The 112,572-nt window shown below is 72.8% G+C and carries 101 protein-coding genes, 1 tRNA gene and 2 pseudogenes (1 of these 104 only partly in view); 45 read left to right on the plus strand and 59 right to left on the minus strand.

Going from position 1 to position 112,572, the window contains the following annotated elements; all coding sequences use genetic code 11:
* Window positions 1-188 precede the first annotated feature (188 nt).
* Both ACIQGV_RS23865 and ACIQGV_RS23870 read right to left on the minus strand, forming a co-directional pair.
* A complete protein-coding gene (locus tag ACIQGV_RS23865) occupies window positions 189-464 on the minus strand; it encodes a DUF397 domain-containing protein (RefSeq protein ID WP_402497190.1) in 276 nt (91 codons plus the stop codon).
* Complete coding sequence (locus tag ACIQGV_RS23870; protein WP_402497192.1) at window positions 465-1,325, minus strand: helix-turn-helix domain-containing protein; 861 nt, start codon at window positions 1,323-1,325, stop codon at window positions 465-467.
* A gap of 279 nt (window positions 1,326-1,604) precedes the next feature.
* Between ACIQGV_RS23870 and ACIQGV_RS23875 the strand changes: the two genes are divergently transcribed.
* The 3 genes from ACIQGV_RS23875 (at window position 1,605) to ACIQGV_RS23885 (ending at window position 4,937) form a co-directional block, all read left to right on the plus strand.
* A complete protein-coding gene (locus tag ACIQGV_RS23875) occupies window positions 1,605-2,219 on the plus strand; it encodes an ATP-binding protein (RefSeq protein WP_402497193.1) in 615 nt (204 codons plus the stop codon).
* Window positions 2,216-2,638: a hypothetical protein gene (locus tag ACIQGV_RS23880; protein ID WP_402497194.1), complete on the plus strand. Its 423-nt coding sequence runs from the start codon at window positions 2,216-2,218 to the stop codon at window positions 2,636-2,638. Before ACIQGV_RS23875 ends, ACIQGV_RS23880 begins: the two co-directional genes overlap by 4 nt.
* A 436-nt stretch (window positions 2,639-3,074) precedes the next feature.
* Window positions 3,075-4,937 (plus strand): ABC transporter ATP-binding protein, encoded by a 1,863-nt coding sequence (locus ACIQGV_RS23885; protein WP_402497621.1) that lies wholly within the window; start codon window positions 3,075-3,077, stop codon window positions 4,935-4,937.
* Between the two features lie 72 nt (window positions 4,938-5,009).
* On the opposite strand, the gene ACIQGV_RS23890 is transcribed toward ACIQGV_RS23885, so the two are convergent.
* From ACIQGV_RS23890 to ACIQGV_RS23910, 5 genes are all read right to left on the minus strand, one after another.
* The gene (locus ACIQGV_RS23890) at window positions 5,010-5,183 is read right to left on the minus strand and encodes a hypothetical protein (protein WP_402497195.1); all 174 of its coding nucleotides are present in this window, start codon (window positions 5,181-5,183) and stop codon (window positions 5,010-5,012) included.
* Between the two features lie 155 nt (window positions 5,184-5,338).
* On the minus strand, window positions 5,339-6,028 hold the full coding sequence (locus tag ACIQGV_RS23895; protein ID WP_402497196.1) for a DUF899 domain-containing protein: 690 nt from the start codon (window positions 6,026-6,028) through the stop codon (window positions 5,339-5,341).
* A 179-nt stretch (window positions 6,029-6,207) separates the two neighbouring features.
* On the minus strand, window positions 6,208-7,560 hold the full coding sequence (locus ACIQGV_RS23900) for an amidohydrolase (protein ID WP_402497197.1): 1,353 nt from the start codon (window positions 7,558-7,560) through the stop codon (window positions 6,208-6,210).
* A gap of 130 nt (window positions 7,561-7,690) precedes the next feature.
* The gene (locus ACIQGV_RS23905) at window positions 7,691-9,592 is read right to left on the minus strand and encodes an FUSC family protein (protein WP_402497199.1); all 1,902 of its coding nucleotides are present in this window, start codon (window positions 9,590-9,592) and stop codon (window positions 7,691-7,693) included.
* Window positions 9,593-9,850: 258 nt separating this feature from the next.
* Window positions 9,851-10,618 (minus strand): nucleotidyltransferase domain-containing protein, encoded by a 768-nt coding sequence (locus tag ACIQGV_RS23910; RefSeq protein WP_402497623.1) that lies wholly within the window; start codon window positions 10,616-10,618, stop codon window positions 9,851-9,853.
* Window positions 10,619-11,152: 534 nt separating this feature from the next.
* On the opposite strand from ACIQGV_RS23910, the pseudogene ACIQGV_RS23915 reads away from it, so the two are divergent.
* A pseudogene (locus ACIQGV_RS23915) lies at window positions 11,153-11,554 on the plus strand (RidA family protein); the annotation flags it as partial.
* Window positions 11,540-12,001, plus strand: coding sequence for a GNAT family N-acetyltransferase (locus ACIQGV_RS23920; protein WP_402497626.1), 462 nt, complete (start codon window positions 11,540-11,542; stop codon window positions 11,999-12,001). The pseudogene ACIQGV_RS23915 and the gene ACIQGV_RS23920, both read left to right, overlap by 15 nt.
* 9 nt (window positions 12,002-12,010) lie before the next feature.
* Here the strand turns inward: ACIQGV_RS23920 and ACIQGV_RS23925 are convergent, their stop codons facing one another.
* The gene (locus tag ACIQGV_RS23925) at window positions 12,011-12,772 is read right to left on the minus strand and encodes a uracil-DNA glycosylase (protein WP_402497200.1); all 762 of its coding nucleotides are present in this window, start codon (window positions 12,770-12,772) and stop codon (window positions 12,011-12,013) included.
* Window positions 12,773-12,813: 41 nt separating this feature from the next.
* On the opposite strand from ACIQGV_RS23925, the gene ACIQGV_RS23930 reads away from it, so the two are divergent.
* On the plus strand, window positions 12,814-13,332 hold the full coding sequence (locus tag ACIQGV_RS23930) for an RNA-binding S4 domain-containing protein (protein ID WP_402497202.1): 519 nt from the start codon (window positions 12,814-12,816) through the stop codon (window positions 13,330-13,332).
* Between the two features lie 66 nt (window positions 13,333-13,398).
* On the opposite strand, the gene ACIQGV_RS23935 is transcribed toward ACIQGV_RS23930, so the two are convergent.
* The 3 genes and pseudogenes from ACIQGV_RS23935 to ACIQGV_RS23945 all read right to left on the minus strand — a co-directional run.
* Entirely contained in the window at window positions 13,399-13,863 is a 465-nt protein-coding gene (locus ACIQGV_RS23935) for a DoxX family protein (protein WP_402497203.1), read from the minus strand.
* A 65-nt stretch (window positions 13,864-13,928) separates the two neighbouring features.
* The gene (locus ACIQGV_RS23940; protein WP_402497204.1) at window positions 13,929-14,285 is read right to left on the minus strand and encodes a hypothetical protein; all 357 of its coding nucleotides are present in this window, start codon (window positions 14,283-14,285) and stop codon (window positions 13,929-13,931) included.
* Between the two features lie 23 nt (window positions 14,286-14,308).
* Window positions 14,309-14,566: pseudogene (locus ACIQGV_RS23945) on the minus strand (hypothetical protein); the annotation flags it as partial.
* Between the two features lie 85 nt (window positions 14,567-14,651).
* Between ACIQGV_RS23945 and ACIQGV_RS23950 the strand changes: the two are divergent.
* Window positions 14,652-14,918, plus strand: a complete 267-nt coding sequence (locus tag ACIQGV_RS23950) for a DUF6343 family protein (protein ID WP_402497206.1) — start codon at window positions 14,652-14,654, stop codon at window positions 14,916-14,918.
* A gap of 19 nt (window positions 14,919-14,937) precedes the next feature.
* Here ACIQGV_RS23950 and ACIQGV_RS23955 read toward each other — a convergent pair whose 3' ends face one another.
* From ACIQGV_RS23955 to rpsA, 4 genes are all read right to left on the minus strand, one after another.
* Window positions 14,938-15,318, minus strand: a complete 381-nt coding sequence (locus ACIQGV_RS23955) for a tetratricopeptide repeat protein (protein WP_402497207.1) — start codon at window positions 15,316-15,318, stop codon at window positions 14,938-14,940.
* A gap of 102 nt (window positions 15,319-15,420) precedes the next feature.
* Window positions 15,421-16,035, minus strand: a complete 615-nt coding sequence (gene coaE, locus ACIQGV_RS23960) for a dephospho-CoA kinase (protein WP_402497208.1) — start codon at window positions 16,033-16,035, stop codon at window positions 15,421-15,423.
* Window positions 16,036-16,178: 143 nt separating this feature from the next.
* Entirely contained in the window at window positions 16,179-17,117 is a 939-nt protein-coding gene (locus ACIQGV_RS23965) for a PAC2 family protein (RefSeq protein WP_402497209.1), read from the minus strand.
* A 245-nt stretch (window positions 17,118-17,362) separates the two neighbouring features.
* A complete protein-coding gene (gene rpsA / locus ACIQGV_RS23970) occupies window positions 17,363-18,856 on the minus strand; it encodes a 30S ribosomal protein S1 (RefSeq protein WP_402497210.1) in 1,494 nt (497 codons plus the stop codon).
* 371 nt (window positions 18,857-19,227) lie between these two features.
* On the opposite strand from rpsA, the gene ACIQGV_RS23975 reads away from it, so the two are divergent.
* Together ACIQGV_RS23975 and hrpB are read left to right on the plus strand one after the other, a co-directional pair.
* Complete coding sequence (locus tag ACIQGV_RS23975) at window positions 19,228-20,052, plus strand: class I SAM-dependent methyltransferase (protein WP_402497628.1); 825 nt, start codon at window positions 19,228-19,230, stop codon at window positions 20,050-20,052.
* 52 nt (window positions 20,053-20,104) lie between these two features.
* On the plus strand, window positions 20,105-22,609 hold the full coding sequence (hrpB, locus tag ACIQGV_RS23980; protein WP_402497211.1) for an ATP-dependent helicase HrpB: 2,505 nt from the start codon (window positions 20,105-20,107) through the stop codon (window positions 22,607-22,609).
* Here hrpB and ACIQGV_RS23985 read toward each other — a convergent pair.
* From ACIQGV_RS23985 to ACIQGV_RS23995, 3 genes are all read right to left on the minus strand, one after another.
* On the minus strand, window positions 22,599-23,591 hold the full coding sequence (locus tag ACIQGV_RS23985; RefSeq protein WP_402497212.1) for a DUF3068 domain-containing protein: 993 nt from the start codon (window positions 23,589-23,591) through the stop codon (window positions 22,599-22,601). The two genes, hrpB and ACIQGV_RS23985, sit on opposite strands and share 11 nt — an antisense overlap.
* Window positions 23,592-23,611: 20 nt before the next feature.
* Entirely contained in the window at window positions 23,612-23,746 is a 135-nt protein-coding gene (locus ACIQGV_RS23990; RefSeq protein WP_402497214.1) for an SPW_0924 family protein, read from the minus strand.
* Between the two features lie 304 nt (window positions 23,747-24,050).
* Window positions 24,051-25,826, minus strand: a complete 1,776-nt coding sequence (locus tag ACIQGV_RS23995) for a lytic transglycosylase domain-containing protein (RefSeq protein ID WP_402497215.1) — start codon at window positions 25,824-25,826, stop codon at window positions 24,051-24,053.
* Window positions 25,827-26,196: 370 nt separating this feature from the next.
* On the opposite strand from ACIQGV_RS23995, the gene ACIQGV_RS24000 reads away from it, so the two are divergent.
* Window positions 26,197-27,042, plus strand: a complete 846-nt coding sequence (locus ACIQGV_RS24000) for a DUF4184 family protein (RefSeq protein ID WP_402497217.1) — start codon at window positions 26,197-26,199, stop codon at window positions 27,040-27,042.
* Here ACIQGV_RS24000 and ACIQGV_RS24005 read toward each other — a convergent pair.
* Together ACIQGV_RS24005 and polA are read right to left on the minus strand one after the other, a co-directional pair.
* Window positions 26,972-27,376, minus strand: a complete 405-nt coding sequence (locus ACIQGV_RS24005; protein WP_402497218.1) for a hypothetical protein — start codon at window positions 27,374-27,376, stop codon at window positions 26,972-26,974. The two genes, ACIQGV_RS24000 and ACIQGV_RS24005, sit on opposite strands and share 71 nt — an antisense overlap.
* Before the next feature lie 783 nt (window positions 27,377-28,159).
* Entirely contained in the window at window positions 28,160-30,886 is a 2,727-nt protein-coding gene (polA, locus tag ACIQGV_RS24010) for a DNA polymerase I (protein ID WP_402497219.1), read from the minus strand.
* Window positions 30,887-31,114: 228 nt separating this feature from the next.
* Between polA and ACIQGV_RS24015 the strand changes: the two genes are divergently transcribed.
* The 8 genes from ACIQGV_RS24015 to ACIQGV_RS24050 all read left to right on the plus strand — a co-directional run bounded on the left by ACIQGV_RS24015 (window position 31,115) and on the right by ACIQGV_RS24050 (window position 42,011).
* Window positions 31,115-33,394 carry an FdhF/YdeP family oxidoreductase gene (locus tag ACIQGV_RS24015; RefSeq protein WP_402497220.1) on the plus strand — a complete coding sequence of 760 codons (2,280 nt, stop codon included), beginning with the start codon at window positions 31,115-31,117 and terminating at the stop codon, window positions 33,392-33,394.
* A 52-nt stretch (window positions 33,395-33,446) separates the two neighbouring features.
* Window positions 33,447-33,935 carry a hotdog fold thioesterase gene (locus tag ACIQGV_RS24020; RefSeq protein ID WP_402497222.1) on the plus strand — a complete coding sequence of 163 codons (489 nt, stop codon included), beginning with the start codon at window positions 33,447-33,449 and terminating at the stop codon, window positions 33,933-33,935.
* An 878-nt stretch (window positions 33,936-34,813) separates the two neighbouring features.
* Complete coding sequence (locus ACIQGV_RS24025; protein ID WP_402497224.1) at window positions 34,814-35,215, plus strand: hypothetical protein; 402 nt, start codon at window positions 34,814-34,816, stop codon at window positions 35,213-35,215.
* A gap of 895 nt (window positions 35,216-36,110) precedes the next feature.
* Window positions 36,111-37,349: a branched-chain amino acid ABC transporter substrate-binding protein gene (locus tag ACIQGV_RS24030; protein WP_402497225.1), complete on the plus strand. Its 1,239-nt coding sequence runs from the start codon at window positions 36,111-36,113 to the stop codon at window positions 37,347-37,349.
* Window positions 37,350-37,464: 115 nt separating this feature from the next.
* Window positions 37,465-38,397 (plus strand): branched-chain amino acid ABC transporter permease, encoded by a 933-nt coding sequence (locus tag ACIQGV_RS24035; protein ID WP_402497227.1) that lies wholly within the window; start codon window positions 37,465-37,467, stop codon window positions 38,395-38,397.
* A 5-nt stretch (window positions 38,398-38,402) separates the two neighbouring features.
* Window positions 38,403-40,229, plus strand: a complete 1,827-nt coding sequence (locus ACIQGV_RS24040) for a branched-chain amino acid ABC transporter permease (RefSeq protein WP_402497228.1) — start codon at window positions 38,403-38,405, stop codon at window positions 40,227-40,229.
* Between the two features lie 4 nt (window positions 40,230-40,233).
* On the plus strand, window positions 40,234-41,298 hold the full coding sequence (locus ACIQGV_RS24045; RefSeq protein ID WP_402497230.1) for an ABC transporter ATP-binding protein: 1,065 nt from the start codon (window positions 40,234-40,236) through the stop codon (window positions 41,296-41,298).
* On the plus strand, window positions 41,295-42,011 hold the full coding sequence (locus ACIQGV_RS24050; protein WP_402497232.1) for an ABC transporter ATP-binding protein: 717 nt from the start codon (window positions 41,295-41,297) through the stop codon (window positions 42,009-42,011). The genes ACIQGV_RS24045 and ACIQGV_RS24050 overlap by 4 nt, the downstream gene beginning before the upstream one ends.
* Window positions 42,012-42,154: 143 nt before the next feature.
* Here the strand turns inward: ACIQGV_RS24050 and ACIQGV_RS24055 are convergent, their stop codons facing one another.
* The gene (locus ACIQGV_RS24055) at window positions 42,155-42,823 is read right to left on the minus strand and encodes an ANTAR domain-containing response regulator (protein WP_402497233.1); all 669 of its coding nucleotides are present in this window, start codon (window positions 42,821-42,823) and stop codon (window positions 42,155-42,157) included.
* A gap of 102 nt (window positions 42,824-42,925) precedes the next feature.
* On the opposite strand from ACIQGV_RS24055, the gene ACIQGV_RS24060 reads away from it, so the two are divergent.
* Both ACIQGV_RS24060 and ACIQGV_RS24065 read left to right on the plus strand, forming a co-directional pair.
* Window positions 42,926-42,998: transfer RNA gene (locus ACIQGV_RS24060), tRNA-Leu, on the plus strand.
* 107 nt (window positions 42,999-43,105) lie between these two features.
* Window positions 43,106-43,861 carry a hypothetical protein gene (locus ACIQGV_RS24065; RefSeq protein WP_402497234.1) on the plus strand — a complete coding sequence of 252 codons (756 nt, stop codon included), beginning with the start codon at window positions 43,106-43,108 and terminating at the stop codon, window positions 43,859-43,861.
* Between the two features lie 188 nt (window positions 43,862-44,049).
* Here ACIQGV_RS24065 and pyk read toward each other — a convergent pair whose 3' ends face one another.
* Together pyk and ACIQGV_RS24075 are read right to left on the minus strand one after the other, a co-directional pair.
* Complete coding sequence (gene pyk, locus ACIQGV_RS24070; RefSeq protein ID WP_402497235.1) at window positions 44,050-45,480, minus strand: pyruvate kinase; 1,431 nt, start codon at window positions 45,478-45,480, stop codon at window positions 44,050-44,052.
* Window positions 45,481-45,662: 182 nt separating this feature from the next.
* A complete protein-coding gene (locus ACIQGV_RS24075) occupies window positions 45,663-46,379 on the minus strand; it encodes an SIMPL domain-containing protein (protein WP_402497236.1) in 717 nt (238 codons plus the stop codon).
* A 168-nt stretch (window positions 46,380-46,547) separates the two neighbouring features.
* On the opposite strand from ACIQGV_RS24075, the gene ACIQGV_RS24080 reads away from it, so the two are divergent.
* A complete protein-coding gene (locus ACIQGV_RS24080; protein WP_402497237.1) occupies window positions 46,548-48,359 on the plus strand; it encodes a bifunctional metallophosphatase/5'-nucleotidase in 1,812 nt (603 codons plus the stop codon).
* A 23-nt stretch (window positions 48,360-48,382) separates the two neighbouring features.
* Here ACIQGV_RS24080 and ACIQGV_RS24085 read toward each other — a convergent pair whose 3' ends face one another.
* The 5 genes from ACIQGV_RS24085 to ACIQGV_RS24105 all read right to left on the minus strand — a co-directional run bounded on the left by ACIQGV_RS24085 (window position 48,383) and on the right by ACIQGV_RS24105 (window position 55,197).
* Window positions 48,383-49,810: a lysine N(6)-hydroxylase/L-ornithine N(5)-oxygenase family protein gene (locus tag ACIQGV_RS24085; RefSeq protein ID WP_402497238.1), complete on the minus strand. Its 1,428-nt coding sequence runs from the start codon at window positions 49,808-49,810 to the stop codon at window positions 48,383-48,385.
* Window positions 49,807-51,174, minus strand: coding sequence for a pyridoxal phosphate-dependent decarboxylase family protein (locus ACIQGV_RS24090; RefSeq protein ID WP_402497239.1), 1,368 nt, complete (start codon window positions 51,172-51,174; stop codon window positions 49,807-49,809). The genes ACIQGV_RS24085 and ACIQGV_RS24090 overlap by 4 nt, the downstream gene beginning before the upstream one ends.
* A gap of 312 nt (window positions 51,175-51,486) precedes the next feature.
* Window positions 51,487-53,982, minus strand: a complete 2,496-nt coding sequence (pepN, locus tag ACIQGV_RS24095) for an aminopeptidase N (protein ID WP_402497240.1) — start codon at window positions 53,980-53,982, stop codon at window positions 51,487-51,489.
* Between the two features lie 252 nt (window positions 53,983-54,234).
* Window positions 54,235-54,597: a chorismate mutase gene (locus ACIQGV_RS24100; RefSeq protein ID WP_402497241.1), complete on the minus strand. Its 363-nt coding sequence runs from the start codon at window positions 54,595-54,597 to the stop codon at window positions 54,235-54,237.
* A 165-nt stretch (window positions 54,598-54,762) separates the two neighbouring features.
* A complete protein-coding gene (locus ACIQGV_RS24105; RefSeq protein ID WP_402497242.1) occupies window positions 54,763-55,197 on the minus strand; it encodes a GNAT family N-acetyltransferase in 435 nt (144 codons plus the stop codon).
* A gap of 95 nt (window positions 55,198-55,292) precedes the next feature.
* On the opposite strand from ACIQGV_RS24105, the gene ACIQGV_RS24110 reads away from it, so the two are divergent.
* Window positions 55,293-56,189, plus strand: coding sequence for a hypothetical protein (locus ACIQGV_RS24110; protein ID WP_402497244.1), 897 nt, complete (start codon window positions 55,293-55,295; stop codon window positions 56,187-56,189).
* Window positions 56,190-56,281: 92 nt separating this feature from the next.
* Here the strand turns inward: ACIQGV_RS24110 and ACIQGV_RS24115 are convergent, their stop codons facing one another.
* Window positions 56,282-57,196: an SDR family oxidoreductase gene (locus tag ACIQGV_RS24115; protein ID WP_402497245.1), complete on the minus strand. Its 915-nt coding sequence runs from the start codon at window positions 57,194-57,196 to the stop codon at window positions 56,282-56,284.
* Window positions 57,193-57,954: an SDR family oxidoreductase gene (locus ACIQGV_RS24120; RefSeq protein WP_402497247.1), complete on the minus strand. Its 762-nt coding sequence runs from the start codon at window positions 57,952-57,954 to the stop codon at window positions 57,193-57,195. The genes ACIQGV_RS24115 and ACIQGV_RS24120 overlap by 4 nt, the downstream gene beginning before the upstream one ends.
* Window positions 57,955-58,040: 86 nt before the next feature.
* On the opposite strand from ACIQGV_RS24120, the gene ACIQGV_RS24125 reads away from it, so the two are divergent.
* The 4 genes from ACIQGV_RS24125 to ACIQGV_RS24140 are packed head-to-tail and all read left to right on the plus strand — an operon-like array spanning window position 58,041 to window position 61,456.
* Window positions 58,041-58,787: an enoyl-CoA hydratase family protein gene (locus ACIQGV_RS24125; RefSeq protein WP_402497249.1), complete on the plus strand. Its 747-nt coding sequence runs from the start codon at window positions 58,041-58,043 to the stop codon at window positions 58,785-58,787.
* Window positions 58,788-58,791: 4 nt separating this feature from the next.
* Window positions 58,792-59,640, plus strand: coding sequence for a CoA transferase subunit A (locus ACIQGV_RS24130; protein WP_402497251.1), 849 nt, complete (start codon window positions 58,792-58,794; stop codon window positions 59,638-59,640).
* On the plus strand, window positions 59,637-60,392 hold the full coding sequence (locus ACIQGV_RS24135; RefSeq protein ID WP_402497252.1) for a CoA-transferase subunit beta: 756 nt from the start codon (window positions 59,637-59,639) through the stop codon (window positions 60,390-60,392). The genes ACIQGV_RS24130 and ACIQGV_RS24135 overlap by 4 nt, the downstream gene beginning before the upstream one ends.
* Complete coding sequence (locus ACIQGV_RS24140; protein WP_402497253.1) at window positions 60,392-61,456, plus strand: NAD(P)H-dependent flavin oxidoreductase; 1,065 nt, start codon at window positions 60,392-60,394, stop codon at window positions 61,454-61,456. Before ACIQGV_RS24135 ends, ACIQGV_RS24140 begins: the two co-directional genes overlap by 1 nt.
* A gap of 207 nt (window positions 61,457-61,663) precedes the next feature.
* Here the strand turns inward: ACIQGV_RS24140 and ACIQGV_RS24145 are convergent, their stop codons facing one another.
* Genes ACIQGV_RS24145 through ACIQGV_RS24155 form a run of 3 tightly spaced genes read right to left on the minus strand, consistent with a single transcriptional unit; the run spans window position 61,664 to window position 64,307 of the window.
* Window positions 61,664-62,821 carry an acetyl-CoA C-acetyltransferase gene (locus tag ACIQGV_RS24145; protein WP_402497254.1) on the minus strand — a complete coding sequence of 386 codons (1,158 nt, stop codon included), beginning with the start codon at window positions 62,819-62,821 and terminating at the stop codon, window positions 61,664-61,666.
* A 34-nt stretch (window positions 62,822-62,855) separates the two neighbouring features.
* Complete coding sequence (locus ACIQGV_RS24150) at window positions 62,856-63,500, minus strand: TetR/AcrR family transcriptional regulator (protein WP_402497255.1); 645 nt, start codon at window positions 63,498-63,500, stop codon at window positions 62,856-62,858.
* A gap of 21 nt (window positions 63,501-63,521) precedes the next feature.
* Window positions 63,522-64,307: an SDR family oxidoreductase gene (locus ACIQGV_RS24155; RefSeq protein WP_402497256.1), complete on the minus strand. Its 786-nt coding sequence runs from the start codon at window positions 64,305-64,307 to the stop codon at window positions 63,522-63,524.
* A gap of 49 nt (window positions 64,308-64,356) precedes the next feature.
* Here ACIQGV_RS24155 and ACIQGV_RS24160 point away from each other — a divergent pair, with 49 nt between their 5' ends.
* Both ACIQGV_RS24160 and ACIQGV_RS24165 read left to right on the plus strand, forming a co-directional pair.
* Window positions 64,357-65,496, plus strand: a complete 1,140-nt coding sequence (locus ACIQGV_RS24160) for an acyl-CoA dehydrogenase family protein (RefSeq protein WP_402497258.1) — start codon at window positions 64,357-64,359, stop codon at window positions 65,494-65,496.
* Window positions 65,496-66,755 carry an acyl-CoA dehydrogenase family protein gene (locus ACIQGV_RS24165; RefSeq protein WP_402497259.1) on the plus strand — a complete coding sequence of 420 codons (1,260 nt, stop codon included), beginning with the start codon at window positions 65,496-65,498 and terminating at the stop codon, window positions 66,753-66,755. The genes ACIQGV_RS24160 and ACIQGV_RS24165 overlap by 1 nt, the downstream gene beginning before the upstream one ends.
* Window positions 66,756-66,773: 18 nt before the next feature.
* Here ACIQGV_RS24165 and ACIQGV_RS24170 read toward each other — a convergent pair whose 3' ends face one another.
* Complete coding sequence (locus tag ACIQGV_RS24170; RefSeq protein ID WP_402497260.1) at window positions 66,774-67,502, minus strand: vWA domain-containing protein; 729 nt, start codon at window positions 67,500-67,502, stop codon at window positions 66,774-66,776.
* Window positions 67,503-67,671: 169 nt separating this feature from the next.
* On the opposite strand from ACIQGV_RS24170, the gene ACIQGV_RS24175 reads away from it, so the two are divergent.
* Both ACIQGV_RS24175 and ACIQGV_RS24180 read left to right on the plus strand, forming a co-directional pair.
* The gene (locus ACIQGV_RS24175) at window positions 67,672-68,595 is read left to right on the plus strand and encodes a rhomboid family intramembrane serine protease (protein WP_402497261.1); all 924 of its coding nucleotides are present in this window, start codon (window positions 67,672-67,674) and stop codon (window positions 68,593-68,595) included.
* A 22-nt stretch (window positions 68,596-68,617) separates the two neighbouring features.
* Complete coding sequence (locus ACIQGV_RS24180; RefSeq protein ID WP_402497263.1) at window positions 68,618-69,535, plus strand: chitosanase; 918 nt, start codon at window positions 68,618-68,620, stop codon at window positions 69,533-69,535.
* Here ACIQGV_RS24180 and ACIQGV_RS24185 read toward each other — a convergent pair.
* A complete protein-coding gene (locus ACIQGV_RS24185; protein WP_402497265.1) occupies window positions 69,508-70,557 on the minus strand; it encodes a glycoside hydrolase family 113 in 1,050 nt (349 codons plus the stop codon). The genes ACIQGV_RS24180 and ACIQGV_RS24185 overlap by 28 nt on opposite strands.
* Before the next feature lie 11 nt (window positions 70,558-70,568).
* The gene (locus tag ACIQGV_RS24190; RefSeq protein WP_402497266.1) at window positions 70,569-72,386 is read right to left on the minus strand and encodes a DUF2334 domain-containing protein; all 1,818 of its coding nucleotides are present in this window, start codon (window positions 72,384-72,386) and stop codon (window positions 70,569-70,571) included.
* Between the two features lie 518 nt (window positions 72,387-72,904).
* Between ACIQGV_RS24190 and ACIQGV_RS24195 the strand changes: the two genes are divergently transcribed.
* The 3 genes from ACIQGV_RS24195 to ACIQGV_RS24205 all read left to right on the plus strand — a co-directional run bounded on the left by ACIQGV_RS24195 (window position 72,905) and on the right by ACIQGV_RS24205 (window position 76,137).
* Window positions 72,905-74,149, plus strand: coding sequence for a glycosyltransferase (locus tag ACIQGV_RS24195; RefSeq protein ID WP_402497267.1), 1,245 nt, complete (start codon window positions 72,905-72,907; stop codon window positions 74,147-74,149).
* 120 nt (window positions 74,150-74,269) lie between these two features.
* A complete protein-coding gene (wecB, locus tag ACIQGV_RS24200) occupies window positions 74,270-75,433 on the plus strand; it encodes a non-hydrolyzing UDP-N-acetylglucosamine 2-epimerase (RefSeq protein WP_402497269.1) in 1,164 nt (387 codons plus the stop codon).
* Entirely contained in the window at window positions 75,430-76,137 is a 708-nt protein-coding gene (locus tag ACIQGV_RS24205; RefSeq protein WP_402497270.1) for a calcium-binding protein, read from the plus strand. The genes wecB and ACIQGV_RS24205 overlap by 4 nt, the downstream gene beginning before the upstream one ends.
* Window positions 76,138-76,270: 133 nt before the next feature.
* On the opposite strand, the gene ACIQGV_RS24210 is transcribed toward ACIQGV_RS24205, so the two are convergent.
* The 3 genes from ACIQGV_RS24210 to ACIQGV_RS24220 all read right to left on the minus strand — a co-directional run bounded on the left by ACIQGV_RS24210 (window position 76,271) and on the right by ACIQGV_RS24220 (window position 83,419).
* Complete coding sequence (locus ACIQGV_RS24210) at window positions 76,271-77,731, minus strand: glutamate synthase subunit beta (protein WP_402497271.1); 1,461 nt, start codon at window positions 77,729-77,731, stop codon at window positions 76,271-76,273.
* Complete coding sequence (gene gltB / locus ACIQGV_RS24215; protein ID WP_402497630.1) at window positions 77,724-82,316, minus strand: glutamate synthase large subunit; 4,593 nt, start codon at window positions 82,314-82,316, stop codon at window positions 77,724-77,726. The genes ACIQGV_RS24210 and gltB overlap by 8 nt, the downstream gene beginning before the upstream one ends.
* 371 nt (window positions 82,317-82,687) lie before the next feature.
* The gene (locus tag ACIQGV_RS24220) at window positions 82,688-83,419 is read right to left on the minus strand and encodes a VIT1/CCC1 transporter family protein (protein WP_402497272.1); all 732 of its coding nucleotides are present in this window, start codon (window positions 83,417-83,419) and stop codon (window positions 82,688-82,690) included.
* A 274-nt stretch (window positions 83,420-83,693) separates the two neighbouring features.
* Between ACIQGV_RS24220 and ACIQGV_RS24225 the strand changes: the two genes are divergently transcribed.
* The 7 genes from ACIQGV_RS24225 to ACIQGV_RS24255 are packed head-to-tail and all read left to right on the plus strand — an operon-like array spanning window position 83,694 to window position 91,850.
* Window positions 83,694-84,803 carry an ADP-ribosylglycohydrolase family protein gene (locus ACIQGV_RS24225; RefSeq protein ID WP_402497273.1) on the plus strand — a complete coding sequence of 370 codons (1,110 nt, stop codon included), beginning with the start codon at window positions 83,694-83,696 and terminating at the stop codon, window positions 84,801-84,803.
* On the plus strand, window positions 84,800-86,371 hold the full coding sequence (locus tag ACIQGV_RS24230) for an ADP-ribosylglycohydrolase family protein (protein ID WP_402497275.1): 1,572 nt from the start codon (window positions 84,800-84,802) through the stop codon (window positions 86,369-86,371). The genes ACIQGV_RS24225 and ACIQGV_RS24230 overlap by 4 nt, the downstream gene beginning before the upstream one ends.
* Window positions 86,372-86,379: 8 nt before the next feature.
* Complete coding sequence (locus ACIQGV_RS24235; RefSeq protein ID WP_402497277.1) at window positions 86,380-87,558, plus strand: ADP-ribosylglycohydrolase family protein; 1,179 nt, start codon at window positions 86,380-86,382, stop codon at window positions 87,556-87,558.
* On the plus strand, window positions 87,546-88,907 hold the full coding sequence (locus ACIQGV_RS24240) for an ADP-ribosylglycohydrolase family protein (RefSeq protein WP_402497279.1): 1,362 nt from the start codon (window positions 87,546-87,548) through the stop codon (window positions 88,905-88,907). Before ACIQGV_RS24235 ends, ACIQGV_RS24240 begins: the two co-directional genes overlap by 13 nt.
* Window positions 88,904-89,797, plus strand: coding sequence for a ribokinase (gene rbsK, locus ACIQGV_RS24245; RefSeq protein ID WP_402497282.1), 894 nt, complete (start codon window positions 88,904-88,906; stop codon window positions 89,795-89,797). The genes ACIQGV_RS24240 and rbsK overlap by 4 nt, the downstream gene beginning before the upstream one ends.
* On the plus strand, window positions 89,794-91,029 hold the full coding sequence (locus ACIQGV_RS24250; RefSeq protein ID WP_402497284.1) for a CaiB/BaiF CoA transferase family protein: 1,236 nt from the start codon (window positions 89,794-89,796) through the stop codon (window positions 91,027-91,029). The genes rbsK and ACIQGV_RS24250 overlap by 4 nt, the downstream gene beginning before the upstream one ends.
* A complete protein-coding gene (locus tag ACIQGV_RS24255; protein ID WP_402497286.1) occupies window positions 91,026-91,850 on the plus strand; it encodes an HpcH/HpaI aldolase/citrate lyase family protein in 825 nt (274 codons plus the stop codon). Before ACIQGV_RS24250 ends, ACIQGV_RS24255 begins: the two co-directional genes overlap by 4 nt.
* A 66-nt stretch (window positions 91,851-91,916) precedes the next feature.
* On the opposite strand, the gene lgt is transcribed toward ACIQGV_RS24255, so the two are convergent.
* From lgt to hisI, 11 genes are all read right to left on the minus strand, one after another.
* A complete protein-coding gene (gene lgt, locus ACIQGV_RS24260; protein WP_402497288.1) occupies window positions 91,917-92,963 on the minus strand; it encodes a prolipoprotein diacylglyceryl transferase in 1,047 nt (348 codons plus the stop codon).
* Window positions 92,964-93,044: 81 nt separating this feature from the next.
* Entirely contained in the window at window positions 93,045-93,818 is a 774-nt protein-coding gene (locus ACIQGV_RS24265) for a DsbA family protein (protein WP_402497291.1), read from the minus strand.
* Between the two features lie 78 nt (window positions 93,819-93,896).
* Entirely contained in the window at window positions 93,897-94,715 is an 819-nt protein-coding gene (gene trpA / locus ACIQGV_RS24270) for a tryptophan synthase subunit alpha (RefSeq protein WP_402497293.1), read from the minus strand.
* A complete protein-coding gene (gene trpB, locus ACIQGV_RS24275; RefSeq protein WP_402497295.1) occupies window positions 94,712-95,995 on the minus strand; it encodes a tryptophan synthase subunit beta in 1,284 nt (427 codons plus the stop codon). Before trpB ends, trpA begins: the two co-directional genes overlap by 4 nt.
* 134 nt (window positions 95,996-96,129) lie before the next feature.
* On the minus strand, window positions 96,130-96,306 hold the full coding sequence (gene trpM / locus ACIQGV_RS24280; protein ID WP_402497298.1) for a tryptophan biosynthesis modulator TrpM: 177 nt from the start codon (window positions 96,304-96,306) through the stop codon (window positions 96,130-96,132).
* Between the two features lie 18 nt (window positions 96,307-96,324).
* On the minus strand, window positions 96,325-97,134 hold the full coding sequence (gene trpC, locus ACIQGV_RS24285) for an indole-3-glycerol phosphate synthase TrpC (protein WP_402497301.1): 810 nt from the start codon (window positions 97,132-97,134) through the stop codon (window positions 96,325-96,327).
* 139 nt (window positions 97,135-97,273) lie between these two features.
* Complete coding sequence (locus ACIQGV_RS24290) at window positions 97,274-97,720, minus strand: DUF2752 domain-containing protein (protein WP_402497304.1); 447 nt, start codon at window positions 97,718-97,720, stop codon at window positions 97,274-97,276.
* A 155-nt stretch (window positions 97,721-97,875) separates the two neighbouring features.
* Window positions 97,876-98,145, minus strand: a complete 270-nt coding sequence (locus ACIQGV_RS24295; RefSeq protein WP_402497307.1) for an HGxxPAAW family protein — start codon at window positions 98,143-98,145, stop codon at window positions 97,876-97,878.
* Between the two features lie 156 nt (window positions 98,146-98,301).
* Window positions 98,302-98,952, minus strand: coding sequence for a TIGR02234 family membrane protein (locus ACIQGV_RS24300; protein WP_402497310.1), 651 nt, complete (start codon window positions 98,950-98,952; stop codon window positions 98,302-98,304).
* Between the two features lie 72 nt (window positions 98,953-99,024).
* Entirely contained in the window at window positions 99,025-100,503 is a 1,479-nt protein-coding gene (locus ACIQGV_RS24305; RefSeq protein WP_402497312.1) for an anthranilate synthase component I, read from the minus strand.
* Between the two features lie 11 nt (window positions 100,504-100,514).
* Window positions 100,515-100,907 (minus strand): phosphoribosyl-AMP cyclohydrolase, encoded by a 393-nt coding sequence (hisI, locus tag ACIQGV_RS24310; protein ID WP_402497314.1) that lies wholly within the window; start codon window positions 100,905-100,907, stop codon window positions 100,515-100,517.
* A 116-nt stretch (window positions 100,908-101,023) separates the two neighbouring features.
* On the opposite strand from hisI, the gene ACIQGV_RS24315 reads away from it, so the two are divergent.
* Window positions 101,024-101,659, plus strand: a complete 636-nt coding sequence (locus ACIQGV_RS24315; RefSeq protein ID WP_402497316.1) for a TIGR03085 family metal-binding protein — start codon at window positions 101,024-101,026, stop codon at window positions 101,657-101,659.
* 61 nt (window positions 101,660-101,720) lie between these two features.
* Here ACIQGV_RS24315 and hisF read toward each other — a convergent pair whose 3' ends face one another.
* The 8 genes from hisF to hisD are packed head-to-tail and all read right to left on the minus strand — an operon-like array spanning window position 101,721 to window position 107,434.
* Window positions 101,721-102,476: an imidazole glycerol phosphate synthase subunit HisF gene (gene hisF / locus ACIQGV_RS24320; protein ID WP_402497318.1), complete on the minus strand. Its 756-nt coding sequence runs from the start codon at window positions 102,474-102,476 to the stop codon at window positions 101,721-101,723.
* Window positions 102,473-102,877 (minus strand): RidA family protein, encoded by a 405-nt coding sequence (locus ACIQGV_RS24325; protein WP_402497320.1) that lies wholly within the window; start codon window positions 102,875-102,877, stop codon window positions 102,473-102,475. The genes hisF and ACIQGV_RS24325 overlap by 4 nt, the downstream gene beginning before the upstream one ends.
* Window positions 102,874-103,593: a bifunctional 1-(5-phosphoribosyl)-5-((5-phosphoribosylamino)methylideneamino)imidazole-4-carboxamide isomerase/phosphoribosylanthranilate isomerase PriA gene (priA, locus tag ACIQGV_RS24330; RefSeq protein WP_402497632.1), complete on the minus strand. Its 720-nt coding sequence runs from the start codon at window positions 103,591-103,593 to the stop codon at window positions 102,874-102,876. Before priA ends, ACIQGV_RS24325 begins: the two co-directional genes overlap by 4 nt.
* Before the next feature lie 17 nt (window positions 103,594-103,610).
* Window positions 103,611-104,261 carry an imidazole glycerol phosphate synthase subunit HisH gene (gene hisH, locus ACIQGV_RS24335; RefSeq protein ID WP_402497322.1) on the minus strand — a complete coding sequence of 217 codons (651 nt, stop codon included), beginning with the start codon at window positions 104,259-104,261 and terminating at the stop codon, window positions 103,611-103,613.
* Window positions 104,252-104,416 carry a hypothetical protein gene (locus ACIQGV_RS24340; RefSeq protein ID WP_402497325.1) on the minus strand — a complete coding sequence of 55 codons (165 nt, stop codon included), beginning with the start codon at window positions 104,414-104,416 and terminating at the stop codon, window positions 104,252-104,254. The genes hisH and ACIQGV_RS24340 overlap by 10 nt, the downstream gene beginning before the upstream one ends.
* Window positions 104,413-105,006, minus strand: coding sequence for an imidazoleglycerol-phosphate dehydratase HisB (gene hisB, locus ACIQGV_RS24345; protein ID WP_402497327.1), 594 nt, complete (start codon window positions 105,004-105,006; stop codon window positions 104,413-104,415). Before hisB ends, ACIQGV_RS24340 begins: the two co-directional genes overlap by 4 nt.
* Window positions 105,003-106,112: a histidinol-phosphate transaminase gene (locus tag ACIQGV_RS24350; protein ID WP_402497329.1), complete on the minus strand. Its 1,110-nt coding sequence runs from the start codon at window positions 106,110-106,112 to the stop codon at window positions 105,003-105,005. The genes hisB and ACIQGV_RS24350 overlap by 4 nt, the downstream gene beginning before the upstream one ends.
* Window positions 106,109-107,434, minus strand: coding sequence for a histidinol dehydrogenase (gene hisD, locus ACIQGV_RS24355; protein WP_402497332.1), 1,326 nt, complete (start codon window positions 107,432-107,434; stop codon window positions 106,109-106,111). Before hisD ends, ACIQGV_RS24350 begins: the two co-directional genes overlap by 4 nt.
* Window positions 107,435-107,594: 160 nt before the next feature.
* Here hisD and ACIQGV_RS24360 point away from each other — a divergent pair, with 160 nt between their 5' ends.
* The 4 genes from ACIQGV_RS24360 (at window position 107,595) to ybaK (ending at window position 112,120) form a co-directional block, all read left to right on the plus strand.
* The gene (locus ACIQGV_RS24360) at window positions 107,595-109,175 is read left to right on the plus strand and encodes an oxidoreductase (protein ID WP_402497334.1); all 1,581 of its coding nucleotides are present in this window, start codon (window positions 107,595-107,597) and stop codon (window positions 109,173-109,175) included.
* Between the two features lie 638 nt (window positions 109,176-109,813).
* Window positions 109,814-110,863 carry a hypothetical protein gene (locus ACIQGV_RS24365; RefSeq protein ID WP_402497336.1) on the plus strand — a complete coding sequence of 350 codons (1,050 nt, stop codon included), beginning with the start codon at window positions 109,814-109,816 and terminating at the stop codon, window positions 110,861-110,863.
* An 11-nt stretch (window positions 110,864-110,874) separates the two neighbouring features.
* Window positions 110,875-111,615, plus strand: coding sequence for an LON peptidase substrate-binding domain-containing protein (locus ACIQGV_RS24370; protein WP_402497338.1), 741 nt, complete (start codon window positions 110,875-110,877; stop codon window positions 111,613-111,615).
* Between the two features lie 4 nt (window positions 111,616-111,619).
* Window positions 111,620-112,120 (plus strand): Cys-tRNA(Pro) deacylase, encoded by a 501-nt coding sequence (gene ybaK / locus ACIQGV_RS24375; RefSeq protein ID WP_402497341.1) that lies wholly within the window; start codon window positions 111,620-111,622, stop codon window positions 112,118-112,120.
* On the opposite strand, the gene ACIQGV_RS24380 is transcribed toward ybaK, so the two are convergent.
* Window positions 112,117-112,572: the 3' portion of an AAA family ATPase gene (locus ACIQGV_RS24380; protein ID WP_402497344.1), read on the minus strand. It continues 225 nt past the right edge of the window; only the last 456 of its 681 coding nucleotides appear in the window; the start codon falls outside the window, past its right edge — the gene reads right to left on this strand; its stop codon occupies window positions 112,117-112,119. The two genes, ybaK and ACIQGV_RS24380, sit on opposite strands and share 4 nt — an antisense overlap.

Raw genomic sequence — 112,572 nt, forward strand, 5'->3', positions numbered from 1 at the left:
GGGGGGGGGGGGGGGGGGGTGGGGGGGGGGGGGGCCCGGGGGGCCGCGGGGCGGGCGGCGGGGGGGGGGGCGGGCCCGGGGGGGGGGGGGCGGGGGGGGGGCCCGCCCCCCCCGCAACGGTGTTCCGGGCTCAACACAAGATCAAAAGGCGTCTTCGCAAGATCAAAAGGCGTCTTCGCGCGGGTCGTTCAGGACAGCAGGAAGTCGGCCACCCCCGCCTTGGCTCCCTCGATGAACGCCGTCATCTCGTCCGAGGTGTAGATCAGCGCCGGCCCGTCGGGGTCGGTGGACTGCCGCACGGCGATGCGGCCGTCGGCGAGCTTCATCGCCTCCAGGCAGTTGCCTCCGTTGCCGCCGCTCCACGGCCTGTGCCAGCCCTCGCTGCCCAGGTCCCGCGCGGGCATGCCGTTGTAGATCCGCTGCCCGCGGATCCGCGGTGCCGGCTGGGGGTCGATGCGATCCATTCACAGCTCCTTGCGGAGATCCCGGAGGATCTCCTTCGTGCGATGTGCCGTAGCGGCCTGCGCCGCCATGCGGTCCATGACCTCCAGGTGGGTGGCCACCTCGGAACGCGCGTCGAGATAGACGGCTCCGGTCAGGTACTCGCTGTAGACCATGTCCGGCAGTTCGGGCATGGCGAATCGGAACAGCACGAACGGCCCGTACGTGCCCGGATGCGGCCCCGTGGCGAACGGGACGACCTGCAGCGTCACATTGGGCAGCTTCGTCGCTTCGAGCAGTCGGTCGATCTGGGCACGCATCACCTCCGGGCCGCCCACCGGGCGGCGCAGCACGGTCTCGTCCATCACGACCCAGAACCGCGGTGCACCCTCACGGGTGAGCAGATCCTGGCGTTGCATGCGCAGCGCGACATACCGCTCGATGTCGTCGGGCCTGGTCTGGCCGACGGCACCGGAGAGCATCACCCCGCGCGCGTAGTCCTCGGTCTGGAGCAGACCGGGGACGAAGTGGGGTTCGTAGCTGCGGATGAGGCTCGCCGCCCCCTCCAGGCTGACGTGCATCGAGAACCAGCCCGGCAGGATGTCGTGGAACCGCTGCCACCAGCCGGGCTTGTTGGCCTCTTCGGCCAGCTGCACGAAGGCGTCGGCCTCGTCCTCGGGGACGCCGTACGCCTTCAGGAGCAGCTGGAGGTACGGGATCTTGAGCGCGACCTCGGCCATCTCCATGCGGCGGACGGTGGCCGGGGCGACGCGGAGGACGCGGGCCGCCTCCTCGCGCTTGAGCCCCGCGCGTTCCCGCAGGTCCAGCAGGCGCCGACCGAGGACGACCTGCCCCACGGTCGGCGCGGACCGCGGTTCGCTCACGCTCCACCTCCACCGAAGAATCCCGACAGCCCTGCGGCGCCATCCGAAGACCCGTCCGAAACCTCGCGGCGCCCTTGCCGGCGTCCGTCAGAACAGTCTGATCCAGACACTTTATGTACAGATCAGGCCAGGCCGGACAAGTCCGGCGAGGTCTCGGCGATCCCAAATGGCGCCGCTCGACGTGCTGTTGCGAGCAGTGTGCCACGGCCTTCCACCACGCCACACAGCACTCTGCATTTTCCAGAGTGACACTTGCCAAGTGTTCACGGCGGGGAGATAGTGGCAAGCGTGATTCCGTCCGCGCCCTTAGGAACAGACGCCGCCGCAGGCCCGCTCGGCCTCGGCGCCGCCACGGGAGTCGGTCCCTTCGGGGACGGGCCCGAGCGCCGGTTCCGTTTCGAACTGGCCGCACACCCGGGCTCCCCCGCGCGCGCCAGAAGACTGGCGCGGGCGCGACTGGCCGGCTGGTCGGTGTGCGAGGACACCCGCGACACCGCGGCTCTGGTCATATCCGAGCTGGTCACCAACGCGATCGTGCACACGGCGAGCACCGTCGTCGTGTGCGAGCTGCACGACGGTGACGACAGCGTGCGCATAGCCGTGCGGGACGAGGGCTGCGCGCCCACCGAGCCCCATCCCTGCGAGCGGCGCACGGAGGAGGAGCAGGGGAGGGGACTGTTCCTCGTGGAGGCCCTGTGCCGCGCCTGGGGGGCCCAGGAGCACGGCACCGGCCTGCTGGTCTGGGCGGACGTGCCACGCCAGGCCGCCGGGCCCGGTGAGCCGCGCGGCGACCTGGGCTGGACCTCCCGTCCGAAGCCCGGCTCGCCCCAGGGCGGCTCGGGCGACGACGAGACCGGGCCCCGTGACCGCGCCACCCGGCGGAGGCCCGCGTGAGCCCCGCCGCCGGACAGGTGCTCAGCCTCGACACCCTGGTCCGGCTGGGCCGTGGCGTGCCCGCCGCGCTCCCGCCCCGGCGGCTGTCGGTGCCCGACGGCATGACGGCCCCGCTCGGCTGCGACGCGGTCGCGATACCCGCCCGGCTGGGCACGGAGCTCGCGCCCCGGCTCCCCCGTGTGGGCTGTGTCTACGCCGACGACACCTACTGGTGGTGGCTCGTCCCCGCCGACTCCGACTACGCCCTCGACTGGCCCGCGCCCGCGCGCTACGTCTCCGGCGCGGTGGCCCCCGTGGCCGCCCGGCTGATCCACCGGCCCGAGGGCACCCTGCCCTACACTCCGCCGATCCCGCTCTACCTGGCCCTGTGCCGGCTCACCGGGACCGCTCCGGCCTGGACCCGGCCGGTCACGGCATAGGCCCCGCGGACCAGTCGCCGCACAGGCCCGCGGGCCCGCGGCGCAGGCCCCACAAGCTCACCGCACAAGTCCCGCAGGCCCCGCGGACCCACCCGCAGGCCCCGCAGACCCCGCAGACCCCGCAGACCCACGCCGCAGGACTACGGAGGCGCCGCGGCCCGGGCGGCGCCTCCGGCGGACGCCCTCCGGCGGGCACCGCCGGCACACCTCCACCGGTTCCTCGCCCCTCCCTCCCCTCCAGCGCACGCCCGCGCATACCCGCCCCTCGGTTCTGCGCCCTGCCACCGCGGCAACCGCGCCGCGATAGTGGATGGCCCTCCGTACACGATCAGGGGGAGGTCGCACGGTGAGGAAGGCGCGGCGGGAGCGCGAGGCGGGGCAGGCGGAACCGTCGGAGTCGGAGCGGCTGCTGTTCGGCGGCCCGCTGCGCTACGACATGGGCTGGAGCCAGCACGCGGACGCTTTCCTCGAACTGGGCTTCCGCTCCATGATCACCCGGCTGCCCTCCCTGCTCGGCTCCAGCCTGGCCCTCGCCTGGCAGGCCGACCGGAACGCCGCGCGGGTGGTGCTGGCCGCCGAAGGGGGCCGGGGTCTCGCCCAGGCGGTGGGTCTGCTCGCGGTCAACAGCGTGCTGGCCCGCCTGATGACGGACGGGCCCATCGAGGACCGGCTGCGCGAGGCGGTCCCCGCCCTGGTCACGATGGCGGTGGTCCTGCTGCTGGGCGCACTGCTGCGGGCCGCGTCGACGTACGCCACCGGCCGTCTGGAGCCGAAGGTGGAGCGGCTGGCGACCGAGCGGTATCTGGAGCGGGCGGCCTCCGTGGAGCTGGCCGCGATCGAGGACCATGCCTTCCACAAACTGCTGGACACCGCGCAGTACGGCGCCTCCGCCTCACGCCGCATGATCGCGCACGCCACCCGGCTGGTGAACGCGATGATCTCGCTGATCGCGGCGGCCGGTGTGCTGACCGTGCTGCACCCGGCCCTGCTGCCGCTGCTGATGACGATGACGCTGCCCAGCGCGTGGGGTGCCCTGACCAACGCGCGCCGCCGCTACGAGTCCTTCCACGCCTGGGTGCAGCACGCACGCGCGGGCTATCTGCTCCAGGGCCTGCTGACGGAGCCGTCGGCCGCGCCGGAGATCCGGCTGCACGGCGTGGGTCCGTTCCTGCTGCGCCACTTCCGCGCGATGTCGGAGACCGCGGAGGCCGAGCAGGCCCGCCTCGCCCGCCTGGCCGCGCGTACGGGGCTGATCGCGGCGGCGTGGACGGGCCTGGCGACCGTCGCGACGTACGCCACGCTGGGCGGGCTGCTGCTGGCCGGGGCGATGGCCCTGTCGGTGGCGGGCACGGCGGTGATCGCCATCCGTACCGGCTCGGGCAGCCTGGACAGCCTCGTCCTGGAGGTGAACCAGCTGCACGAGGAAGCCCTGTTCGTGGGCGACCTCCAGCGGCTGTACAAGGAGGCGGCCGAACGGGCGATCCCGGTCGGCGGGGCGGCCCTCCCGGAGGATCCGCGGGAGATCAGGTTCGAGAACGTCACGTTCAGCTATCCGGGTGACGCCGCGCGCCCCGCCCTGGACGAGGTCAGCCTCACCCTCCCGCTCGGCCGGATCATCGCGCTCGTCGGGGAGAACGGTTCCGGCAAGACGACCCTGGTCAAGATGCTCGCCGGGCTGTACGAGCCGGACGGCGGCCGGATCATGTGGGACGGCGTGGACGCGGCGACCGCGGACCGGCGGGAACTGGCCGAGCGGATCGCGATGGTCGCGCAGGACTTCAAGCGGTGGCCGTTCACCGCGAGGGTCAATGTCGCCGTCGGCCGTCCGGCGGCTCCCCTGACCGAGGAACGCCTCGGGAGCGCCGTCGCGCAGGCGGGTGCCGAGGACGTCGTCGCCGACCTGCCGCGCGGCCTGGACACGCTGCTGGCCCGCAACTTCAGCGGCGGACACGAACTGTCGGGCGGCCAGTGGCAGCGTCTGGGCATCGCGCGGGCCGCGTACCGGCGCGGCAGCATCCTCATCGTCGACGAGCCGACCGCCGCCCTGGACGCGCGGGCCGAGCTGGAGGTCTTCGAGAAGATCCGCGCTCTGGCCGGGACCGGTCAGACCGTCGTCCTGATCACGCACCGTCTGGCGTCCGTACGTCACGCGGATCTGGTGCATGTGCTGGAGCAGGGCCGGCTGGTGGAGTCGGGCACCCCCGACGAACTGCTGGCGTCCGGCGGGATCTACGCGGAGCTGTACGGCCTCCAGGCCGAGCAGTTCACCGCACGGCTGCCGGCACCGAAGGCGGGCTGACCGCCACCACCGGCGGCCGGCTGTCGGCGGCCACCGTACCCGGGAACTGCCGACGGCCACCGCGCCCGGATCTCACTCCGGCCCGTCGCCCCGGACGATCACCAGGAACGTGTCCGTCACGAGGTCCATCACGACCTCGGCGGGCAGGCCCTCCATGCGGCGCGCGTGCGCGAACTCCTCCGCGGGCCACGATCCGCGCGGCCCGCCTGCGGGAAAGCGCTCGAGCACCCTTCGCCCGTTCACCATCCAGCACCTCCACAAAGCGTCGTACTGGTACGAGTTAACGCCCGCGGAAGGGAAAAGGGCCCGCTCGGTGACGGGACTGAGACGTAGTTGACACTCGTTCACCGCTCCGTGTGAGCCAGGTCTCGGAGACTTCCGGCTCTCCGCCACCGTGCGTGTCAGTCGTCGTACTCGTCGTGATACCGGATCTTCCCCCTGTCCACAGGCGTCCCGAAGGCCGACGCACGCCCCTCTGGTTCCTCCCACGCCTCCTGGCGGCCGAGCGCGGTCAGGTCGAGGAGACTGGCGGTCGAGCCGAGTCCGTCGAGTCCTCGTCCGTACGTCGAGTACGTGTGGAAGACACGGTCGACGTCCCGCAGGAAACAGCTCAGACCGGACCTCTCGACGAGCTTCCCGTCCCGCTCCCGGGCCGCCTCGAAGTCCTGGTCGAAGTCGCTGCCGGACGAGGAGTACCAGGGCACGGTCCAGCCCATACGGGCCTTGAACGGCAGGATCCGGGTGTACGGGGCGCGGGAGACGGCCGCGAAGGAGGTCCCCCGCGCGTGCAGATGGGCCAGGTGCCCGATCTGGTCCAGGAAGGCGGAGCAGTCGCGGCAGCCCGTCTCCCGGCCGGGCGCGAACATGAAGTGGTGGACGACGAGTTGGTCCCGCCCCTCGAAGAGGTCCAGCAGGGTGGCCTTGCCGTCGCCGCCCTCGAAGACGTACTCCTTGTCGACCTCGACCATGGGCAGTCTGCGCCGCTCGGCGTTCAGTGCGTCCCGCGCACGGGCCACCGCCTTCTCCTTGAGCAGCAGTTCCTCGCGCCGCGCACGCCACTGGGCGCGCGAGACGATCTCCGGAAGCGACATGGCCCCTCCTGTGCAACGGTCCCGTTGCGTGTGGTGACCGGTGCCGCGGACGGAACTCATCGGCGCACGCGAAGATTCTTCCCGGCCGCGCACCGGGATCTCGCCGGTGCCGTACTCGGCACGGGCTCACGCCGGTGCCGTACTCGATACGGATCCGCGCCGGTGCCGTACTCACCCTCTCAGGTGCCGTACTCCTGGACACGGCCGCCGTGGCGGCGGTCGACGAGGGCGGGCAGCCGCTCCCCCAGTTCCCGCACCACGGCCGGCACGTCGATCGTGAGCAGTTCACGGTCGCGCATCAGGACGCGGCCGTCCACGACGGTGGTGGTGACGTCGCCCGCGCGGGCGCTGTGCACGAGCGTGGCGGCGAGGTCGTGGACGGGCTGGGTGTGCGGGCCGGTGAGATCGGCCAGGACGATGTCGGCACGCAGGCCCGGGGCGATACGGCCGACCCGGTCGCCCAGCCCCACGGCCCGGGCGCTCTGCACGGTCGCGTGATGCAGGGCCTGACGTGAGGTCAGCCAGCGCGGGTCGCCCTCGGTGGACTTCTGGACCAGGGCGGTGAGCGCCATCGACTCCCACACGTCGAGGGAGTTGTTGGAGGCGGCACCGTCCGTGGCGAGGCCGACGGGGACGCCGAGGGCACGCAGGGCGCGTACGGGCGTGGTGGTGGGCCAGGCGAACTTCAGATAGCCGCGGGGCGCGCTCGCCACGGCGACCCGGCCGCCGGCCCGTTCCAGGACGGGCAGGTCCCGGTCGAGGATGCCGGTGCCGTGGGCGATGAGGACGTCGGTGTCGAGGAGTCCGGTGCGTTCGAGGATCTCGACGGGGGTGGCGCCGTGCCGGGCGAGGCTCGCCTCGGCCTGGTCACGGTTCTCGGCGGCGTGCAGATGCACCGGCAGGCCGTGCTCACGGGCCAGCGCGGCGGTCGCGGCGAGGTCGGTGTCGCCGACCGTGTACGGGGCGTGCGGGGCCAGGGCGGTGGTGATCCGGCCGTCCGCACCGCCCCGGTGCCGCAGCGCGAACTCCAGGGACGCCTCCCGCCCCTGCGGACCCTGCGAGGAGAAGTAGGTCTGCCCCAGGTGGGCGCGCATCCCGCACTCGGTGACGACCGCGGCGACCGTGTCCATCGCGAAGTAGTGGTCGGCGAAGCAGGTCACGCCGCCGCGGATCATCTCCGCGCAGGCCAGCCGGGCACCCAGCTCGACGTCCCGCTCGGTGAGGTTGACCTCGACGGGCCAGACCACGTCGTTGAACCATTCCTCGGTGGGCAGGTCCTCGGCGAGACCGCGCAGGGCGACCATCGGGGCGTGCGTATGACAGTTGATCAGGCCGGGCAGCGCCACCTGGCCCCGCCCGTCGACGCGCTCGGCGGCCGGCACGCCCGCCGCGTCGGCCGCGCCGGTGACGGCGGCGACGATGCCGTCCCGTACGACGATCGCGGCGTCCTCCTGGAACCCGATCCGCTCCTGGTCGTCGTGCACGAGAACCGTGCATCCGGTGATGACGAGGTCGGCGGGAGGCTGGCTCACCACGCCAACGTACGCCGGGGCACGGCTCCACCGGAAGGAAGCCCGGCACGTCTGCGGGCGTCGGGTTCCCGGAGAACCTCCTCCGTCTCCTCCGTCCGGGCCCCGGGGAACGCCGTGGAACATCAGTCCCTCACGTCGGCCCCTGGACCGCGACGGCCGGGTCGGGAAGCCAGACGGGGACGGCGAGCCGGGGAAGCCGCAGGCCCGTCCTCTCCTGATGGGCCGTGAGCCGCTCCAGCACGTCGTCGATCTGGCGGGTGTGCCGTGAGGTCAGCCTCCCGGTGTCGTCGAGGTGGACGGCGCACGCGGTGACGGTGTCGACGAGCCGCTCCAGCAGGGCGGCGGCCTCGTCCACGCCCCGGGCGTGCCGGGCGAGGGCGGGCAGTTCGGCGGCGGCCAGCGCGACGGCGGCCCGGGCCTCGGCGAGCGTGCGATACGCCTCGCGGCGCAGGACCCAGCGCCGGGCCCGGTCGTCGGAGCCGCTCATGACGTGCGCGAGATAGCCGTGCGCGGCCTCGGCCGCCGTCACCAGGCGGGCGCGTACGCCGCCGCCCCGCTCCCCCGGCAGCGGCACCGGCAGATGCCCCACGACCAGGACGATCGCACAGGCCAGCAGGGTCTCGCCGATCCGGCCGGCGGAGGCCGGCGGTTCGCCGCCCACCATCACCAGCGCGAGCACCAGCACCGTCACGACCGCGGTCTGGGCGGCGAAGTGCCGCGTGGCCACGGGGATGAGCGCCCCGCACACGGCCACGACCGCGACGAGCGCCGCGGGCCCGGGCAGTACGGCGGCCGGACCGGCGAAGAGGAGCGCCCCGAGCACGGTCCCCGCCGCCCGGCACAGCACCCGGGAGACCAGCGGTCCGAGATCGGGCTTGACCAGGAAGACGGCGGTGGCCGGCAGCCAGTACCAGTGCGGGTGCGGTCCGTACCAGTGGGCGTGATGCAGCCACTGCGCGACCGCTGCCGCCGCCCCGAAGGACAGACCCACACGGAAGCCGTACTCGCGCCCGCCGACGCCGAAGGCCGTACGGACGGCACCGGCGAGTCCTCGTCCGCGCGTGTGCAGGTCACCTCCGTCCCCCTGGTCGAATGCCTCGGCGGCGGCCAGGAGCGCGTCGTCGAGGGCGCGCAGCGCGGGCGCGGACCGGCAGGGCGCGGGCAGCGGCCCGGTGTGCGTGGCCCCGCGCACGGCGGCGGCGAGCCTCCGGAGTGCGTCGGAGGCCCGCCCGGCGACGGCCTCCGCGGACCAGGCCAGCGCGGTCGCGGCCTCGGCGAGCGGCAGGGCCGCGGCGTACTGCGCGTGCAGCCGGCGCTCCGCGGCGGACGCGGCGTACCGTCGCAGCCGGGGCCCGCCGAGCGCGTCCTGGGCCTGGTCGAGCGCGGCCGTCAGCGCGGTGCGCCGGGCCACGGCGTCCTTGCCGCCGGCGGCGTCGAGCAGCTCGGCGATCGCGTCGTACACCCGGGCGACGGCCGCCCGCTCCCCGTCGAACCGGAAGTCGCCGGCGAACGCGCCGGGAGCGGGCAGCGCGAGGCGCAGCAGGAGCAGCCAGCCGGCTCCGGCGAGAAAGGCGAGTCCTCGCTGCCAGCCGGGCTCGGGCAGCGGCATCCCGGCACCCACGGCCGCCGCGACGAGCAACTGCGTACCCGCCGAGGACGCCACGGGCCCCACGGCACTGACACATCCCGCGAGCACCCCGAGCACCAGCAGGACGAGGCTCAGCGCGACAGCCCCCAGCGCCTGCCCGGCATACGTTCCCGTGGCCAGCCCGGCCGCGCCGACGACGGCGGGCACCCCGAGCCGCCGCACCGCCGAACGTCTGCTCCCGGGCCGGTCGTTGATCCCGGCCAGCATGGCCGCCACCGCGGCGACGACCCCGAGGGAGACCCGCCCGGCGGCCAGGGAACCCGCCAGCAACGGCCCCGCCGCCAGCGCTCCCCGCCCCACCGCGCTCCATGGAACCGGCCCCCGCTGAGCACGCAACGCGTGCCCGAGCCAGGGCGGAAGAACGACGACTGCACGACGCGACACGGGACTCCTGTCCGTACGAGGGCGGAACGCCTTCGGACGACAGCGGCCGGGCGGTGGACATCGACGGCCTCGGCGGACATCGACGGCTTCGCGGATCTCTGCGGATCTCTGCGGATCTCGAGTGATCTCGGCGGTTCCCACCCTAGATCGTGTTCTTGGAGGGGAAGGAACAGACGTATTTCGGCCATGTGACGAAGACGCCGGAGTGCGGATCGCGCAGGAGGAACGCCTCGGATCGTCCGGGCCGTTCGTCCGGAGTCACCCGTCGATCCGCAGGAGCGCCTCGACACACGCCACGACCTCACGGATGCCCTCCGGGTCTCCGTCGGCGGGCAGCGAGGCGACGACGGCGTCGACTTCCCGCAGCCCCGCCCGCTCCAGCAGCCGCTTCTCGTTCGTCACCCACTCCCCCCGCGCCGCGAGCACACCGTGAGCGGCCTGCGCGGCGGCGAGTGCGACGGCGCCGGCGACCTCGGTGACACGGCCGGCGGGCGCGTGGCCCGTTCTCGCGTAGGCCAGGGTGGCGCGGGCCGTGTCGTGCCAGCGTTCCGCGGCGGCGGTGCGCAGCTTGTCGGGGTAGGCGGCGGGCCGGGGCAGACGGCCGCGCAGCACCTGGTTGATCGCGAGTTCGGCCACGATCAGGTAGCTCGGGATCCCGGCCAGATGGAACAGCAGCGGCTCCACCCGGAAGCGTCCCTCCTGCGCCTCCGCGAGTTCGTGCTCGACGACGTCCAGATCCCGGTAGTGCACGTCCACGCGGCGGCCGTCGATCGTGAGCCACGCGCCGCCGTTGAAGACGCCGCCGCCCCAGCCGCCGACCTCGGAGACCTCGCCCTGCCAGCCGAGGGCGCGCAGATCGGCGGGGTCGAAGGGGCCGCGGTAGTAGACGGCCAGGTCCCAGTCGCTGTCGGGGCGATGGGTGCCCTGGGCGCGGGAGCCACCGAGGGCGACGGCGCGCACGGTCGGGAGCGAGGCGAGACGGTCGGCGGTGGTGTCGAGAAAGACCTGGTCGGAGGGGTGGGACAGCACGGTCGGCTCCTGTGGGAGGGGGTGTGCGGGGTTCCGGGTCGCCGACAGCGTAGGGGGCGGGGGCCCGGGACGCGACGATCTTTCGGACGCGGCGAGCTCCACCGGCCGGACTGCGGCGCTCCCGACGCGGCGAGCTCCGGCCACGGGGCCACGACACCTCCGGACACGGCAAGCCCCGCCACAAGGCCACGACACTCCCGGACACGGCAAGCCCCACCGCAAGGCCACGACACTCCCGGACACGGCAAGCCCCACCGCAAGGCCACGACACTCCCGGACACGGCAAGCCCCACCGCAAGGCCACGATGCTTTCCGGTGCGCCGGGCCCGGCCGCAGGGCTCTGCCCCCTCTCCGGTACGACGCACCCGGAGCACGAGGCCCTGGCGCTCTGCGGTGCCGCGGACCGCGGCCTCATAAAGCACGTGCGGGCAGAGGCTCGACCGTCGATGATCGATGGGCATCTCGACCGGTCGGCTCCTCCCGCGACCGGCACCCTTTCCTGTTCCGGCGTCCTCAAGGAGCACCCACCGCATGATCCGGCGCGTCATCGCCCCTGGCCTCTTCCCGCCGCCCACCTACGCGCACGGCTCGGTCGTCGAGGCCGGCACCAGGCTGGCCTTCCTCGCCGGTTCGGTGCCGCTCGACGCCGACGGCAAGCTGGTCGGGGAGGGCGATCCGGTACGGCAGGCGGAACAGGCGATGGCCAACCTCGGGGAACAGCTGCGGGCGGTCGGCAGCGACTTCGCGCACGTCGTCTCCACCGACGTGTACGTCGTCTCCGGCGAACCCTCGGCCCTGCACGCCGTGTGGGACGTCGTGGAGGCGTCCGGGCTCAGCACGGGACCGCACTCCTCGACGCTGCTCGGTGTGGCCTGCCTCGGATACACCGGGCAGTTGGTGGAGATCACGGCCACGGCCGTGGTCCCCGGACCGGGCGACGTCACCCTGCGGCGGGCGGTCGCCGCGGACGCGGACGCGGTCGCCGATGTCTACCTCCGGTCCTTCGACACCGCGCTGCCGACCGTGCGACGGGCCCACTCCGACGACGAGGTGCGCGCCTACCTCCGTGATGTGGTCGTGCCCGGGCACGAGACCTGGGTCGCGGAGGCCGAGGGCGTCGTCGTGGGGCTGATGGTCCTGGACGGCGAGCAGCTCTCGCAGCTGTACCTGGACCCCGGCTGGCGGGGCCGGGGCATCGGCGACCGGTTCCTGGCGCTCGCCAAGGAGCGGGCTCCACGGGGGCTGAGCCTGTGGACCTTCCAGGTCAACGGACCCGCCCACCGCTTCTACGAACGCCACGGCTTCCGCGCCGCCGAGCGTACCGACGGCAGCGGCAACGAGGAACGCGAACCGGACGTCCGCTACGAGTGGCGCCCCTGAGCAGGCACCTCACCCGGGGCCGTCGGGCCGAGCCGGCCGCAGACCCGCCGTCTCGGCCGCCGCGCCCAGCACCTCCCGCAGCATCGCGGGGGTCAGCCGGCCGGTGAAGGTGTTGCGCTGGCTGACGTGGAAACAGCCGAAGAGCGCGAGTCCGTCCCCGCCCTCACCGTCCGGGAGGCTCACCCTCGCCCCGTGCGCGAACGCCGGTCTCGGCCGTGGCAGCGTCCAGCCCGCCGCCGCCAGCGCCGGGAGCGTCGCCTGCCAGCCGAACGCCCCCAGCACCACCACGGCCCGCACCGTCGGTCTGAGCAATCCCAGCTCCCGCACCAGCCACGGCCTGCAGGTGTCGCGCTCCGCGGGTGTGGGCCGGTTCTCCGGCGGTGCGCAGTGCACCGGCGCCGTGACCCGGACCCCGTACAGCTCCAGCCCGTCGTCGGCCGCCGCCGACGTGGGCTGCGACGCCAGTCCCACGTCGTACAGGGCCTGGTACAGCACGTCTCCCGACCTGTCCCCCGTGAACATCCGCCCCGTCCGGTTGCCCCCGTGCGCCGCCGGAGCGAGCCCCACCAGCAGCAGCCTCGCGTCCGACGGCCCGAAGCCCGGCACCGGCCGCCCCCAGTACGTCCACTCCGCGAACGCGGCCCGCTTGGTCCGGGCCACCTCCTCCCGCCACTGCACGAGTCTCGGACAGGCCCGGCAGCCTGCGATGCGGTGGTCCAGCGCAGCCAGGTCGCGCAGGCGGGGCGGGGTGGCCGGATCGGCTGGGTCCATGTCCCCACGGTAGGACGGAGGGGAGAGTTAAGGTCGATGCCATGGCTTCCCAGGACACGGACGACAAGCAGCACACCGGTGACGGCGCCGACCGGCCCGACCCGAAGATCGCCGCAGCCGTGGCCGCGGCCGAGGCGGCCGGGCCGTCGAACGGCGAGAGCGTGCGGGTCGACAGCTGGATCTGGTCCGTGCGGCTGGTCAAGACCAGGTCCGTCGGCGCCGCGGCCTGCAAGGGCGGCCATGTCCGTGTGAACGGCGAGCGGGTCAAGCCCGCCCACTCCGTGCGCCTCGGTGACGAGGTCCGGGTCCTGCACGAGGGCCGTGAGCGTGTCGTCGTCGTCAAGCGCCTGATCCGCAAGCGGGTCGGTGCCCCCGTCGCCGTCCAGTGCTACGTCGACAACAGCCCGCCCCCGCCGCCCCGCGAGACCGTCGCCCCGGCGGGCATCCGCGACCGCGGCACCGGCCGCCCCACCAAGCGCGACCGCCGCGATCTGGAACGCCTGCGCGACCTCGGCGGCCTGGGCTTCCTCCCGGGAGGCCGCTCGCCCCGGGAGCGGTGAGGCCCTGCGGGTACACGGCGTCGGGCCTGGGAGCCGGACGTCCAGATCATGCCTCGGGGCCGGTCCTCAGGCGCCGCGTCGTACCAGCCTCAGCAGCTGCGCGTTCCGGTCCCGCCGGGCCCAGGCGATCAGGGCGAGCGGCACGACGAGGATCAGCGGGGTCGCCGCGTTCTCCCCGTCGAAGACGGTCATCTGGAAGAAGAACGCCCCGGCCATCAGCCCGCCGAGCCCCAGGGCCGCCACGGACTGCAGCACCGGCACCAACAGCCCGATCGCGCCCGCCAGTTCCAGCACACCGACGCCGTACATCCCCACGCTGCCCCAGCCGATCTCGTCGAAGATCTCGGCCGCGGTCGAGTGACCGATCAGCTTGGGCAGGGCACTCGCGATCCCGAAGAACAGCGCGAGCACGATCTGCAGGCCGCGCAGGGCGGTACGGGCCCGCCGCCCTCGTCCCCCCGCGGACTCGGCGACGACCGCTCTGCGAGCGGTGGAAGCGGCGGCGGCGACGGATGCGGTGGTCTCGGACATGAGGTTCTCCCGGGTGCGGTGGTCGTTGTGCTGTCACAGGGACAGACCCCCGCACCCGCTCCAACTCATCGCTGCACGACGGACTTTCTCGCCGGATGCGCGGATGCGTCCGGCTCGGCCGGCCGTCTCAGCACGTACCTGTTCCCGATGCCGGGATCGCCGTACAGGAAGAACAGCTCCACCCTCCGCTGCGCGTCGCAGCCCGTGCAGAGGTGCCAGGTGTATGCCGAAGGCGGTCCGGCGGCAGCGGTGGAGGCGGCCCCCGCCGTCGCCGCGCCGCGCGTCTCCGCACGGGTCCGCGTCCTCATGGTGAGGCGGATCTCCTGCCCTCCGGGGTCGTCGGTCGGAGCCCGGGTCCCGGTACCGGAGACTCTCCGGCCGTCGTCGAAGCCGAAGTCCTGGCCGTCGAGATGCCGGACCACCGCCGTACCGTCCCTCCGGAGCGTCAGCCGTGTCTTCTCGGCTCCCTCCCACCGCCCCGCGACCTCCCCCTCGGCGACGTCGGACCCCGGCCCTCCCGTACCGCCCGCACCCATGTGCCGTCCGGCGTCAGGTACCTGTCCACTCTCAGCCCCGCCTCCGCCAGCGCCTCCTCGAACTGCTTCTCGGTCAGCGGCCGCGCCCTGAAGGTCTGGGTCCAGACGGCGTCCGGGAACTCGTACACGGCGCGGACCGACCGCACGCCGTCGCCGGTGCGGTCCGCCGGAGGCCCGCCTCCGGCCTCCGGCACCGGTCCCTTGGAGAACCCCCGGGCCGGGAGTACGTTTCAAGCAGGAACGGCGACAGCGATGCGTACAGGCAGTGAGCCGACGACCGCGCGCAGCGCACTGCGGGCGCGCTTCTGGCTGAGCCTGTGGGGTATCGCCTGGGCGATCTTCGGGACGGCCGCGTTCACGCTGGCCGACCGGATCGGGTGGGCCGTCGCCTGCGGCGTGCTGTGGCTGGTGGCCACGGTCGACCTGACCGTCGTCCTCCGGCACATACGGCAGGGCCCGCACTACCAGCCGGGCCCTGATGTGCCGCCGTACCGGCCGCCGGAGAGCCACGGCCCCTGAGCCGCCGTCGGCCGGCCGGTCACGAGTCGAAGCGGGCCGCCTTCAGATACTGCGGGTTGGGGTCGAGCGCGGCCGCGAGGCGGAAGTGACGCTTGGCCTGGTCGGGACGCCCCTGGCGCTCGTAGGTGCGGGCGAGCGCGAAGTGGGCGAAGGCGTTGTCCGGCTCGCGCTCCAGGACGATGGTGAACTCCAGTTCGGCGGGTCGCAGTTGCGCCGCCGCGAAGAAAGCACGCGCGCGCAGCAGGCGGGCGGCGGTGTTCTCCGGGTGTGCGGCGATCACCCGGTCGAGCAGCTTCACCGCGCCGCTGGGGTCCCGTGCGGCGAGCAGCTGCTCGGCGGCACGGAAGTCGATGACATGCGTCTCCGGAGTACGTCCGGTCGAACCGCTGGTCTCGGGCACGGCACAGTCCTTCCCACGGTGCAGCGTTCCAACGCCCGCGGCGGACAGCCCTATTCCCCTCCCCGCCCTCCGTCCCGTCGCGGCGGCACCCGCCCAGGCGCCTCAGGAGGGATCCGAGCGGCTGCGGGCCCGCTCCGCGAGGTCCTCCCACACTTCGTCTACCCGGCGACGGAGTTCCGGAAGCGGCATGTCGTTGTCGATGACGATGTCCGCGATCTCCCGGCGCTGCTCGCGGGTGGCCTGGGCGGCCATGCGCGCGCGTGCGTCCTCCTCGGCCATGCCGCGCAGCCGCACGAGCCGGTCGAGCTGGGTCTCCGGGGCGGCGTCGACGACGACCACGAGGTCGTACAGCGCTGCCAGGCCGTTCTCGGTGAGCAGCGGTACGTCGTGCACGACGACGGCGTCCGCGGGGGCGGCTTCCTCCAGCTCGCGGGAGCGGGCACCGACCAGGGGGTGGACGAGGGAGTTGAGGAGGGCCAGTTTCTCCGGGTCGCCGAAGACGATCGAGCCCAGTCGGGGGCGGTCCAGGCTGCCGTCCTCGGCGAGCACGTCCTTGCCGAAGGCGTCGACGACCGCGGCGAGACCGGGGGTGCCGGGCTCCACGACCTCACGGGCGATGCGGTCCGCGTCGATCAGCACGGCTCCGCACTCCACGAGCAGCCGTGACACCTCGCTCTTGCCGGCACCGATGCCGCCGGTCAGGCCCACTGTCAGCATGAGCGGAAGCTTAGGGCCTCCCTCCGGCAGCGCACCCGCCGGGACCTGGGGAGCCGCGCCTCGGACACGCCCGCCCACGACCGCCGGAAGGAGCCGCGCCTCGGACACGACCGCCGGAAGGGCACGCCCGCCCGAGCCGCGGCTCAGGCGTCGCCCTCCCGCTCCGCCAGGAACCGCTCGAACTCGCGCCCGATCTCGTCCGCGGAGGGAATGTCCGCGGGCTCGGCGAGCATGTTGCCGCGGGTCTCCGCCCCCGCGACGGCGTCGTACTGGTGCTCCAGGCCCTGGACGAGAGCGGTCAGCTCCTCGTCGCCCTCCTGGATCTGCCGGTCGATCTCGGTCTGGGTGCGCTGGGCCTCCGTGCGCAGCCCGTGGGCGATACCGGGCAGGACCAGTCCGGTGGCGGCCGTGATGGCCTCCAGGACGGTGAGCGCGGCGTCCGGGTAGGCGGAGCGGGCGATGTAGTGAGGGACGTGGGCGGCGACGCCCAGGACGTCGTGGCCGGCCTCCATCAGACGGTACTCGACCAGCGACTCGGCACTGCCGGGCACCTGGGCCTCGTCGAAGGGGCTGCGGTGGCCCGGGATCAGGTCGGTGCGGTTGCCGTGCGGGGTGAGGCCGACGGGGCGGGTGTGGGGGACTCCCATGGGGATGCCGTGGAAGTTCACGGCGAGACGGACGCCGAGCCGCTCCACGATCTGGTCGACGGCGGCGGCGAAACGCTCCCATTCCACGTCCGGTTCGGGCCCGGACAGCAGCAGGAAGGGTGCTCCGGTGGCGTCCTGGACCAGGCGTACGGCGAGGGTGGGCTCCTCGTAGGCGGTCCAGCGGTCGCGCCGGAAGGTCAGCAACGGGCGGCGGGCCCGGTAGTCCACGAGCCGGTCGTGGTCGAACCGGGCCACGACCTGGTGGGGCAGCGAGTCGAGGAGCCCGTCGACGATCTGGTCGCCGGTCTCGCCCGCGTCGATGTATCCGTCGAAGTGGTAGAGCATGACAAGGCCGGCCGACTCCTGGGCGAGCGCCATGTCGACGACGGCCAGCCCCTTCGGCTCCCACGTGTACAAACCCTGCGGATCAAGCACAGTGACCGCTCCTCCTCGTGTTCACAGTGAACAACGAGGCACAACGCGTGCGCATTCCCCCGATCATGAAAATCGGAGCACATCGGCGCCTCAAGGGGGCCCGGTGAACTGCGCGCCCGGCCCTCGGCGCCCCGCGGACGAACGGTCGCCGCAGCGGGGAACGACCAAGGGGCCGCACCTGAAAGGTGCGGCCCCTCGGATCAGCGGCTAAGCCTCAGCGGCTGAGCTCCTCCCTGCGGGGGAGTTCAGCTCTGGCCGCCGGCCAGCTTCTCGCGCAGGGCAGCCAGCGCCTCGTCCGACGCCAGGGCGCCGGAGTTGTCGCCACCCTCGGAGGAGTACGAACCGCCGGTCGCGGCCGGAGCGGCGGCCTCGCCACCCTCGGCGGCGGCAGCGGCGTCCGCCTCGCGGGACTTGATGACCTGCTGCTGGTGCTGCTCGAAGCGGGTCTGCGCCTCGGCGTACTGGTGCTCCCACGCCTCGCGCTGGGTCTCGTAGCCCTCGAGCCAGTCGTTGGTCTCGGGGTCGAAGCCCTCGGGGTAGATGTAGTTGCCCTGGTCGTCGTAGGACGCGGCCATGCCGTACAGGGTCGGGTCGAACTCGACCGTGGCCGGGTCGGCACCGAACGCCTCGTTGGCCTGCTTCAGCGAGAGGCTGATGCGACGACGCTCGAGGTCGATGTCGATGACCTTGACGAAGATCTCGTCGTTGACCTGGACGACCTGCTCCGGGATCTCCACGTGGCGCTCGGCCAGCTCGGAGATGTGGACCAGACCCTCGATGCCCTCGTCCACGCGGACGAACGCACCGAACGGAACCAGCTTCGTGACCTTGCCGGGCACGACCTGGCCGATCTGGTGGGTGCGGGCGAACTGCTGCCACGGGTCTTCCTGGGTCGCCTTCAGCGACAGGGAGACACGCTCGCGGTCCATGTCGACGTCGAGGACCTCGACGGTGACCTCCTGGCCGACCTCGACAACCTCGGAGGGGTGGTCGATGTGCTTCCAGGACAGCTCGGAGACGTGGACCAGACCGTCGACGCCACCCAGGTCCACGAAGGCACCGAAGTTGACGATCGAGGAGACGACGCCGGAACGGACCTGACCCTTCTGGAGGGTCGTGAGGAAGGTCTGGCGGACCTCGGACTGGGTCTGCTCCAGCCAGGCACGGCGGGACAGGACCACGTTGTTGCGGTTCTTGTCCAGCTCGATGATCTTGGCCTCGAGCTCCTTGCCCACGTAGGGCTGGAGGTCGCGGACACGGCGCATCTCGACCAGGGAGGCCGGGAGGAAGCCGCGGAGGCCGATGTCGAGGATGAGACCACCCTTGACGACCTCGATGACGGTACCGGTGACGATCCCGTCCTCTTCCTTGATCTTCTCGATGGTGCCCCAGGCGCGCTCGTACTGGGCGCGCTTCTTCGAGAGGATCAGGCGGCCTTCCTTGTCCTCCTTCTGGAGAACGAGGGCTTCGATCTCGTCACCGACGGCGACGACCTCGTTGGGGTCGACGTCGTGCTTGATCGAGAGCTCGCGGCTCGGAATGACGCCTTCGGTCTTGTAACCGATGTCGAGCAGGACCTCGTCCCGGTCGACCTTCACGATGACGCCGTCGACGATGTCGCCGTCGTTGAAGTACTTGATCGTCTCGTCGATCGCGGCGAGGAAGGCTTCCTCGTTACCGATGTCGTTGACCGCAACCTGCGGGGTGGTGGCGGTGGTGGTCTCGGTGCTGCTCGTCATGTGGGAAAGGGCTCCGGTACGGACATGAAGTCGTAGGCACTGCTACGCCGGAGCCCGTTTCGCTCTGCAGAAGCCGGACAGCCAAGGAAGCGCCCCACCTGATGAAACCGGTGGTGCGCCTCGAGAACCGAGGGGACATACATACAGATGCGAGCGCAGCCTGCTACGTCTGAGGTGCGCAGGCCCGCAGCGCAACTTGTAGCATACGGGGGCAGCCGGGCAGGGTCAATGCGCGAAGGCGCACACCCGGGGCGGAACACCGCATACCCGGCACAATTCCTGTCTTCTGAGGCCACGCAGGACTCAGGGCACCCCTTTGGTGAGGGGCCCGCCCGGGACAGGTTGGACGGAAGAGTACGACGAGGGAGCCGATCATCCAAGAGCCTGTTTCTTCCGAGTGCCCCGCCGAGCCGGAGGCGACGAGGCGCGAGGCCGGCTCGTCCGAGAGCTCCCGCGCGAACCGGGGCTGGTGGGACCGCAACGCGGACGACTACCAGGTCGAGCACGGCACGTTCCTCGGCGACGACCGGTTCGTGTGGGGCCCCGAAGGTCTCGACGAGGTGGAGGCCGAGCTGCTGGGTCCGGCGGACGAGCTCAGGGGCAGGGACGTCCTGGAGATCGGCGCGGGCGCGGCGCAGTGCTCGCGCTGGCTCGCCGCGCAGGGCGCCCGGCCGGTGGCCCTGGACCTGTCCCACCGCCAGCTCCAGCACGCGCTGCGCATCGGCGGAACGTTCCCTCTGGTGTGCGCCGACGCCGGTGCCCTCCCCTTCGCCGACTCGTCCTTCGACCTGGCGTGCTCCGCCTACGGCGCGCTGCCCTTCGTCGCCGACCCCGTGCAGGTGCTCCGGGAGGTCCACCGGGTGCTGCGGCCGGGCGGCCGTCTCGTGTTCTCGGTGACCCACCCGCTCCGCTGGGCGTTCCCGGACGAACCCGGCCCCGAGGGGCTGAGCGTCTCCGCCTCGTACTTCGACCGCACTCCCTACGTCGAGCAGGACGAGGAGGGCCGCGCGGTCTACGTCGAGCACCACAGGACGGTCGGCGACCGGGTGCGGGACGTCGTCGCGGCGGGCTTCCGGCTGACGGACCTGGTGGAGCCGGAGTGGCCCGCCTGGAACACCGCGGAGTGGGGCGGCTGGTCGCCGTTGCGCGGAAACCTGATCCCCGGAACGGCGATCTTCGTCTGCGCGCGGGACTGACCGGCCGACCGGCTGATCGACCGAGCGTTCCCGCTCGTACGAGACTGGGGGCGTGATCCGTTACGACGCCCTGGACGCGCTGCCCGTACGCGGCGCCCTGCCCGGTCTGCACGACGCCCTGGAGGGCCACGGCACCGCCGTGCTGGTCGCGCCGCCCGGCACGGGCAAGACCACGCTGGTGCCGCTCGTCCTGGCGGGCCTGCTGGACGACGCCCCCGCGCGGCGCGTCGTCGTCGCCGAGCCGCGGCGGATCGCGGCCCGGGCCGCCGCGCGGCGGATGGCGTGGCTGCTGGGCGAGGAGGCGGGCCGGAGCGTCGGCTACACGGTGCGCGGCGAGCGGGTCGTGGGGCGGCACACGCGCGTGGAGGTCGTCACGACGGGTGTGCTGCTCCAGCGGTTGCAGCGCGACCAGGAGCTGGCCGGTGCGGACGTGGTGGTGCTCGACGAGTGCCACGAGCGGCATCTGGACGCGGACACGGCCGCCGCGTTCCTGTGGGACGTGCGCGAGACGCTGCGGCCCGAGCTGAGGCTGGTGGCGGCGTCGGCGACGACCGACGCGCAGGGCTGGGCCCGGCTGCTGGGCGACGCGCCGGTGGTGGAGGCCCGGGGCGTCTCCCACCCGGTGGAGGTCGTCTGGGCCCCGCCGGCACGCCCGGTGCGGCCGCCGCACGGCATGCGCGTGGACCCCGTCCTGCTGGCGCACGTGGCGTCGGTGGTGCGGCGGGCGCTGGCCGAGCGCGAGGGCGACGTGCTGTGCTTCCTGCCCGGTGTGGGGGAGATCGCGCGGGTCGCCGGACAGCTCGGCGATCTGGGCGGTGTCGACGTGCTCCAGGTGCACGGGAGGGCTCCGGCGGCCGTGCAGGACGCGGTGCTCGTGCCGGGCGAGCGGCGCCGGGTGGTGCTGGCCACCGCGGTCGCCGAGTCGTCGCTGACGGTGCCCGGGGTGCGGGTGGTCGTGGACGCGGGACTGGCGCGTGAGCCGAGGGTGGACCACGCGCGCGGGCTGAGTGCGCTGACGACGGTCCGGTCCTCGCAGGCGGCCGGACGCCAGCGGGCGGGACGTGCCGGGCGTGAGGCTCCGGGTGCGGTGTACCGCTGCTGGGCGGAGGCCGAGGACGGGCGTCTGCCGCGGTTCCCCTCCCCCGAGATCAAGGTGGCCGACCTGACGGCGTTCGCCCTTCAGGCGGCCTGCTGGGGCGATCCGCAGGCGTCGGGACTGGCGCTGCTGGACCCGCCGCCCGCCGGGGCGATGGCGGCGGCGCGAGCGGCGCTGACGGCGGTCGGAGCCGTGGACCCGGCCGGCCGCGCCACCGGACGGGGGCTGCGGCTGGCGCGGCTGGGGCTGCATCCACGGCTCGGACGGGCCCTGCTGGACACCGCCGGGAGGGGCGCCGAGGTGGTGGCGCTGCTGTCCGAGGAGGCGCCCCGGGAGTACGGCGACGATCTGGCCGCGGCGTGGCGGACCGCCCGGCGCGGCGGGGACGCCTACTCCGGCCGGTGGCGCCGCGAGGTCCGGCGGCTGCGGTCCGCCGCGGACGAGGCTCCCGCCCGTGACGGCCGGCCGGCGGCGGACGGGGCCGCCGGTGACGACCGGCTCACCGGGCTCGTCGCCGCGCTCGCCTTCCCCGAGCGGGTCGCCAGGCTCGACGGCGGGTCGTACCTCATGGCCTCCGGGACCCGGGCCGAGCTGCCGGCCGGGTCGCCTCTGCGGGGCGCCCCCTGGCTCGCCGTGGCCGTGGCCGACCGGCCCGTCGGCAAGGGGCACGCACGCGTGCAGCTCGCCGCCGTGGTGGACGAGGAGACGGCCCGGGCGGCTGCCGCACAGCTGTACTCCGAGGCCGAGGAGGTCCACTGGTCCGACGGGGACGTCGTCGCGCGGCGGGTCGAGCGGCTGGGGGCGGTCGAGCTCGCGGTGCGGCCGCTGCGGGACGCCGACCCGGGGCTCGTGCGGGCGGCTCTCCTCGACGGGCTGCGTCAGGAGGGGTTCGGTCTGCTGCGCTGGTCCCCCGACGCCGAGGTGCTGCGCCGGCGCCTGGCGTTCCTGCGGCTGCACCTGGGGGAGCCGTGGCCGGACGTCTCGGACGCCGCGCTGCACGCGCGCGTGGACGAGTGGCTGGAGCCGGAGCTGAGCCGGGCCCGGCGGCGGGCGGACCTGGCGCGGCTCGACGCGGGTGAGGCGCTCGGCAGGCTGCTGCCGTGGGCCTCGGGCGACGCGGCACGGCTGGACGAGCTGGCGCCGGAGCGGATCACCGTACCGAGCGGGTCCAGGATCCGGGTCGACTACGGGGATCCCGAGCGGCCGGTGCTGGCGGTGAAGCTGCAGGAGATGTTCGGGCTGCAGGAGTCGCCGGCGCTCGCGGGAGTGCCGGTGCTGGTGCACCTGCTGTCGCCCGCCGGGCGGCCGGCCGCGGTGACGGCGGATCTGGCCTCGTTCTGGCGGGACGGCTACAAGGGGGTGCGGGCGGAGCTGCGCGGCCGGTACCCGAAGCATCCGTGGCCCGAGGACCCGGCGACGGCGGAGCCGACCCGGCGCACCAACGCGGCGCTCAGGCGCTGACCGGTTCCTCCGTCGTGGCCGCGTCCGGCGCGGGTCCCGCCCGGCGCCTGCCGCGCGCCTCCAGCCGGAGGGCGAGGGCGAGCAGGGCGGCGCCCAGGATCAGGAAGCTCCAGGGCAGGTACGAGACGAGCAGCAGGACGAGCGTGCGCCGGGACCTGACCAGATCGACGGTGTGCTCGATGTAGTCCTCACGCATCTTCACGTGACCGGCGAACGCCGTCACCTTGTCGCGGCCGCCGAGCAGGGTGCCGCCGCGCAGTTCCTCCTCGTGGATCTCCTCGCCGTAGACGGGCGCGCCCGTGACGGGTTCGACCCAGAATCTGCGGACGGTGGTGTACCAGCGGGTGGTGCCGGTGGCGGCGACGGACTCGGGGGTGACGCCCTCGACGGGCAGGGCCTCGGGGAACTTCACCTCGGTCCAGGGGACGGTCTGCTCGAAGAAGTAGACCTCCAGGCCGCGGAACGTCCGGGTGCCCCGGTAGTGGATGGGTGCGGAGGTGCGTGTCTGGGCGTCGAAGTACTCGTAGTCCCGTCTTTCGGTCAGGAACGGCCATTTGAACTCGATGCCCTCGCGTCTGACCGGGTCGCCGTCGACCGTCTCGCCGGGGGCGTGGACGGGTTCCTGGGTGTGGGCGTCGAAGATGTAGCGCCCGGGGACGCGCGAGACCATGCGGCCGTCGGGCCCCTGGACGTAGGAGAGGGTGTCCCAGACGACCACGTCGCGGCCCGCTGTCCGCTCGATCCGTTCGGACGCCTCCACGTTCCCTCGGAGGGTCTGCACGACGGTGACGCGGGGGACCTTGCGCGCCTTCATGGTGGTGTAGTCGAGGAGGGTGGCGTCCTTCGCCTCCAGGACCACGGCCTGGTACTGGTTCGGCGGGACCTTGACGAGGCGGGGGAAGGCGTACCAGCGCAGCAGCGGGGACAGGGCCGTGAAGAACACGGCGAGAGCGAGCAGGACCAGTGCGGACGTACGGCGCATCTCGGCCTCCCTCGGGGCGGTCACGGGTGCTCGGGGACCGTGGTCAGCAGGGGCTCGGGAGACGTCCCGCCCGTGGGCGTGCCGAGGGCCGTGAGGGTGAGGACGAGGGCGAACGCGACGGCGAGACCGATCGTGGCGGCGATGAGGGCACGCATACGGGACCTCCCGGCGCGGGGACGGATCCTGAGCTGACATGGCGTCAGGTCCGGGCACCGTAGCAACGGGCGGGCGAGATGAGAACAGCCGCGCGGACGGCGAGGGCGCCCCCGCCGCTGTCGCGGAAGGAGCGCCCTCGGTGTCGGCGCGGCCGGGCGCCGGGCGAGCGGCCGGGCGCCGGGCGAGCGGCCGGGCGCCGGGCGAGCGGCCGGGCGCCGGGCGAGCGGCTAGGCGCCGGGCGAGCGGCTAGGCGCCGGGCGAGCGGCTAGGCGCCGGGCGAGCGGCCGGGCGCCGGGCGAGCGGCTAGGCGCTGGGCGAGGCCGAGGGGTCGGGCGTCGGGGTCGCCGGCTCGTCGGGCGTCGGGGTGGGCGTCGGGGACGCGGCCGCCTCCACGGTCAGTTCGACGGTGAGCGTGGCACCGCCGGTGGTGGTGACCCGCAGCAGGTAGGTGCCCGCGGTGTCGTCCGCGTACAGCTTCGGCAGCTTCAGCAGGCCGTCCGCGTCCGTCACCAGACCGGTCAGGGTGCGCACGGGCTTGCCGTCGGCGTCCTCGAAGTAGGGGCCCTTGTCGTTCTCGGCCGGGTCCTCCGCCGACTTGACCAGGGTCGCGGTGGCCGCGACGCGGCCCGCGGGGGCGTCCTGGCGGGTCGCCTTCAGCTGGATCTCCTCGGCGAACTCACCTCCCACGGGGCAGGTCAGGGCCGCGTCGCCGACCCGCGTGAGGGCGTCGGCGGCGCGGGCGGTGACGGTGGCGGCGTAGTCGAGGCCCGTGACCGAGCGGCCGACGACGGTCGCGCGGACGGTGAAGGCGCCGGTCTTCTCCCCCGCACGCAGGCCGGGCGCGACGGCGACGCCGGAGCTGTCGGTGAGGACCGTGGCGACGCTCTCGCCGCCGGCGAAGACGGTGTCGGTGCCGCCGGTGATCGTGAACCGGATCCGGACCTTGCCGACCGCCTTGCCGGCCTCGGTCTCCGCGCGGGTGCTGATCTTCTTGGTGAACGCCTCGCCGGCCGTCGCGGTGAGCTTGGCGGTGCCCGCGTCCTCCAGGTGGTCGACCGTGTCGGTGGGCGTGGGGGGCGTGGTGGTGGGCGGGGTGGCCGGCGGAGTGGTCGGCGTCTGCGTGCCGCCGCCGGGGGTCGGGGTCTGCGTGCCCTCGCCGGGCTTGCCGCCCGGCGGCTTCGGGGACGGCGACGGGTGCGGGCTCGCGGGCGGGGACGGCGAGGGACCCGGACCGGTCGGGGTGTCGCTGCGGTTGCCGGGCAGCGAGCCCGTGCCGTCCGGGATCTCGTGGGTGCCCCTGCGGTAGTACTCCAGCCACGACATGACGGTGTTGAGGTAGTCGCGCGAGTTGTTGTAGCTGAGGATCGCCCGGTCCAGGTCGCCCTGGGCGGACAGGTCCCAGCCGAAGCGGCACAGGTAGTGGCCGGCCGCGAGCGCCGCGTCGTAGACGTTGTTGGGGTCCCTCAGGCCGTCGCCGTTGCCGTCGCGGCCCGCCCACTCCCAGGTGGAGGGGATGAACTGCATGGGGCCGACGGCCTGGTCGTAGTTCGCGTTGCCGTCGTAGGCGCCGTTGTCGGTGTCCTTGATGAGGGCGAAGCCGTTGCCGTCGAGCTGCGGGCCGAGGATCGGGGTGTACGTGGTGCCGTCGGCGTCGACACGTCCGCCGCCCGCCTGGCCGGACTCGACCTTGCCGATGGCGGCGAGCAGCTGCCAGGGCAGGTTGCAGCCGGGCTTGGTCTCGTTCAGCCGGGTGGCCGCCCTCTTGTAGGCGTCCAGGACCGTCGCGGGTATCCCGGCCTCCGCGGAGCCGGTCACGACCGGCGTGCCCGACCCCGACGAGGTGGGCGCGGGCGTCGGGCTGTTCAGCGGCGGCAGATCCGTGTAGTAGGGCGAGTTGCCGGTCGCGCTGTCGTCGGCGACGACGTCCGGCGTGGGCTGGGAGTCGGCCGTGGTCTGTCTGGCCTCACCGTCGCCCGTCACTCCCGGAGCCTGGGACGCCGACAGTGCCGCGACCGCCGCCGCGGCCACAGCGGTCGTCGCCGCCCCCTTGCGCAGACGCCTGCCGAATTGCGCCGCCATGAAGTGAACCCCTCCCGTGGACGCCCGAGCGCCCGACTGTGTCTGCTGCCTTCGCCCTGTGGGACTGCCGAGACCCGGGGACGGTTGCACCGGCACCCGTTTTCCGCGCTTTGTCCGTTCGCGGTTCCTTCGCTCCGGCGCGTCCGCGCGTCCGGTCGGCCGTGCGTGCGCCCATGGTCCCAGGTGACCCTACGACAACTTCCTGTCCGCGGGGACCGGTTCGCACGCCGTCTTCACCGCTTGGTCACGTGGTCCGTCCGGCGTGCGCGGCCAGCCGGCCGAACGGCCCCGGTGCACCGGTCACGCATACTGAATCGCCCAGGCGATCACCGGGCAGCGGCCCGGCCGGCGCCTTTCACTAGGAGGCCACTTGCCGTTCACCCTGAGCCACGCGGCGGCCGCGCTGCCCCTGGTACGCACCGACGGGACGGGCCGGTGGGCGCTGGTGCCGTCCGTTCTGGTGGCAGGGACGTTCGCGCCCGACCTGACCTACTACGCGGCGAGCGTGCTGTCCGGAGCCATGGAGTTCGGCGATGTCACCCACTCCTTCCCCGGTGTGTTCACGGTCGACGTGCTCATCGCGTGGACCCTTGTCGCGCTGTGGCTGCTCGTACGGGAGCCGCTCGTGGCGCTGCTGCCCCGGCCCCGGCAGAGCCGTACGGCGACCCTGCTGCGCTGCGGAGCACCACGCGCGCGTGCACAGGCCGCGACGGCGGCCCGGTGGTACGTCTCCGCGGCGCTCGGCGCGCTGACGCACGTCGTGTGGGACGCCTTCACCCACCTCGACCGGTGGGGCATGCGGATCTTCCCCGTGCTGGGCCGGGAGATCGCCGGTTCACCTCTGTACTGGTATCTGCAGTACGGCGGTTCCGCGATCGCCGCCGTGGTGATCGCCGTGTTCCTGGTGCGGTCGCTGCGGCGCGTCCCGGCGGCCGGGCCGGTGGGCGTGCCGGTGCTGTCCTCGGGCGACCGGTGGGCGGCCGGTGTGCTGATCGGCGGCTGCGCCCTGGTCGCGGCGGTGCAGCGGGCCTCGCGGTGGTGGGCCTACTGGGGGTCCGTCGCGAAGCCGTACGAACTGATCCCCACGCTGTGCTTCGGCGCGGGCGCGGGGTTGCTGCTGGGGGTGCTGCTGTACGCGGTGTCGGTCAGGGTGTGGCGCCCGGCCCCGGTTCCGGACGCGACCAGCAGGGAGCCGAGCCGTCCGGCGGCCCGCTGAGGGCGGGCACGGGGGCGACGAACACGGTGAGGGTGCGGACCGGGCGAGCGCGCGGCAGGAGGGTGAGCAGCAGCGCGAGGTAGCCGCGGGCCTGGTCGGCCCACAGTCGGCGGCGCGTGTCCCGTGGACGTCCTGCGGCTTCCACGGGCCCCGGTCCGCCGGGCGCGCGGAACGGGCGGCACCGGGCGAGCGCGTGGCCGAGGCCCACGGCGGCATGGCGCGCGGTCTCCACCGGGCCGACGGCGATACGGGCGGTGCTTGCGCCGGCCGCGAAGGCCGGGACCGGCGCGAGCGGCGGATGCGCCGGCCGGCGGTTGAGCATGCGTATACCCATGCCCGCATCCTCAGGGCCAACGGCCCGGGGCTGCTGTCCCGCGGGGTCCACGCGGGTGACGGCCTTCCGGGGTGAGGGCCGCCGGGCGGGTCACGGGGCGTCCGTGGGCAGGAGCATGGGCGGAGGGGGCGGCGGGTCCGGGCCCGCCGGGGCCTGTGCGGACGGGAAGCGGTGCAGCGGCCCGCGGACGCACCCTCCGCGCCGACTCGCCCTGTACGGGGAGCCGACCGCGGGCGGCCGCGCCCCCGCGCGGGGGAGGCGGGTGCGCACACAGCCGACTGCCCCACGAGGGGCCCTGCGGGGCGGCTCGCCCCGTACGGGAAGCCCTGTACGGAGAGCCGACCGCGGGCGGCCGCGCCCCCCGCGCGGGGGAGGCGGGTGCGCACACAGCCGACTGCCCCACGAGGGGCCCTGCGGGGCGACGGTCCTGCGGGGCGGCTCGCCCTGTACGGGGAGCCCTGTACGGAGAGCGGACCGCGGGCGGCCGCGCCCCCGCGCGGGGGAGGCGGGTGCGCACACAGCCGACTGCCCCACGAGGGGCCCTGCGGGGCGACGGTCCTGCGGGGCGGCTCGCCCCGTACGGGAAGCCCTGTACGGAGAGCGGACCGCGGGCGGCCGCGCCTCCGCGCGGGGTCCTGCGGGGCGGTGGTCCGGCAGGACCGCCCGCCCTGGCGTGCCGGCACGCGCAGAGGACGGCGCCGGCCGTCCGCCCCCGGCCACGCCGCCCGAGGGGCGGGGCGTGGCCGGGCAGGACGGCCGTCCCGTGCCCGCCGTGGGCGGGCGCTAGTGCGCGGCCGACTCCCAGTCCGTCCCCACGCCCACCGAGACGTCCAGCGGGGCGCGCAGCTCCACGGCACCGGCCATCTCACGGCGGACGATCTCCTCGGTGGCGGCGCGCTCACCGGGGGCGATCTCCAGGACGATCTCGTCGTGGACCTGGAGGAGCAGACGGGACTTCAGGCCGGCCTCGCCGAGCGCGCGGCCCACGTCGAGCATGGCGATCTTGACGATGTCGGCCGCGGTGCCCTGGATCGGCGCGTTGAGTGCCATGCGCTCGGCCGCCTCGCGGCGCTGGCGGTTGTCGCTGTTGAGGTCGGGCAGGTAGCGGCGACGGCCGAACAGCGTGGCCGTGTACCCGGTGGCCCGGGCCTCGTCGACGACCCGGTGCAGATAGTCCCGCACCCCGCCGAAGCGCTCGAAGTAGGTGTCCATCAGGGCACGCGCCTCGCCCGCCTCGATGTTCAGCTGCTGGGACAGGCCGAACGCCGACAGACCGTACGCCAGGCCGTACGACATCGCCTTGATCTTGCGGCGCATCTCGGCGTCCACCGCCGAGCGCTCGACGCCGAACACCTGCGAGGCGACCGTGGTGTGCAGGTCCTCGCCGGAGGTGAACGCCTGGATCAGGCCCTCGTCCTCGGACAGGTGGGCCATCACCCGCAGTTCGATCTGGCTGTAGTCCGCCGTCATCAGGGACTCGAAGCCCTCGCCGACCACGAAGCCGCGGCGGATGGCACGGCCCTCGTCGGTGCGGACCGGGATGTTCTGCAGGTTGGGGTCCGTGGAGGACAGCCGGCCCGTCGCGGCCACCGTCTGGTTGAAGGTGGTGTGGATGCGGCCGTCGGCCGCGATCGTCTTGATCAGGCCCTCCACGGTCACGCGCAGCTTCGCCTGCTCGCGGTGCCGGAGCATGATCACCGGGAGCTCGTTGTCCGTCTGGGTCGCCAGCCAGGCGAGCGCGTCGGCGTCGGTGGTGTAGCCGGTCTTGGTCCTCTTCGTCTTCGGCAGTCCCAGCTCGCCGAAGAGGACCTCCTGGAGCTGCTTGGGCGAGCCCAGGTTGAACTCGTGTCCGGCGGCCGCGTGCGCCTCCTTCACGGCCTGCTGCACGGCGCCCGCGAACATCTGCTCCATCGCCTCCAGATGGGCGCGGTCGGCCGCGATGCCGTACCGCTCCATCCGCGCGAGCAGTGCCGAGGTCGGCAGCTCCATGCCGCCGAGCAGTTCGGCGGCGCCGACGTCCCGCAGGCGGTCCTCGAATGCCTGGCCGAGGTCCAGCACCGCGCGGGCCTGGATCATCAGGGCCTCCGCCTCGGCGCCGTCGTCCGCGCCGAAGGCCAGCTGCCCGTCGGCCGCGGCGGCGGGCGCCAGCTCGCGGTGGAGGTACTCCATCGACAGCGCGTCCAGGTCGAAGGAGCGCCGGCCGGGCTTGACCAGGTAGGCCGCGAGCGCGGTGTCCATGCCGACACCGGCCACGCTCCAGCCGTGCTCGGCGAAGACGCGCATCGCGCCCTTGGCGTTGTGCAGCACCTTGGGCCGGGCCTCGTCGGCCAGCCAGGCCGCCCAGGAGCGCTCGTCGGCCTCGTCCAGCTCCGCCGGGTCGAACCAGGCGGCGGTCCCGTCGGACGCGGCCAGGGCGACCTCGGCGACCGAGCCGGTGCCCAGTGACCAGGTGTCGACGGTGGCCACGCCGAGGACCTCGGTGCCGTGCTCGCCCAGCCAGCCGGCCAGCTCGCCGGTGCCCAGCACGGTGCCGTCCAGCTCGACGCCGTCGGCGACGGCCGGGGCCGCCTCGGCCTCCTCGGTGCCCGGGTCGACGGCGAACAGCCGCTCGCGCAGGGAGGGGTTCCTGATCTCCAGGGTGTCCAGGACCATCGTCACGGTCTTGCGGTCGTACGGCGCGCGCGCGAGGTCGGTGACCGTCGCGGGCAGCTCGACGGTGCGGACCATCTCGGTGAGCCGGCGGTTGAGCTTGACGGCCTCCAGGTGGTCGCGCAGGTTCTGCCCGGCCTTGCCCTTGACCTCCTCGACCCGTTCGACCAGCTCGGCGAAGGAGCCGAACTGGTTGATCCACTTCGCGGCCGTCTTCTCGCCGACGCCCGGAATGCCCGGGAGGTTGTCGGACGGGTCACCGCGCAGGGCGGCGAAGTCGGGGTACTGCGCGGGCGTCAAGCCGTACTTCTCGACGACCTTCTCCGGGGTGAACCGGGTCAGCTCGGAGACGCCCTTGGTCGGGTACAGCACCGTGGTGTGCTCCGACACGAGCTGGAAGGAGTCGCGGTCGCCGGTGACGATCAGCACGTCGAAGCCCTCGGCCTCGGCCTGGGTGGCCAGGGTGGCGATCACGTCGTCCGCCTCGTAGCCGTCGACCGCGAAGCGCGACACGTGCATCGCGTCGAGCAGCTCGCCGATCAGCTCGACCTGGCCCTTGAACTCGTCGGGGGTCTTGGAGCGGTTGGCCTTGTACTCGGTGAACTCCTCCGAGCGCCACGTCTTGCGCGAGACGTCGAAGGCCACGGCGAAGTGGGTGGGCGCCTCGTCACGCAGGGTGTTGGCCAGCATCGACGCGAAGCCGTAGATGGCGTTCGTCGGCTGGCCGGTCGCGGTGGTGAAGTTCTCCGCGGGCAGCGCGAAGAACGCGCGGTAGGCCAGCGAGTGCCCGTCCATGAGCATCAGCCGCGGACGGTCGCCGCCGGAGGTCTTGTCGGTCTTCTTCGATGCTGTCTCTGCCACGCCCCGATCCTGCCACGCCCCACCGACACTCGGCCCCATGCCGGGACCGACGCCCGCGAAGGGAGCCGGTCGAGGCGGGGCGCCCGCACCGGGGGACACCCGTACGGGCCCGCGCCCGGCCCCGTGCCCTCCGCCGTCGGGGCCCGCGGCCCCGTACGCCGCTGCTGTCGGTGGCCCGTGCGAGGATCGGAGAGGTACCTCACGCAGGCAGTCGAAGGAGAGCGTGCGATGGCGACGAAGCCACCCAAGGCCGACCCGGTCCAGGACGCGCCCCAGGTCACGGAGCCGCAGCACACCGCGGCGGGGCTGCCGGCCGTCGGGCACACGCTGCGCGTCGCCCGGCAGCAGATGGGGGTCAGGCGGACCGCGCTGACCCTGCTGCGGGTGAACCAGAAGGACGGCTTCGACTGCCCGGGTTGCGCCTGGCCCGAGCCGGACCACCGGCACAAGGCGGAGTTCTGCGAGAACGGCGCGAAGGCGGTCGCCGAGGAGGCCACCCTGCGCCGGGTCACCCCGGAGTTCTTCGCCGCGCACTCCGTCGCCGACCTGGCCGGGCGCAGCGGCTACTGGCTGGGCCAGCAGGGCCGGCTCACCCACCCGATGTATCTGCCCGAGGGCGGCGAGCACTACGAGCCGGTCACCTGGGAGCGCGCGTTCGACATCGTCGCCGAGGAGATCACCGCGCTCTCCTCCCCCGACGAGGCCGTCTTCTACACCTCCGGCCGCACCAGCAACGAGGCCGCGTTCCTCTACCAGCTCTTCGCGCGCGAGCTGGGCACCAACAACCTGCCCGACTGCTCCAACATGTGCCACGAGTCGTCCGGCTCGGCGCTCGGCGAGACCATCGGCATCGGCAAGGGCAGCGTCCTGCTGGAGGACCTGTACCAGGCCGACCTGATCATCGTGGCCGGGCAGAACCCCGGCACCAACCATCCGCGGATGCTCTCCGCGCTGGAGCGGGCCAAGGCGAACGGCGCGCGGATCATCAGCGTCAACCCGCTGCCGGAGGCGGGTCTGGAGCGCTTCAAGAACCCGCAGACCCCGCAGGGCATGCTCAAGGGCGCCTCGCTCACCGATCTGTTCCTCCAGATCCGCATCGGCGGCGACCAGGCCCTCTTCCGCCTGTTGAACAGGCTGATCCTCGACACCGAGGGGGCCGTCGACGAGCTCTTCGTCCGCGAGCACACCCATGGCTTCGAGGAGTTCGCCGAGGCCGCCCGTGCCGCCGACTGGGACGAGACGCTCACCGCGACCGGGCTGACCCGCCCCGAGATCGAAGAGGCCCTGGGCATGGTCCTCGCCTCGCAGCGCACGATCGTCTGCTGGGCGATGGGCCTGACCCAGCACAAGCACGCCGTGCCGACCATCCGCGAGGTGGTCAACTTCCTGCTGCTGCGCGGCAACATCGGCCGCCCCGGCGCCGGGGTCTGCCCGGTGCGCGGCCACTCCAACGTGCAGGGCGACCGCACGATGGGCATCTTCGAGCGGCCGGCCCCCGCCTTCCTCGACGCCCTGGAGAAGGAGTTCGGGTTCGCGCCCCCGCGCGAGCACGGCTTCGACGTCGTACGGGCCATCGAGGCGCTGCGGGACGGAGAGGCGAAGGTCTTCTTCGCCATGGGCGGCAACTTCGTGTCCGCCTCCCCCGACACCGAGGTCACCGAGGCGGCCATGCGGCGGGCCCGGCTGACCGTGCACGTGTCGACCAAGCTGAACCGTTCGCACGCCGTCACGGGCGCGCGTGCGCTGATCCTGCCGACGCTGGGCCGCACCGAGCGGGATCTCCAGGGCAGCGGTGAGCAGTTCGTGACGGTCGAGGACTCGATGGGCATGGTGCACGCCTCGCGCGGACGCCTGGAGCCCGCGAGCCGCCGTCTGCTGTCGGAGCCGGCGATCGTGTGCCGGCTGGCCCGCCGGGTGCTGGGCGAGGGGTCGGCGACGCCGTGGGAGGAGTTCGAGAAGGACTACGCCGCGATCCGTGACCGCATCGCGCGCGTGATCCCCGGCTTCGAGGACTTCAACGCGCGCGTGGCCCGCCCCGGCGGTTTCACCCTGCCGCACGCGCCGCGCGACGAGCGCCGCTTCCCCACGGCGACGGGCAAGGCCAACTTCACCGCCGCCGAGGTGGAGTTCCCCGAACTGCCCGAGGGGCGGCTGCTGTTGCAGACGCTGCGCTCGCACGACCAGTACAACACCACGATCTACGGCCTGGACGACCGTTACCGGGGCATCAGGAACGGCCGCCGGGTGGTGCTGGTGAACCCGGAGGACGCCCGCGAGCTCGGCGCCGCCGACGGGGCGTACGTGGACCTGGTGAGCGAGTGGAAGGACGGCGTGGAGCGCAGGGCGCCGGGCTTCCGGGTCGTGCACTACCCGACCGCGCGGGGCTGCGCGGCCGCCTACTACCCGGAGACCAACGTCCTGGTGCCGCTGGACGCCACCGCGGACACCAGCAACACCCCGGCCAGCAAGTCCGTGGTGGTCCGTCTGGAACAATCGGCCACCGACTGAGCGTTTGCTCAGCGAGAGGTAGCCGTACTGATCAGACGAACGGAGCCGGTCCATGGGCGAGCAGCAGCACGTGCAGTTCCCGCAGGAGGTCCTCGACGAATACGCGGCGCTCGGCGTCGACCTGCCCGCCCTGTTCTCCGCGGGGCACCTCGGCACGCGCATGGGCGTCCAGATCGTGGAGGCGTCCGCGGAGCGGGTCGTCGGCACGATGCCGGTCGAGGGCAACACCCAGCCGTACGGGCTGCTGCACGGCGGCGCCTCGGCGGTGCTGGCCGAGACCCTCGGCTCGATCGGCTCGATGCTGCACGGCGGCGTCTCCAAGATCGCCGTCGGGGTCGACCTGAACTGCACCCACCACCGGGGCGTGCGCTCCGGCCTGGTCACCGGCGTGGCCACGCCCGTGCACCAGGGCCGTTCGACGGCGACGTACGAGATCGTGATCACCGACGAGGAGAACCGCCGCGTGTGCACCGCGCGGCTGACGTGCATGCTGCGCGAGGTGGGCCCGAAGGACGCCGAGCGCGTGGGCGCCACGGGCTGACACCGCACCCGCCCGGCCCGCGCGAGCACCCCACGGCGCCACCGCGCCGGGCCGGGCGGCACGGGACCCGGCCCGGCGGGCCGGGCGAACGGCACACGACGCCCCTCCCGGCCGGCGGAGGGGCCGCGAGCCCCGCCCGGCCGTCGGAGGACCGGGCGCCCCGCCCGGCGAGCACCGCCAGGGCCCGACCGGGCCCGGAGCGCCGCCGGACCCCGCCCGGACGGGTGCGCACGGCAGGACGCGGCCCGGACCGGCCGCACACCGCGAGGTCTCGTCCGAACCGGCACGCGCCGCCGGACCTCCGCCGGGCCCGCTCGGCACCGCAGGACACCGACCGCGCCAGGACCACCGCAAGCCCCGAACGGCCACCCCGGCGAGCCCCCGCCCCGAACGGCCCACCCCGCGAGACCCCCACCCGGACCGGCCCACCCCGCGAGACCCCCACCCGGACCGGCCCACCCCGCGAGACCCCCACCCGGACCGGCCCACCCCGCGAGACCCCCGCCCGGACCGGCTCACCCCCGTGAAGCCCCCTCCTGGGGGCTCAGCGCCGGCCGGCCCCCGCCCAGCCCCCTCAGGTGCCTCCGCACCCCCTCCGAGCCCCCTCCGGGGCCACGCTCGCCCCCGCAGGCCCGTCCACGTCAGGCGGCGGCACCGCGAGACGCCGCCGCGGCAGACGCCCGCCCCCGCCGGACACCGCCGAAGCTCCCGAGGCACCTGTCCGGCACCCCGTCCGGCCCCGCCCCGCCCTCGGGCACACCCGACAGCGAGCGCCCCTCCCCGCCCGGCCCGAAACGATCACGCCAACTCCGTGCGCCGCAACGGCCGGACGCCGCCACCCCGTTGATCCCGTGCGCCGGGAGGCATACCGTCGGGACATGACAACGAGAGGGCACCTCTCGTGGGGAGCGGCGCTGTGCGGGGCGGTCCTCCTGTCCGGGCCGCTGCTCGCCGGATGTGCCGGACCGGACCGGCCGGAGAGCGGAGAGGCCGCCTCCGGATCGCCGTCGCCGCGCTCCACTCCCCCGGCCGAGCTGTGCGCCCGGATCGTCGCCCACTGGTCGCGGGAGGTCCTCGGCAGCGGCACCTACGGCGACTATCAGTCGATGGGGCTCTCCGACGGGCAGTACGAGATCCTCAGGGACGTCGTCGACGCCGCCCGCGCCGAGCGGGAGCGCCACGGCACCGCCGCCGCAAGGACATTGATCGGCCGTCAGGCCGAACGGCGCTGCGCCGACCGCCACCGCACGGGCGACCCGACCGGGGGGCCGTGGAGTTGAGCGGCGTCGGCCCCGTCGAACCGGGTGAGGGGACCCTCGAACGGGACCCCCTGGAGACACGTCCGCCCCGCCCCCCGGGCAGCCGGCCCGGCCGCCCGGGAACCCGCCGCCGCGCCCTGGTGGCGGGCTCGGGCGCCGCCGCCCTCCTCGCCGCCGGCGGCTACCTCTACGCCAGCCGGCCCGAGGCCCCTCCCGAGGCCCCTCCGCCCTACCCCTCCCAGGCGGTCAGTGTCCGCTATATCGGCCCCGCGACCCCACCTTCCAGCGCCTCGAAAGGCAGTTTCACCTTCGAAATATCCCTGAAAACCCTGTCGGGTCCACAGATCACGGTGGTGCGGATATCTCAGCCCTACTCCGGGCTTTCCCTGACCCCGTTTCCCCGGCCGCCTTTCCGGACAAGGGCCGGAATCCCCCACAAGATCCTCATCAGGATGCAGGTCACGGAATGCGCGAAAGTTCCACGGAACGCAGGGCTCCCCTTCCTGGACGTAACTCTACGTAATACGCGTGCAATACAGACGCACAGCTTCATCCTCGGCGCCCCGTACGCGCGCGCCCTCGCCGACGCCCTGCAAGTAGCCTGCAGCAACGAGTTTGCGACATCACCAAAACCCTAGATCACTCCTGATGACAACGGAGTCAGTCCTGCGCGTCTCACAATGCAGACTGCGCGAATCGGCCAGAATTCCACTCTTCCCCCCAGGAAGTACCGCTCTGCATTACGTCGTGTCATAACAAGAGCGTCACAGCCTTGGCCAGGCCCTCCTCCACGTTCCCCACACACGCTTAGAGTCACGGCCAGTCACCGCGCCACCGGAATCGAAGTCTCTTCGGCCCCAGCGCTCGACTCGGCCCCTCCCACCGGGGAGGGCCGCGCCAGGGAAAGGACTGGATCGTGCGTCAACGTTCGCTCATCGCCATTACCGCCGCGCTGGCAGCGGGAGCTCTCACCCTCACCGCCTGCGGCTCGCGCGACGAGAGCGGCGGCGGCTCCGACAGCAGCGGCGGCTCGGGCACCACCAAGGTCGTCATCGGTGTCGACGCTCCGCTGACGGGTGACCTGTCCGCTCTGGGTCTCGGCATCAAGAACTCCGTCGACCTCGCCGCCAAGACGGCCAACAAGGAGAAGTTCGTCGAGGGTGTGACCTTCGAGGTCGTGGCCCTGGACGACCAGGCCCAGCCGTCCTCCGGCCAGCAGAACGCCACCAAGCTCGTGGCCAACAAGGACGTCCTCGGTGTCGTCGGTCCGCTGAACTCCTCCGTCGCCGAGTCGATGCAGAAGGTCTTCGACGACGCGAAGCTGGTCGAGGTCTCCCCCGCCAACACCAACCCCGCCCTCACCCAGGGTCCGGACTGGCAGAAGTCGAAGGCGCGCACCTACAAGTCGTACTTCCGCACCGCGACCACGGACGCCATCCAGGGCCCGTTCGCCGCGCAGTACGTCTTCAACGACGCCAAGAAGAAGAAGGTCTTCGTCATCGACGACAAGAAGACCTACGGCGCCGGCCTGGCGGCCACCTTCTCCGACGAGTTCAAGAAGCTCGGCGGCAAGGTCGTCGGCACCGAGCACATCGACCCCGACACCAAGGACTTCTCCGCGGTGGCCACCGAGGTCAAGAGCAGCGGCGCGGACGTCGTCTACTACGGCGGCGAGTACCCGCAGGCCGGCCCGCTCAGCAAGCAGATCAAGGCCGCGGGCGCCAAGATCCCGGTGGTCGGCGGTGACGGCATCTACAGCGCCGACTTCATCTCCCTGACCGGCGCCGCCGGCACCGGCGACCTCGCCACCTCGGTCGGCGCGCCGGTCGAGGAGCTGCCCTCCGCCAAGGAGTTCGTCGCCAACTACAAGGCCGCGGGCTACAAGGAGGCCTTCGAGGCGTACGGCGGTTACTCCTACGACTCCGCCTGGTCGATCATCGAGGCCGTGAAGAAGGTCGTCGAGGGCAACGGCGGCAAGCTCCCCGAGGACGCTCGCGCCAAGGTCACCGAGGCCATGCAGGGCGTCTCCTTCGACGGTGTGACCGGCAAGGTCTCCTTCGACGAGTTCGGTGACGCGACCAACAAGCAGCTCACCGTGTACGCCGTCAAGGACGGCAAGTGGGCGTCGGTCAAGTCCGGCACCTACACCGGCTGACACCTCCTCACGCACCACCTCTGAGCCGCGCGGGGCGCTGCACCACTGGCGCCCCGCGCGGACTCACATCCGGTCCCATCCGTCGAATCATCCGAAACGTCTCGGAGGACATGCGGTGAACGAACTGCCGCAGCAGCTGGTCAACGGCCTGCTACTAGGATCCATGTACGGCCTGGTCGCCATCGGCTACACAATGGTCTATGGCATCGTCCAGCTCATCAACTTCGCCCACGGCGAGATCTTCATGGTGGGCGGGTTCGGCGCCCTCACAGTCTGGCTCTACGTGCTGCCCGACGGCACGTCGATGTGGGTGGCTCTGCCCCTGATGCTCATAGGCGGCATCATCGTCGCCGTCCTCGTCGCCATGGGGGCGGAACGGTTCGCCTACCGGCCCCTGCGTACCGCTCCCCGCCTTGCCCCGCTCATCACCGCCATCGGCCTCTCCCTGGCCCTCCAGCAGGCGGTCTGGGCCTGGTACCCGGACGCGAACTCCGCGATCACCTTCCCCCAGATCGAGGGCGGCCCCTTCGAGATCGGCAGCGTCACCATCCAGACCGGTGACGTCTTCCTGCTCGTCGCCGCCCCCATCAGCATGGCGGTCCTCGCGTACTTCGTGATGAAGACCCGCACCGGCCGCGGCATGCAGGCCACCGCGCAGGACCCCGACACCGCCAAGCTCATGGGCATCAACACCGACCGCATCATCGTGGTCGCGTTCGCCCTCGGTGCCGCGTTCGCCGCCGTCGGCGCCGTCGCCTACGGCCTGAAGTACGGCGAGGTCCAGTTCCGCATGGGCTTCATCCTCGGCCTCAAGGCATTCACCGCGGCCGTCCTCGGCGGCATCGGCAACATCTACGGCGCCATGCTCGGCGGCATCGTCCTCGGCGTCGCCGAGGCCCTGTCCACCGCCTACATCTCCGACATCCCCGGCATGGAGCAGTTCGGCAGCCAGTCCTGGGCCAACGTCTGGGCCTTCGTACTCCTCATCCTCGTACTGCTGGTCAGGCCCCAGGGTCTGCTCGGCGAACGCGTCGCGGACAGGGCGTGAGACCCATGACGACACAGACCACCGCACCCGAGACCTCCTCCAAGAGCGACACGGTCAAGCACGCCGGCCTGATCGGGCTCCCCCAGCCCCTCGCCCGCGCCCTGGCCACCGCGGGCGGCGCCCTCGCCGTCGTGTCGACCTTCATGGCGTGGACCTGGACCTCCGAGTTCCCCGGCGACCTCACCGTCTACGGCTACCCCGGCGGCCTCCAGGTCCTGGTCCTCATCGGCGGTGCCCTCACCGCCCTGCTGGGCCTCTCCTCGTACGGCATCAAGGGCCTGCGCTGGCTGACCCCCGCCGGCTCCGACAGCGCCCTGCGGCTCGCCGCGTTCGGCACCTTCGCCACCGCCTGGTACACGATCATCGCGATCAGCACCCAGCTCGGCGGCCTGGTGAACCTGGAGCCCGGCGGCTGGATCGCCGGCGTGGCCACGCTCGCCGCCGTGCTCGGCGCGTTCTCGCTGTCGTTCGACTGGCCCGAGCCCGAGCCCATCGACCCCGAGGACAGCAAGTCCGAGCAGCTGCGTCACCGCCTGCGCGGCGTGGGCGCCGTCCTCAAGGCCGCGCTCGCGACCGGACCGTCCGCCCCGGCGCGCAAGCTCCCCTCGTACGCCGAGATCCTGATCATCGTCGCGGCGCTCACCGTCGGCCTGGTCGTCTTCACCTACGGCATCGGCACCGAGTACGACGAACTGTTCATCGGCTTCCTCATCACCGCCGGCTTCGGCTTCGCGGCTCTCGCCAAGGCCGGTCTCGTGGGCCGGGTCTCGGCGCTCACGGCCAAGTACCGCACCGTGACGATGATCGGTGCCTTCGCCGCCGCCGCCGCGTTCCCCTTCACCCAGTCCGACGACCAGTACGCGACGATCGGCGTCTACATCCTGATCTTCGCGACCGTCGCCCTCGGCCTGAACATCGTCGTCGGCCTCGCCGGTCTGCTCGACCTCGGTTACGTCGCCTTCCTCGGTGTCGGCGCCTACACCGCGGCCATGGTCTCCGGCTCCCCGTCCTCGCCGTTCGACATCCACCTGCCGTTCTGGGCGTCCGCCCTGCTCGGCGCCGCGGTGGCCATGGTCTTCGGCGTCATCATCGGCGCGCCGACCCTGCGTCTGCGCGGCGACTACCTGGCCATCGTCACGCTCGGCTTCGGTGAGATCTTCCGCATCACCGTCCTCAACCTGGACGGCACCTCGGGCCCGGACATCACCAACGGCTCCAACGGCATCTCCGCCATCCCCAACCTGAACATCCTGGGCTTCGACTTCGGCGCGGAGCACACGTTCCTCGGCTTCACCATCGCGCGGTTCGCCAACTACTTCCTGCTGATGCTCCTCATCACGCTGATCGTCGTGGTGGTCTTCCGCCGCAGCAGCGACTCGCGCATCGGCCGCGCCTGGATCGCCATCCGCGAGGACGAGACGGCCGCGCTGGCCATGGGCATCAACGGCTTCCGGGTCAAGCTCATCGCCTTCGCCCTCGGTGCCGCGCTCGCCGGTCTCGCCGGCACGGTGCAGGCCCACGTCACCTACACCGTGACGCCGGAGCAGTACCAGTTCGCCGCCGTCGTCCCGCCGAACTCCGCGTTCCTGCTGGCGGCCGTCGTCCTGGGCGGCATGGGCACCATCAGCGGTCCGCTCGTCGGCGCCGCCCTGCTCTACCTCATCCCGGCCAAGCTTCAGTTCCTCGACGACTACCAGCTCTTCGCCTTCGGCCTCGCGCTGGTGCTGCTGATGCGCTTCCGCCCGGAGGGCCTCATCCCCAACCGGCGCCGCCAGCTCGAGTTCCACGAGGAAGCCGCCGCTCCCACAGTCCTCGGCAAGGCAGGGGCCTGACCACATGACCACCGAAACCACCACCAAGGACACCGCCGCCACCAAGACGACGGTGCTCGACGCCCGCGGCGTCACCATGCGCTTCGGCGGCCTCACCGCCGTACGAGGCGTGGACCTCCAGGTCAACAGCGGTGAGATCGTCGGACTCATCGGCCCCAACGGTGCCGGCAAGACGACCTTCTTCAACTGCCTGACCGGCCTGTACGTCCCCACCGAGGGCGAGGTCCGCTACAAGGGCCAGGTCCTGCCGCCGAAGTCCTTCAAGGTCACCGCGGCCGGCATCGCCCGTACCTTCCAGAACATCCGTCTGTTCGCCAACATGACGGTCCTGGAGAACGTCCTGGTCGGGCGTCACACCCGCACCAAGGAGGGCCTCTGGTCCGCCCTTCTGCGCGGCCCCGGCTTCCACAAGGCGGAGGCCGCCTCCCGCAACCGCGCCATGGAACTCCTGGAGTTCGTCGGCCTGGCGGGGAAGGCCGAGCACCTGGCGCGCAACCTCCCCTACGGCGAGCAGCGCAAGCTGGAGATCGCGCGGGCCCTGGCCAGCGAGCCGGGCCTGCTGCTCCTCGACGAGCCCACCGCGGGCATGAACCCCCAGGAGACCCGGGCCACCGAGGAACTGGTCTTCGCCATCCGCGACATGGGCATCGCCGTCCTCGTCATCGAGCACGACATGCGGTTCATCTTCAACCTGTGCGACCGGGTCGCCGTGCTCGTCCAGGGCGAGAAGCTCATCGAGGGCGACAGCGCGACCGTCCAGGGCGACGAGCGTGTCGTCGCCGCCTACCTCGGTGAGCCCTTCGAGGGCGACCCGGGCGCGGAGGAGGCCGCCGAGGCCGAGACCGCGGAGGCCGCTGTGGCCGCCGGGACCACGGAGGCCGAGACCACCGAGGCCACCGAGGCCGAGGCGGGCGAGGAAGTCGCGGAGGCCGAGGCGGGCGAGGCACAGGCCCCCGAGGCCGAGGCCGAGGAGGAGCCCGCGCAGGGCGAGACCTCCGAGGCCGAGGCCGCAGAGGCAGAAGCCGACGCACCGAAGGACAACGCGCCCGGCAAGGAGAACGACCGATGACCGCACTGCTCGAAGTCGAGGACCTCCGGGTCGCCTACGGCAAGATCGAGGCCGTCAAGGGCATCTCCTTCAAGGTCGAGGCCGGCGAGGTCGTCACCCTGATCGGCACCAACGGCGCGGGCAAGACCACCACCCTGCGCACGCTGTCCGGTCTGCTCAAGCCGGTCGGCGGCCAGATCCGCTTCGAGGGCAAGTCCCTCAAGAAGATCCCCGCCCACAAGGTCGTCTCGCTGGGACTCGCCCACTCCCCCGAGGGGCGGCACATCTTCCCCCGCATGACGATCGAGGACAACCTCCGCCTCGGCGCCTTCCTGCGCAACGACAAGGCAGGCATCGAGAAGGACATCCAGCGCGCCTACGACCTCTTCCCCATCCTCGGGGAACGCCGCAAGCAGGCCGCGGGCACCCTCTCGGGCGGCGAGCAGCAGATGCTCGCCATGGGCCGGGCGCTGATGTCCCAGCCGAAGCTGCTCATGCTCGACGAGCCCTCCATGGGTCTCTCCCCGATCATGATGCAGAAGATCATGGCGACCATCGCCGAGCTCAAGTCCCAGGGCACGACGATCCTGCTCGTCGAGCAGAACGCCCAGGCGGCGCTGTCGCTGGCCGACCAGGGCCATGTGATGGAGGTCGGCAGCATCGTCCTGTCGGGCACGGGCCGGGACCTGCTCCACGACGACTCGGTGCGCAAGGCGTACCTCGGCGAGGACTGAGCACCCGCGTGACATGACCAAGGCCCGCGTCCCGGTGATCCGGGGCGCGGGCCTTGGTCGTGGCGCGGGCCTTGGTCGTGGCGCGGGCCTTGGTCGTGGCGCGGGCCTTGGCGGCGCGTGCCTCGGTCGTGGCGCGGGCGGCGTCAGCCCTTGTCGCCGGACTTCGCCGCCTTCTTCTCCTCGGCGTCCTCGATGACCGCCTCGGCGACCTGCTGCATGGACATGCGCCGGTCCATGGAGGTCTTCTGGATCCAGCGGAACGCGGCCGGCTCGGTCAGCCCGTACTCCGTCTGCAGGATCGACTTCGCCCGGTCCACCAGCTTGCGCGTCTCCAGGCGCTGGCTGAGGTCGGCGACCTCCTTCTCCAGCTCCTTCAGCTGCGTGTAGCGGGACACGGCCATCTCGATCGCCGGTACGACGTCGCTCTTGCTGAACGGCTTCACCAGGTAGGCCATGGCTCCGGCGTCCCGGGCGCGCTCGACGAGGTCGCGCTGGGAGAACGCGGTGAGCATCAGCACCGGGGCGATCGACTCCTCGGTGATCTTCTCGGCCGCGGAGATGCCGTCGAGCCTGGGCATCTTCACATCGAGGATCACGAGGTCCGGCCTGTGCTCACGGGCGAGCTCCACCGCCTGCTCACCGTCACCGGCCTCGCCGACGACCGAGTAGCCCTCCTCCTCCAGCATCTCTTTGAGGTCGAGCCGGATGAGGGCCTCGTCCTCGGCGATGACGACACGGGTCGTCAGCGGAGGCACGTGCGACTTGTCGTCGTCGGGCGCGTCTACGGGCTGGGGCGACTCGGGCGCGGTCACGGGAGCTCCTTGTTCAGGGCAGGGGTACTGCTGACAAGAGCCTACCTAGCTGCGATAAGGTGGGGGCACGGCGGGTGACCGTCGTCCTTTGTTTCCAAGGGAGCCCCGGTAGCCCAGCGGTAGAGGCAATGGTCTCAAACACCATACAGCGTCGGTTCGAATCCGACCCGGGGTACTTTTCCTCCAAATCCAAGGTCACCACTATTGGGTGGATGTTCCCGTTCCGGTGAACATCCGCTTTTCGCTCCGCGTTCACTGGATCACCCGCACACACTTGGGCATGTGTACGACATCGGCACGCGCAGGCGGGCATTGGACTTGATCGCCCAGGGGCGCAGCCTGAACTCGGTGAGCAGAGCGACCGGCATTTCCCGATCGGCGATCAGGTCCTGGCTGACCCCGCCGGAGCCGCGGCGCCAGGACCGCCCCTGCTTCCGCTGCCAGGAGGTACCGGAGGGTCCCGAGGACCCCTCCGCCTACGCCTACCTTCTGGGCCTCTATCTGGGTGACGGCTACATCGTCTCGAAGCCCAGGCAGCACTATCTGATGGTCACGTGTGCGGCTTCCTGGCCGGGCCTGATCGATGCCGCCGAGGACGCCATGCGCACCGTCCTGCCGGAGCCGGGCATCAGCCGTATGCACCGGGCGGGGTGCGTCGACGTCAAGTCGTTCACCAGGCACTGGACCTGCCTCTTCCCCCAGCACGGCCCCGGCAAAAAACACGAGCGCCCCATCGTCCTCGAACCCTGGCAGCGGGCTGTCGTCGACGGCCACCCGTGGGAGTTCGTCCGCGGCCTCATCCACTCCGACGGATGCCGTACGACCAACTGGACGACGCGGGTGATCGGCGGGGAGCGCAAGCGCTACGAGTACCCCCGGTACTCCTTCACGAACAGGTCGGAGGACATCGTCCGGCTGTTCACGAGCACCCTCGACAGCGTGGGCGTCGAATGGAGGCTCGCGAACGAACGGAACGTCTCCGTCGCCCGCGGAGCCTCGGTCGCCCTCCTCGACACCCACGTCGGCCCGAAGAGGTGAGGGGGCTCCGCCAGGGCCTGTCTGACAATTCCCGTCTGCCGCGCGACGCCGTGCACGCACTCTCGCCGCACCGGCCCCGGACCCGAGTACGTCCTCCGGTACGAGGGCCTGGAGCCGGCACGCCGAGAGCACGCACCTGACGGCGCGCGGCCGCCCTTCGGGCGACGACGCGAATGGTCAGGCAGGCCCTAGCAGTCCGCCTCGCCGATGTGGTGCACGCGGACCAGGTTGGTCGTGCCGGAGACGCCGGGCGGGGAGCCGGCCGTGATGACGACCGTGTCGCCCGGCTCGCAGCGGCCGTACTTGAGCAGAAGCTCGTCCACCTGCTCGACCATCGCGTCCGTGGAGTCCACGCTCGGGCCGAGGAACGTCTCCACGCCCCAGGTCAGGCTGAGTTGGGAGCGCGTCGCCGGGTCGGGGGTGAAGGCGAGCAGGGGGATCGGGGAGCGGTAGCGGGACAGCCTGCGGGCGGTGTCGCCGGACTGGGTGCAGGCGACGAGGAACCTGGCGCCCAGGAAGTCGCCCATCTCGGCCGCCGCCCGGGCGACCGCTCCGCCCTGCGTGCGGGGCTTGTTGCGTTCGGTCAGCGGCGGCAGGCCCTTGGCGAGCATGTCCTCCTCGGCCGCCTCGACGATGCGGGCCATCGTCCTGACCGTCTCGACGGCGTACTTGCCGACGCTGGTCTCGCCGGACAGCATCACCGCGTCCGTGCCGTCGAGCACGGCGTTGGCGACGTCCGACGCCTCCGCCCTGGTCGGACGCGAGTTCTCGATCATCGAGTCGAGCATCTGCGTCGCCACGATCACCGGCTTGGCGTTGCGCTTGGCGAGTTTGACGGCCCGCTTCTGGACGATCGGCACCTGCTCCAGCGGCATCTCCACACCGAGGTCGCCGCGGGCGACCATGATGCCGTCGAAGGCGGCGACGATGTCGTCGATCGCGTCCACGGCCTGCGGCTTCTCGACCTTGGCGATCACCGGGAGCCTGCGGCCCTCCTCCGCCATGATGCGGTGGACGTCCTCCGCGTCGCGTCCGCTGCGGACGAAGGAGAGGGCGATGACGTCACAGCCGGTGCGCAGGGCCCAGCGCAGGTCGTCCTCGTCCTTGCCGGAGAGCGCGGGGACGGAGACGGCGACTCCGGGCAGATTGAGGCCCTTGTGGTCGGAGACCATGCCGCCCTCGACGACGGTGGTGCGGACGCGGGGGCCGTCGACGCCGGTGACCTCCAGGCAGACCTTGCCGTCGTCGACGAGGATGCGCTCGCCGGGGGTGACGTCGGAGGCGAGGCCCTTGTAGGTGGTTCCGCACTGGAGGCGGTCGCCCTCGGCGTCCTCCTCGACGGTGATGGTGAACGTGTCGCCGCGTTCGAGGAGTACGGGTCCTTCGGTGAATCGGCCGAGGCGGATCTTCGGGCCTTGAAGGTCGGCGAGGATGCCGACGCTGCGGCCGGTCTCGTCGGCGGCCTTGCGGACACGCCGGTAACGCTCCTCGTGCTCGGCGTGGCTGCCGTGGCTGAGGTTGAGTCGGGCGACGTCCATTCCGGCTTCGACCAGTGCCTTGATCTGGTCGTACGAGTCGGTGGCGGGGCCCAGGGTACAGACGATCTTTGCTCGGCGCATGGTTCGAGCCTATGCCTTACCGGCGGGTAGAGAATTGGCCGGGCATGACCACTCAACAACCTTTGCATGAAGGGCTGTTGACAAGTGTTGAATTGTGCGGGCGTCCGCTCCGATGAGCATTCCGGAGGCTGCCGCACTGCCGTTCCTCCTTCTATTCGAATTCCGCTTCCATGAATGATTTCCTACAGCGCGGGCGGGTTCATCGTGAACCGGGCGTGGACCGCCGCGTACACGTGCTGGCGTTCGGGTTCGAGGTCGAGCGGGGCGGCGGCGTCGGTCTCGGCGGCCACGGCGTAGGCGGCTGAACGCATCCGGCCGGGCGCCGCCTGGTGGGGCGAGGACACCTCGGCGCCGATGTCGGCGAGTTCGACGAGGGCGGCGAGCGTGGTGCCGAGCGCCTCGGCGTACTCACGGGCGCGCTGGACGGCTTCCCTCACCGCCTGCCGGCGCGCCTCGCGATGGGCGGGCGAGTCGGGACGCAGGTCCCACCGGGGTCCGTCGACATGGGTGAGGTCGAGGTCGGCGAGGTGGGTGGTGAGTTCACCGAGGAGGGTGAAGTCGGTGAGCTCGGCGGTGATGCGCACGGCTCCGTGATAAGTGCGGACGCGTTCGCCGCGGCCGTGCCGGGTGAGCTCGGGAGTGATGGAGAAGGCGCCGGTCTCCAGGCGTTCGACGGCCTCGCCGCAGGACTTGACGAGGTCGAGGACGGTGGTGTTGCGGCGGGTGAGGTCGTCGAGGGCGGAGCGGCGGTCACGGCCGCGGGCGGTGACGGTGATGCCGAGGCGGGCGATCTCGGGGTCGACCTCCAGGTGGGCTTCGCCGCGGACGGCGACGCGGGGCGCGTCGGGCGTCCCGTAGGGGACGAATGCTCGGGGGTCATCGGACTCGGATGCGGTCATACGTCCCACTCTGTCATCGATCGGGCGGGTCAAGGCCGTTGGTTCACCGGCCGGGTCACTCAATCGCAACCTGTGGGGACTATTGCTGTCCGCCGTGGGCGGGTCAGAATCTACGCGCGTTATCTACGCGCGTTGTGACCCTTTCTCATCGCCGAGGAGAGTTCGAACATGGCGTTGGACCGTCGGAAGTTCCTGAAGAAGTCCGCCGTGACCGGGGCGGGTGTGGCGCTGGCCGGGACCGCTGCGGCTCCGGCGGCGCAGGCCGCCCCGAGCGCGCCCGCGGCGCAGGGGGGCCGCGAGAAGCGGTACTCGCTGACCGTGATGGGCACGACCGACCTGCACGGCAACGTCTTCAACTGGGACTACTTCAAGGACACGGAGTACTCCGACACGAAGGGCAACGCCAAGGGCCTGGCCCGGATCTCGACGCTGGTGGACCAGGTGCGCGAGGAGAAGGGCCGCTGCAACACGCTGCTGCTGGACGCCGGTGACACGATTCAGGGCACCCCGCTGACGTACTACTACGCGAAGGTCGACCCGATCACGGCCGAGGGCGGGCCGGTGCACCCGATGGCGCAGGCGATGAACGCCATCGGGTACGACGCGGTGGCGCTGGGCAACCACGAGTTCAACTACGGCATCGAGACACTGCGCAAGTTCGAGGAGCAGTGCGACTTCCCGCTGCTGGGCGCGAACGCGGTGGACGCGAAGACGCTGCGGCCGGCGTTCCCGCCGTACTTCATGAAGACCTTCCGGGTGAAGGGCGCGCGGCCGGTGAAGGTGGCGGTGCTGGGTCTGACGAACCCCGGTATCGCGATCTGGGACAAGGCGTACGTCCAGGGCAAGCTGGCGTTCCCGGGTCTTGAGGAGCAGGCGGCGAAGTGGGTGCCGAAGCTGCGGTCGATGGGCGCGGACGTGGTGATCGTCTCCGCGCACAGCGGCTCGTCGGGGACGTCGTCGTACGGTGACCAGCTGCCGTACGTGGAGAACGCGGCGGCGAACGTGGCGCGGCTGGTGCCGGGCATCGACGCGATCCTGGTGGGCCACGCGCACGTGGAGATCCCGGAGCTGAAGGTCGTCAACGAGAAGACGGGGAAGACGGTCGTGCTGTCGGAGCCGCTGTGCTACGCGGAGCGGCTGACCCTGTTCGACATCGACCTGGTGTTCCGCAAGGGCCGCTGGGAGGTCGAGTCGGTGGCGGCCTCGCTGCGCAACTCGAACGCGGTGGCGGACGACCCGAAGATCTCCAAGCTGCTGGACGACGAGCACGCGGCGGTCGTGAAGTACGTCAACCAGGTGGTCGGCACGGCCACCGAGACGCTCACGACGGTCGAGGCGCGCTACAAGGACGCCCCGATCATCGACCTGATCACGAAGGTGCAGGAGGACGTCGTCAAGGCGGCGCTGGCGGGCGGCGCGTACGCCTCGCTGCCGGTGATCTCGCAGGCGTCGCCGTTCTCGCGGACCTCGGAGATCCCGGCCGGCCGGGTGACGATCCGGGACCTGTCGAGCCTGTACGTGTACGACAACACGCTGGTCGCGAAGCTGATGACGGGTGCGCAGCTCAAGGCGTACCTGGAGTACTCGGCGGAGTACTTCGTCCGGACGGCGGCGGGTGCCGCGGTGGACGTGGAGAAGCTGACGAACGCGAACGGCCGTCCGGACTACAACTACGACTACGTCTCGGGCCTGTCGTACGACATCGACATCGCCCAGCCGGCCGGTTCGCGGATCAGGAACCTGACGTACGGCGGTGCCGCGCTGGACGACGCGCAGAAGTTCGTGTTCGCGGTGAACAACTACCGGGCGAACGGCGGCGGCGCGTTCCCGCACGTGGCGTCGGCGCAGGAGCTGTGGTCGGAGTCGACGGAGATCCGTACGCGGATCGCGGAGTGGGTGACCGCGAAGGGTGTGCTGGACCCGAAGGACTTCGCGTCGGTGGACTGGAAGCTGACCCGTGAGGGCACGCCGGTGTTCTGAGCGCCCGGGTGAGGTGGACGGCCTCAGATTCCTTCCGTGAGGGGTGTCAGCGCCCTGGGCTGTCGTGCGGAGGGGATCTGGGGCTGTCGCTGTTCCAGGCCGAAGGTGGTGAAGGCGGTGCGCCCGGGCAGCGGGTAGGGCTCCTTGCCGGTGAGGGTGTTGAGGATGGTGGCGCTGCGCCAGGCGACGAGGCCGAGGTCGGGGGCGCCCACGCCGTGGGTGTGGCGTTCGGCGTTCTGGACGTAGATCGTGCAGCCCGCGCCGCTGACGGAGGGGTCGAGGACGAGGCGGAAGTTCTCGTCGATCCGGGGGCGTCCGGCGCTGTCGCGGCGCAGGTAGGGGTCGAGTCCGGCGAGGAGGCGGCCGAGGGGGCGTTCGCGGTAGCCGGTGGCGAGGACGACGGCGTCGGTGGTGAGGCGGGTGCGGGTGCCCTGCCGGAGGTGTTCGAGGTGGAGCTCGATCTTGGTGGTGGCGATGCGTCCGGCGGTGCGGACGTGGACGCCGGGGGTGAGGACGGCGTCGGGCCAGCCGCCGTGCAGGGTGCGCCGGTAGAGCTCGTCGTGGACGGCGGCGATGGTGTCGGCGTCGATGGCCCTGTGGAGCTGCCACTGGGACGCGACGAGTTCGTCGCGGACGCCTTCGGCGAGGGCGTGGAAGTAGCGGGTGTAGTCGGGCGTGAAGTGCTCCAGTCCGAGTTTGGAGTACTCCATGGGGGCGAAGGCGGGGGTGCGGCCGAGCCAGTGGAGGCGTTCACGGCCGGGCGGTCTGCGGCGCAGCAGGTCGAGGAAGACCTCGGCGCCCGACTGTCCTGAGCCGATGACGGTCACGTGGCCGGCCTGGAGCAGGGCCTCGCGGTGCTCCAGGTAGTCGGCGGCGTGCAGGACGGGGACGCCGGGGGCTTGCGCCAGGGGTTTCAGGGGCTCGGGGACGTACGGCTCGGTGCCGATGCCGAGGACGATGTTCCTGGTGAGGGTGCGGCCGAGCGCCTCGGCCCCGCCGTCGCTGTCGCTGTCGAGCTGGGTGTGGTCGACCTCGAAGACGTCGCGCTCGGGGTTGAAGCGGACGGCGTCGACCTGGTGGTGGAAGCGGAGGCCGGGGAGGCTCTCGGCGACCCAGCGGCAGTAGGCGTCGTACTCGGCGCGCTGGATGTGGAACCGCTCGGCGAAGTAGAAGGGGAACAGCCGCTCCCGGGCCTTGAGGTAGCTGAGGAAGGTCCAGGGGCTGGCGGGGTCGGCCAGGGTGACCAGGTCGGCGAGGAAGGGGACCTGGACGGTGGCGCCGTCGATGAGCAGGCCGGGGTGCCAGTCGAAGCCGGGGCGCTGCTCGTAGAAGACAGCGTCGAGTTCGGTGAGCGGGTGGGCCAGGGCCGCGAGGGAGAGATTGCTGGGGCCGATGCCGATCCCGACGAGGTCGCGCGGGGTGTCGCCGTCGTGGTGCGGGGGGCGGTTCATGGGGCGGTGTGTCCTTCCACGAGTTCGAGCAGTGCGGCCAGGTCGTCGGGCCGGGTGTGCGGGTTGAGCAGGGTGGCCTTGAGCCAGAGCCGGCCGTCCGCGCGGGCCCGGCCGAGGACGGCACGGCCGTCGCCGAGCAGGCGGCGGCGTACGGCGGCCACGGTGTCGTCGGTGGCGTGGGCGGGCCGGAACAGGACGGTGCTGAGGGTGGGCCGGGCGTGGAGTTCCAGGCGGGGGTGCGCGGTGACGAGGTCGGCCAGCTGTTCGGCGTGGTCGCACACGGCGTCGACGAGAGCGCCCAGTCCGGCGCGGCCGAGCGTCTTGAGGGTGACGGCCACCTTGAGGACGTCGGGGCGCCGGGTGGTGCGCAGGGAGCGGCCGAGGAGGTCGGGAAGGCCCGCGTCGGTGTCGTCGTCGGCGTTGAGGTAGTCGGCGCGCTGGTGCAGGGCGCGCAGGTCCGCGGGTTCACGTACGGCGATCAGGCCGGCCGCGACGGGCTGCCAGCCGAGTTTGTGCAGGTCGAGGGTGACGGTGTCGGCGGCGTCGAGGCCGGCGAGAAGGTCCCGGCGGCGGTCGCTGAACAGCAGGGGTCCGCCGTAGGCGGCGTCGATGTGCAGCCGGGCGCCGTGGGCGCGGCACACGGCGGCGATGTCGGCCAGGGGGTCGACGAGGCCGGCGTCGGTGGTGCCGGCGGTGGCGGCGACGAGCAGGGGCCCGCCGCGGCCGCTCAGCGCGGCGTCGAGCTCGGCGGGGCCGAGGACGCCCGCGGGGGCGGGGACGACGACGGGTTCGGGCAGGCCGAGCAGCCAGGCGGCACGGGTGAGCGAGTGGTGGGCGCCCGCGCCGCACACGAGGCGGGTCCCGCCGCCCTGGGCCTCGCGGGCCAGCAGGAGGGCGAGCTGGTTGGCCTCGGTGCCGCCGGTGGTGACGAGGGCGTCGCCCGTGCCGCCGGGGTGGACGAGGCCGGCGAGGGCCCGGGTGACGAGGGTTTCGAGCTCGGAGGCGGCGGGAGCCTGGTCCCAGGAGTCGAGGGAGGGGTTGAGGACGCTCGCGGCGAGGTCGGCGGCGGTGGCGACGGCCAGGGGCGGGCCGTGCAGGTGCGCGGTGCACAGCGGGTCGGCGGGGTCGGCGGCGCCTTCGGCGAGGGCGTGGACGAGGGTGCGCAGGGCGTGCGGGTCGCCGTGCTCGGGGAGGACGTCGCCGACGGCCGAGCGCAGGCGTCGCGCGACGGTGCGGGGACCGCCCGCGGGCAGGGGTCCGCCGCGGGCGGCACGGCCGGTGTCGAGGGCGTCGAGGACCGTGCCGAGCAGCGGCCGCAGCGCTTCGGTGCCGTGCGGGCCTGAGGCGAGGGGTGGTGTGCTCATGGGCTGGGCTCCTCCGCGGGCGCGTGGCGGGAGGTTCCCAGCTTGTGCGGGGAGGGGCGACGCGTCCGGAAAGCCCAACGATCGGAACCCGAAAGGGGGTACTTCCTCGCGGGAGTTCCCGGTTCCGGCCCCCGGTTTCCGGCTCCCGGGTTCCGGCGGGTTCCGGCACCGGCTCCCGGCGGGTTCCGGCACCCCACCGGCGGGTTCCGGCACCCCACCGGCGGGTTCCGGCACCCCACCGGGTTCCGGTCGGGAGGGTGCCGGACACGGGGGCGGGCCCGGGGCGGGCCCGCCGTGTCCGCGGCGGGGCCGCTACGCCTCCCCGCGCACCCGCAGGGCCCGTGCGAGGTCGTCGAGCTGGTCGACGAGCTTGCGGCGCAGGGCGGGGATGGGGTCGGCGTCCTTCAGGCACTGCTCGCCCAGGCGCAGCGTCTCGGGGTCGACGGCGTGCGCGGGGAAGGCCCAGCGGCCGGCGGCCTCGGCGATGGCGGGGCCGCGGCGTCCGGCGAGAGCGACGGCGTCCTGGTAGTAGCGCGGGACGTAACCGCTGACCAGGTCGGCCTGTTCGGGCTGCCAGAAACCCTGGGCGGTGGCGGTGAAGAGGTAGTTGGACAGGTGGTCGTCGCCGAACATCGCCTCCCACGCGCGGGCCTTGCCCTCGGCGTCGGGCAGGGCGGCCCGGCAGCGGGCGGCACCCTCCTGGCCGGTGGCGCTGGGGTCGCGTTCGAGTTCGGCGGCGATGGCGGCCTCGTCGGTGGCGCCGAGGACGGCGAGACGCTCCAGGACGCGCCAGCGCAGCTCGGGGTCGAGTTCGGGGCCGCCGGGGACGGTGCCGTCGGCGAGCCAGGCGGCGATCGTGTCGGGCTGGGCGGCGACGTCGATGAAGTGGCGTACGGCGATCAGCCGCAGGCCGGGGTGGTCGCCGTCCTCGGTGCGGCGGATGAGGTCGCGGCACAGCGAGCCGAGGGTGGACTGGGCGACGGGCCGGGCCTCGGGGCTGAGGTAGCGGTCGGCGACCTGGGTGGCGGCGAAGCCGAGGACGCCCTGGACGAGGGCGAGGTCGGTCTCGTGCGGGAGGTGCGCGCGGGCGGTGTCGAGGTAGGCGGCGGGCGGGAGTTCGCCGTCGCGCACCGCGTCCCTGAGGGCGTTCCAGACGACCGCGCGGCTGAGGGGTTCGGGCAGCCCGGACAGGCTCGAGCGGAGGGTGTCGAAGGAGTCCGCGTCGAAGCGGACCTTGGTGTAGGTGAGGTCGCCGTCGTTGAGCAGCAGCAGGGCGGGCCGCTTGCCGATGGGCAGTGCGGTGGTGTGGGGGACGTCCACGTCGAGGCGTTCGCGCAGGGCGAGGCGGCCGGCGTCGGTGAGGTCGCGGTCGTAGAGGCCGACGGAGATCCGGTGGGGGCGGCTGCCGGCGCGGTCGACGGTGAGGGCGCAGGTGCCCTGGTCCCCCGTGGTGACGCGCGGGGTGAGCGTGTCGACCCCGGTGGTGCGCAGCCAGGCGTCGGCCCACGCGGGGACGTCGCGGTCGGTGGCGGCGGCGAGGGAGTCGATGAAGTCGGCGAGGGTGGCGTTGGCGAACTTGTGGCGGCTGAAGTGGTTGTTGATGCCGGTCAGGAAGTCCTTCTCGCCGAGCCAGGCCACGAGCTGGCGCAGCGCGGAGGCGCCCTTGGCGTAGGAGATGCCGTCGAAGTTGAGCAGGGCGGAGGCCGTGTCGTCGACGGCGTCGGGGGCGACGGGGTGGGTGGAGGGCCGCTGGTCGGCGTCGTAGCCCCAGCCCTTGCGGACGACGCCGAAGTCGGTCCAGGTGTCGGTGAAGCGGGTGGCCTCGGTGAGTGTCTGGTAGCCCATGTACTCGGCGAAGGACTCGTTGAGCCAGATGTCGTCCCACCACCTGAGGGTGACGAGGTCGCCGAACCACATGTGGGCCATCTCGTGGGCGATGACCATGGCGCGGGTCTGGCGTTCGGCGTCGGTGACGGCGGAGCGGTAGACGAACTCGTCGCGGAAGGTGACGAGGCCGGGGTTCTCCATGGCGCCGGCGTTGAACTCGGGGACGAACGCCTGGTCGTAGGAGTCGAAGGGGTAGGGCTCGTCGAACTTCTCGTGGTAGCGGTCGAAGCACGCGCGCGTGACCTGGAGGATCTCGTCGGCGTCGGCGTCGAGGTAGGGGGCGAGCGAGCGGCGGCAGTGCAGGCCGAACGGCAGGCCGCGGTGCTCGGTGCGCACGGAGTGCCAGGGCCCGGCGGCGACGGCGACGAGGTAGGTGGAGATCAGCGGTGTGGGGGCGGCCTGCCAGCGTCCGTCGCCGAGGTGCTCGGTGGTGCTGTTGGCGAGGACGGTCCAGCCTTCGGGTGCCTTGACGGTCAGCTCGAAGACGGCCTTGAGGTCGGGCTGGTCGAAGGCGGCGAAGACGCGCTGGACGTCGTCCAGGAACAGCTGGGTGTAGAGGTAGACCTCGCCGTCGGTGGGGTCGGTGAAGCGGTGCATGCCCTCGCCGGTGCGCGAGTAGCGCATGGCGGTGTCGATGTGCAGCTCGTGCTCACCGGGGGTGAGGTTCTTCAGGGGCAGCCGGTTGCCGTCGAGGCTGTCGGGGTCGAGGGGCTGTCCGTCGAGAGCGGCGGAGCGCAGCTCGGCGGGCTTGAGCTCGACGAAGGTGTCCGTACCGTCCTGGCCCTCGCGCACCGTGAAGCTGATGCGGGTGCGGGAGCCGAACGTGTCGTCGCCGGTGGTGAGGTCGAGGTCGACGCGGTAGCGATGGACGTCGAGGAGCTGGGCACGGGTCTGCGCTTCGTCGCGCGTGAGTACGGACATGGACGACATGCTGCCTGATGGCTGTGGCACCGCACAGGGGCGGTTCGGTTCGTGAGCGGTCCGTGACGTGCTGTGAGCACGCCGGGCGTGCTCCGGTGCGTTCGCCGTGTGGTCCTGCGGGGTGCGGTGTGCCCTCTGTGGGGTGCGATGTGCTCTCCGCGGGGCGCGGTGTGCCCTCTGCGGGGTGCGGTGTGCCCTCTGCGGGGTGCGATGTGCTCTCCGCGGGGCGCGGTGTTCCCCGCGCGTGCCCCGTCAGTTCGTCGTGGAGGGCGTCGTGGCCGTCTGGGCGCCGACCGTGTCCTCGGCGATGCGCTCGTGGTGGCGGATGACCTCGGCGATGATGAAGTTGAGGAACTTCTCGGCGAAGGCCGGGTCGAGCTTGGCGTTCTCGGCCAGTGTGCGCAGCCGGGCGATCTGGCGGGCCTCACGGCCCGGGTCGGCGGGCGGCAGCTGGTGGACGGCCTTGAGGCGGCCCACCTGCTGGGTGCACTTGAAGCGCTCGGCGAGCATGTGGACGACGGCCGCGTCGATGTTGTCGATGCTGTCGCGCAGCCGGGCGAGTTCCTCGCGCACGGCCGGGTCGACGTCGGCGGTTCCGTTGTTGCTGGTGGTCATGAGCGTCCACCCTACGTGGCGGCCGGGGGTCGCAGCACCGGCGCACGGGGTGAGCGCGGGGCCGTCGGCCGGTTCGGGCTCCTGCCGGGCGCGCGGCACCCGGCGGATCCGGCCGGACCGGTGTGCGGCCGGATCCGTCCCCTGCTCGCGGCCGGTCCGCTCCGTTCAGGCCCCGAGCTTCTTGTGCAGATGAACGTCCTGGTGCCCGCCGGGAATGCCGTCCGTGCGGCCGGTCTCACGGAAGCCGATGCCTCGGTAGAAGTCGGGTGCCTGGAAGGTGAAGGAGGAGACGATCATGTCGGTGCAGCCGCGGCGCACGCCCTCCTCCTCCGCGGCCTGCATGAGCCGGGTGCCGAGGCCGGCGCCGCGGGCGTCCTCGCGGACCCACAGCATGTCGACGGCGCACAGGCTGCCCCAGATCCACCCGGTGAGCCCGCCTGCGGTTCCGCCGTCGGCGTCGGTGACGGCCACGCTGAACTCCTCGGGCGCACCTGCGCGGGTGGCCCGGTCGTTGAAGGCGGTGAGCTCCTTGTCGAGGAGCTTCTGCAGTGCGTCGTCCCGGCCGCCCACGCGGAGCGTGAAGTCATGATCGTCTCTCACGCGGTCGGAGTATGCCAGCGACGGACGAGGCCGGTCGACATCCTTTCCTCTCCTCGTACAGTGGAACCGGGTTCGGACGTCTTGGGGGTAGGGGCGTGGCCAACGGCGGACCGGTCGAGCACGGCTACCCGCATCTGGAGACGGTGCGGGCCGCGATCACGGCGCTGTACCGGAGGCTGTCGTACGACAGCGTGCGGGCGTACGCGGTGAGCGTGGCTCCGGCCGATGTGGCGTTCTGCGACATCGACGACCTCCATCTGGGCACGCAGCGGATCGCCCACGAGCTGGTGCGCCATTTCCGGCTGCCGGACGCCCGTGTGATCGTCAGCTTTCGTGAGATGACCCATGCGGCGAACGTCGAACTGACCGCAGGGCCGGAGTACTTCGTGGAGCTGAACGACCGGTTCCGCACCCATCGCCGGGACATCGGGGCGGCGCTCGCGCACGAGATCATGCATGTCTGTCTGCACCGGCTCGGTCTGTCGTTCCCGGGCACGCGGGACAACGAGATCCTCACCGACACGGCGACGACCTACCTGGGCGCGGGCTGGCTGCTGCTGGACGCCTACCGGGAGGACGGCGCGTCGTCGCAGAAGCTGGGCTATCTCACGCCGGAGGAGTTCGGCTACGTCCTCGCCAAGCGGTCGCTGGTGTTCGGGGAGGATCCGTCGGTGTGGTTCACCAGCGCGCAGGCGTACACGGCGTACGGGAAGGGCATGGCGATGGCCCGGCGCGACGAGCGGCAGCCACCGCTGACGGCGGCGGGCCGGGCGGGTCGCCTGCGCTACGCGCGGGACCGGCGGCGGGCCCGGCAGCACGCACCGGTCGCCGCCGCACCGGACACGCCGTACGCGTTCACTCCGCAGGATCCGGGGGCGCTCGGGGTGTCGTTCCCGTGTCCCACGTGCCGCCAGCGGATCCGGGTGCCGGTGCGGGGCCGGGTGAGGGCGCGCTGCGGGCTGTGCCGCACGGTGCTGGAGTGCGACACCTGAGAGGTACGGGACCTGAGAGGTACGGGGCCCAGGGGTGCGAGGCCCGGGAGCAGGGGCCGGGCCCGTGCGGGCGACCGTGCGGGTCGATGCACCTAGGAGCTCCGGACCCCGTACACCGGCCGTGGCTCCCGCGCCGCCGCCAGCAGTTCACGGGCTCGCTCCCCGGCCTCCGCGGGGGTCCACCGTGCCGCCTTGTCCGCGGTGGGTCCCGGGTGCCAGCCCTCCATGACGGTGATCCGCCCGCCCTCGGTCTCGAACACCCGCCCGGTCACGCCGTCGCTGGAGGCGGAGCCGAGCCAGACGACCAGCGGGGAGACGTTCGCCGGTGCCATCGCGTCGAAGCCGTGCGCCGGTGCCCCCATGGTCCCGGCGAACACGCGTTCCGTCATACGGGTGCGGGCGGCGGGCGCGACGGCGTTGACCTGGACGCCGTAGCGGCGCAGCTCGGCCGCCGCGACCAGTGTCAGGCCGACGATCCCGGCTTTCGCGGCGCTGTAGTTGCCCTGCCCGACCGACCCGGCGAGCCCCGCCCCGCTGGCGGTGTTGACGATCCGGGCGTCGGGGGCCCGTCCGGCCCCGGCCTCGGCCCGCCAGTGCGCGGCGGCGTGCTTCAGCGGCAGGAAATGCCCCTTGAGGTGGACCCGTACGACGGCGTCCCAGTCGTCCTCGTCCAGGTTGACCAGCATCCGGTCGCGCAGGAAGCCCGCGTTGTTGACGAGGGTGTCCAGCCGCCCGTACGTCTCCACGGCGGCGCGTACCAGGGAGGCGGCGCCCTCGCCGGTGGCGATGTCCCCGGTGTGCGCGACGGCCGTGCCGCCGGCCGCGCGGATCTCGGCGACGACCCGCTCGGCCGGGCTGTCCGCAGCGGGGGTTCCGTCGAGACGGACCCCGAGGTCGTTGACGACGACCAGGGCTCCTTCGGCGGCGAAGGCCAGGGCGTGGGCCCGGCCCAGGCCGCGTCCGGCGCCGGTGACCGCGACGACCCGGCCCGCGCAGATTCCGCTCATGTCGGTTCTCCTCGGTTGTCCTTGTCGGCGTTCGCCGCGTCCAGGAAGGCGGGCCGCTCCCCGCCGCCGTGCACGAGCAGCGAGGCCCCGGTGATGTACGCGGCGGCGGGTGAGGCGAGGAAGACGGCCGCGGCGCCGACGTCGGAGGGCGTGGCGAGGCGGCCGAGGGGGACGGTGCGGGCGACGGCGGCGACCCCGGCCTCGTCGCCGTAGTGCAGGTGGGAGCGCTCGGTGCGGACCATGCCGACGACCAGGGTGTTCACCCGGACCTCGGGCGCCCACTCCACCGCCATCGAACGGGCGAGGCTCTCCAGGCCCGCCTTGGCGGCCCCGTAGGCGGCCGAGCCGGGCGAGGGACGGGTGCCGCTGACGCTGCCGGTCATCACGACGGAGCCGCGGGCCCGGCGCAGCGGCTCGTAGGCGGCGAGGGACGCGGTCAGCGGGGCGACGAGGTTGAGTTCGACGACCCGTGCGTGCCGCTCGGCCGGAGCGTCGGCGAGCCGCCGGTACGGGGTGCCGCCCGCGTTGTTGACGAGCACGTCGAGCCGGGGCAGCGCCGCGAAGAAGGCGTGCACGGCGGCCGGGTCGCGCAGGTCCAGCGGTCGGAACGCGGCGCCGTCGAGAGGGACTTCGGGAGGCCGGCGGGCGCACACCGTGACCTCGGCTCCCGCCGCGGCGAACGCCCTCGCGATGCCCGCGCCGACGCCCCTGGTGCCCCCGGTGACGACCGCGATCCTGCCGCGCAGCGAGTTTTCCACAGGCTCTCCCGCTTGTCGGTGCCGGCTGCTAGCTTCGAATCGTCCACACCTAACAAATGTTTGGTGGAAAGGTAGCTGATGCCGCCATGGGTGTCTCCACCTCGTCCCCGGAAAAGGGGATTTCGGTCGTCACGGTCGACTGTCCGCCGGTGAACGCGCTGCCGGTGGCCGGCTGGTTCGCGCTGGCCGACGCCGTGCGGGCGGCGGGCCGGGACCCGGAGGTCCGGTGCGTGGTGCTGGCCGCCGAGGGCCGGGGGTTCAGCGCGGGCGTGGACGTCAAGGAGATACAGGCGCGGGGCGACAGCGCGCTGATAGGCGTCAACTCGGGATGTGCACAGGCATTCGCGGCGGTCTACGAGTGCGAGGTCCCGGTCGTGGCGGCGGTGCAGGGCTTCTGCCTGGGCGGCGGTGTCGGCCTGGTGGGCAACGCGGACGCGATCGTGGCGAGCGAGGACGCCGTGTTCGGGCTGCCGGAGCTGGACCGCGGCGCCCTCGGCGCGGCCACGCATCTGTCCCGTCTGGTGCCGCGGCACCTGATGCGGACGCTCTACTACACCTCGCGCACGGTCGGCGCGGCCGAGCTGCACCGGCACGGCTCGGTGTGGCGGGTGGTGCCGCGCGACGGGCTGCGTGCCGCGGCGCTGGGGCTGGCGCGCGAGGTCGCCGCGAAGGACGGCCTGCTGCTGCGGCTCGCCAAGGCCGCGATCAACGGCATCGACCCGGTGGACGTGCGCCGCAGCTACCGGTACGAGCAGGGCTTCACCTACGAGGCGGCCCTGAGCGGAGTGGCCGCGCGCGTGCGCGGGACCTTCGGGACGGGGAGGGAGGGGTGAGCGGATGAGCGACAAGACGATGACGGCCGACGAGGCGGTCGCCCGGCTGGACAGCGGCATGACGCTCGGGATCGGCGGCTGGGGGGCCCGCCGTAAGCCGATGGCCCTGGTGCGGGCCCTGCTGCGGTCACGGGTCACCGGCCTCACGGTGGTGTCGTGCGGCGGCCCGGACGTCGGGATGCTCGCCGCCGCGGGCCGGGTGCGCCGGCTGGTCGTCCCGTTCGCCACACTCGACTCGGTGCCGCTCGAACCGCACTTCCGCGCGGCCCGCGAGAGCGGCGCCCTGGAGCTGACGGAGTTCGACGAGGCGATGTTCCTGTGGGGGCTGCGCGCGGCCGCGCACCGGCTGCCGTTCCTGCCGCTGCGGGCCGGGCTCGGCTCGGACGTGATGCGGGTCAACCCGGACCTGCGGACGGTGACCTCGCCCTACGCGGACGGGGAGACCTTCGTCGCCGTGCCCGCCCTGCGGCTGGACGCCGCCCTGGTGCATGTGAACCGCGCCGACCGCGGGGGCAACGGCCAGTGCCTCGGCCCGGACCCGTACTTCGACGATCTGTTCTGCGAGGCGGCGGACGCGGCGTACGTCTCCTGCGAACGGATCGTGGACACGGCCGAGCTGACGAAGGAGGCCGTACCGCAGACCCTGCTGATCCGGCGGCACACGGTGACGGGGGTCGTCGAGGCTCCGAACGGGGCGCACTTCACCTCCTGCGCGCCGGACTACGCCCGGGACGAGAAGTTCCTGAGGCACTACGCGACGACGCCCTGGCCGCGGTTCGCCGGGCGTTTCCTGTCCGGCGAGGAGCCGGAGTACCGGGCAGCCGTGCGGGCGTGGCACCAGGAGGACGCATGACCGCCGCCGGCCAGGGGCCGCTCACCCCGCCCACCCGCGCCGAGTACTGCGTCGTCGCCTGCGCCGAGGCATGGCGCGGGGCCGGGGAGATCCTCGCGAGCCCGATGGGGGTGATCCCCTCCCTCGGCGCGCGGCTGGCCCGCCGTACGTTCGCGCCGGACCTGCTGCTGACGGACGGCGAGGCGCTGCTCGTGGGCCCCGACGGCACCGTGGAGGGCTGGCTGCCCTACCGCGCCCATCTCGACCTGGCCACCGGTGGACGGCGGCACGTGATGATGGGCGCGAGCCAGCTCGACCGGTACGGCAACCAGAACATCTCCTGCATCGGCGACTGGCGAAGGCCCGCACGCCAGTTGCTGGGGGTGCGCGGCGCCTCGGTGAACACGCTGAACCACCTGACGAGCTACTGGGTGCCCCGGCACACACGCCGGGTGTTCGTGGAGCACGTCGACATGGTGTGCGGGGTGGGCCACGACCGGGCCGCGGCGATACCGGGCACGGCCCGCTTCCACCGTCTCGGGCGGGTCGTGACCGATCTCGGCGTCCTCGACTTCGCCACGCCCGACGGCTCGATGCGGCTGGCCTCGCTGCATCCGGGCACGAGTGCCGAGGAGGTGCGGGAGGCGACGGGCTTCGCGCTGGACGTGCCCGACGACGTGCCGCCGACCCGCGCGCCGACCGCCGGCGAACTGCGTCTGATCCGCGAGGTGCTCGATCCGGGGGGCACCCGGGTGAAGGAGGTCGACCGCTGATGGAGACCGCGCTCACCCGGCTGGTCGGAGTGCGTCACCCCCTCGTGCAGACCGGCATGGGATGGGTGGCGGGCCCCCGGCTGGTCTCGGCGACGGCGAACGCGGGCGCGCTCGGTGTGCTGGCCTCCGCCACGATGACCGTCGACCGGCTGCGCGAGGCGATACGCGAGGTCAGGTCCCGCACGGACGCGCCCTTCGGGGTCAACCTCCGCGCCGACGCCGCCGATGCGGGCGACCGGGTCCGCCTCATCGTCGACGAGGGGGTGCGCGTGGCCTCCTTCGCCCTGGCGCCCTCCCCCGAGCTGATCGCCGAGCTCAAGGAGGCCGGTGTGGTGGTGATCCCGACCGTCGGCGCCCGGCGGCACGCCGAGAAGGTCGCGGCGTGGGGCGCGGACGCGGTGATCGTGCAGGGCGGCGAGGGCGGCGGACACACCGGCGAGGTGGCGACGACGGTGCTGCTTCCGCAGGTGGTGGACGCCGTGCGGATCCCGGTCGTGGCGGCGGGCGGCTTCTTCGACGGGCGCGGGCTGGTCGCGGCGCTGGCGTACGGGGCGGCGGGCGTCGCGATGGGCACCCGGTTCCTGCTCACCTCGGACTCGACCGTGCCGGACGCGGTGAAGCAGCGCTATCTGGCGGCGACGGTCCGGGACGTCACGGTCACCACGGCGGTCGACGGCCTGCCCCACCGGATGCTCCGTTCGGAACTCGTCGAGGCGCTGGAGAACTCCGGCCGTGCGACGGCCCTGCTGCAGGCCGTGCGGCGGGCGGCGGGTCTGCGCGGACTGTCCGGGGTGACCTGGCGCCGGATGGTCCGGGACGGGCGGGCGCTGCGCCGGGGCAAGGACCTGACCTGGAGCCAGGTGCTGCTTGCCGCGAACACGCCGATGCTGCTCAGGGCGTCGATGGTGGACGGCCGCACGGACCTCGGGGTGATGGCGTCCGGACAGGTCGCCGGGGTGATCGACGACCTGCCGTCGTGCGCCGGGCTGGTGGAGCGTGTCATGGCCCAGGCCGAGGAGATCGTGGCTGCGCTGTCGGCGGGCGGTGCCACGACGCCCGCGTGACCGTACGCCCGTGCGGCCAGGCGGCCGCATGACCGCATGACCGCATGACCGCATGACCGAGGAAACGCTCGGAAAACCCCGGAGACCGGACGTGTGCGGCGGCCCGCCCCCCCCCAGGGCGGGCCCCCACCGGCCCGGGGCCCACCGGCCCGGAGGCCGTCCGGTGCCGGACGGTGCCGACCGGCGCCGTCACAGCCGTCACAGCCGTCACAGCCGTTCGATGATCGTCACGTTGGCCTGGCCTCCGCCCTCGCACATCGTCTGGAGCCCGAAACGGCCGCCCACCCGCTCCAGCTCGTGGAGCAGCGTGACCATCAGCTTGGCGCCGGTCGCGCCGAGGGGGTGGCCGAGGGCGATGGCGCCGCCGTTGACGTTGACCTTGCCGGGATCGGCGCCGGTCTCCTTCAGCCAGGCGAGGACGACGGGCGCGAACGCCTCGTTGATCTCGACGAGGTCGATGTCGTCGAGGGTGAGGCCGGTCTTCTTCAGGGCGTACGCGGTGGCGGGTATGGGGGCGGTGAGCATACGGATGGGGTCCTCGCCGCGGGCGGAGAGATGGTGCACCCGGGCCCGGGGCCGCAGCCCGTGATCGCGGAGCGCGCGTTCGGAGGCGAGCAGCAGCGCGGCCGCGCCGTCGGAGACCTGGGAGGAGCAGGCGGCGGTGACGGTGCCGCCGGGCAGGACCGGCTTCAGCGCCGCCATCTTCTCCGGCGAGGTGTCCCGGCGCGGGCCCTCGTCGGCCGTGACCTCGCCGTAGGGAACCAGTTCCCGGTCGAAGCGGCCCTCGTCGGCGGCCCGCACGGCCCGCCGGTGCGAGCGCAGCGCGAACTCCTCCTGGTCCCGCCTGGTGATGCCCCATTTCGCGGCGATCATCTCGGCGCCGGCGAACTGGTTGACGGGCCGGTCTCCGTAGCGGGCGCGCCAGCCCCGGCTGCCCGCGAAGGGCCCCTCGGTCAGCCCGAGCGGCTCGGCGGCCTGCCGGGTGGCGAAGGCGATCGGGATCATCGACATGTTCTGCACCCCGCCGGCGACGACCAGGTCCTGCGTCCCGGACAGCACGGCCTGCGCGGCGAAGTGCAGGGCCTGCTGGGAGGAGCCGCACTGCCGGTCCACGGTCACGCCGGGCACCTCCTCGGGCAGCCCGGCCGCCAGCCAGCTGGTGCGCGCGATGTCCCCGGCCTGCGGTCCGACCGCGTCCAGACAGCCGAGGACGACGTCCTCGACGGCGGCCGGGTCCACGCCCGCCCGGTCGACGAGCGCGCGCAGGGCGTGGGCCCCGAGGTCGGCCGGATGGACCGTGCTCAGCCCTCCCCCGCGCCGCCCCACGGGCGTGCGGACCGCTTCGACGATGTAGGCATCGGCCATGGCAACTCCCTCACAGGAAAGAGCACATCAACGGCTACTCACGTACGGCGATCCCGTCCAGCACCATCGACAGGTACTGCCGGGCGATCTCCTCCGGGCTGTGGTGTCCGCCGGGCCGGTACCAGGAGGCGGCGACCCACACGGTGTCCCGCACGAACCGGTAGGTGAGCCGGACGTCGAGGTCGTCCCGGAACACCCGGTCCGCGACACCGCGCTCCAGCGTGGCGAGCCACGCCGTCTCGAACCTGCGCTGGGACTCGGCGAGGAAGGCGAACCGCTCCTGCCCGGCGAGCTGTCTGCTCTCCTTCTGGTAGATCGCGACGGCGGCCCGGTGCCGGTCGATCTCCCGGAAGGACTCGGTGACCAGCGCCTCAAGGGTCTCGCGGGGGCCCAGCCGGGCGCCCAGGACGGTGTCGTAGCCGTCCCACAGTTCGTCGAGGAAGCCGCGCAGGATCTCCTCCAGCATCGATTCCTTGGAGTCGAAGTGGTAGTAGAGGCTGCCCGCGAGCATGCCCGCGTGGTCCGCGATCTTGCGTACGGTGGTGGCGTTGTAGCCCTGCTCGGCGAAGACCTCGGCGGCGGTGTCGAGGAGTTCACGGCGGCGGGCGGCCTGAGCGGCGGCGGTCTCGGGCCTTCTCGCCGCAGCCGCGGTCACCTGGGGTTTTCTTTTGGTCGGCACGCGGTCCATTGTCCTGGGGTCCTAGGGGTGTCTGCTGCTGACGGAGACGACCTCGCCCGTCATGTAGGAGGAGTAGGGCGAGGCGAGGAAGACGATCACGTTGGCCACCTCCCAGGGCTCGGCGTACCGTCCGAAAGCCTCGCGGGCCGTCAGCTCGGCCAGCAGCTCCGGGGTGGTCACCTTGGCGAGATGGGGATGCATGGCGAGGCTCGGGGAGACCGCGTTGACCCGTACCCCGTACTCCGCCGCCTCGACGGCCGCACAGCGCGTCAGCGCCATCACGCCCGCCTTCGCGGCGGCGTAGTGGGCCTGCCCGGCCTGGGCGCGCCAGCCGACGACGGAGGCGTTGTTGACGATCACACCGCCGGTGCCGCGCATCGCGCGGAGGGCGGCACGGGTGCACCGGAAGGTGCCGTTCAAGGTGACGTCCAGGACGTTCGACCACTGTGCGTCGGTCATGTCGACGAGCGGTGAGGTCCCGCCGAGACCCGCGTTGTTGACGACGACGTCGAGCCGGCCGTGTGCCGCCACGGCCGTGTCGAACAGCGCCCGGACCTGTGCCTCGTCGGTGACGTCGCAGGGGCGGGCGGCCACCGACTCCCGGCCGAACTCCGCTGCCAGCTCGGCCTCGCAGGCGCCCAGCCGCCGCGCGTGGGCGTCGCTGAGGAGCACGCGCGCGCCCTCCTCCAGGAAGCGGCGCGCGGTCGCCCCGCCGATGCCCGCACCGGCTGCCGCGGTGACGACGGCGGTGCGTCCCGCCAGCAGCCCGTGGCCCGGCACGTACGCCGGAGTCTCGACGCCTGTCATGGCCTCACGCTAACCTACCAAACACTTGTTAGGGAAGGAGCGGGGTCCCATGGATCTGACCTTCACGGCCGAGCAGGAGTCCTTCCGCGCCGAGGCCCGCGCCTGGCTGCACGCGCATGTGCCGCGGGATCCGCCGCCCTCGCTGGAGACCGGGGAGGGCTTCGCCGCGCATCGCGCCTGGGAGGCCGAACTGGCCGCGGAGCGCTGGTCGGTGGTGAACTGGCCGGCCGAGTACGGCGGCCGGGGCCTGGACCTGGTCCACTGGCTGCTGTTCGAGGAGGAGTACTGGGCGGCGGGCGCCCCCGGACGTGTGAACCAGAACGGGGTGAGCCTGCTCGCCCCCACCCTCTTCGAGCACGGCACCCCGGAGCAGCGGTCCCGGATCCTGCCCTCCATGGCGACCGGTGAGGTGGTCTGGGCCCAGGCGTGGTCGGAGCCGGAGGCGGGTTCCGACCTGGCGTCGCTGAGGTCGCGGGCCGTGCGCACCGACGGAGGGTGGCTGCTCAGCGGCGTCAAGACCTGGTCGTCCCGCGCGGCCTTCGCCGATCGCGCCTTCGGCCTGTTCCGCAGCGACCCGGACGCCCCGCGGCGCCACCAGGGCCTGACGTACCTGATGTTCGGCCTGCGTGCGCCGGGGGTCACCGTGCGCCCCATCGCCCGTCTCGACGGCAAGCCCGCCTTCGCCGAACTGTTCCTGGACGAGGTGTTCGTGCCCGACGAGGACGTCATCGGCGCCCCCGGCGACGGCTGGCGCATCGCGATGGCGACGGCGGGCAACGAGCGGGGGCTCATGCTCCGCTCCCCCGGCCGCTATCTCGCGAGCGCCGGCCGGCTGCACCGGCTCTGGCAGGCGCGGGGCCGCCCCGAGGGCGCCGCGAGGCGGGTGGCGGACGCCTTGATCGGCGCCCGCGCGTACCAGCTGTCCACCTACGCGGCCGCCGCCCGCTGCCTCGACGGCCGCCCGCCCGGCCCCGAGTCCAGCCTCGGCAAGCTGTTCTGGTCGGAGCTGGACATCGCGCTGCACGAGACGGCTCTCGATCTGCTGGGCGAGGAGGGCGAGTCGGCGGACACGGCCTGGGCGGAGGGCTATGTCTTCGCCCTCGCCGGTCCGCTCTACGCAGGCACGAACGAGATCCAGCGGAACATCGTCGCCGAGCGTCTGCTCGGCCTGCCGAAGGGACGCCGCTGATGCGCTTCCTCCTCGACACCGAGCAGCGTGCGTTCGCCGACTCGCTGGGCGCGCTGCTGAAGGCCGCGGACACCCCGTCGGTCGTACGGGACTGGAGCCGCGGCGACCCGGCGAGCGGGCGCGCGCTGTGGCGCCGTCTCGCCGAGGCGGGCGTGTTCGCCCTGGCCGTGCCGGAGGCCCTCGGCGGGCTGGGGCCGCGCCCGGTGGAGCTGGCGGTGGCGTTCGTGGAGCTGGGCCGCCACGCGGTACCGGGCCCGCTCGTGGAGACGGCCACAGCGGCCGCGCTCCTCTCCGAAGCCGCGGCGGCCGCGCGGCCCCCCGAGACCACGACGGCCGCGCGGCCCCCCGAAGCCACGACGGCCGCGCTCCTGCCGGAGGCCACGTCACGTGCCACCCCGGCCGAAGGGCCACCCGCGCCGCCGCCCGTCACCCCCGGCGAACAGCACCCCCGGCAACCCGCCGGCCCCGATGAGCGGCGCCACCCACAACCCGCCGGCCCCGAGGGAAGGCGTCCCCGACGCCCCGGCGCCTCCGAGGGGCAGAGCCTCCGGCAACCCGGCACTCCCGGCGGCCGGCGCCCTCCACGGCCCGTCGTCCCCTCGGCGCACCCCCAGGCCCTGCTCACCGCTCTCCTCCGCGGCAGCGCCCTGGCCACGCTCGCCCCCGAGGGCTCCTGCGCGCTGGACGGCGACACGGCGGACATCCTGCTGTCCCTCACCGGCGACGGGCTGCGTCTCGCCCCCGGTCACGGCCCGGTGCGCGCGTCGCTGGACCCCGCCCGCCGCCGCACGTCCCTCGCCGGGGGCGGCGCGCTGCTCGGCACCGGGATCCGCCCGGCGCGGGCCCTCCCCCTCGCCCGGCTCACCACCGCCGCGCAGGCCCTCGGCGTCGGCGAGGCGCTTCTGGACAGGACGCTGGCCCATGTGCGGCAGCGGACCCAGTTCGGCGTGCCCGTCGGCTCCTTCCAGGCGGTCGGACACCGGCTGGCGGACGCGAAGCTGGCGCTGGAGTTCGCGCGGCCCCTGGTGTTCGGGGCCGCGCTGACGCTGGGCGAGGCGGACGTGGCGGCGGCGAAGGCGAGCGCGTGCGAGGCGGCGTACGCCACCGCGCGCACGGCACTCCAGTGCCACGGCGCGATCGGCTACACCGCCGAGTACGACCTGTCGCTCTGGCTGACCAGGGCGCGGGCGCTGCGCGGTGCCTGGGGCGACCCCGACACCTGCCGCGCGGCCGTCCTGGACGCGGCGGGCCGCGCCTGAGAACCCCGCGGGCCCGTCTCACGCACCCGGCGGGAGGATCCCCTGGGCACGGGCCGCCGCCAGCCATTTCGGGAACTCGCCGACGAGCCGGTCGTACAGCTCGGCGTCGGACGTCCGCCTCGGGTCCGAACCGGCGTGGAAGAAACCGGCGTTGTCGACGGCACGCTTGTCCGGCACGGACAGGTCGTCGAGCTTGCGCAGATAGTCGAACTGCTTGCTGTGCGGGTCCCCGAAGCCGATGAACTGCCAGAACAGCGGCAGCTTCGCCGCCTTGCACAGATACCGTTCCGCGGCGAGCTTGTTGATCGGCCCGCCGTCGGTCTGGAAGACCACGAGGGCGGGTGCCCGGGAGCCGCTGTCCAGGTAGTGGTCGATGACGGCGTCCATGGCCAGGTGGTAGCTGGTCTTGCCCATGTGGCCGAGCCCGGCCACGATCCGCTCGACGCGGCCGCGGTGGTCGGCGAGCGCGATGTCGGTGACCGCGTCGACGTCGGTGGAGAAGAACACCACCGGCACCCGGCCGTCGTCGTCGAAGTGCGCGGACAGGCCCAGCACCCGGTCGGCGAGCGCCTGGACGCTGCCGTCCTGGTAGTAGGGCTTCATGGAGCCGGAGTAGTCGACGACGAGATAGACGGCGGCCCGCTGGCCCTCCAGTCCGTGCCGGGTGAGCGAGGCACCCGCGGTCTTGTAGAGGCTGACCAGCGCGGGGGCGGTCTCCTCGACCTTGCTGAGACTGATCGCCGCCATGCACAAGCTCCCCTCGCCCGGGAGTCCGGGAGCGGTTCGCTCCGGGACCGGAGCCCGAGGCTACGCCACGGCGGGCCCACCTTTCCCGCCGGTCACGGGAGTTCGCTATTTTGTTCGGCGCCGTCCCCATCGGCTCGTCCTGTGTCCCCTTTCCTGTCGAGGAGCCGGCGTGGATGCCGAGTCCGCCGTGACCACCTGCTACCGCCACACCCAGGTGGAGTGCTACGTCCGCTGCACCCGCTGCGACCGGTTCATCTGCCCGGACTGCATGCGCGAGGCGGCCGTCGGCCATCACTGCCCGGACTGCGTGAAGGAGGGCGCCCGCTCGGTGCGCCGGGCACGGACGGTGTTCGGCGGCGCCGTCACGGCGACGCCGGTGGTGACGTACGCGCTGATCGCGCTGAACGTACTGGTCTATCTCGCCCAGTTGGCGCGTCCCGAGCTGGTGGAGCGGTTCGCGATGCTCGGCGCCGGCCTGGTCGGGCCGGACGGACTGCACTACGTCCACCAGGGCGAGGTGCCCGCCGGGTTCCGGTTCGAAGGTGTGGCCGCCGGGGAGTGGGAGCGGCTGATCACCAGCGGGTTCCTGCATCTGATGCCGACGGAGGGCACGTTCGGCCTCGCCCATGTCGTGCTGAACATGCTCGCGCTGTGGCGGCTCGGGCTGATGGTCGAGCCGCAGCTCGGCAGGGGCCGGTTCCTCGCCCTGTATCTGCTGTCGACGCTCGGCGGCTCGGTGGCGGAGCTGCTGCTGGCCGGCCCCGGGCAGCTGTCGGTCGGCGCGTCCGGGGCGCTGTTCGGCCTCACCGTGGCCGCGTACGTCATGGCCCGCCGGCTGGGTTCGGACCTGACCGAGGTCCACCGGATGATGGTGCTGCTGCTGGTGTGGCTGGTGCTCTCCGCGCGTCTGACCTCCTGGCAGGGCCACCTGGGCGGCCTGCTCACGGGCGGCGCGGTGGCCCTGGCCCTCGCCCACGTCCCGCGCGGGCCTCGCCGCACGGTGATCCAGGCGGTGGCCTGCGGGGCAGTTCTGGTGGTGCTGCTGGGGCTGGCCTGGCTGAAGGTGACGGATCTGACGGGAGGAGCGGCCTGACACGGGCCGTACGGTGTACCCCATGAAGAAAGTCGGACTGTTGTTCGCCGCTGTGCCCGTCCTCGTCACCGCGGCCGTGTACTTCCTCGCGCCCGCCGACTCGGAGGCGTCCTCTCCGCAGGACCGGACCGCGGTCGACCAGCTCGCCCGTGACCAGGCCAAGGCGAAGGCCGAGCGGGACGCGGCCGGCGCCCAGCGCGCCGAGGACGACAAGACGATCGCCGCCCTGCCGCCGGGACTCGCCGCGCCGGCGAAGAAGGAGCTGGCCCAGCAGATCGTGGCCAGTTCGGCCTTCTCGTCGCTGGACTGGCGCAGTTCCTACGCGGCCATAGAGGACCCGGGCGACGGCGAGGGCTACACGGCGGGGATCGTCGGCTTCTGCACGGGCACCCACGATCTGCTGGTCCTGGTGGAGAACTACACCGAGGCCCACCCGGACAACGGCCTGGCCCGCTATCTGCCGGCCCTGCGCAAGGTCGACGGCACCGACTCCCACGAGGGCCTCGACCCCGGCTTCACCGCGGCCTGGAAGGCGGAGGCGAAGGTCCCGGCGTTCCGCGAGGCACAGGAGGCCGAGCGGGACGAGGTCTACTTCGACCCGGCGGTACGGATGGCCAAGCTGGACGGTCTCGGCACCCTGGGCCAGTTCGTCTACTACGACGCGATGATCCTCCACGGTCCCGACAGCAGCCCGAACGGCTTCTACGGCATCCGCGAGCGTGCCCTGAAGGAGGCCGGGCTGCCCTCCGAGGGCGGCTCCGAGCGCGCGTATCTGAAGGCGTTCCTGGATGTGCGGCGCGAGGCCATGCTGGCGAAGAGGCCGGGTACCGACACCAGCCGTATCGACACGGCCCAGCGCCGGTTCCTCGACTCGGGCAACCTCGCCCTCACGACCCCGCTGACCTGGCAGGTCTACGGAGAGACCTTCCGGGCGCCCTGACCGGCGGCGCCCCACTTCGCACGCAGCACCCGCTCGGCCGGCTTGCCGTGCGGGGTGTAGGCCAGCCGGGCGGGGGTCTCACCGCTGTCCGGCCAGTCGTCCCACATCCACCAGCACACACCGGCCCACCAGCGCCGTCCCTCGAAGGAGTCGAGCAGCGCGCGGTAGCCGGCGGCCTGTTCCTCGTCCCCGGGCGTGGTGCCGACGGTCCAGGAGTACGGCGCGGTGGTGGTGCCGCGCTGGCTGACGTACCCGGCCTCGGTGAACAGGATCCGCCGGCCGGTGCGCCCGGCGAAACCGGCGAGCCGTTCGCGGATCGGCGCCCAGGCACGGCGCAGCCGGGCGGGGTCGGCGGTGGGGGTGTCGGCGAGCGGCCAGTAGGCGTCGATGCCGATGAGGTCGAGGTCCCGCCAGAAGCGGACGCGCTCGTACTCGTCGTAGTTGGCGGCGTAGGTCAGCGGTCCGTCGTAGCGCTCACGGACGGCGCCGATGATCCTCTTCCAGGCCGCGCGGTCGCCGGAGACCCCGGCGAGTTCGGTGCCGACGGCGAACTGCTCGGCGCCGGTGTCGGTGGCGATGCGGGCGTAGTGCGTGATGAAGCCGCGGTAGTGGGTGAACCAGGCGGCGCGGTCGCGGGGGCGGATCTCCGCGCGGTCGCCGCCGTCGGCCAGGTCGACATGGGGTTTGATCATCACCTTGAGTCCGGCGTCGTGCGCGCGGCGCACGATCCGGCGCAGGCTCGCGTCGCCGGCGGTCTCCTCGGTGGTGTGCATCGAGGCGTCGGTACGGCGGTCCTGGTACCAGGTCGGGGTGAAGGTGACCCAGCGGGCGCCGGTGGCCCTGATGTCCTTCAGATAGCGGGCCGCGACGGGGCTGTCGTAGTCGGTGCGGTACCAGGACGGCAGGGTCATGCCCCTCATCTCGGCCGGGTCGGCGCCCCCCGCCCCGTCGGTGGCGGGGGCGGCGGTGCAGCCGGTCACGGCGAGGAGGACCGCCACGGCAGCGGCGGTCCTCCCCTTCACGCGTGGTGTCCTCACAGGGCCGCCGGGCTGACGAAGGTGTAGCCGAGGGCCTTGATGCCCTCGATCGTGTCCTTCAGCGGCTGGACCGGGAAGTACGGGTGGTAGAAGAAGCTGGCGAACCCGTCCCGGACGGCGAGATTGGCCTTCGCCGAGGCGATGAGGTCGGCCGGCAGCCGTGCCGGGTGGTTGTTGAACGCCTCCGGCTCGTAGTTCCCGATGTTCTCGGGAATCACCTTGGTCCCGTACACGTCACGGACCACGTAGGGGAAGAACTGTCCGATGAACCGGTTCGGATCGGACGCGGCGCCGGTGAGCGTGCCGCCGAAGTACAGCGACCGTTCGAGGCGGGCGTTGAAGTTCGCGCTGAAGACCTGGTAGTCGGTCCGGGAGCCCGCGTAGTGCGGGGTGGTCCACAGCGTGGGCCGGGGCAGTCCCGCCAGGGTGAACTCGGCCAGCGCGGCGGTGACCCGGCCCTGGGCCCAGACGGCGGAGTCCCCGCTCACCGGTCCGTCGTAGACGACACTGTCCGCCGCGTCCACATGCGCCCGGTAGAACTCGAAGTCGTCGCCGCTCACCCCGTTGTAGGGGTTGTCGGTGTTGCCGTACTGGTGGGTGTAACCGTGGTTCATCAGCACCGCGCCCCGGGCCAGCATGTACTTCAGGGCGCTGACCAGCTGCGGCCGCTGCGAGAGCCGGACCGTCTCCGGGACGCCGTTGTTGTAGGCGCCCTTGGGGTCGGTGTAGACGGGGATCACGTTGATGCCGTAGGGGACGCCCGCGGAGTACAGATAGTCGGCGATGGCCCGCAGTTCGGCGGGGTCGGACTCGGGGCTGATGTCCTCCAGCCGCACCAGGGCGCGGTGGCGTTCGGCGGTGCCGGGGGCGAGTGCGTCGAAGAGCAGGTCCTCGAAGACGATGACGCGGTCGCTCTCGGAGACGTAGGCGAAGGGGATCTCACCGATGTAGGTGAGGTTCGCGGAGCGGACGGCCCAGCCGAAGGTGTGGCCGCTGGTGGTGTCCAGACCCTCGGCCAGACGGGTGACGGCCGGGTAGCCGGGGCCGGTGAGCACGTTGGGGCGCAGGACGCCGCCGTCCTGTCCGGCCGGGATCTTCCGGGTGAGGGTCCGGCCCTTGTACGACACCTGGGTCACGGTGCCGACCGAGCCGCCGTCGTCGTAGAAGGAGCTGGTGGGGTCCCAGCCGTACTTCTGGGTGAACTGCGGGACGCCCACGGAGCCCGCCATGTTCCAGATGTTGGCCCCGATCCAGGTCACGGGCTTGGTGGTGGTCAGCACGTCCTGGTGGAAGGCGTCCGGGACCGCGTCCGGGACGGAGCCTCCGTAGTAGGTCGACCCGATGTAGATCACGGCGCTGTACGACTCCAGCTGGCCCGCGGTGTACTGCTGGACGGGCCGGGCCGTGACGGTGCCGAAGTGGCCGGCGAGGTTGGCGGCGGCCATGGCGTACAGCTCGCCGAGGTGCCCGTAGGGGCCGGCCGTGTCGAACAGGACGAGCGTGCTCGGGTCGGCGGCGGCGGTCACGTCCGCCGGTGCGAGCGCGGCGGCCTGGCGGGTGAGGGCGGAGGCGGTGCGCGACGGGGCGGCCACCGCGCCGGCGAGCGCGGTTCGCGCGGGCTTGCTCAGGCGGCGGGCCTTGTCGGCCCGGTGGCGGGCCTTGTCGGCCCTGCGCTGCGCCTCGGCCCAGCCGGAGAGGTCGACGCGGTTGAGTCCGGACCGGGTGCCGGCCCGGTCGCCGTGGTGCCCGCGGCCGCCTGCGGCCTGGGCGCCCGACGTCATGAACGTGCCGCCCAGCAGAGCGGCCAGCAGCATCAGGACGACGGAAATTCGAAAACTTCCCCGTTTCCGGAACGGGTGCATGGTTCTCACGGTGTTCCCCCCACTTTGCCAATCATTGGCAAAGGCTTTTGCCTGGTACGAAGTCACCGATTCTTCTGATGATCAAGAAGGGTGTCAATGAGACCCGGAGTGAATTCAGGACGCGCGCCCCACCCTGCCGGGTGATCGGATCCTGTCTTTTTTCGGATCCTCTTCTTGACGGACTGCGGGCTCTGCTACGTTCACCATCGCGCGCCGGGGACGCGCTGTGAAATGTGGGGGGAAGATGTACGGACGACCCGCTCTCGGTGCCTTGCTGCCTCTTGCCGGGGCGATGGCCGCACCGAAGGCATTGCCGGGCCTGCCTTTGGCCAAAGCATTGCAAGCCACCGCCGGAGCAGGATTTCTGCTCTATTGCCTGACCGCCTGTCTGATACTGCTGGCCCGGACACGACTGCGCCGCCAGGCTCGCCGAGCCTCCGTGACGATGCAGGTCGAGGCCGGGAGCAGCCATGGCCGTTGAGCTGCTGCTGTGGGCGAGCATCACGCTGATCGTGATGGCCGGCTGCTACAACACCAGTCTCTTCCTGCTCTCCCGGCGCAGAATTCGGCGCTCCCGGAGGGACGGGAGAGAACGCTTCTACGTATTTCTTCTCGCCTGCCTGAACGAGGAGAAAGTACTTTCCGAAAGCCTGGCGCGCATCACCGCACTGCCCGCCGGCAATTTCATGGCACTGGTGATCGACGACGGTTCCGACGACCGGACCTCCGAGATCGCGCTCGCCGCCGACCCCGACCGGGTCAGGCTGCACCGGCGCACTCTGCCGGACGCGCGCCGGGGAAAAGGCGCCGCGCTCAATGACGGCGTACGGCACCTCAGGAACTCCGGTCTGCTGGCCGGGCGCGACCCCGGCGACGTGATCCTGTGCGTCGTCGACGCGGACGGCCGGCTCGATCCTCATGTCGTGCAGTCCGTGGACCCCTGTTTCGACGATCCGGGCACGGGGGCGGTCCAGGTCTGCGTCCGGATGTACAACCGGCATCTGGGGCTGCTGGCCCGGATGCAGGACATGGAGTTCGTCGTCTACGGCGATGTCTTCCAGAGCGCGCGCCGGTTCATCGGCAGCGTCGGCATGGGCGGCAACGGCCAGTTCATGCGGCTGTCCGCGCTGGACACCCTGGGCGGGGACGGCCCGTGGAGCGACAGTCTCACGGAGGACCTGGACCTCGGGGTGCGGCTGATCGCCAAGGGCTGGACCAACCAGCACTGCACCACCGCGGCGGTCTCCCAGCAGGCCGTGCTCAGTCTGCGGCGGCTGATCCGGCAGCGTTCGCGCTGGTTCCAGGGGCATCTGCAGTCCGCCGGGCTCGTTCCGCTGATCCTGCGGGACGTGCCCACCCGGCCCGCGCTGGACCTCCTCTACCACCTGTCCAGCCCGGTGCTGATCCTGCTCACCTCGCTGCTGCCGCTGTCGTTCGTCGTGGCGCTGGTGGCGACCCTGGCGGGCTCCGTCCAGGCCGGCCACGCCCTCGTCTCCCCGATGTGGCTGCTCGGTCCGTATCTGCTGTCGTTCACCGCGGCCTACACCTACGGCTTCGTCTACGCCAAGCGCGAGCGCGAGCTGGGACTCGTGCGCTCGGTGCTGCTCGCCCATGTCTTCGTCTTCTACGGCTACATCTGGTTCGCCGCCGGCTGGTGGGGGTTCTGGCGGATGCTCACCGGAAAGCGCACCTGGCTGAAGACCGCGCGCACCTGACGCGCGCGCCGGCGCCTCCTTCCCGCGGCCGGCCGCCGGGTCCGTCCCGCTTTTTCTCTTTCTTCTTTCACGTCTCTTCACGCGGTCGTGCGACCGCGCATGCCCAAGGGGGGCTCACCCATGTCCACACTCCCGTCCGCCGTACCCGTACGGGCGATGCTCGTGCTCGGCACCCGGCCCGAGGCGATCAAACTGGCGCCCGTGGCGCGGGCCATGGCGACCGGCGACCGGTTCGAGCCGGTCGTCGTCACCACCGGCCAGCACCGCGAGATGCTCCACCAGATGCTCGGACTGCTCGGCGTCGAGGTGCGGATCGCCCTGGAGGTGATGCGCACCCGCCAGCAGCTCTCCGATCTGACCGCCCGGCTGGTGCAGGAGCTGGGCGAGGTCATGCGGGACCAGCGGCCGGACCTGGTGATGGTGCAGGGGGACACCACCACCGCGCTGGCCGGCGCGCTCGCCGCGTTCTACGAGAAGATCCCGGTCGCCCATGTCGAGGCGGGCCTGCGCACGGGCGTCATCGACAACCCCTTCCCCGAGGAGCTCAACCGCAGCCTGATCGGGCGGATCGCCCGCTGGCACTTCGCCCCGACCGACCGCGCGGCCCGTCATCTGACGGACGAGGGCGTGCCCGGGACGAAGGTCTTCACCACCGGCAACACCGTGATCGACAACCTGCTGTGGGTGCTCCGTGAGGGGTCCGGCGACTCCGCCTTCCGCACCCGGGCACGGCGGATCCTGGTGACCCTGCACCGGCGGGAGAACCAGGGCGAGCGGATGCGCGGCATGGGCCGGGCGCTGCGCCGGCTCGCCCACCGCGGGGACGTGGAGATCGTGCTGCCGCTGCACAAGAGCCCCGCCGTGCGGGACGCGCTGCTGCCCGAGCTGGACGGGCACCCGGGGATCGAACTGGTCGAGCCGCTGGGCTACCTGGACTTCGCCGCCACGCTGGCCGAGTGCGACCTGGTGCTCACCGACTCGGGCGGCATCCAGGAGGAGGCGCCGAGCCTGAGCAAGCCCGCGCTGGTGCTGCGGACGACCACCGAGCGCCCGGAGGCGGTGGAGGCCGGCGCGGCACGGCTGATCGGCACCGACCCGGACACCATCGTCAGCAGCGCCGAACGGCTGCTGGACGATCCGGCGGAGTACCGGAGGATGGCGACCGCCGGGAACCCGTTCGGCGACGGCCGGGCCGCGGCGCGGGTCCTGGCCCAGCTGGCCGAGGACTTCGCCGCCGATGTGCCTGTCGGGGCGACGGCGGCCGGGCCGTACTCGGCGGCATGACCTCCGCGCTCCCGCGTCCCCGACGGCGGATCGCCCTGCCGCCGCCGGGGCGCGGGGGCCGTGTCCTGACCGCGCTGGCGGCCGGGCTGGCGCTGACGGTGCTGCTCGCGGTCACGGCCGGCCGCTGCGGTTCCGGCGAACCGGCCCCCCGGCCGGTGCCGTGGACGGACGGTTCGATGCACGGCCGCTGGCTGTCGGTGTTCAACGGCCACGGCACCAACTACGGCGACGACGGCTTCCTGGCACTGTCGCCGCGGGCCGCCACGGACCCCGGGAACACCCACGCGGGCCTGGTGGTGAGCACCGCGACCTACACGGACGTGACGTTCGAGGCGAGGATGCGCACCGTGCGGCAGCTGCGCGAGCCACGGCCCAACCCGTGGGAGGTGCCCTGGCTGGTGTGGGGGTACTCCGATCCGGAGCACTTCTACTACATCACCCTCAAGCCCAACGGCTGGGAACTGGGCAAGCGTGATCCCGCCTATCCGGGCGGCCAGCGCTTCCTGGCCACGGGGCACCAGAGGTACCGGGTGGGCGACTGGCACCGGGTGCGGGTCGAGCAGCGGGGCGCGGTGCTGGAGGTCGGAGTGAGCGGGGAGCCGCTGGTGACCTTCACCGACACCGAGCGGCCGTATCTGCTCGGCTCGGTCGGGGCGTACACCGAGGACGCGACCGTGCGGTTCGAGGGGCTGCGGGCCCACTAGACCGGGGCTGCGGGCCGGGGGCTGCGGGCCCACGGAAAAAATGCGGTGGCGCCTGCCGAGATGTCCGGGTCGGGGACAGGCAGGCGCCACCAATGTTCCGTACGCCTTTGTACGGGACGTCTTTTCGGGCCGGTCAGACCATCAGCGCACGGTCCGTCGGGCGGATCGGCGCCGGCAGGTCGCTGGCTCCGGTCAGGAAGCGGTCGACGCCACGGGCGGCCGAGCGGCCCTCCGCGATCGCCCACACGATGAGGGACTGTCCGCGGCCGGCGTCACCGGCGACGAACACTCCCGGCACGTTGGTCTGGAAGTCGGCGTCGCGAGCGATGTTACCCCGCTCGTCGAGGTCCAGGGCGAACTGCTCCACCAGGCCGTTGTCCCGGTCGGTGCCGGTGAAGCCCATGGCGAGGGTGACCAGCTGGGCGGGGATCTTGCGCTCGGTGCCCGGCTTCTGGGTCAGCTTGCCGTCGACGAACTCGACCTCGACCAGGTGCAGCCACTGGACGTTGCCGTCCTCGTCGCCCTCGAAGTGGGTGGTGGAGACGGAGTAGACCCGCTCGCCGCCCTCCTCGTGCGCGGAGGTGACCTTGTAGAGCATCGGGAAGGTCGGCCACGGCTGGTGCGCCGCCCGGTCCTCGCCCGGCTTCGGCATGATCTCCAGCTGGGTCACGGAGGCCGCGCCCTGGCGGTGGGCGGTGCCCACGCAGTCCGCGCCGGTGTCGCCGCCGCCGATGACCACGACGTGCTTGCCCTCGGCCGAGATCGGGGCGGTGACGTAGTCGCCCTCCTGGACCTTGTTGGCCAGCGGCAGGTACTCCATGGCCTGGTAGATGCCCTGGAGCTCGCGGCCCGGCACCGGCAGGTCGCGGGCCGTGGTGGCGCCGACGGCCAGCACGACCGCGTCGTAGCGCTTCTTGAGGTCCGTGGCCTTCAGGTCGCGGCCGATCTCGACACCGGTGCGGAAGCGGGTGCCCTCCGCGCGCATCTGCTCGATACGGCGGTTGATGTGCCGCTTCTCCATCTTGAACTCGGGGATGCCGTACCGGAGGAGACCTCCGACGCGGTCCGCGCGCTCGTAGACGGCGACGGTGTGGCCGGCCCGGGTCAGCTGCTGGGCGGCGGCCAGGCCCGCGGGGCCCGAGCCGACGACCGCGACGGTCTTGCCGGACAGCCGCTCGGGAGCCTGCGGGGCGACGTCACCGGTCTCCCACGCCTTGTCGATGATCGAGACCTCGACGTTCTTGATGGTGACGGCCGGCTGGTTGATGCCGAGCACACACGCCGACTCACAGGGCGCCGGGCAGAGGCGGCCGGTGAACTCCGGGAAGTTGTTGGTGGCGTGCAGGCGCTCCTGCGCGGCCGACCAGTCCTCGCGGTAGGCGTAGTCGTTCCACTCGGGGATGAGGTTCCCCAGCGGACAGCCGTTGTGGCAGAACGGGATGCCGCAGTCCATGCACCGGCTGGCCTGCTTGCTGATGATCGGCAGCAGCGAGCCGGGGACGTAGACCTCGTTCCAGTCCTTCAGACGCACGTCGACGGGACGGGACTTGGCGACCTCGCGGCCGTGGTTCAGAAAGCCCTTCGGGTCAGCCATTGATCGCCGCCTCCATCATCTTCTCGGTGATCTCGGACTCGGAGAGACCGTCTCGCTCGGCGGCGTCCTTGGCGGCGAGCACTGCCTTGTACGTGCTGGGGATGATCTTGCTGAAGCGGGCCACCGCCGTGTCCCACTCGGCCAGGAGCTTCTCGGCGACCGTCGAACCGGTCTCCTCCTGGTGACGGCGCACCACGTCGTGCAGCCACTGCTTGTCGGCGTTGTCGAGCACCTCGACGGCGTCCACGTTGCCGACGTTGACGTTGTCGCGCTCCAGGTCGATGACGTACGCGACACCGCCGGACATGCCGGCCGCGAAGTTGCGGCCCGTCTCGCCGAGCACCACCGCGTGACCGCCGGTCATGTACTCGCAGCCGTGGTCGCCCACGCCCTCCGAGACCACCAGGGCGCCGGAGTTGCGGACGCAGAAGCGCTCGCCCGTGCGGCCGCGCAGGAACAGCTCGCCGCCGGTGGCGCCGTAGGCGATGGTGTTGCCCGCGATGGTCGAGTACTCGGCGAGGTGCTCGGCACCCCGGTCCGGGCGGACGACCACACGGCCGCCGGACAGGCCCTTGCCGACGTAGTCGTTGGCGTCGCCCTCCAGGCGCAGCGTGACACCGCGCGGGAGGAAGGCGCCGAAGGACTGGCCGGCCGAGCCGGTGAAGGTGATGTCGATGGTGTCGTCGGGCAGACCCGCGCCGCCGAACTTCTTCGTCACCTCGTGGCCGAGCATGGTGCCGACCGTGCGGTTGATGTTGCGGATGGCGACCTGGGCGCGCACCGGCTGGGCCTCGGTGGCCTCCGACGCGGCCAGCGCGTCCGCGGCGAGCCGGATCAGCTCGTTGTCCAGCGCCTTCTCCAGGCCGTGGTCCTGGGCGACGAGCTGGTGGCGCACCGCGCCCTCGGGCAGCTCGGGCACGTGGAACAGCGGCTCCAGGTCCAGGCCCTGCGCCTTCCAGTGGTCGACGGCACGCTCGACGTCGAGCACCTCGGCGTGGCCGACGGCCTCCTCGATGGAGCGGAAGCCCAGCTCGGCGAGCAGCTCGCGGACCTCCTGCGCGATGAACTCGAAGAAGTTCACCACGTACTCGGCCTTGCCGGAGAAGCGGTCGCGCAGGACCGGGTTCTGGGTGGCGATGCCGACGGGGCAGGTGTCCAGGTGGCAGACGCGCATCATGACGCAGCCGGAGACGACGAGCGGCGCGGTCGCGAAACCGAACTCCTCGGCGCCCAGCAGCGCGGCGATGATCACGTCGCGGCCGGTCTTGAGCTGGCCGTCGGTCTGGACGACGATCCGGTCGCGCAGGCCGTTGAGCAGCAGGGTCTGCTGGGTCTCGGCGAGGCCGAGCTCCCAGGGGCCGCCCGCGTGCTTCAGCGAGGTCAGCGGGGAGGCGCCGGTGCCGCCGTCGTGGCCGGAGATGAGCACGACGTCCGCGTGGGCCTTGGAGACACCCGCGGCGACCGTGCCGACGCCGACCTCGGAGACCAGCTTGACGTGGACCCGCGCCTGCGGGTTCGCGTTCTTCAGGTCGTGGATCAGCTGGGCGAGGTCCTCGATGGAGTAGATGTCGTGGTGCGGCGGCGGGGAGATCAGGCCCACGCCCGGCGTCGAGTGCCGGGTCTTCGCGACCCACGGGTAGACCTTGTGGCCGGGCAGCTGGCCGCCCTCGCCGGGCTTGGCGCCCTGGGCCATCTTGATCTGGATGTCGTCCGCGTTGACCAGGTACTCGGAGGTCACGCCGAAGCGGCCGGAGGCGACCTGCTTGATCGCCGAGCGGCGCGCCGGGTCGTACAGGCGCTCCGGGTCCTCGCCGCCCTCACCGGTGTTGGACTTGCCGCCCAGCTGGTTCATGGCGATGGCGAGGGTCTCGTGCGCCTCCTTGGAGATGGAGCCGTACGACATGGCGCCGGTGGAGAAGCGCTTGACGATCTCGGAGGCCGGCTCGACCTCGTCGACGGAGATCGACGGGCGGCCGGACTTGAAGCCGAACAGGCCGCGCAGCGTCATCAGGCGCTCGGACTGCTCGTTCACGCGCCCGGTGTACATCTTGAAGATGTCGTAGCGCTTGCTGCGGGTCGAGTGCTGGAGGCGGAAGACCGTCTCCGGGTCGAACAGGTGCGGCTCGCCCTCGCGGCGCCACTGGTACTCGCCGCCGATCTCCAGCGCGCGGTGCGCCGGGGCGATGCCGGAGGCCGGGTACGCCTTGGCGTGGCGGGCGGCGACCTCCTTGGCGACGACGTCGATGCCGATGCCGCCGATCTTGGAGGCGGTGCCGTTGAAGTACTTCTCCACGAAGGTCTCCTCCAGGCCGACGGCCTCGAAGACCTGGGCGCCGCGGTAGGAGGCGACGGTGGAGATGCCCATCTTGGACATGACCTTCAGCACGCCCTTGCCGAGGGCGTAGATCAGGTTGCGGATGGCCTTCTCGGACTCGATGTCCGTGAGGAAGGTGCCCGCGCGGACGAGGTCCTCGACGGACTCCATCGCGAGGTAGGGGTTGACGGCCGCGGCGCCGAAGCCGATGAGCAGGGCGACGTGGTGGACCTCGCGGACGTCGCCGGCCTCGACCAGCAGGCCCACCTCGGTGCGCTGCTTGGTGCGGATGAGGTGGTGGTGGACGGCCGCGGTGAGCAGCAGCGACGGGATCGGCGCGTGCTCGGCGTCGGAGTGACGGTCCGACAGGACGATCAGCCGGGCGCCGTTCTCGATGGCCGCGTCGGCCTCGGCGCAGATCTCCTCGATGCGCGCGGCCAGCGCGTCACCGCCGCCGTGCACCCGGTACAGGCCGGACAGGGTCGCGGCCTTGAAGCCGGGCATGTCGCCGTCGGCGTTGATGTGGATGAGCTTGGCCAGCTCGTCGTTGTCGATGACAGGGAAGGGCAGCACGACGGACCGGCAGGACGCGGCGGTCGGGTCGAGCAGGTTGCCCTGCGGGCCCAGCGAGCTGCGCAGGGAGGTGACCAGCTCCTCGCGGATGGCGTCCAGCGGCGGGTTGGTGACCTGCGCGAACAGCTGGGTGAAGTAGTCGAACAGCAGGCGCGGGCGCGAGGACAGCGCGGCGATCGGCGAGTCGGTGCCCATGGAGCCGATCGGCTCGGCGCCGGCCTTGGCCATCGGGGCGAGGATGACGCGCAGCTCCTCCTCGGTGTACCCGAAGGTCTGCTGGCGGCGGGTGACCGAGGCGTGGGTGTGGACGATGTGCTCGCGCTCGGGCAGGTCGCCCAGCTCGATCTCGCCGGTCTCCAGCCACTCGGCGTACGGGGCCTCCGACGCGAGCTGGGCCTTGATCTCGTCGTCCTCGATGATGCGGTGCTCGACGGTGTCGACGAGGAACATCTTGCCCGGCTGGAGGCGGCCCTTGCGGACGACCTTGGCGGGGTCGATGTCGAGGACGCCGACCTCGGAGCCGAGGACGACGAGGCCCTCGTCGGTGACCCAGTAGCGGCCGGGGCGCAGGCCGTTGCGGTCGAGGACCGCGCCGACCTGGGTGCCGTCGGTGAAGGTGACGCAGGCCGGGCCGTCCCAGGGCTCCATCATCGTGGAGTGGTACTGGTAGAAGGCACGCCGGGCCGGGTCCATGGAGTCGTGGTTCTCCCACGCCTCCGGGATCATCATCAGCACGGAGTGCGGCAGCGAACGGCCGCCCAGGTGCAGCAGCTCCAGGACCTCGTCGAAGGAGGCGGAGTCGGAGGCGTCCGGGGTGCAGACCGGGAAGACGCGGTCCAGCTTCTCGGAGCCGAACAGCTCGGAGACCAGCTGCGACTCGCGGGCGCGCATCCAGTTGCGGTTGCCCTTGACGGTGTTGATCTCACCGTTGTGCGCGACGAAGCGGTACGGGTGCGCGAGCGGCCACGAGGGGAAGGTGTTCGTGGAGAACCGGGAGTGCACGAGCGCGATCGCGGAGGCGAAGCGGCGGTCGGACAGGTCCGGGAAGAACGGCTCCAGCTGACCGGTGGTCAGCATGCCCTTGTAGACGATGGTGCGGGCCGACAGCGACGGGAAGTAGACGCCGACCTCGCGCTCGGTGCGCTTGCGCAGCACGAACGCCTTGCGGTCGAGGACGATGCCCGTGCTGGTGCCGTCACCGACGAAGATCTCGCGGAAGACCGGCATCGTCGAGCGGGCGGTGGCGCCGAGCAGCTCGGGGGCGACCGGGACCTCGCGCCAGCCGAGGACGGTGAGGCCCTCCTCGCCGGCGATCGTCTCGATGTGCGAGACGGCGTCCTCGGTGCCCTCCTCGGGCAGGAAGGCGATGCCGACCGCGTAGGCGCCCGCCTCGGGCAGCTCGAATCCGGCCACCTCGCGGAAGAAGGCGTCCGGCACCTGCGTGAGGATGCCCGCGCCGTCGCCCGAGTCGGGCTCGGAGCCGGTGGCACCGCGGTGCTCCAGGTTGCGCAGGACCGTCAGGGCCTGCTCGACCAGGGTGTGGGACGCCTCGCCGGTGAGGGTGGCCACGAAACCGACGCCGCACGCGTCGTGCTCGTTGCGGGGGTCGTACATACCCTGCGCAGCAGGGCGAGCATCCATGAAGGACCAGTTCTGGCCATTCGCGGAATGCTGGGACGGCTGGCGCGGCGTACGCATCGGCTCTCCCGTCGTCGTCATGTGGCATGTGCTGGTGCCGAGGGACGACGTTGGCCCTCTGCGTGGGGGTGCAAAATTTCGTGCAGGTTACATGATGGAGCGGTTCTCGGAAACCGGGATAGTCCGTTCCAGCATGCGGACGCCGCGGGTATCGGCGCAGGTACCGCGCTTGGCGGTCAAGTGTGTGGGGGCCGACGCGGACAGATCGATGTCCTTCGGCCCGGGAGAGCGGACGGGGCTCCGTCGCCCTTCCCGCGAGTGCGTCGCGGGCCTCATTGCCCACAGCGCTTACGGCTCATGCCCCGTGGTCATGTGCTCGAAACCAACGAGTAACGGCTACTTATGCGACCCGACGCATAAGTTCAGCCAGGTCATCCTACGGCGATTCCGAACAGGCTGCCCAGGACATATGTCACACCGGCCGCGGCGCCGCCCAGCACGAGCTGGCGCAGTCCGCTGAACCACCAGCTGCGCGCGGTCACCCTGGCGACCACGGCCCCGCACGCGAAGAGTCCGAGCAGCGCGAGCAGCACGGCCGGCCACAGCGCGCTCGCCCCGAGCAGATACGGCAGCACGGGCAGCAGCGCGCCCAGCGCGAAGGACGCGAACGACGAGACGGCCGCGACCGCCGGGGACGGCAGGTCGCCGGGGTCGATCCCCAGTTCCTCGCGGGCGTGTATCTCCAGGGCCTGCTCGGGATCCCTCGACAGCTGCCGGGCGACCTGGCGGGCCAGCTCCGGCTCCACGCCCCGGGAGACGTACAGCGCGGCCAGCTCGGCCTCCTCGTCCTTGGGGTGCCGGCGCAGCTCGCGCCGCTCGACGTCCAGTTCGGCCTCGACCAGCTCGCGCTGGGAGGCGACGGAGGTGTACTCGCCGGCGGCCATGGAGAAGGCGCCCGCGGCGAGGCCCGCGAGGCCGGTGAGGACGACGGTCTGCTGGCTCACGGAACTGCCGGCCACACCGGTCATCAGGGCCAGGTTGGAGACCAGGCCGTCCATCGCGCCGAAGACGGCCGGGCGCAGCCAGCCGCCGTTCACGTCGCGGTGGGTGTGGTTGTCGCGGTGCGCCTCGTGCAGCACCGCCTCGGTCTCGATGACGGCCATCCGGGATCCCCCATTGAGCTTAGCCAAAGCTAACTTTGGATGAGTTCTACTTTTCGACAACACCCACACTACGGTCCGGAATTCCTGCCCGCCAGCAAGGAAAGGCTGGGCTAACCTGCGGTTTTGTGCTCGAACGCTCACCCGAGCGATAGTCAGCACATATGTCGACCGGGTGACAGTGGGACGGACGAGGCTGGGGTCAACCGCTGACGGTGGGACATATCCGCAAAGGGTCCGCGCCCTGTGCGGCCCCCCTCAGGAACAGAGGCCGCGTATGGCATCCACCGCCTGCATCCCGTCGGCCCCGGCGCCCGGGGACGCCGCCGGACTCCGCGAGCGGGCCCGCGGCGCCCTTCTCGGCCTCGCCGTCGGTGACGCCCTCGGGGCACCGGCCGAGAACCTGAAGCCGTCGCAGATCCGTGCCCGCTGGGGCCGCATCACGGGCTACGTCGCCGAGAACCCGTCCGGCACGGACGACACCGAGTACGCGATCTTCTCCGGCCTCCTCCTGGCCCGCCACGGCTCGGCCCTCACCCCGGCCCATGTGGAGGCGGCCTGGCACGAGTGGATCGCCGACCGCGACGAGGGCCCGTTCCGCGGTGCGGGCTTCAGCGAACGGGGCACGCTGGAGAACCTGCGCCGGGGGCTCGCCGCCCCCATCTCGGCCCAGCACCGGCACGCCTGGAGCGACGGCCTCGCCATGCGCGCGGCCCCCTTCGGGGTCTTCGCCGCGGGCCGCCCCGCCGAAGCGGCCCGCCTGGTGGCGATCGACGGGTCGGTCAGCCATGACGGCGAGGGCATCTACGGCGGCCAGGCCGTCGCGGCGGGCGTGGCGGCGGCGATGGCGGGCGCCCCGCCCGTCGCGGTGGTCGCCGCGGCCCTGGCGGTCGTCCCGGACGACTCCTGGACGGCCCGCTCCCTGCGCCGGGCGGTGACGGTCGCGCACCGGGGCGAACGGGCGGTCCGCTCGGCGGTCGTGATCGGCGGCTACCCCTGGACCGATCTGGCGCCCGAGGCCGTCGCCCTGGCCTTCGGCGCCTACGCCGCCGCCGACGGGGACTTCCGCGAGGCGGTGCTCACGGCGGTGAACATGGGCCGGGACGCGGACACGACCGCGGCCGTGGCGGGTGCCCTCGCCGGGGCGACCCGGGGCGCGGGCGCGATCCCCGGGGACTGGGCCGCCGCCATCGGCCCGGCCCGGGGCAGCTGCCTGCCGTCCATGGCCGGCCATCACGTCCTGGAGGTGGCGGACCTCCTGACCCCCGGGGAACCGGAGGGGCCCGAGGAAGCGGAGGGGCCCGAGGAAGCGGAGGAGACCCACGCCTCCCCGGACCGCCGCACCTTCGCCCTGGCGGCGGACGAGACGACGGGCCCGGCCCGATGAGGCCGCCCGGCCCCTGGGACGAGGGCCCCGGCCCCACGCTCCTCCCGAGCGGCACCACGACGCCCCCGCATGAGGAGCGGGACGGCCGCGACGAGCCGGAGGCGGACGCGACGGCGGAAGAACCGCCGGCCGGCCCGGCACGTGCGACGCGCCCGCCCCGGTCACCGGCCCCCACCGGCACGGCCCCTCCCGCCGTCGCACCGAACCCGGCCGCCACGGCACACCCGGCGGCACCCGCGTCCCGGACCGGGCGGACCACCCCGGCGGCGCCGGGCACGGCAAGACCCTCCGCGAGAACAGGACGGACACGCCCGGCGGCCTCCGTGACCGGAGCCGGACGGACGCATCCGGCGGCCTCCGCGCGGTCGCCGCGCCCCGTGAGCGCGGCCGGTGGCACAGGTACGGCCCTCCCGGCAGAGGCAGCCGACCCGGCACGGGCGCCCGGTCCGATGCGGATGCGGCGGATCGAGGGACTGCTGCTGGGACTTGCCGCGGGGGACGCCGCCGGATGGCCCGCCGCGCGCCACCGGGCCGCCCGTATGCCCGACTGGACGCGCCGCCTCACCCGGGAACTGGACACCTTCGCCGAGCAGAACGCGACCACCACCCTGCCCGTCCCCATCGCGCTCAACCAGCCCCCCGAGCCGCTCCGCCTCGGCCCCTCCGACGACGCGGAGTGGGCGGCCTTCACCGCGGAGGCGCTCCTGCGCGCGGGCGACGACACCGCGCTCGGCGACATCAGCCGGGACCGCCGTACGCGGGCGGCCATCGACCTCACCTGGAACGCCCTGGCCGCCGAGGTCGCCGCGGCCGCGGAACGCGCCCCCGAGGTGGAGTCCGCCGTCGTCCCCCTGCGCGCCCGCATCTCCGTGCGGGCGGGCCTCGGCAACCTGGCCGCCGGTCTGCGCCCGCCCGCCACCGGCCACGACAATCCGCACTACTTCGACGACGCCGCCTGCGTCCGCGCCTGCGTCCTCGCGGCCGCCCACCCCGGCGACCCCGTACGCGCGGCCGCCCTCGCCGAGTTCGACGCCCGCTACACCCAGGACGGCGACGGTGTCCACGGCGCCCGCGCGATGGCGGCGGCGGTCGGTCTCGCCCTGGGCGGAGCAGGCGCCGGGGACTGCGCGGCGGCCGCCCTGACGGAGCTGCCCGAGGGCACGGAGATCGGCCGCAACGCCCGCCACGCGCTGCGGCTGGCGCGGGACGCCGGCAGCGCCTTCGCCCTGCTCCCCCTCCTGGAGCACCAGATCGTCGACCACGTCTACAGCTACGGCATCGCCGCCGCCGAGACCGTCCCCGTCGCCCTCGCTCTCACCGTCGCCGCCGACGGCCGTATCGCCGAGGCGGTCCCCGCCGCCGCCTGTCTCTCCCGGGTCGCCGACTCCGCCCCGGCCCTGGCGGGCGCCCTGACCGGCGCGCTCGGCGGCGGCCGGTCGGTCCCCGCCCCCTGGCGCGACGCCTGCCGCGTCCTCTCCGGCTGCGCCCTCCCCCGTCTCACCGGCACCGACCTGGTGGAACTCGCCGAACTCCTGGAAGCCGCGCAACCGGCCCCGCCAGGAGGATGATTCGGGGCATGACGCCCAAAGGAGCAGAAGCAGGCCGAGCCCACACCCTGGACGAGAGGATCACCGGCGCCCTGGTCGGCGCGGCCGTCGGCGACGCCCTCGGCGGCCCCGTCGAGGGATACACCCCCGAGCAGATCACCGAACGCCACGGCGGCCGGGTCCACGGGATCGTCGGCCCCTGGCACGGCGACGCCTGGCGCACGGCCCGCCCGGTCGCTCCGTACCACAAGGGCGACGGACACGTCACCGACGACACCCTGATGACCCACGCCCTGGTCCGCGTGTACGCGAGGGTCCGTGACCACCTCGACGCCCACGCCGTCGCCGAGCACCTGGTCCCGGACCTGATGACCACTCCCCGCTGGATCCCGGAGCTGGAGGCCGAGGCGCTCCCCCTCCAGCGGATCTTCCTCGCGGAGAAGTGGCTGGTGGCCCGGCTCCACTACGGCCATGTGGACCCCCGCGAGGCGGGCGTCGGCAACATCGTCAACTGCGGCGCGGCGATGTACATGGCCCCCGTCGGCCTGGTCAACGCGGCCGACCCGGCGGCCGCCTACGCCGAGGCACTGGACGTCGCCGGAGCCCACCAGTCGTCGTACGGCCGTGAGGCGGCGGGGGTGTTCGCGGCGGCGGTCGCCGCGGCGTGCGTCCCGGGCGCCGGCCCGGACTCGGTCGTCGGAAGCTGTCTGGCCCTGGCCAAGGACGGCACCCGGACCGCGATCGAGCAGGTCTGCGAGACGGCCGCGCGGTACACGGACTTCGAGTCGGCCCTCGTCCCGCTGCGCGAGGCCGTCGCCCCGTACGACACGGTCGGACCCGACTACCGCGCCCCCTCCCTCGGCGCCCGCCGTCCCTCCCGCCTCCACTCGATCGAGGAACTCCCCGTCGCGCTCGGCATGCTGGTGGTCGCCGGGGGCGACTTCCGCCACGCGGTGCTCGGCGCGGTGAACTACGGACGTGACTGCGACTCCATCGCCACGATGGCCGGAGCGCTCGCCGGCGCCCTGGGCTCCCCGCCCCCGGAGGACTGGTCCAAGACGGTCGCGGAGGCCAGCCGTCTGGATCTGTGGGCCCCGGCCACGACGCTCACCGAGGTCACGCGTGAGATCTTCGGACGGGACGTGCGCCGCCGCAGGTCCCACGAACGCGCCTTCGCCGCCCTGGGAGGCACCGCGTGCTCCGACTGACCTGGGTCCAGCCCGAGGACCTGATCGGCCATGAACTCGCCCAGGCGGCCCAGGACGGCCGCGAGCCGTCGGCGATCGCGGCGAGATGGCGGGCCGCGGGCGGCGCACAGGCCCCCGGGAGGGCGGGTGCCTCCCCGCGGCCGGCCTCCCGCTATCTGCGGACCCTGGCCGAGGACCTGCTCGACGAACTGGCCGACCTGCCCAGCCGCCTGGCCGACAGCGAGCCGACGGACCTGGCCCGGATCAGGGCCCTGTGCCCCGACTGGCCGGACACCGGCCACGGGCGCGGCCGTGTCTCCCCGGCCGCGCTGGAGGCCGCCTGGCTGGGCCGGGCCGCCGGCTGCCTCCTGGGCAAACCCGTCGAGAAGCTCCCCCTCGACGGCATCCGCCGGCTCGCGGAAGCCGCCGGGAACTGGCCTCTGCGCACCTGGTTCACCGCCCGGGGGGTCCCCGCGGACCTCCTCGCCGAGCACCCCTGGAACCGCCGCTCGGCCACCACCTCGCTCGCCGAGAACATCGACGGCATGCCCGAGGACGACGACCTCAACTACCCCCTCCTGAACGTCCTCCTCCTGCAGCGCCACGGCAGGGACTTCACCACCGCCGACGTGGCCCGGCTGTGGCTCGACGAACTCCCGGCCGGACGCACCTTCACCGCCGAGCGCGTCGCCTACCGCAACCTCCTCTCCGGCATCGAGCCCCCGCACACCGCCCGCCGGCGCAACCCCTTCCGCGAGTGGATCGGCGCCCTCATCCGCGCCGACGTGCACGGCTGGACCAACCCGGGCGACCCCGGGTCCGCCGCCGCCCAGGCCCACCGCGACGCCGTCCTCACCCACACCGCGAACGGCGTCTACGCGGCGATGTTCACGGCGGCGGTCGTCGCGGCCGCCGCCACCGGCACCCACGACGTGCACACCTGCCTGCGCACCGGCCTGACGGTCGTGCCGCCCCGCTCACGCCTGGCGCGGGCGGTCGTCCACGCCGTCGCACTGGCCCGCACGACAGCCGGCTTCGACGACGTGGTGGACGCGCTCCACACCACGCACCGCACCGCCCACTGGGTCCACGCCGTCCCCAACACCGCGCTGATCGCCGCCGCCCTCACCCACGCCGGCGGCGACTTCACCGGCTCCGTCACCCGGGCCGTCTCCGGCGGCTGGGACACCGACTCGAACGGCGCCACCGCCGGCAGCGTCGCCGCCCTCCTCGCCGGCTCCCCCGCCGCCCTGCCCGAACGCTGGACGGCCCCGCTGAAGAACCGCCTCGCCACCTCCGTCGCCGACTTCGACGGCACCGGCTTCGACGCCCTCGCCCACCTCACGCACCTGGAGGCATCCCGCCCATGACCCATATCGCCGTCCTCGGCAGCACCAACATGGACCTCGTCGCGTACGTCCCGAAGGCCCCGCAGCGCGGGGAGACCGTGACCGGCCGGGAGTTCCGCACGGTCCCCGGCGGCAAGGGCGCCAACCAGGCCATCGCCGCCGCCCACGCCGGCGCCACGGTCTCGATGGTCGGCGCCGTCGGGAACGACTCCTTCGGCGCGCGCCTGCGCTCCGTCCTGGAGCACTCCGGCGTCGACACCGACCATCTGCGCACGGTCGAGGGCCCTTCCGGCACCGCGCACATCGTGGTGGACGACGAGGGCGGCAACGCCATCGTCGTGATCCCCGGCGCCAACGGCACCGTCGACCATCTCGCCCCCGGCGACGAGGGCCTGATCGCCAACGCCGACGCGCTCCTGCTCCAGCTGGAGATCCCGATGCCCGCCGTCCTCGCGGGGGCGCAGGCGGCCCGCGCCCACGGCATCCGCACGATCCTCACCCCGGCCCCCGCCCAGCCGCTCCCGATCGAACTCCTCAACGCCGTCGACCTGCTGGTGCCCAACGAGCACGAGGCGGCCACCCTCACCGGCCGCACCGACCCCCGTTCGGCCGCCGTCGCGCTGCTGGAGGAGGTGCCGGAGGTGATCGTCACCCTCGGCCCGGCGGGCTGCCTCTACGCCGCGCGCGGCGCGGAACCGGTGACCGTGCCCGCGCCGCAGGTCACCGCCGTGGACTCCACCGCCGCCGGGGACACCTTCGTCGGCACGCTCGCGGTCGCCCTCGGCGAGGGCCGGCCGATGCCGGAGGCGCTGCGCTGGGCGGCCGAGGCGGCGGCGCTGTCGGTGCAGCGGGAGGGGGCGTCGACGTCGATGCCCTACCGCTCCGAGATCGACGCGCAGTTCACCTCATGACGGCTCCCGGGACCGCTCCCCCGTCCGCCCCCGCGGGCCCCTGCGCCCCGGCTCCCCTGTCCGGTCTGCGGGTCCTGGACCTGGCCACCCTGTTCGCCGGTCCGCTCGCCGCCACGCTGCTCGGCGACTTCGGCGCGGAGGTCGTCAAGGTCGAGCACCCCACGAAGCCCGACCCCTCCCGCGGACACGGCCCCGCCAAGGACGGGATCGGCCTGTGGTGGAAGGTGCTCGGCCGCAACAAACGGACCATCACCCTGGACCTGTCCAGGCCCGGCGGCCGGGACACCCTGCTCCGGCTGGCCGCCACCGCGGACGTCGTCGTCGAGAACTTCCGCCCGGGCACCCTGGAGCGCTGGGACCTGGGCTGGGAGGACCTCTCGGCCGTCAACCCGCGGCTGGTCCTCACCCGGGTCACCGCCTTCGGGCAGTTCGGCCCCTCCTCGCACCGCCCCGGCTTCGGCACCCTCGCCGAGGCCATGAGCGGCTTCGCCGCGATCACCGGCGAACCGGACGCGCCCCCGACGCTCCCCCCGTTCGGCCTGGCCGACTCCGTCGCGGGCCTGGCCACGGCCTACGCCGTCATGACCGCGCTGGCCGCCCGCGACCGCACGGGCCAGGGGCAGGTCGTGGACATGGCCCTCATCGAGCCGATCCTCGCCGTCCTCGGGCCCCAGCCCACCTGGTACGACCAGCTCGGCTACGTCCAGCCGCGCACCGGCAACCGCTCCGCCAACAACGCACCGCGCAACACCTACCGCACCGCCGACGGCACCTGGGTCGCCGTCTCCACCTCCGCCCAGTCCGTCGCCGAACGCGTCATGCACCTGATCGGCCGGCCCGACCTGATCGACGAGCCCTGGTTCGCCACCGGCGCCGACCGGGCCCGCCACAGCGACGTCCTCGACGCGGCCGTCGGCGGCTGGATCGCCGGGCGCACCCGCACCGAGGTCCTCCAGGCGTTCGAGAAGGCGGACGCGGCGATCGCCCCCGTGCAGGACGTCCGGGACGTGATGGCCGATCCGCAGTACGCGGCCCTCGACACCGTCACCACCGTCGACGACCCCGAACTCGGCTCCCTGCGCATGCAGAACGTCCTCTTCCGCCTCTCCGCGACCCCCGGCGCGATCCGCTGGGCCGGCCGGCCGCACGGCGCCGACACGGACGCCGTCCTGACCGAACTGGGCCTGACCGCCCGCGAGCTGGCCGCCCTGCGCGAGGAGGGGGCCCTGTGATTCCGCTGACCTGGCTGTACGTGCCCGGCGACCGGCCCGAGGTGGTGGCGAAGGCGCTGGTCGCGGGCGCGGACGTGGTCGTCGTCGACCTGGAGGACGCGGTCGCCCCCGACCGCAAGGCATACGCCCGCGCGGCCACGGCGGAACTCCTCTCCGATCCCCGGCCAAAGCCGGTGCACGTCCGGGTCAACGCCCTGGACGGCCCGCAGGCCGGGGCCGACCTGCGGGCCCTGGCCGCGCTGCCCGGCCTGTCGGGGCTGCGGCTGCCCAAGGTCACGTCCCCCGGGCAGATCGCCCGTGTCGCCGAGCGGACCGCATCCGGCGCCGGAGACGGGCCCGCGCTGTACGCGCTGCTGGAGTCGGCCCTGGGGGTGGAGCGGGCCCATGCCATCGCCGGCGCCCATCCGGCGCTGCGCGGCATCGGCCTGGGCGAGACCGATCTGCGCGCCGACCTCGGGGTGCGGGAGGACGGCGGGCTCGACTGGTCGCGCTCCCGGATCATCGTGGCCGCACGTGCGGCGGGTCTCCCGGCGCCGCCGCAGTCGGTGCACCCCGACACCCGCGACCTGGAGGGCCTGACCACCAGCTGCGCCCATGGCCGCGCCCTCGGTTTCCTCGGCCGCGCCGCGATCCATCCGCGCCAGCTGCCGATCATCGAGCGCTCCTATCTGCCCACCGAGCGGGAGATCGAGCACGCGGAGCGGATCATCAAGGCGGCCACCGAGCACGAGGGCGCCCAGGCCCTGTCGGACGGCACCTTCATCGACGCGGCGGTGGTGGCGGCGGCCAGGACGACCCTGTCGCTGGCCCGGCGCCGCTGACCGCCCCCTCGCACGCCGAAGGGCGCCCGGGATTCCCGGGCGCCCTTGTCGCGGTGGGACCGACGGTCAGCCCTTCTTGGCCGACTCCGACTCCGGCTCCGCCGCGGACCCGGCCTTCTCGGCCTCGTTCCCGGCGTCGTCCTTCGTCTCGTCCTGCGTGTCGTTCTTCGCGCCGGCGTTCTTCGCGTCGTCGTTCGTGGCGTCCTCCGGGTCGCTCCCGGCCGCCTCGTCCTCGTGCTCCTCGGAGCCGCCCGCGTCCTTCCCGGCGCCCTCGGCGTCCGGCTCGGGCGACGGCTGCGCACCGGGCTCGACGACCGGCTCCCGCCCGGGCCGCTTCTTCGCGGAGACCACGATGTAGACCACGGCCAGCACGAACACCAGCAGCGCGGTCCAGTTGTTCAGCCGCAGACCGAGGATGTGGTGGGCGTCGTCGACGCGCATGTACTCGATCCAGAAGCGGCCCGCGCAGTACGAGGCGACGTACAGGGCGAACGCACGGCCGTGGCCCAGCTTGAAGCGCCGGTCGGCCCAGATGACCAGCAGCGCGACACCGATGCACCACAGCGACTCGTAGAGGAAGGTCGGGTGGTAGTAGCCCGGCTCCCGCCCGTCCGTCGCGGAGGTGATGTGCAGCGCCCACGGCAGGTCGGTCTCGCGTCCGTAGAGCTCCTGGTTGAACCAGTTGCCCCAGCGGCCGATCGCCTGCGCGAAGGCGATGCCGGGTGCGACGGCGTCGGCGTAGGCGGGCAGCGGGATGCCGCGGCGGCGGCAGCCGATCCACGCGCCCACCGCGCCCAGCGCGATGGCACCCCAGATGCCGAGGCCGCCCTCCCAGATCTTGAAGGCGTCCACCCAGTCACGGCCCTCGCTGAAGTACAGCTCGTAGTCCGTGATCACGTGGTAGAGCCGGCCGCCGAGCAGACCGAACGGCACCGCCCAGACAGCGATGTCGGCGACGGTGCCGGCCCGCCCGCCGCGGGCGATCCAGCGCTTGTTGCCGAGCCATACGGCTACGAAGACGCCGATGATGATGCAGAACGCGTAGCCGCGCAGCGGGACGGGACCGAGGTGCAGCACCCCGCGCGACGGGCTGGGAATGTAGGCAAGTTCCATGGCAGGGTCGACGCTATCGTGCCGGGCGGGCCCGACGGCGGGCGGCCCGGCTACGGGTCCATAACGGGCCGGGGCGGCGGTTCACTGCTGCGCGGCCTCGACCATCTGCTTCAGCTTGGCCGGTGTCATCGTCTGGTCCTGGTAGATGTCCTTGCCGTCGAGCAGCACCGTGGGCGTGCCGCGGAACCCGCCGTCGCGGAACGCCTCGTTGGACTTCTCGACCCAGCTGTTGTGCCGGCCGTCCTGCACGCACGCGCGGAACTCGGGCGTGTCCAGGCCGTCGACCTTGCCGGCCAGCTCGATGAGCTTGTCCTCGTCGGCGAAGGCGTCGTCGGTCTCGGGCGGCTGGTTGTCGTAGAGCACGTCGTGGTACGGCGTGAACTTGCCCGCGTCCTGGGCGCAGGCCGCGGCGTTCGCCGCCGTGCGGGAGCCGGTGCCGCCCATGTTGCCGTCGATGATGGTGGCCAGGTGGTACTCCACCTTGAGCTTCCCGGCGGCCGTCAGCTCATGGATCACGGGGCGGTACGCCGTCTCGAACGCCTTGCAGGCCGGGCAGCGGAAGTCCTCCCAGACCGTGAGCGTCGACCCGGCGCTCTCCTTGCCGGCCGGGATGGCCAGGCTGTCCTTGCCCTGGGCCCCCGAGGGCGCCACGACCGGGCCCGCGCTGTCGCTGCCGTCGTCCTTGCCCGCGTTCGCCGCGACCACGCCGATCACGGCCGCGAGGCCCAGGACGCAGACCACGCTCGCGCCCACGATCAGCGCGCGCCGGCGCTTGTCGGCGGCCTTCTGCTTCTCGCGCTCGACCGCCAGCCGCTCCCGGGCGTTGCGCTTTCCGTCACGATTCTTCTCGCTCACACCCCGGAAACGAACCGGGGAGGCGCAGCGCGCCTCCCCGGTCCCAGGTCCACCCGTTCGAGTGACCGAATTCTTCCGTCACGCCTGTCCGCGCACGCCCTTCGCGAGGTCGCCCGCGAGGTCGCGCACGGCCCGCAGCCCGGCCGCCTCGTCCGGGGCGTCCAGCATCAGCTTGACGAAGGCGGAGCCGACGATCACGCCGTCGGCGAAGCCGGCGACCTCGGACGCCTGGACCGCGTTCGACACACCGAGGCCGACGCACACGGGCAGACCGGTCCCGGTGGCACGGGTGCGCTCCACCAGGTCCTGGGCCTGCGCGCCCACGGACGCGCGGGTGCCGGTGACGCCCATCAGCGAGGCGGCGTAGACGAAGCCGCTGCCCGCCGCGGTGATCTCGCGCAGCCGCTCCTCCTTGCTGCTGGGCGCCACGACGAAGACCGTCGCGAGGCCGTGCTTCTCGGCGTGCTCCCTCCACAGGCCCGCCTCCTGCACGGGCAGGTCGGGCAGGATGCACCCGGCGCCGCCCGCCTCGGCCAGCTCGGCGGTGAAGCGCTCGACGCCGTAGCGGTCGATCGGGTTCCAGTACGTCATCACGAGCACGGGCCTGCCGGTCGCCGCGAACGCCTCGCGGACGGTGCGCATGACGTCGGCGATCTTCACACCGCCGCGCAGGGCGATGTCGTCGGCGGTCTGGATGACCGGGCCGTCGAGGACCGGGTCGCTGTGCGGCAGGCCCACCTCCACGACGTCGGCGCCGCCGTCGAGAACGGCCTTGACCGCCTCGATGCCGCCGTCCACGGTCGGGAACCCGGCCGGGAGGTAGGCGATGAGTGCGGCACGCCCCTCGGACTTCGCCGAGGCGAGCGTGTCGGTCAGCAGCTGGATGTTCCCGCTCACTTGGCGTCCCCCGCGATCTCGGCGGTGTCGGCGGCGTCGGCCGCGACCTCGGCGTCGGTGTCGTACAGCCCGAAGTAGCGCGCGGCGGTGTCCATGTCCTTGTCGCCGCGGCCGGACAGGTTGACGACGATCAGCCCGTCCTTGCCCAGTTCCCTGCCGACCTCCAGCGCGCCGGCCAGGGCGTGGGCGCTCTCGATGGCGGGGATGATGCCCTCCGTGCGGGACAGCAGACGCAGCGCCTGCATGGCCGCGTCGTCGGTGACCGCGCGGTACTCGGCGCGGCCGCTGTCCTTGAGGTAGGAGTGCTCCGGGCCGATGCCGGGGTAGTCCAGACCGGCCGAGATGGAGTACGGCTCGGTGATCTGGCCCTCCTCGTCCTGCAGCACGTAGGACCGTGAGCCGTGCAGGATGCCGGGCTCGCCGGCGGTCAGGGTCGCCGCGTGCTCGCCGGTCTCCACACCGTGCCCGGCCGGTTCGCAGCCGATGAGGCGTACGTCGCCGTCGGGGATGAAGGCGTGGAACAGGCCGATGGCGTTGGAGCCGCCGCCGACACAGGCGACCGCCGCGTCGGGCAGGCGTCCGGCCTGCTCCAGCAGCTGGCGGCGGGCCTCCACGCCGATGACCCGGTGGAAGTCGCGGACCATGGCCGGGAAGGGGTGGGGTCCGGCGACGGTGCCGAAGAGGTAGTGCGTGCGGTCGACGTTGGCGACCCAGTCGCGGAACGCCTCGTTGATGGCGTCCTTCAGGGTGCGGCTGCCGGACTTCACGGCGACGACCTCGGCGCCGAGCATGCGCATCCGGGCCACGTTGAGGGCCTGGCGCTGGGTGTCGATCTCGCCCATGTAGATCGTGCAGTCGAGGCCGAACAGCGCGCAGGCCGTGGCCGTGGCGACGCCGTGCTGTCCGGCGCCGGTCTCGGCGATGACCCTGGTCTTGCCCATGCGCTTGGTGAGCAGGGCCTGGCCGAGGACGTTGTTGATCTTGTGGGAGCCGGTGTGGTTGAGGTCCTCCCGCTTCAGGAAGATCCGGGCGCCGCCGGCGTGCCCGGCGAACCGGGGGACCTCGGTGAGGGAGCTGGGCCGGCCGGTGTAGTTCACCAGCAGGTCGTCGAGCTCCCGGGCGAACTCGGGGTCGTTCTTGGCCTTGTCGTACTCGACGGCGACCTCGTCCACGGCGGCCACGAGGGCCTCCGGGATGAACTTGCCGCCGAAGGCGCCGAAGTAGCCCTCGGCCGAGGGGACCTGACCCTCCGGGTCAGGGACGAAGCAGGTACTGGGCATGCGGAAACCTCACGGTGAGTATGCGGAATGCACTGATCGCCGTGGGGGCAGGGCTTTGTCGGGCGGTCGACGGCCGTCCATGGCCTGTCGCGCCCGCGCGGCGGAAGCCGCACATCAGGCAGAGCCCCGCGCCCCTAAAGGGCGCGCTGCCATCGACGGCCGTTCACCTGTCCGGGTTCGTCCCCGATGACGTACCGCACCCTGCGGCCGTGCACCCGGCGGGCGGGGGCACGGCAACCGCGCGGCCGGCAGCCGCGCGCCAGGCGCGCGTACCGGTCCGTGGCCGTCACAGAGGTCGTCGGAGTCATCATCCGAACCCTACCGGGTGATCAGCTACGGCCGTGCCGCAATGCGGGATGTTCGCCCGCCGCCACCAGGTCGGCGACGGCCGACTTCGGGTCGCGGCCGGTCACCAGGGACTCGCCGACCAGCACGGCGTCGGCGCCCGCGTTGGCGTAGGCGATCAGGTCGTGGGGTCCGCGGACACCGGACTCGGCGACCTTGACGATGCTGTCGGGGATCTCCGGGGCGACCCGCTCGAACGTGCCGCGGTCGACCTCCAGCGTCTTCAGGTTGCGCGCGTTGACGCCGATGATCTTGGCGCCCGCGTCCACCGCGCGCTCGACCTCCTCCTCGTCATGGACCTCGACGAGCGGGGTCAGACCGATGGAGACGGCCCGTTCGATCAGCGACTCCAGAGCCGGCTGGTCGAGGGCGGCGACGATCAGCAGGGCGAGGTCGGCGCCGTACGCGCGGGCCTCCCACAGCTGGTACGACGTGACGATGAAGTCCTTGCGCAGGACCGGGATGTCGACGCGGGCGCGGACGGCCTCCAGGTCGGCGAGCGAACCGCCGAAGCGGCGCTGCTCGGTCAGCACGGAGATGACGGCCGCGCCGCCCGCCTCGTAGTCCGCGGCGAGCCCGGCCGGGTCGGCGATCGCGGCCAGCGCGCCCTTGGACGGGCTGGAACGCTTGACCTCGCAGATCACCTTGACACCTTCACCGCGCAGGGCGGCGACCCCGTCCTTGGCGGCACGGGCCTTCGCAGCGCGCTCCTTGAGCTCGTCGAGGCTGACGCGCGCCTGCCGCTCCGCGAGGTCGGCACGGACTCCGTCGATGATCTCGTCGAGCACACTCACGCGAGCGGCCCCCTTCCAGACGGTTGACAGTTCCTGCGACCAGGGGCAGTGCAATGGTCACTGTGATGGTATCCGGAGGAAGGCGTAGGGCTCGCATCCGGTTGACGGCGGTCCCACTACCTGGACGTTCCACCGGCGATCAAGGATGCAGCCAGCCACCGAAGGGAAGATTCCGGACAACCGTGAAGACCAGCAACAACGCGCCGACGGCCCACAGGTGCGCGGGGCCGGGGTCGATCCGCAGCGGTCTGCCGCGCGCCGCACGGACCACCCAGACGGTCCACAGCGCGGCGAAGCCGAGGTAGGCGGCGACGGCGGGGGCGTTCGCCTGGAGCGCGGCCGCCAGATCACCGTGCACGAAGGCGTGCGCGCTGCGCAGTCCGCCGCAGCCGGGGCAGTACAGGCCGGTGAAGCGCAGCAGCGGGCAGACGGGGTAGTGGCCGGGTTCGTAGGGATCGACCGCCCCGACGTAGGCGAAGGCCCCGGCGACGGCCGCGAGCACTCCGGCGGGCACGGCGAGCCGCAGCAGCGGCCTGCCGGTGGCGGTGGGGGCCGTGGGCCGGCCGTCGGCGTTCACGCCTCGCATTCTGCCCCCGAGAACGCCGGCGGCGCGTGCGGACGGCCTCACGGGCAGCCTTGCGGGGGACGTGCCGAAGGGGCGGCCCGGGTCGTCGGGCCGCCCCTTCGGCGTGTGCTGGTGCTGCGAACGTCACGCAGCCGCTCGGGCGCGGCGTACGGGGCTCAGCCCTCCACGGCCACCGGCTCGCGGGTCACGGCCGGCTTCACCGCGGGAGCCTTGACCATGGCCAGCGGCTCGGCCTTGGGGGCACCGAGGCCCATGGAGCGCATGACGACGCCGACGACACCGCCGAGGACCACGATCGCCATGCCGCCCCAGAAGGCGAGCGGGTTGTCCATCACCATGAAGGCGCCCGCGACGGTGAAACCGATGAAGGCGATGATGACACCCGTCCAGGCGGCCGGGGTGTGACCGTGGCTGCTGTCCGCCATTGCTTGCTCCTCGTAGCTGTGTGCGTGTGTGAGCCTGACGCTCGCCGTCCATTGTCCCGTACGCGCGGGCGTGCCGGACGCGGGGGTGGCTCCCCGGGGGCGTCTGATGCGCCACATCGGGACGGGCGGTCCGGGCCGCGGGTGCCCGTGGGGTTTCTATGCCTGTTCGGGGCCGGTGGGGTCCTCGCCGCGGTCGAGGGCCTTCCACAGGTCCTCGGGCCGGTCGGGGTCGGTGGCGGCGGGGCGACGGCGTGCCCGGGCGGCCCCGGAGCGCTCGTAGCGGCCGGACATCGCGGGCCACAGCCGGCCGTAGCGCAGGGCGAGCAGGCCGGCCAGCAGAAGCAGCAGCCCGCCGACGGCGGCGACGTAGGGCCAGGCGGTGTGGCTGAGGGAGCCGACCGTGGCGGAGGTGTCGCCGGAGACCTGCGCGGCCTGCTCGTCGAGCGCGGCGCTGTCGGAGGCGCCCACGAGGGCCGCGGCGACGGTGCCCGCGCCGGAGAGCGCGAGCAGCGCGGCGACCAGCAGCCGGCCGGCCCTGCGGACGGCGAAGACGGCGACGAGCGCGGCCAGCCCGACGATCGCGAGGGCGGCGGGGACGCCGGTGACGTCGCTGCCCCTGGCGGTCAGGGGGAAGGCGCCGCCGGCCACGGTCGCGGTGCCCTCCGACCAGCGCTGCCGGGTGCCCAGCAGGACCACGGCCGCGCCGAGCGCCCCGAACAGCAGGGCGAGGGCGAGGCTGCGGCGTCCGGACCGCGCGGGTCCTACGGCTTCGGTACGGGGGTGAGGTACAGCAGTCACGTACCCCACTATCGCCCGAACCCCGGGTGGACCGTCACCCGGGGCTGCCGTGAGAAGCGCCCCACTTCCGCCGGAAGCGGGCTACTTGCCCAACCGGTTGGCGGTGTGCACCGCACGCAGCACGGCGGCGGCCTTGTTGCGGCACTCCTGGTCCTCGGCGACTGGGTCGGAGTCGGCGACGATGCCCGCGCCGGCCTGGACGTAGGCCGTGCCGTCCCGCAGGAGGGCGGTGCGGATGGCGATGGCGGTGTCGGAGTCGCCCGCGAAGTCGAGATAGCCGACGCAGCCGCCGTACAGGCCGCGCCGGGACGGTTCGAGCTCGTCGATGATCTGCATCGCCCGCGGCTTGGGCGCACCGGAGAGGGTGCCGGCCGGGAAGCAGGCGGTGAGCACGTCGAAGGCGGTGCGGCCGGGAGCGACCCTGCCGGTCACCGTCGAGACGATGTGCATGACGTGGGAGTACCGCTCGACGGACATGAAGTCGACGACCTCGACGGAGCCGGGCTCGCAGACCCGGCCGAGGTCGTTGCGCCCGAGGTCGACGAGCATCAGGTGCTCGGCGCGCTCCTTGGGGTCGGCGAGCAGTTCCTCGGCGAGTGCCTGGTCCTCCTGCGGGGTGGCCCCGCGGTGCCGGGTGCCGGCGATGGGGTGGAGCATGGCCTGCCCGTCCTCGACCTTGACCAGGGCCTCCGGGGAGGAGCCGACGACGTCGAAGCCCTCGAACCGGAACAGGTACATGTACGGCGAGGGGTTCGTCGCCCGCAGCACCCGGTAGACGTCGAGCGCGCTCGCGGTGCACGGGGTCTCGAAACGCTGCGAGGGCACCACCTGGAACGCCTCGCCCGCGCGGATGCGCTCCTTGACGTCCTCGACGGCCGCCTGGAAGTCGGGGCCGCCCCAGCGCGCGGTGTACCCGGGCAGCTCGGAGGGCGGCAGGACGGCCGGCGGCTGGGCGACCGGGCGTGCCAGGTCGGCCTCCATGGCGTCGAGGCGGGCCACGGCGTCCGCGTACGCCTCGTCGACGCCGGTGTCGAGGTCGTTGTGGTTGATCGCGTTGGCGATCAGCAGGACCGAGCCCTCCCAGTGGTCCATCACCGCGAGGTCGCTGGTGAGGAGCATGGTCAGCTCGGGGAGCCTCAGGTCGTCGCGCTCGCCGGGGCCGATCTTCTCCAGGCGGCGCACGATGTCGTAGCCGAGGTAGCCCACCATGCCGCCGGTGAAGGGCGGCATGCCCTCCTGGTGGGGGGTGTGCAGCGTCTCGACGGTGGCCCGCAGCGCGGCGAGCGGGTCGCCGTCGGCCGGGACGCCGACCGGCGGGGTGCCGAGCCAGAGCGCCTGGCCGTCCCGGGCGGTCAGGGTGGCGGCGCTGCGGACGCCGACGAAGGAGTAGCGGGACCACGAGCGGCCGTTCTCCGCGGACTCCAGCAGGAAGGTGCCGGGGCGCTCGGCGGCGAGCTTGCGGTAGAGCGCGACGGGGGTGTCGCCGTCGGCGAGGAGCTTGCGGGTGACCGGGACGACACGGCGGTCGACGGCCAGTTTGCGGAACGTCTCGAGGTCCATGGCGGCTGACCCTACTGATCCGCGGCGGTCGTGCCGCTCTCGGCGTCCTGGAGCAGGACGTCGGCGTCGAAGCAGGTGCGCGCGCCGGTGTGGCAGGCGGCGCCGACCTGGTCGACCTTGACCAGCACGGTGTCGGCGTCGCAGTCGAGCGCCACGGACTTCACCCACTGGAAGTGGCCGGAGGTGTCGCCCTTGACCCAGTACTCCCGGCGGCTGCGGGACCAGTAGGTGCAGCGGCCGGTGGTGAGCGTGCGGTGCAGCGCCTCGTCGTCCATCCAGCCCAGCATCAGCACCTCTCCGGTGTCGTACTGCTGGGCGATGGCGGGCACGAGGCCGTCCGGGCTGCGCTTGAGGCGCGCGGCGATCTCGGGGTCGAGGCTGCTGGGCGGGGGCGTGCTGGTCATGCGTGCCATTGTGCCGTGCGCCACGGACAGTGACGGACCATGTCCACGGGGCGGACCTCGTCGTGGGCACGGTGGGTCCGCTGGGCGGACCTCGTACGCGGTCGTAGGCTTGGCTCATGTCGACCTTCGCCAAGCGTGAACGGCTCCTTCTCGCCGACCTCTTGGAAACCGCCGGTCCCGACGCGCCGACCCTGTGCGAGGGCTGGCTGACCCTCGACCTGGCCGCGCACGTGGTGGTGCGCGAGCGGCGCCCGGACGCCGCCGGGGGCCTCCTGGTCAAGCCGCTCACCTCGCGTCTGGACAGGACCATGGAGGAGTTCGCGGCCAAGCCGTACGCGGAGCTGATCCAGCTGATCCGCAGCGGCCCGCCGCGGTTCTCTCCGTTCAACCTCAAGCAGCTCGACGAGGCGTCCAACACGATCGAGTTCTACGTCCACGCCGAGGACGTGCGCCGCGCGCAGCCCGACTGGACGGGGCGCGAGCTGGACCCGGTCTTCCAGGACGCCCTGTGGTCCCGGCTGGAGCGCACCGCGCGGCTGATGGGCCGTGGTGCGACGACGGGCCTGGTGCTGCGCCGGCCGGACGGGCAGACGGTGGTGGCGCACCGCGGCACACCGGTGGTGACGGTGACGGGCGAGCCGTCGGAGCTGGTGCTGTTCCTGTACGGCCGCCAGAAGGCGGCCGAGGTCGACCTGGACGGCTCGGCGGACGCGATCGCCCGGCTCCACGCGGGAAAGCAGCTGGGCATCTGAGGCCGGCGGGGCACCGGTTCCCGGTCTCCGGGAGCCCGGGGCCCCTCCCCGCGGCGGGCCCTCAGCGCACCGGGTGGCCCGCCTCCCGCAGCGCGTTCTTCACCTCGCCGATCCGCAGGTCGCCGAAGTGGAAGACGGAGGCCGCGAGGACCGCGTCCGCGCCGGCGTCGACGGCCGGGGCGAAGTCGGCGAGCCGGCCGGCGCCGCCGGAGGCGATGACCGGGACGCTCACGTGCTTGCGCACGGCCTCGATCATGCGGATGTCGTAGCCGTCCTTGGTGCCGTCGGCGTCCATGGAGTTCAGCAGGATCTCGCCCGCGCCCAGCTCGGCGGCGCGGTGGGCCCACTCGACGGCGTCGATGCCGGTGCCCTTGCGGCCGCCGTGGGTCGTCACCTCGAAGGAGCCGGACTCGGTGCGACGGGCGTCCACCGAGAGGACCAGCACCTGCCGGCCGAACCGCTCGGCGATCTCACGGATCAGGTCGGGGCGGGCGATCGCCGCGGTGTTCACGCCCACCTTGTCCGCGCCCGCGCGCAGCAGCTTGTCCACGTCCTCGGCGGTGCGGACGCCGCCTCCCACGGTCAGCGGGATGAACACCTGCTCGGCGGTGCGACGCACCACGTCGTAGGTCGTCTCGCGGTCGCCCGACGAGGCGGTGATGTCCAGGAACGTCAGCTCGTCGGCGCCCTCGGCGTCGTACACCTTGGCCATCTCGACGGGGTCGCCCGCGTCGCGCAGGTTCTGGAAGTTGACGCCCTTGACGACCCGGCCGTTGTCCACGTCCAGGCAGGGGATGACTCGGACCGCCAGGGTCATGAATCCACGGCTCCTCTGAATGCCTCGATCTCCACTTCGACCAGGATGCGCGAGTCGACGAAACCCTCCACGACGAGGAGGGTCGCGACCGGGCGCACGGAGCCGAACAGCTCCTGGTGCGCGCGGCCGACCGCGTCGACGTCCCGCTGATGGGTGAGGAACATCCGGGTCCTGATCACCGACTCGGGCCCGAGCCCGAACTCGGCGATCGCCTCCAGCGCGCCGGTGAACGCCACCTTCGCCTGCTCGTACGGGTCGCCCTCCCCGTACAGCACCGGGCCCTTGAAGGCCGTGGTGCCGCCCACCAGCACACGGTCGCCCGCCGCGACGGCGCGTGCGAACCCGAAATTCTCCTCCCAGGGACTTCCGCTCTGCACCCGCCGTACGCCGTCGGACGTCATGACGCCACTGCCTCCAGGGCCTCTTCCAGGGTGAACGCCTTCGCGTACAGGGCCTTTCCGACGATGGCGCCCTCGACACCGAGCGGCACCAGGGCGGAGATCGCACGCAGGTCGTCCAGCGAGGACACGCCGCCGGAGGCCACGACCGGGCGGTCGGTGGCCGCGCAGACGTTCTTCAGCAGCTCCAGGTTCGGGCCCTGGAGGGTGCCGTCCTTGGCGATGTCCGTGACGACGTAGCGCGCGCAGCCCTCGCCGTTCAGGCGCTCCAGCGTCTCGTAGAGGTCGCCGCCGTCGCGGGTCCAGCCGCGGCCGCGCAGGGTCGTGCCGCGTACGTCGAGGCCGACGGCGATCTTGTCGCCGTGCTCGGCGATGACCTTGGCGACCCACTCGGGGGTCTCCAGGGCGGCCGTGCCGAGGTTGACGCGGGTGCAGCCGGTGGCCAGGGCGGCGGCCAGGGAGGCGTCGTCACGGATGCCGCCGGACAGCTCCACCTTGATGTCCATCGCCCTGGTGACCTCCGCGATCAGCTCGCGGTTGTCGCCCGTGCCGAACGCGGCGTCCAGGTCGACCAGGTGCAGCCACTCGGCGCCGGAGCGCTGCCAGGCGAGGGCGGCCTCCAGCGGGGAGCCGTAGGACGTCTCGGTGCCGGACTCGCCGTGGACCAGGCGGACGGCCTGGCCGTCGCGGACGTCGACGGCGGGAAGGAGTTCGAGCATGCTTCTAGACGGCACAGTCACAGGGTTCCGATCCAGTTGGTGAGGAGCTGGGCTCCGGCGTCGCCGGACTTCTCGGGGTGGAACTGCGTGGCCCACAGGGCGCCGTTCTCCACCGCGGCCACGAACGGCTTGCCGTACGTCGTCCAGGTGACCTTGGGGGCGGCGATGAGCGGGTTGTGGCTCTCCAGCGACCAGTCGTGGACGGCGTAGGAGTGCACGAAGTAGTAGCGCGCATCGGCGTCCAGCCCGGCGAACAGCTCGGAGCCGGCCGGGGCGGCGACGGTGTTCCAGCCCATGTGGGGGACGACGTCGGCCTGGAGCGGCTCGACCGAGCCGGGCCACTCGTCGAGGCCGTCGGTCTCCACGCCGTGCTCGATGCCGCGCGCGAACAGGATCTGCATGCCGACGCAGATGCCCATCACCGGGCGGCCGCCGGACAGCCGCCGGTCGACGATCCAGTCGCCGCGCGCCTCCTTCAGGCCCTGCATGCAGGAGGCGAACGCGCCGACGCCCGGCACCAGCAGGCCGTCGGCGTTCATCGCCCGGTCGAAGTCACGGGTGATCTCGACGTCGGCGCCCACGCGGGCGAGGGCCCGCTCGGCGGAGCGGACGTTGCCGAAGCCGTAGTCGAAGACGACGACCTTCTTGGATCCGCCGCTCAACTCCACACCTCCAGCCGGAGGATGCCCGCGGTGAGACACATCGCGGCGCTGACGGAGAGCAGCACGATCAGGCCCTTGGGCATCTGCTGCCTGGCGAAGGAGATGATGCCGCCGACGAGGAAGAGGCCGACGACGATCAGGACGGTGGAGAGGCCGTTCACAGCGCACCCTTCGTGGACGGGAGGATGCCGGCCGCGCGCGGGTCGCGCTCGGAGGCGTACCTGAGGGCCCGGGCCAGCGCCTTGAACTGGCACTCCACGATGTGGTGCGCGTTGCGCCCGTACGGCACGTGCACGTGCAGTGCGATCTGCGCCTGGGCGACGAAGGACTCCAGGATGTGCCGGGTCATGGTGGTGTCGTACTCGCCGATCATCGGCGCCATGTTCTCGGGCTCGGTGTGCACCAGGTACGGCCGGCCGCTCAGGTCGACGGTCACCTGGGCGAGGGACTCGTCCAGCGGGACCGTGCAGTTGCCGAAGCGGTAGATGCCGACCTTGTCGCCGAGGGCCTGCCGGAAGGCGGCGCCGAGGGCGAGGGCGGTGTCCTCGATGGTGTGGTGCGAGTCGATGTGCAGGTCGCCCTCGGTCTTCACGGTCAGGTCGAACAGACCGTGCCGGCCGAGCTGGTCGAGCATGTGGTCGTAGAAGCCGACACCGGTCGACACGTCGACCCGGCCGGTGCCGTCGAGGTTGATCTCGACGAGGACCGAGGTCTCCTTGGTCACCCGCTCCACGCGTCCCACGCGGTTCATGCGTTCTGCTCCTTCTTGAGTTCACGGACCGCGTCGAGGAACGCGTCGTTCTCTTCGGGGGTTCCGGCGGTCACCCGCAGCCAGCCGGGCACGCCGTTGTCCCGGACCAGGACGCCCCGGTCGAGGATCTTCTGCCAGGTTCCGTGGGCGTCGTCGAACCGCCCGAACTGCACGAAGTTGGCGTCCGAGGAGGTGACCTCATAGCCGATCGCCAGCAGTTCGGTGACCAGCCGGTCACGCTCGGCCTTCAGCTGCTCGACGTAGCCGAGCAGGGTGTCGGTGTGTTCCAGGGCGGCCAGCGCGGTCGCCTGGGTGACCGCCGACAGGTGGTACGGCAGCCGTACGAGCTGCACGGCGTCCACGACGGCCGGGTGCGCGGCGAGATAGCCGAGCCGCAGGCCCGCCGCGCCGAACGCCTTGGACATCGTGCGGGAGACGACGAGGTGCGGGCGGCCCTCCAGCAGCGGCAGCAGGGAGTCGCCGTGGCTGAACTCGATGTACGCCTCGTCGACCACCACCATGCACGGCTTCGCCGCCTGCGCGGCCTCGTACAGCGCGAGGACCGTCCGGGGCGGGACGGCGTTGCCCGTGGGGTTGTTGGGGCTGGTGACGAAGACGACGTCGGGCCGGTTCTCCGCGATGGCCCGCTCGGCCGCCTCCAGGTCGATGGTGAAGTCGTCGTTGCGGGGACCCGAGATCCAGCCCGTGCCCGTGCCGCGCGCGATCAGCGCGTGCATCGAGTACGACGGCTCGAAGCCGATCGCGGTGCGGCCCGGCCCGCCGAAGGTCTGCAGCAGCTGCTGGATGACCTCGTTGGAGCCGTTGGCGGCCCAGACGTTGGCCAGGCCGACCTCGTGGCCCGAGGTGTCCGTCAGGTACTCGGCGAGCTTCGTGCGCAGCTCGACCGCGTCCCGGTCCGGGTAGCGGTTGAGGGTGCGGGCCGCCTCACGGACCCGCTCGGCGATGCGCTCGACCAGCGCCTCGGGAAGCGGGTAGGGGTTCTCGTTGGTGTTCAGCCGTACGGGGACGTCCAGCTGGGGTGCTCCGTAGGGGGACTTGCCGCGCAGCTCGTCCCGTACGGGGAGATCGTCGATTCCGGGGTTCACTTGCTCGTCGGTACCTTCCACCCGAACCTTGCCTTGATCGCCGCGCCGTGCGCGGGCAGGTCCTCCGCCTCCGCCAGCGTCACCACGTGGTGCGCGACCTCGGCCAGCGCGTCCCGCGTGTAGTCGACGATGTGGATGCCGCGCAGGAAGGACTGGACGGACAGGCCGGAGGAGTGGCAGGCGCAGCCGCCGGTGGGCAGGACGTGGTTGGACCCGGCGGCGTAGTCGCCGAGCGACACGGGTGCCCAGGGGCCGATGAAGACCGCGCCCGCGTTGCGCACCCGGTCGGCGACCGCGGCGGCGTCGGCCGTCTGGATCTCCAGGTGCTCGGCGCCGTAGGCGTCGACGACCCGCAGGCCCTCCTCGACACCGTCGACCAGCACGATCGCGGACTGCCTGCCCTTGAGCGCGGGGACGATCCGGTCGTCGACGTGCTTGCTGGCGGCGACCTGGGTCTGCAGCTCCTGCTCGACCGCGTCCGCGAGTTCCACGGAGTCGGTGACGAGGACGGCCGCGGCGAGCGGGTCGTGCTCGGCCTGGCTGATCAGGTCGGAGGCCACGTGCACCGGGTCGGCGGTGGAGTCCGCGAGGACCGCGATCTCGGTCGGGCCGGCCTCGGCGTCGATGCCGATCTTGCCGGTGAAGTAGCGCTTGGCGGCGGCGACCCAGATGTTGCCGGGGCCGGTGACCATGTTGGCGGGCGGGCAGGACTCGGTGCCGTACGCGAACATCGCCACGGCCGTGGCACCGCCGGCGGCGTACACCTCGTCGACGCCGAGCAGCGCGCACGCGGCGAGGATCGTCGGGTGCGGCAGACCGCCGAACTCGGCCTGGGCGGGCGAGGCGAGCGCGACGGACACGACGCCGGCCTCCTGGGCGGGCACCACGTTCATCACGACGGAGGACGGGTAGACCGACCGGCCGCCGGGGACGTACAGCCCGACCCGGTCGACCGGCACCCACTTCTCGGTGACCGAGCCGCCCGGCACCACCTGGGTGGTGCGGGTGGAGCGGCGCTGCTCGCGGTGGACGAGGCGGGCGCGGCGGATGGACTCCTCCAGGGCCGCGCGCACGGCCGGGTCGAGCCCGTCGAGGGCCTCGGCGAGCGCCTCGGCGGGGACCCGCACCTGCTCCAGCCTGACCCCGTCGAACTTCTCGGCGAAGTCGATCAGCGCCGCGTCGCCACGATGATGCACGGCCTCGCAGATCGGACGCACCTTCTCCAGGGCGGACGATACGTCGAAGTCGGCTCGGGGCAGCAGGTCGCGCAGGGCGGGACCCTCCGGGAGGGCGTCGCCGCGCAGATCGATTCGGGAGATCACGGACCCCATTCTCCCAGACCGCGCTCACGTGCCGTCCGCGCGTATCAATGGCTGATACGCGCCGTGGGACATCACCTTCACCATCCGCGTTCGGAGCGTCACCCACCGGGCATGAACGGTCGTACGAGAGCCGTGGGAGCCGAGGGAGGAGTGAGGCGCCGTGACCGTGGGGGACGGGGTGCGCAGCGGGGATCCGCCGGAGGGGCTGACGGCGTCCGAGGTCGGCATGTGGCAGGCGTTCCGCAACGGCAGCGTCTACGACCTGACCAGCGGCGACCCGGAGACGGACGACCCGCACGGCATGCGCCCGTGGGGCCCGGAGCGGACCGTGCGGGCACGGATCGTGTGCTGGCTGCTGCTGGACGGGCCGCCCGCGCTGGCCGGACGGGTGTCGTCGCTGAAGCTCGTCGGGGTGCGGATCAGCGATCCCGTGGAGCTGGCGGGCGGCATCGTGGTGCCCTACGTCGAACTGCGCGACTGCCGGTTCGAACGGGAGGTGCTGCTGCCGGAGGCCCGCTTCACCACGCTTCGGCTGGTGGACTGCTCCGTGCCGCGGCTGGAGGCGGCACGGGTGCACACCGAGGGCGATCTGCATCTGCCGCGCTGCCGCTTCCACCGCGGCATCCGGCTCACCGACGCGCACATAGGCACCGACCTGCTGCTCAGCCAGGCCGTCGTGCACTCCGACCGGCGCGGCCGCTCCATCGCCGGGGACGGCATCAGCGTGGGCCAGGACGTGCAGGCCGAGCTGCTGGAGTCGTACGGCGAGCTGAGCCTGCGCGGCGCCGCCGTCGGCCAGTCGCTGAGCCTGCGCGGGGCGCGTCTGGTCAACCCGGACGGGCGGTTCGCGCTGAACGCGCCCCAGCTGACGGTCGGGCGCACGCTGTACCTGACCCCGGCGGCCCTCGGCGGCGGGATGCAGGGCGGGGTGACGCCGCCGCGCGGCACGCGGATCCAGCCGTTCGCCTGCGTGGGCGGGGCCCGGCTGGACGACGGCCGGTTCGGGGACGCCGTCGACCTGGAGCGGGCCCGGCTCGACCTGGCCGAGGACCAGGAGCTGTCGCTGCGCCGGGTGCAGACGCCCGAGCTGCGTTTCCTCGGCGAGGCGCCGGTGCAGGGCAGCGTGGCGCTGTCGGGGGCGCGGATCGTCAACCTGATCGACCGGGCGAGCAGCTGGCCCGGCCCCGGCCGGCTGCACATCGGCGGGTTCACCTACGAGAACCTGGTGCCGCACGGCCCGTTCTCCCCGGCGCAGCGCCTGGAGTGGGTGGCCGCCGCGACCGCCGAGTACAGCCCGGAGCCGTATGAGCGGCTGGCGGCGGTGCTGCGGGCGGGCGGCGAGGACGAGGACGCCCGTGAGGTGCTGCTCGCCAAGCAGCGCAGACGCCGCGAGACGCTGCCGCTGGGCCCGAAGCTGTGGGGCTGGGTCCAGGACCTGACGGTGGCGTACGGCTACCGGCCGGGGCGGGCCGCGCTGTGGATGGCCGTGCTGTGGGCGGCGGGCTCGCTGGCCTTCGCCTGTGCCGGACGCCCGGCGCCGGGCTCCGGGGCGGGCCGGCCGCCGTGGAACCCGGCGCTGTTCGCCCTGGACCTGCTGCTGCCGGTGATCGACCTGGGCCAGGTCGGGGTGTGGCAGCTGAGCGGGGGCTGGCAGTGGCTGGAGGCGGCGCTGGTGCTGCTGGGCTGGATCCTGGCGACCACGGTCGCGGCAGGCGCCACCCGCCTCCTGCGCCCGGGGTGACACGGCCCGGGGCCAGGGGACCGGGGGGCCGGGGCAGGGCCCGGGGCCCGGGGGCGCAGGCCCGGGGGTCCGGACGCAGGTCCGGGGGCCAGGGGGGGCGGGGCGGAGGCCCGGGGCCAGGGGGCGCAGGACCAGGGGCCCGGACGCAGGGCGCGGGGGCCAGGGGCGCAGGACCAGGAGCCCGGACGCAGGGCGGAGGCCCGGACGCAGGGCGGAGGCCCGGGGCCAGGGGGCGCAGGACCAGGGGCCCGGACACAGGGCGCGGGGGCCCGGACGCAGGGCGCGGAGGCCCGGACGCAGGGCGGAGGCCCGGGGCCAGGGGCGCAGGGCGGAGGCCCGGGGCCAGGGGGCGCAGGACCAGGGGCCCGGACGCAGGGCGCGGGGGCCAGGGGCGCAGGACCAGGAGCCCGGACGCAGGGCGGAGGCCCGGACGCAGGGCGCGGAGGCCCGGGGCCAGAGGCGCGGGACCAGGGCCCGGGCGCGGGCCCCGGGACCGGCGGGGCCGGGTTCGTGCCGGCCGGGATTCTGTGTCCGGTGCGACCCTCGTGACCTGTCTTTACCGGCCTTTGACCGAGGCGCGTACAACCTTCGGGAGGTTGCGTGAAGGGGCTGGCGCGGGCCCGACCTGCGGTCTTTCAATGGTCGACACCATGGCTCTGCTGCCCCCGTTCATCCGCACCGCCCGGATGCCCCGGACCCCCGCGCGGGTCCCGCACCCCGTCCCCGGTCTGCCGGCCGACGACGAGGTGCTGCTCGACGCGCCCGACGAGCGCCTGGGCCCCGCCCTGGTCGGCGCCGGCCGCGGCGAGTACGGCCCCGCCGCGGCCCTGCTCGCGGCCACCCGGGCCCTCGGCGAGTGGGAGCTGCGCGACCGGTACGTCGTCCGGCTGGCGCACTTCGCGCACTCGCGCCCCGAGTGGTTCGAGGAGTGGCGTGCGGCCGCCCCGCACGACCCCGACGCGCTGCTGGTCGGCGCGCAGCTCGCGGTCGACCGGGTGTGGGGCTCACCGGCACGGGTGGAGCTGCTGCGCGAACTGAGCCCGGCGATCACGGCCACCGCGCGCGGCGACCACCGCGACCCCGTGCCGTGGCGGCTGGCACTGGACCACGCGCGCGGCTCACGGGCCGGGCACAAGTACTTCGGCGAGCTGTGGGAGGCCGCGGTGCGGCGTGCCCCGCGCCACTACGGCTGTCATGTGGCGGCCCTGCGCTACCTCGCCGCGTCGTACCACGGCTCGCACAGCGAGTGCTTCGACTTCGCCGACCGGGCCGCGCAGGACGCGCCCGGGGACTCCCTGGTGCAGGCGCTGCCGGTGCGGGCGGCCTTCGGGTATCTGACCGACGGCTGCGGGCCCGCCGTGCCGCGCGCCCGGCTGGACGCGGCGGCCGACCGGGCCGTCGCCCTGTCCGCCCGGTTCCCGGTGGCCGACCCCTGGCCCGCGCAGATCCGCAATCTGCTGGCCTGGGTGCTGGTGCGCCTGGACCGGCGCGCGGAGGCCCTGGACCAGCTGCGGCTGACGGGGCCGTACGCCACCTCGTTCCCCTGGGACGGGGGCGGCGAGGACCCGCTGGGGGTGTTCCTGCGGGTGCGCTCGGGGCTGCTGGAGGGCGCACAGGCGGTGGAGGTGGGTGTCGGGAGACGTCCGCACGGCGGGCACGGCGGCCGGGCCCGGTCCGCCGACCATTAGGCTCTTGCGTCGTGACCATCGTCCGGCTGCCGCTCTTTCCGCTGAACTCGGTGCTGTTCCCGGGGCTCGTGCTCCCGCTGAACGTCTTCGAGGAGCGTTATCGCGCCATGATGCGCACCCTTGCCAAGACCCCCGAGGAGGAACCGCGCAGGTTCGCCGTCGTGGCGATCCGCGACGGGCACGAGGTGGCGCCGAGCGCGCCCGGTATGCCGGACCCGACGGCCGTGCCCGAGCGCGGGCCCGCCGCGGGGTTCGGCGCGGACCCGGCGAAGGCGTTCCACTCGGTCTGCTGTGTCGCGGACGCGGCGACGATCCGGGAACGGGCCGACGGCACGTTCGAGGTGCTGGCGACCGGCACGACCCGGGCGCGGCTGCTGTCCGTGGACACCTCCGGGCCGTTCCTCACGGCGGAGCTGGAGACGCTGGCGGAGGATCCCGGCGAGGAGGCGGGGGCCCTGGCCGAGGGGGTGCTGCGGGCGTTCCGGCAGTACCAGAAGCGGCTGGCCGGGGCGCGCGAGCGGTCACTGACGACCGGCGCGGAGCTGCCCGACGAGCCGTCGGTGGTGTCGTACCTGGTGGCCGCGGCGATGGTGCTGGACACGCCTGCCAAGCAGCGGCTGCTCCAGGCGCCGGACACCGCCTCGCGGCTGCGCGACGAGCTGAAACTCCTGCGCGCCGAGACCGCGATCATCCGTAACCTGCCGTCCTTGCCGTCGCAGGATCTGACGCGCGGCCCGACGAGTCTGAACTGAGGACATGGCGAAGAAGGCGAAGAAGCAGCAGCCCGGCGGCACCCCGGCCACGGTGGCCCTCACGGCCGCCGGGGTGGACTACACGGTCCACTCCTACGACCACGACCCCTCCCACCCCTCGTACGGCGAGGAGGCGGCCGAGGCGATGGGCGTCTCCCCCGAGCGGGTCTTCAAGACACTGGTCGCGGACGTCGACGGGGCGCTGACGGTGGCGGTGGTGCCGGTCGCCGGCAGCCTGGACCTGAAGGCGCTCGCCTCGGCGGTCGGCGGCAAGAAGGCGGTGATGGCGGACCCCGCGCTGGCCGAGCGGACCACGGGGTACGTCCGGGGCGGCATCTCGCCGCTGGGCCAGCGCAAGAGGCTGCCGACCGTGCTGGACGCATCGGCGTCCTCCCACCCGACGATCTGTGTCTCCGCCGGGCGCCGCGGGCTGGAGGTCGAGCTGGCGCCCGCCGACCTCGCGGCGCTCACCGCCGCGGTGCTCGCACCCGTCGGACGGGCCTAGACCGCGTCCTTCGGGGCGGTCCGGGGGGCCTGGAGCTCGGGGTCCCTCGGGCCGAACAGCGCGGTCAGGCCCAGGTGCACCAGCAGCGCCCCGAGCGACCAGGCCAGCAGCGCGCCCTTCGCGTTCAGCTTCAGCGGCGCCGAGAAGGTGACGCCCTTGCCGACCTCCTTGGCGTGCGCCAGGACGTCGTCGGCCGGACCGAGCCACACACCGAGGCGCCAGGCCACCAGCGACCCCAGGAGGCCGCCGACGCCCAGCGCCACGACCAGGGGCACACCGCCGCGGCGGCGCCACAGGAAGACGGCCAGCGCCGTCACCGCGCCGAAGGCCAGCGCCAGCAGGGTGAACGTTCCGTCGACGCCGATGGCCTGCTCGCCCTCGGTGTCCTTGACGTAGACGACCCAGCGTCCGTCGGCCGCGTCGCCGATCAGCGGGATCTGCGGCGCCAGCCA

This window comes from Streptomyces sp. NPDC093094 (assembly GCF_044754345.1).
GTDB lineage: Bacteria > Actinomycetota > Actinomycetes > Streptomycetales > Streptomycetaceae > Streptomyces.

Bases quoted from the DNA above. Each gene is read 5' to 3' on its own strand.
- ACIQGV_RS23930 (WP_402497202.1), top strand. From the start codon at position 12,814: ATGGCTTCCCAGGACACGGACGACAAGCAGCACACCGGTGACGGCGCC.
- ACIQGV_RS24235 (WP_402497277.1), top strand. From the start codon at position 86,380: ATGACGCCCAAAGGAGCAGAAGCAGGCCGAGCCCACACCCTGGACGAG.
- ACIQGV_RS24220 (WP_402497272.1), bottom strand. From the start codon at position 83,419: ATGGCCGTCATCGAGACCGAGGCGGTGCTGCACGAGGCGCACCGCGAC.
- ACIQGV_RS24205 (WP_402497270.1), top strand. From the start codon at position 75,430: ATGACCTCCGCGCTCCCGCGTCCCCGACGGCGGATCGCCCTGCCGCCG.
- ACIQGV_RS24145 (WP_402497254.1), bottom strand. From the start codon at position 62,821: ATGGCCGATGCCTACATCGTCGAAGCGGTCCGCACGCCCGTGGGGCGG.
- ACIQGV_RS24230 (WP_402497275.1), top strand. From the start codon at position 84,800: ATGAGGCCGCCCGGCCCCTGGGACGAGGGCCCCGGCCCCACGCTCCTC.
- ACIQGV_RS24315 (WP_402497316.1), top strand. From the start codon at position 101,024: ATGTCGACCTTCGCCAAGCGTGAACGGCTCCTTCTCGCCGACCTCTTG.
- pyk (WP_402497235.1), bottom strand. From the start codon at position 45,480: ATGCGCCGAGCAAAGATCGTCTGTACCCTGGGCCCCGCCACCGACTCG.
- ACIQGV_RS24080 (WP_402497237.1), top strand. From the start codon at position 46,548: ATGGCGTTGGACCGTCGGAAGTTCCTGAAGAAGTCCGCCGTGACCGGG.
- ACIQGV_RS24195 (WP_402497267.1), top strand. From the start codon at position 72,905: ATGGCCGTTGAGCTGCTGCTGTGGGCGAGCATCACGCTGATCGTGATG.
- ACIQGV_RS24325 (WP_402497320.1), bottom strand. From the start codon at position 102,877: ATGACGTCCGACGGCGTACGGCGGGTGCAGAGCGGAAGTCCCTGGGAG.
- gltB (WP_402497630.1), bottom strand. From the start codon at position 82,316: ATGCGTACGCCGCGCCAGCCGTCCCAGCATTCCGCGAATGGCCAGAAC.
- ACIQGV_RS24040 (WP_402497228.1), top strand. From the start codon at position 38,403: ATGACGACACAGACCACCGCACCCGAGACCTCCTCCAAGAGCGACACG.
- trpB (WP_402497295.1), bottom strand. From the start codon at position 95,995: ATGCCCAGTACCTGCTTCGTCCCTGACCCGGAGGGTCAGGTCCCCTCG.
- ACIQGV_RS24160 (WP_402497258.1), top strand. From the start codon at position 64,357: ATGGATCTGACCTTCACGGCCGAGCAGGAGTCCTTCCGCGCCGAGGCC.
- priA (WP_402497632.1), bottom strand. From the start codon at position 103,593: ATGCTCGAACTCCTTCCCGCCGTCGACGTCCGCGACGGCCAGGCCGTC.
- ACIQGV_RS24015 (WP_402497220.1), top strand. From the start codon at position 31,115: ATGGCGACGAAGCCACCCAAGGCCGACCCGGTCCAGGACGCGCCCCAG.
- ACIQGV_RS24090 (WP_402497239.1), bottom strand. From the start codon at position 51,174: ATGAGCACACCACCCCTCGCCTCAGGCCCGCACGGCACCGAAGCGCTG.
- ACIQGV_RS23950 (WP_402497206.1), top strand. From the start codon at position 14,652: ATGCGTACAGGCAGTGAGCCGACGACCGCGCGCAGCGCACTGCGGGCG.
- ACIQGV_RS24085 (WP_402497238.1), bottom strand. From the start codon at position 49,810: ATGAACCGCCCCCCGCACCACGACGGCGACACCCCGCGCGACCTCGTC.
- ACIQGV_RS24125 (WP_402497249.1), top strand. From the start codon at position 58,041: ATGGGTGTCTCCACCTCGTCCCCGGAAAAGGGGATTTCGGTCGTCACG.
- ACIQGV_RS24295 (WP_402497307.1), bottom strand. From the start codon at position 98,145: ATGGCGGACAGCAGCCACGGTCACACCCCGGCCGCCTGGACGGGTGTC.
- ACIQGV_RS24140 (WP_402497253.1), top strand. From the start codon at position 60,392: ATGGAGACCGCGCTCACCCGGCTGGTCGGAGTGCGTCACCCCCTCGTG.
- ACIQGV_RS23985 (WP_402497212.1), bottom strand. From the start codon at position 23,591: ATGCGCCGTACGTCCGCACTGGTCCTGCTCGCTCTCGCCGTGTTCTTC.
- lgt (WP_402497288.1), bottom strand. From the start codon at position 92,963: ATGGAACTTGCCTACATTCCCAGCCCGTCGCGCGGGGTGCTGCACCTC.
- ACIQGV_RS23995 (WP_402497215.1), bottom strand. From the start codon at position 25,826: ATGGCGGCGCAATTCGGCAGGCGTCTGCGCAAGGGGGCGGCGACGACC.
- pepN (WP_402497240.1), bottom strand. From the start codon at position 53,982: ATGTCCGTACTCACGCGCGACGAAGCGCAGACCCGTGCCCAGCTCCTC.
- ACIQGV_RS24025 (WP_402497224.1), top strand. From the start codon at position 34,814: ATGACAACGAGAGGGCACCTCTCGTGGGGAGCGGCGCTGTGCGGGGCG.
- ACIQGV_RS23865 (WP_402497190.1), bottom strand. From the start codon at position 464: ATGGATCGCATCGACCCCCAGCCGGCACCGCGGATCCGCGGGCAGCGG.
- ACIQGV_RS24250 (WP_402497284.1), top strand. From the start codon at position 89,794: ATGACGGCTCCCGGGACCGCTCCCCCGTCCGCCCCCGCGGGCCCCTGC.
- ACIQGV_RS24045 (WP_402497230.1), top strand. From the start codon at position 40,234: ATGACCACCGAAACCACCACCAAGGACACCGCCGCCACCAAGACGACG.
- ACIQGV_RS24155 (WP_402497256.1), bottom strand. From the start codon at position 64,307: ATGACAGGCGTCGAGACTCCGGCGTACGTGCCGGGCCACGGGCTGCTG.
- ACIQGV_RS24180 (WP_402497263.1), top strand. From the start codon at position 68,618: ATGAAGAAAGTCGGACTGTTGTTCGCCGCTGTGCCCGTCCTCGTCACC.
- ACIQGV_RS24365 (WP_402497336.1), top strand. From the start codon at position 109,814: ATGGTCGACACCATGGCTCTGCTGCCCCCGTTCATCCGCACCGCCCGG.
- ACIQGV_RS24135 (WP_402497252.1), top strand. From the start codon at position 59,637: ATGACCGCCGCCGGCCAGGGGCCGCTCACCCCGCCCACCCGCGCCGAG.
- ACIQGV_RS24290 (WP_402497304.1), bottom strand. From the start codon at position 97,720: ATGCGAGGCGTGAACGCCGACGGCCGGCCCACGGCCCCCACCGCCACC.
- coaE (WP_402497208.1), bottom strand. From the start codon at position 16,035: ATGCTGACAGTGGGCCTGACCGGCGGCATCGGTGCCGGCAAGAGCGAG.
- ACIQGV_RS24225 (WP_402497273.1), top strand. From the start codon at position 83,694: ATGGCATCCACCGCCTGCATCCCGTCGGCCCCGGCGCCCGGGGACGCC.
- ACIQGV_RS23935 (WP_402497203.1), bottom strand. From the start codon at position 13,863: ATGTCCGAGACCACCGCATCCGTCGCCGCCGCCGCTTCCACCGCTCGC.
- rbsK (WP_402497282.1), top strand. From the start codon at position 88,904: ATGACCCATATCGCCGTCCTCGGCAGCACCAACATGGACCTCGTCGCG.
- ACIQGV_RS24170 (WP_402497260.1), bottom strand. From the start codon at position 67,502: ATGGCGGCGATCAGTCTCAGCAAGGTCGAGGAGACCGCCCCCGCGCTG.
- ACIQGV_RS24075 (WP_402497236.1), bottom strand. From the start codon at position 46,379: ATGACCGCATCCGAGTCCGATGACCCCCGAGCATTCGTCCCCTACGGG.
- hisF (WP_402497318.1), bottom strand. From the start codon at position 102,476: ATGACCCTGGCGGTCCGAGTCATCCCCTGCCTGGACGTGGACAACGGC.
- ACIQGV_RS24100 (WP_402497241.1), bottom strand. From the start codon at position 54,597: ATGACCACCAGCAACAACGGAACCGCCGACGTCGACCCGGCCGTGCGC.
- ACIQGV_RS24165 (WP_402497259.1), top strand. From the start codon at position 65,496: ATGCGCTTCCTCCTCGACACCGAGCAGCGTGCGTTCGCCGACTCGCTG.
- ACIQGV_RS23895 (WP_402497196.1), bottom strand. From the start codon at position 6,028: ATGTCGCTTCCGGAGATCGTCTCGCGCGCCCAGTGGCGTGCGCGGCGC.
- hisB (WP_402497327.1), bottom strand. From the start codon at position 105,006: ATGAACCGCGTGGGACGCGTGGAGCGGGTGACCAAGGAGACCTCGGTC.
- ACIQGV_RS24130 (WP_402497251.1), top strand. From the start codon at position 58,792: ATGAGCGACAAGACGATGACGGCCGACGAGGCGGTCGCCCGGCTGGAC.
- ACIQGV_RS23890 (WP_402497195.1), bottom strand. From the start codon at position 5,183: ATGGTGAACGGGCGAAGGGTGCTCGAGCGCTTTCCCGCAGGCGGGCCG.
- rpsA (WP_402497210.1), bottom strand. From the start codon at position 18,856: ATGACGAGCAGCACCGAGACCACCACCGCCACCACCCCGCAGGTTGCG.
- ACIQGV_RS23990 (WP_402497214.1), bottom strand. From the start codon at position 23,746: ATGCGTGCCCTCATCGCCGCCACGATCGGTCTCGCCGTCGCGTTCGCC.
- ACIQGV_RS24115 (WP_402497245.1), bottom strand. From the start codon at position 57,196: ATGAGCGGAATCTGCGCGGGCCGGGTCGTCGCGGTCACCGGCGCCGGA.
- ACIQGV_RS24020 (WP_402497222.1), top strand. From the start codon at position 33,447: ATGGGCGAGCAGCAGCACGTGCAGTTCCCGCAGGAGGTCCTCGACGAA.
- wecB (WP_402497269.1), top strand. From the start codon at position 74,270: ATGTCCACACTCCCGTCCGCCGTACCCGTACGGGCGATGCTCGTGCTC.
- ACIQGV_RS23925 (WP_402497200.1), bottom strand. From the start codon at position 12,772: ATGGACCCAGCCGATCCGGCCACCCCGCCCCGCCTGCGCGACCTGGCT.
- ACIQGV_RS24305 (WP_402497312.1), bottom strand. From the start codon at position 100,503: ATGGACCTCGAGACGTTCCGCAAACTGGCCGTCGACCGCCGTGTCGTC.
- ACIQGV_RS24050 (WP_402497232.1), top strand. From the start codon at position 41,295: ATGACCGCACTGCTCGAAGTCGAGGACCTCCGGGTCGCCTACGGCAAG.
- ACIQGV_RS24210 (WP_402497271.1), bottom strand. From the start codon at position 77,731: ATGGCTGACCCGAAGGGCTTTCTGAACCACGGCCGCGAGGTCGCCAAG.
- ybaK (WP_402497341.1), top strand. From the start codon at position 111,620: ATGGCGAAGAAGGCGAAGAAGCAGCAGCCCGGCGGCACCCCGGCCACG.
- ACIQGV_RS24005 (WP_402497218.1), bottom strand. From the start codon at position 27,376: ATGGGTATACGCATGCTCAACCGCCGGCCGGCGCATCCGCCGCTCGCG.
- trpM (WP_402497298.1), bottom strand. From the start codon at position 96,306: ATGATGACTCCGACGACCTCTGTGACGGCCACGGACCGGTACGCGCGC.
- ACIQGV_RS24190 (WP_402497266.1), bottom strand. From the start codon at position 72,386: ATGCTGCTGGCCGCTCTGCTGGGCGGCACGTTCATGACGTCGGGCGCC.
- hisI (WP_402497314.1), bottom strand. From the start codon at position 100,907: ATGACCAGCACGCCCCCGCCCAGCAGCCTCGACCCCGAGATCGCCGCG.
- ACIQGV_RS23885 (WP_402497621.1), top strand. From the start codon at position 3,075: ATGGGCTGGAGCCAGCACGCGGACGCTTTCCTCGAACTGGGCTTCCGC.